The organism is Verrucosispora sp. WMMD703 (genome assembly GCF_049178935.1).
Lineage (GTDB): Bacteria > Actinomycetota > Actinomycetes > Mycobacteriales > Micromonosporaceae > Micromonospora > Micromonospora sediminimaris.
The window spans coordinates 1,364,124-1,477,030 of record NZ_JBMHMM010000004.1 but is presented as its reverse complement, the minus strand read 5'-3'; the positions used below and the strand labels follow the sequence as shown (position 1 = coordinate 1,477,030).

Annotated in this window: 105 protein-coding genes; 42 read left to right on the top strand and 63 right to left on the bottom strand. The window is 71.2% G+C overall.

The features are described 5' to 3' along the window. Nucleotides 1-197: 197 nt before the first annotated feature. Nucleotides 198-1,484, top strand: coding sequence for an IS256 family transposase (locus tag ACN26Z_RS07420; protein WP_421460383.1), 1,287 nt, complete (start codon nucleotides 198-200; stop codon nucleotides 1,482-1,484). Between the two features lie 390 nt (nucleotides 1,485-1,874). Here the strand turns inward: ACN26Z_RS07420 and ctaD are convergent, their stop codons facing one another. Together ctaD and ACN26Z_RS07410 are read right to left on the bottom strand one after the other, a co-directional pair. After that, on the bottom strand, nucleotides 1,875-3,632 hold the full coding sequence (gene ctaD / locus ACN26Z_RS07415) for a cytochrome c oxidase subunit I (RefSeq protein WP_093401924.1): 1,758 nt from the start codon (nucleotides 3,630-3,632) through the stop codon (nucleotides 1,875-1,877). A 118-nt stretch (nucleotides 3,633-3,750) separates the two neighbouring features. Further along, nucleotides 3,751-4,857 (bottom strand): FAD-dependent monooxygenase, encoded by a 1,107-nt coding sequence (locus ACN26Z_RS07410; protein ID WP_282239838.1) that lies wholly within the window; start codon nucleotides 4,855-4,857, stop codon nucleotides 3,751-3,753. Nucleotides 4,858-5,208: 351 nt separating this feature from the next. Here ACN26Z_RS07410 and ACN26Z_RS07405 point away from each other — a divergent pair, with 351 nt between their 5' ends. Further along, the gene (locus tag ACN26Z_RS07405; protein ID WP_421460381.1) at nucleotides 5,209-6,333 is read left to right on the top strand and encodes a GH12 family glycosyl hydrolase domain-containing protein; all 1,125 of its coding nucleotides are present in this window, start codon (nucleotides 5,209-5,211) and stop codon (nucleotides 6,331-6,333) included. Nucleotides 6,334-6,453: 120 nt separating this feature from the next. Here the strand turns inward: ACN26Z_RS07405 and ACN26Z_RS07400 are convergent, their stop codons facing one another. After that, entirely contained in the window at nucleotides 6,454-7,239 is a 786-nt protein-coding gene (locus tag ACN26Z_RS07400; protein WP_093401927.1) for an aldo/keto reductase, read from the bottom strand. Between the two features lie 101 nt (nucleotides 7,240-7,340). Between ACN26Z_RS07400 and ACN26Z_RS07395 the strand changes: the two genes are divergently transcribed. Continuing rightward, nucleotides 7,341-8,387 carry a DNA polymerase ligase N-terminal domain-containing protein gene (locus ACN26Z_RS07395; protein WP_421460380.1) on the top strand — a complete coding sequence of 349 codons (1,047 nt, stop codon included), beginning with the start codon at nucleotides 7,341-7,343 and terminating at the stop codon, nucleotides 8,385-8,387. Nucleotides 8,388-8,403: 16 nt separating this feature from the next. Beyond that, complete coding sequence (locus ACN26Z_RS07390) at nucleotides 8,404-9,597, top strand: threonine synthase (RefSeq protein WP_282239842.1); 1,194 nt, start codon at nucleotides 8,404-8,406, stop codon at nucleotides 9,595-9,597. Between the two features lie 42 nt (nucleotides 9,598-9,639). On the opposite strand, the gene ACN26Z_RS07385 is transcribed toward ACN26Z_RS07390, so the two are convergent. The 4 genes from ACN26Z_RS07385 to ACN26Z_RS07370 all read right to left on the bottom strand — a co-directional run bounded on the left by ACN26Z_RS07385 (nucleotide 9,640) and on the right by ACN26Z_RS07370 (nucleotide 13,294). Further along, nucleotides 9,640-11,436 carry a glycoside hydrolase family 15 protein gene (locus ACN26Z_RS07385; RefSeq protein ID WP_421464557.1) on the bottom strand — a complete coding sequence of 599 codons (1,797 nt, stop codon included), beginning with the start codon at nucleotides 11,434-11,436 and terminating at the stop codon, nucleotides 9,640-9,642. Between the two features lie 89 nt (nucleotides 11,437-11,525). Continuing rightward, nucleotides 11,526-11,930, bottom strand: a complete 405-nt coding sequence (locus tag ACN26Z_RS07380) for a cupin domain-containing protein (RefSeq protein ID WP_170863296.1) — start codon at nucleotides 11,928-11,930, stop codon at nucleotides 11,526-11,528. Between the two features lie 235 nt (nucleotides 11,931-12,165). Beyond that, nucleotides 12,166-12,573 carry a hypothetical protein gene (locus ACN26Z_RS07375; protein WP_421460378.1) on the bottom strand — a complete coding sequence of 136 codons (408 nt, stop codon included), beginning with the start codon at nucleotides 12,571-12,573 and terminating at the stop codon, nucleotides 12,166-12,168. 199 nt (nucleotides 12,574-12,772) lie between these two features. Then, entirely contained in the window at nucleotides 12,773-13,294 is a 522-nt protein-coding gene (locus tag ACN26Z_RS07370) for a septum formation initiator (protein ID WP_282239843.1), read from the bottom strand. A gap of 103 nt (nucleotides 13,295-13,397) precedes the next feature. Between ACN26Z_RS07370 and ACN26Z_RS07365 the strand changes: the two genes are divergently transcribed. The 3 genes from ACN26Z_RS07365 to ACN26Z_RS07355 all read left to right on the top strand — a co-directional run bounded on the left by ACN26Z_RS07365 (nucleotide 13,398) and on the right by ACN26Z_RS07355 (nucleotide 16,026). After that, nucleotides 13,398-14,090 carry a response regulator transcription factor gene (locus tag ACN26Z_RS07365; protein WP_093401933.1) on the top strand — a complete coding sequence of 231 codons (693 nt, stop codon included), beginning with the start codon at nucleotides 13,398-13,400 and terminating at the stop codon, nucleotides 14,088-14,090. Then, a complete protein-coding gene (locus ACN26Z_RS07360; RefSeq protein ID WP_282239845.1) occupies nucleotides 14,087-15,355 on the top strand; it encodes a sensor histidine kinase in 1,269 nt (422 codons plus the stop codon). Before ACN26Z_RS07365 ends, ACN26Z_RS07360 begins: the two co-directional genes overlap by 4 nt. Before the next feature lie 137 nt (nucleotides 15,356-15,492). Beyond that, on the top strand, nucleotides 15,493-16,026 hold the full coding sequence (locus ACN26Z_RS07355) for a PepSY domain-containing protein (protein WP_421460377.1): 534 nt from the start codon (nucleotides 15,493-15,495) through the stop codon (nucleotides 16,024-16,026). 71 nt (nucleotides 16,027-16,097) lie between these two features. On the opposite strand, the gene ACN26Z_RS07350 is transcribed toward ACN26Z_RS07355, so the two are convergent. Beyond that, nucleotides 16,098-16,985, bottom strand: coding sequence for a sulfotransferase domain-containing protein (locus ACN26Z_RS07350; RefSeq protein ID WP_421460376.1), 888 nt, complete (start codon nucleotides 16,983-16,985; stop codon nucleotides 16,098-16,100). Nucleotides 16,986-17,079: 94 nt separating this feature from the next. Between ACN26Z_RS07350 and ACN26Z_RS07345 the strand changes: the two genes are divergently transcribed. After that, a complete protein-coding gene (locus tag ACN26Z_RS07345) occupies nucleotides 17,080-18,087 on the top strand; it encodes a beta family protein (RefSeq protein WP_421460374.1) in 1,008 nt (335 codons plus the stop codon). Here ACN26Z_RS07345 and ACN26Z_RS07340 read toward each other — a convergent pair. The 5 genes from ACN26Z_RS07340 to ACN26Z_RS07320 form a co-directional block, all read right to left on the bottom strand. Then, complete coding sequence (locus ACN26Z_RS07340; protein ID WP_421460372.1) at nucleotides 18,071-18,352, bottom strand: adhesin; 282 nt, start codon at nucleotides 18,350-18,352, stop codon at nucleotides 18,071-18,073. The two genes, ACN26Z_RS07345 and ACN26Z_RS07340, sit on opposite strands and share 17 nt — an antisense overlap. Before the next feature lie 192 nt (nucleotides 18,353-18,544). Beyond that, nucleotides 18,545-18,862, bottom strand: coding sequence for a hypothetical protein (locus ACN26Z_RS07335; RefSeq protein WP_170863297.1), 318 nt, complete (start codon nucleotides 18,860-18,862; stop codon nucleotides 18,545-18,547). A gap of 91 nt (nucleotides 18,863-18,953) precedes the next feature. Next, nucleotides 18,954-19,301 (bottom strand): DUF1330 domain-containing protein, encoded by a 348-nt coding sequence (locus ACN26Z_RS07330; RefSeq protein WP_093401938.1) that lies wholly within the window; start codon nucleotides 19,299-19,301, stop codon nucleotides 18,954-18,956. Nucleotides 19,302-19,470: 169 nt separating this feature from the next. Continuing rightward, complete coding sequence (locus ACN26Z_RS07325; RefSeq protein ID WP_282239851.1) at nucleotides 19,471-20,010, bottom strand: hypothetical protein; 540 nt, start codon at nucleotides 20,008-20,010, stop codon at nucleotides 19,471-19,473. Between the two features lie 145 nt (nucleotides 20,011-20,155). Continuing rightward, entirely contained in the window at nucleotides 20,156-20,752 is a 597-nt protein-coding gene (locus tag ACN26Z_RS07320) for a pentapeptide repeat-containing protein (protein WP_421460369.1), read from the bottom strand. Nucleotides 20,753-20,830: 78 nt separating this feature from the next. Between ACN26Z_RS07320 and ACN26Z_RS07315 the strand changes: the two genes are divergently transcribed. The 3 genes from ACN26Z_RS07315 to ACN26Z_RS07305 all read left to right on the top strand — a co-directional run bounded on the left by ACN26Z_RS07315 (nucleotide 20,831) and on the right by ACN26Z_RS07305 (nucleotide 24,298). Further along, nucleotides 20,831-22,057, top strand: a complete 1,227-nt coding sequence (locus tag ACN26Z_RS07315; RefSeq protein ID WP_421464555.1) for a serine hydrolase domain-containing protein — start codon at nucleotides 20,831-20,833, stop codon at nucleotides 22,055-22,057. Between the two features lie 46 nt (nucleotides 22,058-22,103). Further along, entirely contained in the window at nucleotides 22,104-22,748 is a 645-nt protein-coding gene (locus ACN26Z_RS07310; RefSeq protein ID WP_093401942.1) for an NAD(P)-dependent oxidoreductase, read from the top strand. 107 nt (nucleotides 22,749-22,855) lie between these two features. Further along, entirely contained in the window at nucleotides 22,856-24,298 is a 1,443-nt protein-coding gene (locus tag ACN26Z_RS07305) for a M20/M25/M40 family metallo-hydrolase (protein WP_421460366.1), read from the top strand. A 40-nt stretch (nucleotides 24,299-24,338) separates the two neighbouring features. Here ACN26Z_RS07305 and ACN26Z_RS07300 read toward each other — a convergent pair whose 3' ends face one another. Both ACN26Z_RS07300 and ACN26Z_RS07295 read right to left on the bottom strand, forming a co-directional pair. Then, the gene (locus ACN26Z_RS07300) at nucleotides 24,339-24,803 is read right to left on the bottom strand and encodes a PPOX class F420-dependent oxidoreductase (protein WP_282239854.1); all 465 of its coding nucleotides are present in this window, start codon (nucleotides 24,801-24,803) and stop codon (nucleotides 24,339-24,341) included. Between the two features lie 19 nt (nucleotides 24,804-24,822). Next, the gene (locus tag ACN26Z_RS07295) at nucleotides 24,823-25,452 is read right to left on the bottom strand and encodes a DUF6642 family protein (RefSeq protein WP_093402058.1); all 630 of its coding nucleotides are present in this window, start codon (nucleotides 25,450-25,452) and stop codon (nucleotides 24,823-24,825) included. A 302-nt stretch (nucleotides 25,453-25,754) separates the two neighbouring features. Here ACN26Z_RS07295 and ACN26Z_RS07290 point away from each other — a divergent pair, with 302 nt between their 5' ends. Next, entirely contained in the window at nucleotides 25,755-26,543 is a 789-nt protein-coding gene (locus tag ACN26Z_RS07290; RefSeq protein ID WP_421460364.1) for a D-Ala-D-Ala carboxypeptidase family metallohydrolase, read from the top strand. A 91-nt stretch (nucleotides 26,544-26,634) separates the two neighbouring features. Here ACN26Z_RS07290 and ACN26Z_RS07285 read toward each other — a convergent pair whose 3' ends face one another. From ACN26Z_RS07285 to ACN26Z_RS07275, 3 genes are all read right to left on the bottom strand, one after another. After that, nucleotides 26,635-27,168, bottom strand: a complete 534-nt coding sequence (locus ACN26Z_RS07285; RefSeq protein WP_093401945.1) for a hypothetical protein — start codon at nucleotides 27,166-27,168, stop codon at nucleotides 26,635-26,637. A 93-nt stretch (nucleotides 27,169-27,261) separates the two neighbouring features. Next, on the bottom strand, nucleotides 27,262-27,963 hold the full coding sequence (locus ACN26Z_RS07280) for a response regulator (protein WP_282239855.1): 702 nt from the start codon (nucleotides 27,961-27,963) through the stop codon (nucleotides 27,262-27,264). Further along, nucleotides 27,939-29,183, bottom strand: coding sequence for a sensor histidine kinase (locus ACN26Z_RS07275; protein WP_421460362.1), 1,245 nt, complete (start codon nucleotides 29,181-29,183; stop codon nucleotides 27,939-27,941). The genes ACN26Z_RS07280 and ACN26Z_RS07275 overlap by 25 nt, the downstream gene beginning before the upstream one ends. Before the next feature lie 132 nt (nucleotides 29,184-29,315). On the opposite strand from ACN26Z_RS07275, the gene ACN26Z_RS07270 reads away from it, so the two are divergent. Genes ACN26Z_RS07270 through ACN26Z_RS07260 form a run of 3 tightly spaced genes read left to right on the top strand, consistent with a single transcriptional unit; the run spans nucleotide 29,316 to nucleotide 31,731 of the window. Further along, nucleotides 29,316-30,245, top strand: a complete 930-nt coding sequence (locus ACN26Z_RS07270) for an ABC transporter ATP-binding protein (RefSeq protein WP_282239857.1) — start codon at nucleotides 29,316-29,318, stop codon at nucleotides 30,243-30,245. Beyond that, nucleotides 30,242-31,033 (top strand): ABC transporter permease, encoded by a 792-nt coding sequence (locus ACN26Z_RS07265; protein ID WP_282239858.1) that lies wholly within the window; start codon nucleotides 30,242-30,244, stop codon nucleotides 31,031-31,033. Before ACN26Z_RS07270 ends, ACN26Z_RS07265 begins: the two co-directional genes overlap by 4 nt. Continuing rightward, complete coding sequence (locus tag ACN26Z_RS07260; protein WP_421460359.1) at nucleotides 31,030-31,731, top strand: YqeB family protein; 702 nt, start codon at nucleotides 31,030-31,032, stop codon at nucleotides 31,729-31,731. The genes ACN26Z_RS07265 and ACN26Z_RS07260 overlap by 4 nt, the downstream gene beginning before the upstream one ends. A gap of 53 nt (nucleotides 31,732-31,784) precedes the next feature. Here ACN26Z_RS07260 and ACN26Z_RS07255 read toward each other — a convergent pair whose 3' ends face one another. After that, nucleotides 31,785-33,257 (bottom strand): serine hydrolase domain-containing protein, encoded by a 1,473-nt coding sequence (locus ACN26Z_RS07255; RefSeq protein WP_421460356.1) that lies wholly within the window; start codon nucleotides 33,255-33,257, stop codon nucleotides 31,785-31,787. Nucleotides 33,258-33,368: 111 nt separating this feature from the next. Continuing rightward, a complete protein-coding gene (locus ACN26Z_RS07250; protein WP_282239861.1) occupies nucleotides 33,369-33,872 on the bottom strand; it encodes an ArsR/SmtB family transcription factor in 504 nt (167 codons plus the stop codon). 100 nt (nucleotides 33,873-33,972) lie between these two features. Between ACN26Z_RS07250 and ACN26Z_RS07245 the strand changes: the two genes are divergently transcribed. Both ACN26Z_RS07245 and ACN26Z_RS07240 read left to right on the top strand, forming a co-directional pair. Further along, nucleotides 33,973-34,905 carry a ParA family protein gene (locus ACN26Z_RS07245; RefSeq protein ID WP_203997659.1) on the top strand — a complete coding sequence of 311 codons (933 nt, stop codon included), beginning with the start codon at nucleotides 33,973-33,975 and terminating at the stop codon, nucleotides 34,903-34,905. A gap of 76 nt (nucleotides 34,906-34,981) precedes the next feature. Beyond that, nucleotides 34,982-35,209 carry a Rho termination factor N-terminal domain-containing protein gene (locus ACN26Z_RS07240; protein WP_396886153.1) on the top strand — a complete coding sequence of 76 codons (228 nt, stop codon included), beginning with the start codon at nucleotides 34,982-34,984 and terminating at the stop codon, nucleotides 35,207-35,209. A gap of 11 nt (nucleotides 35,210-35,220) precedes the next feature. Here ACN26Z_RS07240 and ACN26Z_RS07235 read toward each other — a convergent pair whose 3' ends face one another. After that, nucleotides 35,221-38,400 (bottom strand): NACHT domain-containing protein, encoded by a 3,180-nt coding sequence (locus ACN26Z_RS07235; protein WP_421460351.1) that lies wholly within the window; start codon nucleotides 38,398-38,400, stop codon nucleotides 35,221-35,223. A 195-nt stretch (nucleotides 38,401-38,595) separates the two neighbouring features. Here ACN26Z_RS07235 and ACN26Z_RS07230 point away from each other — a divergent pair, with 195 nt between their 5' ends. The 3 genes from ACN26Z_RS07230 (at nucleotide 38,596) to ACN26Z_RS07220 (ending at nucleotide 41,728) form a co-directional block, all read left to right on the top strand. After that, a complete protein-coding gene (locus tag ACN26Z_RS07230; protein ID WP_421460348.1) occupies nucleotides 38,596-39,582 on the top strand; it encodes an aldo/keto reductase in 987 nt (328 codons plus the stop codon). A 275-nt stretch (nucleotides 39,583-39,857) separates the two neighbouring features. Next, nucleotides 39,858-40,874, top strand: coding sequence for an ATP-binding cassette domain-containing protein (locus ACN26Z_RS07225; RefSeq protein ID WP_093401955.1), 1,017 nt, complete (start codon nucleotides 39,858-39,860; stop codon nucleotides 40,872-40,874). Then, nucleotides 40,871-41,728, top strand: coding sequence for an ABC transporter permease (locus tag ACN26Z_RS07220; RefSeq protein WP_282239865.1), 858 nt, complete (start codon nucleotides 40,871-40,873; stop codon nucleotides 41,726-41,728). The genes ACN26Z_RS07225 and ACN26Z_RS07220 overlap by 4 nt, the downstream gene beginning before the upstream one ends. Nucleotides 41,729-41,824: 96 nt before the next feature. Here ACN26Z_RS07220 and ACN26Z_RS07215 read toward each other — a convergent pair whose 3' ends face one another. The 6 genes from ACN26Z_RS07215 to ACN26Z_RS07190 all read right to left on the bottom strand — a co-directional run bounded on the left by ACN26Z_RS07215 (nucleotide 41,825) and on the right by ACN26Z_RS07190 (nucleotide 50,150). Next, nucleotides 41,825-45,166: an ATP-binding protein gene (locus tag ACN26Z_RS07215; protein WP_421460345.1), complete on the bottom strand. Its 3,342-nt coding sequence runs from the start codon at nucleotides 45,164-45,166 to the stop codon at nucleotides 41,825-41,827. Between the two features lie 47 nt (nucleotides 45,167-45,213). Beyond that, complete coding sequence (locus tag ACN26Z_RS07210; protein ID WP_421460343.1) at nucleotides 45,214-45,621, bottom strand: hypothetical protein; 408 nt, start codon at nucleotides 45,619-45,621, stop codon at nucleotides 45,214-45,216. Further along, on the bottom strand, nucleotides 45,618-45,878 hold the full coding sequence (locus ACN26Z_RS07205) for a hypothetical protein (RefSeq protein ID WP_093401959.1): 261 nt from the start codon (nucleotides 45,876-45,878) through the stop codon (nucleotides 45,618-45,620). The genes ACN26Z_RS07210 and ACN26Z_RS07205 overlap by 4 nt, the downstream gene beginning before the upstream one ends. 19 nt (nucleotides 45,879-45,897) lie before the next feature. Next, nucleotides 45,898-46,560, bottom strand: a complete 663-nt coding sequence (locus ACN26Z_RS07200; protein ID WP_421460341.1) for a hypothetical protein — start codon at nucleotides 46,558-46,560, stop codon at nucleotides 45,898-45,900. A 145-nt stretch (nucleotides 46,561-46,705) separates the two neighbouring features. Continuing rightward, nucleotides 46,706-48,121 carry an AAA domain-containing protein gene (locus ACN26Z_RS07195; protein WP_421460339.1) on the bottom strand — a complete coding sequence of 472 codons (1,416 nt, stop codon included), beginning with the start codon at nucleotides 48,119-48,121 and terminating at the stop codon, nucleotides 46,706-46,708. A gap of 406 nt (nucleotides 48,122-48,527) precedes the next feature. Further along, the gene (locus tag ACN26Z_RS07190; RefSeq protein WP_282239869.1) at nucleotides 48,528-50,150 is read right to left on the bottom strand and encodes a DHA2 family efflux MFS transporter permease subunit; all 1,623 of its coding nucleotides are present in this window, start codon (nucleotides 50,148-50,150) and stop codon (nucleotides 48,528-48,530) included. 295 nt (nucleotides 50,151-50,445) lie between these two features. Here ACN26Z_RS07190 and ACN26Z_RS07185 point away from each other — a divergent pair, with 295 nt between their 5' ends. Continuing rightward, entirely contained in the window at nucleotides 50,446-50,724 is a 279-nt protein-coding gene (locus ACN26Z_RS07185) for a GYD domain-containing protein (protein WP_421464553.1), read from the top strand. A 156-nt stretch (nucleotides 50,725-50,880) separates the two neighbouring features. Here the strand turns inward: ACN26Z_RS07185 and ACN26Z_RS07180 are convergent, their stop codons facing one another. Further along, a complete protein-coding gene (locus tag ACN26Z_RS07180) occupies nucleotides 50,881-53,217 on the bottom strand; it encodes an acylase (RefSeq protein ID WP_421460338.1) in 2,337 nt (778 codons plus the stop codon). Nucleotides 53,218-53,406: 189 nt separating this feature from the next. Beyond that, nucleotides 53,407-53,784 (bottom strand): DUF4267 domain-containing protein, encoded by a 378-nt coding sequence (locus ACN26Z_RS07175; RefSeq protein ID WP_421460337.1) that lies wholly within the window; start codon nucleotides 53,782-53,784, stop codon nucleotides 53,407-53,409. 95 nt (nucleotides 53,785-53,879) lie between these two features. Here ACN26Z_RS07175 and ACN26Z_RS07170 point away from each other — a divergent pair, with 95 nt between their 5' ends. Beyond that, entirely contained in the window at nucleotides 53,880-54,467 is a 588-nt protein-coding gene (locus tag ACN26Z_RS07170; RefSeq protein WP_421460336.1) for a TetR/AcrR family transcriptional regulator, read from the top strand. Nucleotides 54,468-54,530: 63 nt separating this feature from the next. Further along, nucleotides 54,531-55,511 carry a cellulose binding domain-containing protein gene (locus tag ACN26Z_RS07165; RefSeq protein ID WP_421460334.1) on the top strand — a complete coding sequence of 327 codons (981 nt, stop codon included), beginning with the start codon at nucleotides 54,531-54,533 and terminating at the stop codon, nucleotides 55,509-55,511. Nucleotides 55,512-55,567: 56 nt separating this feature from the next. Here the strand turns inward: ACN26Z_RS07165 and ACN26Z_RS07160 are convergent, their stop codons facing one another. The 7 genes from ACN26Z_RS07160 to ACN26Z_RS07130 all read right to left on the bottom strand — a co-directional run bounded on the left by ACN26Z_RS07160 (nucleotide 55,568) and on the right by ACN26Z_RS07130 (nucleotide 59,895). After that, nucleotides 55,568-56,014, bottom strand: a complete 447-nt coding sequence (locus tag ACN26Z_RS07160; protein WP_421460332.1) for a nitroreductase family deazaflavin-dependent oxidoreductase — start codon at nucleotides 56,012-56,014, stop codon at nucleotides 55,568-55,570. Between the two features lie 192 nt (nucleotides 56,015-56,206). Continuing rightward, on the bottom strand, nucleotides 56,207-57,007 hold the full coding sequence (locus ACN26Z_RS07155) for a DUF6082 family protein (protein WP_282239875.1): 801 nt from the start codon (nucleotides 57,005-57,007) through the stop codon (nucleotides 56,207-56,209). Between the two features lie 33 nt (nucleotides 57,008-57,040). Next, complete coding sequence (locus ACN26Z_RS07150; RefSeq protein ID WP_421460331.1) at nucleotides 57,041-57,661, bottom strand: DUF6879 family protein; 621 nt, start codon at nucleotides 57,659-57,661, stop codon at nucleotides 57,041-57,043. After that, nucleotides 57,654-57,923: a hypothetical protein gene (locus ACN26Z_RS07145; protein WP_421460329.1), complete on the bottom strand. Its 270-nt coding sequence runs from the start codon at nucleotides 57,921-57,923 to the stop codon at nucleotides 57,654-57,656. Before ACN26Z_RS07145 ends, ACN26Z_RS07150 begins: the two co-directional genes overlap by 8 nt. A gap of 126 nt (nucleotides 57,924-58,049) precedes the next feature. After that, nucleotides 58,050-59,363, bottom strand: coding sequence for an FAD-binding oxidoreductase (locus ACN26Z_RS07140; RefSeq protein WP_421460328.1), 1,314 nt, complete (start codon nucleotides 59,361-59,363; stop codon nucleotides 58,050-58,052). Continuing rightward, nucleotides 59,360-59,644, bottom strand: a complete 285-nt coding sequence (locus ACN26Z_RS07135; RefSeq protein WP_093401973.1) for a DivIVA domain-containing protein — start codon at nucleotides 59,642-59,644, stop codon at nucleotides 59,360-59,362. Before ACN26Z_RS07135 ends, ACN26Z_RS07140 begins: the two co-directional genes overlap by 4 nt. Continuing rightward, nucleotides 59,641-59,895, bottom strand: coding sequence for a hypothetical protein (locus ACN26Z_RS07130; protein ID WP_092382148.1), 255 nt, complete (start codon nucleotides 59,893-59,895; stop codon nucleotides 59,641-59,643). The genes ACN26Z_RS07135 and ACN26Z_RS07130 overlap by 4 nt, the downstream gene beginning before the upstream one ends. Nucleotides 59,896-60,128: 233 nt before the next feature. Here ACN26Z_RS07130 and ACN26Z_RS07125 point away from each other — a divergent pair, with 233 nt between their 5' ends. Together ACN26Z_RS07125 and ACN26Z_RS07120 are read left to right on the top strand one after the other, a co-directional pair. Then, nucleotides 60,129-61,376, top strand: coding sequence for a helix-turn-helix transcriptional regulator (locus ACN26Z_RS07125; RefSeq protein ID WP_093401974.1), 1,248 nt, complete (start codon nucleotides 60,129-60,131; stop codon nucleotides 61,374-61,376). After that, nucleotides 61,373-61,864: a flavoprotein gene (locus tag ACN26Z_RS07120; RefSeq protein WP_093401975.1), complete on the top strand. Its 492-nt coding sequence runs from the start codon at nucleotides 61,373-61,375 to the stop codon at nucleotides 61,862-61,864. Before ACN26Z_RS07125 ends, ACN26Z_RS07120 begins: the two co-directional genes overlap by 4 nt. Before the next feature lie 50 nt (nucleotides 61,865-61,914). Here the strand turns inward: ACN26Z_RS07120 and ACN26Z_RS07115 are convergent, their stop codons facing one another. Continuing rightward, a complete protein-coding gene (locus ACN26Z_RS07115) occupies nucleotides 61,915-62,304 on the bottom strand; it encodes a nucleotide excision repair endonuclease (RefSeq protein WP_093401976.1) in 390 nt (129 codons plus the stop codon). 121 nt (nucleotides 62,305-62,425) lie between these two features. After that, a complete protein-coding gene (locus ACN26Z_RS07110; RefSeq protein WP_093401977.1) occupies nucleotides 62,426-63,229 on the bottom strand; it encodes a hypothetical protein in 804 nt (267 codons plus the stop codon). 206 nt (nucleotides 63,230-63,435) lie between these two features. On the opposite strand from ACN26Z_RS07110, the gene ACN26Z_RS07105 reads away from it, so the two are divergent. Next, complete coding sequence (locus ACN26Z_RS07105) at nucleotides 63,436-66,504, top strand: DUF3427 domain-containing protein (RefSeq protein WP_421460327.1); 3,069 nt, start codon at nucleotides 63,436-63,438, stop codon at nucleotides 66,502-66,504. 444 nt (nucleotides 66,505-66,948) lie between these two features. Here ACN26Z_RS07105 and ACN26Z_RS07100 read toward each other — a convergent pair whose 3' ends face one another. Then, nucleotides 66,949-67,983, bottom strand: a complete 1,035-nt coding sequence (locus ACN26Z_RS07100; protein ID WP_421460326.1) for a DUF5937 family protein — start codon at nucleotides 67,981-67,983, stop codon at nucleotides 66,949-66,951. A gap of 293 nt (nucleotides 67,984-68,276) precedes the next feature. On the opposite strand from ACN26Z_RS07100, the gene ACN26Z_RS07095 reads away from it, so the two are divergent. From ACN26Z_RS07095 to ACN26Z_RS07065, 7 genes are all read left to right on the top strand, one after another. Beyond that, the gene (locus tag ACN26Z_RS07095) at nucleotides 68,277-69,113 is read left to right on the top strand and encodes an MBL fold metallo-hydrolase (RefSeq protein ID WP_421460324.1); all 837 of its coding nucleotides are present in this window, start codon (nucleotides 68,277-68,279) and stop codon (nucleotides 69,111-69,113) included. A 216-nt stretch (nucleotides 69,114-69,329) separates the two neighbouring features. Continuing rightward, entirely contained in the window at nucleotides 69,330-69,788 is a 459-nt protein-coding gene (locus ACN26Z_RS07090; RefSeq protein WP_093401981.1) for a hypothetical protein, read from the top strand. Nucleotides 69,789-69,953: 165 nt separating this feature from the next. Then, entirely contained in the window at nucleotides 69,954-72,170 is a 2,217-nt protein-coding gene (locus ACN26Z_RS07085; RefSeq protein WP_421460322.1) for a choice-of-anchor J domain-containing protein, read from the top strand. Between the two features lie 150 nt (nucleotides 72,171-72,320). Then, the gene (locus tag ACN26Z_RS07080; protein ID WP_421460320.1) at nucleotides 72,321-72,674 is read left to right on the top strand and encodes a nitroreductase/quinone reductase family protein; all 354 of its coding nucleotides are present in this window, start codon (nucleotides 72,321-72,323) and stop codon (nucleotides 72,672-72,674) included. A 29-nt stretch (nucleotides 72,675-72,703) separates the two neighbouring features. Continuing rightward, nucleotides 72,704-73,138 (top strand): VOC family protein, encoded by a 435-nt coding sequence (locus ACN26Z_RS07075; protein ID WP_421460318.1) that lies wholly within the window; start codon nucleotides 72,704-72,706, stop codon nucleotides 73,136-73,138. A 114-nt stretch (nucleotides 73,139-73,252) separates the two neighbouring features. Continuing rightward, entirely contained in the window at nucleotides 73,253-74,008 is a 756-nt protein-coding gene (locus tag ACN26Z_RS07070) for a hypothetical protein (RefSeq protein ID WP_421460317.1), read from the top strand. A gap of 97 nt (nucleotides 74,009-74,105) precedes the next feature. Beyond that, nucleotides 74,106-74,861 (top strand): DivIVA domain-containing protein, encoded by a 756-nt coding sequence (locus ACN26Z_RS07065; protein ID WP_421460315.1) that lies wholly within the window; start codon nucleotides 74,106-74,108, stop codon nucleotides 74,859-74,861. A 15-nt stretch (nucleotides 74,862-74,876) separates the two neighbouring features. Here the strand turns inward: ACN26Z_RS07065 and ACN26Z_RS07060 are convergent, their stop codons facing one another. Next, nucleotides 74,877-76,109 (bottom strand): multidrug effflux MFS transporter, encoded by a 1,233-nt coding sequence (locus ACN26Z_RS07060; protein WP_421460314.1) that lies wholly within the window; start codon nucleotides 76,107-76,109, stop codon nucleotides 74,877-74,879. Between the two features lie 106 nt (nucleotides 76,110-76,215). On the opposite strand from ACN26Z_RS07060, the gene ACN26Z_RS07055 reads away from it, so the two are divergent. Beyond that, nucleotides 76,216-76,659, top strand: coding sequence for a MarR family transcriptional regulator (locus ACN26Z_RS07055; protein ID WP_421460313.1), 444 nt, complete (start codon nucleotides 76,216-76,218; stop codon nucleotides 76,657-76,659). Here ACN26Z_RS07055 and ACN26Z_RS07050 read toward each other — a convergent pair. Further along, nucleotides 76,656-77,552 carry an NAD(P)-dependent oxidoreductase gene (locus ACN26Z_RS07050; protein ID WP_421460312.1) on the bottom strand — a complete coding sequence of 299 codons (897 nt, stop codon included), beginning with the start codon at nucleotides 77,550-77,552 and terminating at the stop codon, nucleotides 76,656-76,658. The two genes, ACN26Z_RS07055 and ACN26Z_RS07050, sit on opposite strands and share 4 nt — an antisense overlap. Next, nucleotides 77,549-78,043 (bottom strand): NAD(P)-binding domain-containing protein, encoded by a 495-nt coding sequence (locus tag ACN26Z_RS07045; RefSeq protein WP_421460311.1) that lies wholly within the window; start codon nucleotides 78,041-78,043, stop codon nucleotides 77,549-77,551. The genes ACN26Z_RS07050 and ACN26Z_RS07045 overlap by 4 nt, the downstream gene beginning before the upstream one ends. Before the next feature lie 149 nt (nucleotides 78,044-78,192). Here ACN26Z_RS07045 and ACN26Z_RS07040 point away from each other — a divergent pair, with 149 nt between their 5' ends. Beyond that, the gene (locus tag ACN26Z_RS07040) at nucleotides 78,193-78,552 is read left to right on the top strand and encodes a winged helix-turn-helix transcriptional regulator (RefSeq protein ID WP_282239902.1); all 360 of its coding nucleotides are present in this window, start codon (nucleotides 78,193-78,195) and stop codon (nucleotides 78,550-78,552) included. A 156-nt stretch (nucleotides 78,553-78,708) separates the two neighbouring features. On the opposite strand, the gene ACN26Z_RS07035 is transcribed toward ACN26Z_RS07040, so the two are convergent. After that, nucleotides 78,709-79,836, bottom strand: a complete 1,128-nt coding sequence (locus ACN26Z_RS07035) for a hypothetical protein (protein WP_421460310.1) — start codon at nucleotides 79,834-79,836, stop codon at nucleotides 78,709-78,711. Between the two features lie 336 nt (nucleotides 79,837-80,172). Between ACN26Z_RS07035 and ACN26Z_RS07030 the strand changes: the two genes are divergently transcribed. Both ACN26Z_RS07030 and ACN26Z_RS07025 read left to right on the top strand, forming a co-directional pair. Beyond that, complete coding sequence (locus ACN26Z_RS07030; protein ID WP_421460308.1) at nucleotides 80,173-80,817, top strand: RNA polymerase sigma factor; 645 nt, start codon at nucleotides 80,173-80,175, stop codon at nucleotides 80,815-80,817. Nucleotides 80,818-81,070: 253 nt separating this feature from the next. Then, nucleotides 81,071-81,646 carry a hypothetical protein gene (locus ACN26Z_RS07025; protein WP_421460307.1) on the top strand — a complete coding sequence of 192 codons (576 nt, stop codon included), beginning with the start codon at nucleotides 81,071-81,073 and terminating at the stop codon, nucleotides 81,644-81,646. A 60-nt stretch (nucleotides 81,647-81,706) separates the two neighbouring features. On the opposite strand, the gene ACN26Z_RS07020 is transcribed toward ACN26Z_RS07025, so the two are convergent. The 9 genes from ACN26Z_RS07020 to ACN26Z_RS06980 all read right to left on the bottom strand — a co-directional run bounded on the left by ACN26Z_RS07020 (nucleotide 81,707) and on the right by ACN26Z_RS06980 (nucleotide 92,880). Next, nucleotides 81,707-81,991, bottom strand: coding sequence for a putative quinol monooxygenase (locus ACN26Z_RS07020; protein WP_093401992.1), 285 nt, complete (start codon nucleotides 81,989-81,991; stop codon nucleotides 81,707-81,709). A 71-nt stretch (nucleotides 81,992-82,062) separates the two neighbouring features. Continuing rightward, complete coding sequence (locus ACN26Z_RS07015; protein WP_421460306.1) at nucleotides 82,063-82,821, bottom strand: MerR family transcriptional regulator; 759 nt, start codon at nucleotides 82,819-82,821, stop codon at nucleotides 82,063-82,065. A gap of 36 nt (nucleotides 82,822-82,857) precedes the next feature. Further along, entirely contained in the window at nucleotides 82,858-85,185 is a 2,328-nt protein-coding gene (locus ACN26Z_RS07010) for a putative bifunctional diguanylate cyclase/phosphodiesterase (RefSeq protein ID WP_421460305.1), read from the bottom strand. Between the two features lie 617 nt (nucleotides 85,186-85,802). Beyond that, entirely contained in the window at nucleotides 85,803-87,293 is a 1,491-nt protein-coding gene (locus ACN26Z_RS07005) for a hypothetical protein (RefSeq protein WP_421460303.1), read from the bottom strand. Further along, complete coding sequence (locus ACN26Z_RS07000) at nucleotides 87,290-88,432, bottom strand: hypothetical protein (RefSeq protein ID WP_421460302.1); 1,143 nt, start codon at nucleotides 88,430-88,432, stop codon at nucleotides 87,290-87,292. Before ACN26Z_RS07000 ends, ACN26Z_RS07005 begins: the two co-directional genes overlap by 4 nt. 113 nt (nucleotides 88,433-88,545) lie before the next feature. Beyond that, nucleotides 88,546-89,403, bottom strand: coding sequence for an SRPBCC domain-containing protein (locus ACN26Z_RS06995; RefSeq protein WP_421460301.1), 858 nt, complete (start codon nucleotides 89,401-89,403; stop codon nucleotides 88,546-88,548). Beyond that, entirely contained in the window at nucleotides 89,396-89,953 is a 558-nt protein-coding gene (locus ACN26Z_RS06990; RefSeq protein WP_093401997.1) for a winged helix-turn-helix domain-containing protein, read from the bottom strand. Before ACN26Z_RS06990 ends, ACN26Z_RS06995 begins: the two co-directional genes overlap by 8 nt. 104 nt (nucleotides 89,954-90,057) lie before the next feature. After that, nucleotides 90,058-91,398, bottom strand: a complete 1,341-nt coding sequence (locus ACN26Z_RS06985) for a class I SAM-dependent methyltransferase (RefSeq protein ID WP_396886186.1) — start codon at nucleotides 91,396-91,398, stop codon at nucleotides 90,058-90,060. Between the two features lie 102 nt (nucleotides 91,399-91,500). Continuing rightward, nucleotides 91,501-92,880 carry an FAD-binding oxidoreductase gene (locus tag ACN26Z_RS06980; protein ID WP_421460300.1) on the bottom strand — a complete coding sequence of 460 codons (1,380 nt, stop codon included), beginning with the start codon at nucleotides 92,878-92,880 and terminating at the stop codon, nucleotides 91,501-91,503. Between the two features lie 124 nt (nucleotides 92,881-93,004). Between ACN26Z_RS06980 and ACN26Z_RS06975 the strand changes: the two genes are divergently transcribed. Further along, complete coding sequence (locus ACN26Z_RS06975) at nucleotides 93,005-93,706, top strand: RICIN domain-containing protein (protein ID WP_421460297.1); 702 nt, start codon at nucleotides 93,005-93,007, stop codon at nucleotides 93,704-93,706. A 24-nt stretch (nucleotides 93,707-93,730) separates the two neighbouring features. On the opposite strand, the gene ACN26Z_RS06970 is transcribed toward ACN26Z_RS06975, so the two are convergent. The 4 genes from ACN26Z_RS06970 to ACN26Z_RS06955 form a co-directional block, all read right to left on the bottom strand. Further along, a complete protein-coding gene (locus ACN26Z_RS06970; protein ID WP_282239913.1) occupies nucleotides 93,731-94,198 on the bottom strand; it encodes a DinB family protein in 468 nt (155 codons plus the stop codon). Nucleotides 94,199-94,208: 10 nt separating this feature from the next. Continuing rightward, entirely contained in the window at nucleotides 94,209-96,161 is a 1,953-nt protein-coding gene (locus ACN26Z_RS06965) for a VWA domain-containing protein (protein WP_421460296.1), read from the bottom strand. A 1-nt stretch (nucleotide 96,162) separates the two neighbouring features. Further along, nucleotides 96,163-97,608 carry a magnesium chelatase gene (locus tag ACN26Z_RS06960; RefSeq protein WP_421460295.1) on the bottom strand — a complete coding sequence of 482 codons (1,446 nt, stop codon included), beginning with the start codon at nucleotides 97,606-97,608 and terminating at the stop codon, nucleotides 96,163-96,165. Between the two features lie 85 nt (nucleotides 97,609-97,693). Beyond that, nucleotides 97,694-98,290: a TetR/AcrR family transcriptional regulator gene (locus ACN26Z_RS06955; RefSeq protein ID WP_421460294.1), complete on the bottom strand. Its 597-nt coding sequence runs from the start codon at nucleotides 98,288-98,290 to the stop codon at nucleotides 97,694-97,696. 74 nt (nucleotides 98,291-98,364) lie between these two features. Between ACN26Z_RS06955 and ACN26Z_RS06950 the strand changes: the two genes are divergently transcribed. Next, nucleotides 98,365-98,820, top strand: coding sequence for a GNAT family N-acetyltransferase (locus ACN26Z_RS06950; protein WP_421460293.1), 456 nt, complete (start codon nucleotides 98,365-98,367; stop codon nucleotides 98,818-98,820). A 51-nt stretch (nucleotides 98,821-98,871) separates the two neighbouring features. On the opposite strand, the gene ACN26Z_RS06945 is transcribed toward ACN26Z_RS06950, so the two are convergent. The 3 genes from ACN26Z_RS06945 to ACN26Z_RS06935 form a co-directional block, all read right to left on the bottom strand. Beyond that, nucleotides 98,872-99,939: a hypothetical protein gene (locus tag ACN26Z_RS06945; protein ID WP_421460292.1), complete on the bottom strand. Its 1,068-nt coding sequence runs from the start codon at nucleotides 99,937-99,939 to the stop codon at nucleotides 98,872-98,874. A 75-nt stretch (nucleotides 99,940-100,014) separates the two neighbouring features. Next, entirely contained in the window at nucleotides 100,015-100,665 is a 651-nt protein-coding gene (locus ACN26Z_RS06940) for a response regulator transcription factor (protein ID WP_421460290.1), read from the bottom strand. Beyond that, nucleotides 100,662-101,909 carry a sensor histidine kinase gene (locus tag ACN26Z_RS06935; RefSeq protein WP_421460288.1) on the bottom strand — a complete coding sequence of 416 codons (1,248 nt, stop codon included), beginning with the start codon at nucleotides 101,907-101,909 and terminating at the stop codon, nucleotides 100,662-100,664. Before ACN26Z_RS06935 ends, ACN26Z_RS06940 begins: the two co-directional genes overlap by 4 nt. A 192-nt stretch (nucleotides 101,910-102,101) precedes the next feature. Here ACN26Z_RS06935 and ACN26Z_RS06930 point away from each other — a divergent pair, with 192 nt between their 5' ends. Together ACN26Z_RS06930 and fxsT are read left to right on the top strand one after the other, a co-directional pair. Continuing rightward, the gene (locus tag ACN26Z_RS06930; RefSeq protein ID WP_421460287.1) at nucleotides 102,102-103,391 is read left to right on the top strand and encodes a TIR-like protein FxsC; all 1,290 of its coding nucleotides are present in this window, start codon (nucleotides 102,102-102,104) and stop codon (nucleotides 103,389-103,391) included. After that, complete coding sequence (fxsT, locus tag ACN26Z_RS06925) at nucleotides 103,378-107,430, top strand: FxSxx-COOH system tetratricopeptide repeat protein (RefSeq protein WP_421460286.1); 4,053 nt, start codon at nucleotides 103,378-103,380, stop codon at nucleotides 107,428-107,430. The genes ACN26Z_RS06930 and fxsT overlap by 14 nt, the downstream gene beginning before the upstream one ends. Here the strand turns inward: fxsT and ACN26Z_RS06920 are convergent. The 4 genes from ACN26Z_RS06920 to ACN26Z_RS06905 form a co-directional block, all read right to left on the bottom strand. Beyond that, complete coding sequence (locus ACN26Z_RS06920) at nucleotides 107,399-109,315, bottom strand: aKG-HExxH-type peptide beta-hydroxylase (RefSeq protein ID WP_421460285.1); 1,917 nt, start codon at nucleotides 109,313-109,315, stop codon at nucleotides 107,399-107,401. The two genes, fxsT and ACN26Z_RS06920, sit on opposite strands and share 32 nt — an antisense overlap. Next, on the bottom strand, nucleotides 109,312-110,520 hold the full coding sequence (locus ACN26Z_RS06915; protein WP_421460283.1) for an FxsB family cyclophane-forming radical SAM/SPASM peptide maturase: 1,209 nt from the start codon (nucleotides 110,518-110,520) through the stop codon (nucleotides 109,312-109,314). The genes ACN26Z_RS06920 and ACN26Z_RS06915 overlap by 4 nt, the downstream gene beginning before the upstream one ends. Then, nucleotides 110,502-110,672 (bottom strand): FxSxx-COOH cyclophane-containing RiPP peptide, encoded by a 171-nt coding sequence (gene fxsA / locus ACN26Z_RS06910; protein WP_099847423.1) that lies wholly within the window; start codon nucleotides 110,670-110,672, stop codon nucleotides 110,502-110,504. The genes ACN26Z_RS06915 and fxsA overlap by 19 nt, the downstream gene beginning before the upstream one ends. A gap of 197 nt (nucleotides 110,673-110,869) precedes the next feature. Beyond that, a complete protein-coding gene (locus ACN26Z_RS06905) occupies nucleotides 110,870-111,838 on the bottom strand; it encodes an aldo/keto reductase (RefSeq protein WP_282239918.1) in 969 nt (322 codons plus the stop codon). A gap of 71 nt (nucleotides 111,839-111,909) precedes the next feature. Between ACN26Z_RS06905 and mgrA the strand changes: the two genes are divergently transcribed. Next, entirely contained in the window at nucleotides 111,910-112,905 is a 996-nt protein-coding gene (mgrA, locus tag ACN26Z_RS06900; protein ID WP_421460281.1) for an L-glyceraldehyde 3-phosphate reductase, read from the top strand. The last annotated feature ends 2 nt before the right edge of the window (nucleotides 112,906-112,907 follow it).

The window sequence follows — 112,907 nt, the reverse complement described above, 5'->3', positions numbered from 1 at the left end:
CCCCGCCTCGGTCCGGATCGCCGCTGCCCGGACCACATCGCCGCTCTCGCCCCAAACGCTGCGTAACCGTCCACGCCACCACACCCTCTCCCCTGCGCTCCCTTTGCTCTGCTTCAACCCACGCAATGGGTCTGTGGATCTAAAGGTGTTTCCGGCCTGACCTGCCGGGCGTTGTGCCTGGTGAGGAGGGTGCCGTGATGACCGCGACACTGAACGACCAGACCGGACGGAAGAAGCGGCCCGAGCCGTCGGCGGAGGCGAAAGCCGCCGCTGAGCTGGTTCGGGCCGCGAAGGAGCAGGGCTTGTCGTTGACGGGTCCGGACGGGCTGTTGAAGCAGTTGACCAAGACGGTCCTGGAGACCGCGTTGAACGAGGAGATGACGGAGCATCTCGGTTATGCCAAACACGAACCCGACGGCGCCGGCTCGGGCAACATCCGCAACGGCACTCGGTCGAAGACGGTGTTGACCGACGCGTCGGGACCGGTGCAGATCGACGTGCCGCGGGACCGGGCGGGCACGTTCACCCCGCAGATCGTGCGCAAGCGGCAGCGTCGCCTGTCGGGCGTCGATGAGGTGGTGTTGTCGTTGTATGCCAAGGGTTTGACCACCGGGGAGATCTCGGCGCACTTCACCGAGATTTACGGGGCTTCGGTGTCCAAGGAGACGATCTCGCGGATCACCGACAAGGTGATCGAGGAGATGACCGACTGGTCCCACCGGCCCCTGGACGAGATCTACGCGGCGGTGTTCATCGACGCCATCGTGGTGAAGGTGCGGGATGGGCAGGTGGCGAACAGGCCGTTCTATGCCGCGATCGGGGTCACCCTCGACGGGGACAAGGACATCCTCGGGTTGTGGGCCGGCTCGGGTGGTGAGGGCGCGAAGTTCTGGATGAGCGTGCTCACCGACCTGCGCAACCGGGGCGTGAAGGACGTGTTCTTCCTGGTCTGCGACGGGTTGAAGGGCCTGCCCGATGTCGTCACGAACGTGTGGCCGCAGACGATCGTGCAGACGTGCGTGATCCACCTGATCCGCAACACCTTCCGGCTCACCTCGCGGCGCTACTGGGATGAGCTGAAGCGCGATATCAAGCCGATCTACACCGCCGTCAACGCCACCGCCGCGAGGGCCGCGTTCGACGACCTGGCCGAGAAATGGGGCGGCCGGTATCCGGCGGTGATCCGGCTGTGGGACAACGCGTGGGCGGAGTTCATCCCGTTCCTCGACTACGACCTGGAGATCCGCACCGTCATCTGCTCGACCAACGCGATCGAATCGTTGAACGCCCGCTACCGGCGGGCGGTCAAGGCCCGCGGCCACTTCCCCAACGAGCAGGCCGCGTTGAAGTGTCTGTACCTGGTGACCCGATCCCTGGACCCCACCGGGGCAGGCAGAACCCGATGGACGATGCGCTGGAAACCCGCCCTGAACGCCTTCGCCATCACCTTCAGCGACCGCTTCCCAGCCGCTGAAACCTACTAACCAAGATCGCCGGAAACACCCTTAGCGAGACAGGCCCCACGCAATGGAATACGCTCCGTGTCACACCGGCCGACGCGCCCTTTGTCCGGCCGCCATATCCCCGCAGGTCAGCTGCTACTGCGTGGGTTGAAGCAGAGCAAAGGACGGCAGGGGTAAGAGGTCGACCTCGGCCAGGACATCACGCAGAGTGAGGTCTGCACCGGAGGGTGCTCATCACCGAAAGTGACGGTGTGATGGTGGTGCGGATGAGGTTGCGGAGCTGGCACCAGCCACCAACCACGGCAGCCAGGCAGGGACGGCGGCGGGTGGACCGGCAGCGGGGAGTGGGCAGTACGAGACGGGCGCCGACCCCCGGCATGGGGATCGGCGCCCGGCGTACGACGCGGTGGGTCAGCGGCGGTCGGTGTCGCTGGCCACGTCCTCGGTGTAGCTGGCACCACCGTCGGATTCGCTGGTCAGCGGCTTGGAACCACCCTCGGGCGGTCCGGCGAGGGTCTGTCCGGCAGCCAGCTCGGGGAACTTGTGGTCGAAGGCCGGCCGCTCGGAGCGGATCCGGGGCATCCGGTCGAAGTTGCGCAGCGGCGGCGGCGAGCTGGTCGCCCATTCGAGCGAGTTGCCGTGGCCCCACGGGTCGTCCACCTCGACCACCGGGCCGGCCTTGTACGACTTCCAGCAGTTGTAGAGGAACGGCAGCGTCGAGATACCGGTGATGAACGCGCCGATCGTCGAGATCATGTTCAGCGTGGTGAATCCGTCGTCGGGCAGGTAGTCGGCGTACCGCCGAGGCATGCCCTCGTTGCCCAACCAGTGCTGGATGAGGAACGTGGTGTGGAAACCGATCATCGTGAGCCAGAAGTGAATCTTGGCGAGCCGCTCGTCGAGCATCCGGCCGAACATCTTCGGGAACCAGAAGTAGATCCCGGCGAAGACCGCGAAGACGATCGTGCCGAAGAGCACGTAGTGGAAGTGCGCCACGACGAAGTAGGAGTCGTGCAGGTGGAAGTCCAGCGGCGGGGCGGCCAGCAGCACCCCGGTCAGGCCACCGAAGAGGAAGGTGACCAGGAAGCCGATGGAGAACAGCATCGGTGACTCGAAGCTGATCTGCCCCCGCCACATGGTGCCGATCCAGTTGAAGAACTTCATGCCGGTGGGCACGGCGATCAGGTAGCTCAGGAAGCTGAAGAACGGCAGCAGCACCTGACCGGTGGCGAACATGTGGTGCGCCCAGACGCTCATCGACAGACCGGCGATGGCGATGGTGGCGGCGACCAGGCCCTTGTAGCCGAAGATCGGCTTGCGGGAGAAGACCGGGATGATCTCGCTGATGATGCCGAAGAACGGCAGCGCGATGATGTAGACCTCGGGGTGACCGAAGAACCAGAACAGGTGCTGCCACAGCATCGGCCCGCCGGTCTCCGGGCTGTAGACGTGCGCACCCAGCAGCCGGTCGGCAGCCAGCGCGAACAGCGCGGCGGCCAGCAGCGGGAAGACCAGGATCACCAGGAGGCTGGTGACCAGCATGTTCCAGGTGAAGATCGGCATCCGGAACATGGTCATGCCCGGCGCACGCAGGGTCAGGATCGTGGTGATCAGGTTGACCGCGCCGAGGATGGTGCCCAGACCGGAGATGGCCAGACCGACCACCCACATGTTGGCGCCGACGCCCGGGGCGTGCTCGCTGGTGCTCAGCGGCGTGTACGCGGTCCAGCCGAAGTCCGCTGCTCCACCGGGGGTGAGGAAGCCGGCGGTGGCCATGGTGCCGCCGAACAGGTACAGCCAGTAGGCGAAGCTGTTCAGCCGCGGGAAGGAGACGTCGGGCGCACCGATCTGGATGGGCACGACGTAGTTGCCGAAGGCGAACACGATGGGCGTCGCGAAGAACAGCAGCATGATCGTGCCGTGCATCGTGAACAGCTGGTTGTACTGCTCCGGCGACAGGAACTGCAGCCCGGGCCGGGCCAGCTCGGCCCGCATGATCAGGGCCATCAGGCCACCGATCATGAAGAACACGAACGCGGTGACCATGTACATGATCCCGATCTGCTTCGCGTCCGTGGTCCGCAGCAGCCGCGCGATGGCCGACCCCTTGACCGGCTCCCGGACCGGCCAGGGCCGGGTCACGACCGGCTTGGGTGCGACGGTGGTCACGAGTGGCCTCCGGTTCTGGGTTGTCCCGCTCGGCACGCGCTGACTCGGCGGGCCGTCATCCGCAAGGAGGATAGTCCCCGGCAGGTGACAGCACCGCGTGGGGTCGCCCAGGGGTGGATCACAGCGGGCCGAGAAGCAGCCGGTAGTGCTCCCCGAAGATGCGGTCGCCGCGTCCGCGCAGCAGCGGGTCGCGGAGCGCCGGCGGCACGTCGCGGGTGCGGTTGCGGTCCCGGGTCCGGTCCTGCACCCATCGGGTACGCGGGCGACGGCGGCTCTCGTACGCGGTAAGTGCCGCCTCGACGCTGCCCGCCGCGTGCAGCGACTCGGCGAGCACCACGGCGTCCTCCAGGGCCATCGCGGCACCCTGGGACAGGGTCGGCGCGGTGGCGTGGGCGGCGTCGCCGACCAGCACCACCCGCCCCCGGAACCAACGCCCGAGCTCGACCTCGTCGGTGGTGGTGGCGTGCACCCCGTCGAGCGCGTCGAGCACCTCCGGCACCGGTCCGCCGTACTCGCCGAAAAGCTCGCGCAACCGGCCCAGCGGGTCGGCCGGCAGGTCGGTGCCGGCCTCGTCGGCGTAGCAGTGCAACCGGCCGGCACCGATCGGTACCACGAGGAAGCCGCAGCGCTGCCCGAGCAGGGCGGTCCACTCGTCGACCGGCGGACCGTCACGTACGACGCCGCGGTAGACCACCTGCCCGGCGGGGCGGGGCGGTCCGCCGAGCGCGGCCAGCGCCCGGATCGAGGAACGCGGCCCGTCGGCACCGATCACCAGGTCGTACTCGACCTGGGTGCCGTCGACGAAGGTGACGCCGACGGCGGACGGCAGCAGGTCGATGGTGCGCACCTCCGCGCCGTGCCGGACCGCGCCGCCGGCACCGCTGAGCAACACGCGGTGCAGGTCGGAGCGGGCCAGCGCCCGGCACTCGCCAACCTCGGCCCAGAGCGCGTCGAGGTCGACCTCGCACAGCGGCGCACCTGTCGAGTCGAGGAAGCGTTGCCGGTGGATGACTTTTCCGTACGGGCGGACCGGGTCGTCGAGGTCCAGCCGGCGCAGCGCGCGGGCCGCGTTGCCGGGCAGGTAGAGCCCGGCGTCGGTGAGGTCGTGCGGCGGCGCCTTGTCGGTGAGGTCCGGCCGAAAGCCCGCCAGGCGCAGCGCCCGGGCCACGGCCAGCCCGGCGATGCCCGCGCCGACGACGAGGATGCGCAGGGGGGAGCCACGCATGGGGGTGTACGCCTCCGGAGGGGTTCGGCACGCGTTGAAGGCAAGAGACTACTCGGCGCAATCGGCACACACCAGAGGCAACCGGCCCACCTCCGACACCCCTCGGCATCCCCGGATCCGCCCGTCGGCGTCGGCCAGCAGCCGCCCGGAGTCGACGGATGCCCGACCGTGGCGTACGTGACACATGTAGCAATTGACATCAATCACCCGCACCGGTTGCGCCGTTTGTTTCAAGGATGTAAATGTGACGATGAGCATGGGAGCGCTCCCGTAACTATCGACGGCGCAATCCCCACCGCTCCGTCCGCATCCGTCCCGGCGTCCGGGTGACGCCGCAGCGCTAGGAGCATCATGAGACGTACCTTGCGGGCCGTCGTGGCCGTCGGGCTGGCCGCCGCCGGCTCGATCGTCGCCGTGGCCCTCGGCGGGACCGCCTCCGCCGACACCCAGATCTGCGAGCAGTACGGCTCGACAGTGATCCAGAACCGGTACGTGGTGCAGAACAACCGCTGGGGCACCACCGCCCAGCAGTGCATCAACGTCACCAACAACGGCTTCGAGATCATCACTCAGAACGGCAGCAGCCCGACCAACGGCGCGCCGACGGCGTACCCGTCGGTCTTCCTCGGCTGCCACTACACCAACTGCTCCCCCGGCACCAACCTGCCGATCCAGGTCAGCCAGATCAGCAGCGCGACCAGCAGCATCAACTACCGGTACGTGAGCAACGGGACCTACAACGCCTCGTACGACATCTGGCTCGACCCGTCGCCCAAGCGGGACGGCGTGAACCAGATGGAGATCATGATCTGGTTCAACCGGCAGGGCCCGATCCAGCCGATCGGCTCCCCGGTCGGCAACGCCAACATCGACGGGCGCAACTGGGAGGTCTGGCGGGGCAGCAACGGCTCCAACAACGTCATCTCGTACGTCGCCCCGTCGGCCATCAGCAGCGCGAACCTCAACCTGCTGGCGTTCATCAACGACACCCGCAACCGGGGCGCAATCACCAACTCCTGGTACCTGACCAGCATCCAGGCCGGTTTCGAGCCCTGGCAGGGCGGTGTCGGGCTGGCCGTGACGAACTTCTCGGCCGCGGTCAACGGTGGCGGCAACAACAACCCGCCGCCCACCACCACCCCGCCGCCCTCGGGCAGCGGCGCCTGCGCGGTGAAGTACACGGCCAACTCGTGGAACAACGGCTTCACCGCCGACGTGCAGATCACCAACACCGGCTCCAGCACGATCAACGGCTGGACGCTTGCCTACTCGCTGCCGTCCGGGCAGCAGGTGACCAACTCCTGGAACGCCACGGTGAGCCAGAGCGGCTCGTCGGTGACCGCCCGCAACGTCGGCCACAACGGCACCATCTCCCCCGGTGGCACGGCCAGCTTCGGCTACCAGGGCACGCTCAACGGGTCCTACTCCAATCCCACCGCCTTCACCCTCAACGGCACCGCCTGCTCCCGCTCCTGACGACCGCGACCGTCGGCTGACCGGCACGACATGCGGCAACTCGGGCTCTCCCGACGTGGTGAGAGCCCAAGTTGCCGCATGTCGTGAAGGCGGCCACCCTGCGCGGGCCACCCGGTCGGGTCAGGAGCCGAGGGCGTCGATGTCGCGCATCTCCTCGGCGGTCAGCGAGAAGCCGAAGATGTCCGCGTTGGCGCGGATCCGCTCCGGCGTCACCGACTTGGGGATCGCCACGATCTCGTGGTCGAGGTGCCAGCGCAGCACCACCTGGGCGGGCGAGACGTTGTGTGCGCCGGCGATCCGGGTCAGCACCGGGTCGGACAGGTCGGTGGTCTTGAACGGGCTGTAACCCTCCAGGACCACCCCGCGGTCCCGGTGCTCGGCGTGCCGCTGTCGGTCGTAGAGCCGCGGTCCCCACTTGATCTGGTTGACCGCCGGGTTCTCCTCGGTCGCCTGGATCAGCTCGTCGATCTGGGCGGTGCTGAAGTTGCTGACCCCGACCGCCCGGGCCAGCTTCGCGTCGCGGGCGGCGAGCATCTCCCGCCAGACCGGGATCAGGTCACCGGGGTTGTTCGGCGGCCAGTGGACCAGCCACAGGTCCACGTAGTCGACGTCGAGGGCACGCAGGCTCTCCTCGATCGTCTCCCGTTCCCGGCCGACCCGCTCGGGTGGGAGCTTGGTGGTGATGAAGACGTCCTCCCGGCGCAGCCCGCTCTCCCGGATCGCCCGGCCGACCTCCTCCTCGTTGCCGTACATGGTGGCGGTGTCGATGTGCCGGTAGCCGGCGTCGAGCGCGGCGAGGACGGCCTTGTAGCCCTCTTCGCCGGTCGCCTGCCAGGTGCCGAAGCCGAGCAGCGGTATCCGGACGTCACCGGGGAGAACTGCGGTGGGGTGGTCACTGTGGTTCATGTCGACCGTTCTACCCCCGATGACGCTCGGCATGCCCGAGATCGGGCGCGTCGAGTCCCGCCGCCGGGCGCGTCGGCGCGATTTGCCGGAGAATGCGGGACGTGGCTGACCGGCTGGAGGAGTACCGGCGCAAGCGGGACGCCGCGCGTACCCCCGAGCCGGTCCCGGCTGAGCGTCCCCGGCGGTCCCGGGCCGGCGACCGCGCCCGGTTCGTCATCCAGCAGCACCACGCCCGCAGCCTGCACTGGGATCTGCGGCTGGAGCGCGACGGAGTGCTCGTCTCCTGGGCGGTGCCGCGTGGGCTGCCCCGTGATCAGGGGCGCAACCACCTCGCCGTGCACACCGAGGACCACCCCATGGAGTATCTCGACTTCTCCGGTGAGATCCCGGCCGGCGAGTACGGCGGCGGCCGGATGCTGATCCACGACCGGGGCACCTACCGCTGCGAGAAGTGGCAGGACCGTGAGGTGGTGGTCGAGCTGCGCGGGAAGCGGACCACCGGACGGTACGTGCTCTTCGCCACCGGCGGGCGCGACGGCCGGGACTGGATGGTGCGACGCACCGACCCGGCACCGCCGGGCTGGACCGCCATGCCCGACCTGGTCGCGCCGATGCGTCCCACGCCGGCCGGCCGGCTCCCCACCGATCAGGCCGCCTGGGGGTACGAGCTGCGCTGGGACGGGACACGCGCGGTGGCGTACGTCTCCGGCGGGCGGCTGCGGCTGCTCTCCGACGCCGGTGAGGAGATCACCGGTAAATATCCGTGGTTGCGGCCGATGGCCGAGGCGCTGGCACCGACGGAGGTCGTGCTGGACGGCGTGCTGGTCCGCATCGATAGCGCCGGGAAGGTCCGGCCGGCGCGGGGTGGGCGCAGCACCGTCGATGCCCAGTACCTGCTTGTCGACCTGCTCTGGTTGGAGGGGGTGAGCAGCCTGGAGTTGCCGTACCCGCAGCGACGGGAGTTGCTCGACTCGCTGGCGTTGGCCGGGCCGCACTGGCAGACTCCGCCCTGGTTTCCCGGCGCCGGTGCCGAAACCATGCGTGCGGCGCGCGAACAGGGCCTGCCCGGGGTGGTGGCGAAGCGGCTGGACTCCGCCTACGAGGCTGGTCGCCGCAGCCGCGCGTGGCGCAGCGTGGACGCGAGCTGAGACGGCGAGGAGTGGCGTGTATCTGACCCACCTCGAATGCCCGCGCTGCGGCCGGGAACACGACGCTGGCGTACCGCAGAACCTCTGCGAATGCGGCTCACCGCTGCTGGCGCGCTACGACCTCGCGGCGGCGGCGCGGGTGATCGAGCCGGAGCGGTTCGGGTTGCGCGCGGCCGATCTGTGGCGTTACCGGGAGCTGCTGCCGGTGGCCGACCCACGGCACGTCACCACCCTCGGCGAGGGATGGACGCCGATGCTGCGCGCGCCGGCGTACGGCGCGGACATCGGCGTCGACGACCTGCTGGTCAAGGACGAGGGACTGACCCCGACCGGCTCGTTCAAGGCGCGCGGTGCCGCCGTCGGCGTGAGTCGGGCCCGGGAACTGGGCATCCGGCGGATCGCCATGCCGACAAACGGCAACGCGGGCGCGGCATGGGCCACCTACGCGACCCGGGCGGGGCTGGGCGCCACCATCGTGATGCCGCTGTCCGCACCGACCATCTGCCGTCGGGAATGCGTGGCCGCCGGTGCCGACCTGCGCCTGGTCGACGGCCTGATCGGCGACGCCGGGCGCCAGGTGGCCGCGCTGGTCGCGGCCTCCGAGGGCAGCGTCTTCGACGCCGGCACGCTGCGCGAGCCGTACCGCCTCGAAGGCAAGAAGACGATGGGGTACGAGATCGTCGAGCAGCTGGGCTGGCAGGTCCCCGACGTCATCATCTATCCGACCGGCGGTGGCGTGGGGCTGATCGGCATCCACAAGGCCCTCGGCGAGCTGCGGGAGTTGGGCTGGGTCGAGGACAAGCTGCCCCGTCTGGTGGCGGTGCAGGCCACCGGCTGCGCGCCGATCGTGCGGGCGTTCGCCGCCGGGGACGACCGGGCACAACCGTGGGAGGACGCCCACACGGTGGCGTTCGGCATCACCGTTCCGGCACCGCTGGGCGACGAGTTGATTCTCGCCGCGCTGCGCGCCACCGCCGGCACCGCGATCGCGGTGGACGACACCGAGATCCTGACCGACCTGCGGGACTTCGCCGCCCGGGAGGGCCTACTGCTCTGCCCCGAGGGGGCCGCCTGCCTGACCGCCGCGCGTCGGTTGCGGGCCGGTGGTTGGATCCGGGCGGGTGAACGCGTGGTCGTGCTGAACACCGGCGCTGGCGTGAAGTATCCGGAGACGATCGACGTCTCCGGCGTACCGGTGCTGCCCCGTTGACGAGCGGTGGCGCACCGGCGTCGATGCGGAACGCGGCAGGCGTCACTCGGCGGTGGGATCGGTCAGCCGCCATGCGGCGTTGACCTGACCGATGTGGGACAACGCCTGCGGCGTGTTGCCCAGGTGCGCCCCGGTGGCCGGATCGATCTGCTCGCTGAACAGCCCCACGTCGTTGGCGTACCCGGTGACCTGCTCGAACAGCTGGGCGGCCCGTTCCCGTTCGCCCGCCAGCACCAGGCACTCCACCAGCCAGAACGAGCAGAGCACGAAGCCGGCCGGGTCGTCGTCCCAGCGGTGGATCAGCCCGTCGGCACCGCCGAGTTCCCGTTCGACCGCTTCGATTGTGGCCCACATCCGTGGGTCGGTGGCCGGCAGGAACCCCACCACCGGCAGGTACAGGGCCGCCGCGTCCAGCTCCGGCGACCCGAACGCGGAGGTGAAGACGCCCCGGCGCTCGTCGAAACCCTCGCGGAGCACGGTGGCCCGGATCTCGTCCCGGATGCCGGCCCAACGCCGCACGTCCGCCTGCTCCCCCAACTGCGGGGCCAGCCGCACCGCCCGGTCCATCGCCACCCAGCAGAGCACCTTGGACGACAGGTAGTGCCGCTCCCGGTCGCGCGGTTCCCAGATTCCCCGGTCGGGCAGTCGCCAGGTGGTCGCCACCTGCTCGGTGAGGCCGAGCACCATGTCGCGCAGCTCGGCGGGGAGCTGATCACCGAGGTAGTCGTGCAACCGCCACACCGCCGAGATGACCTCACCCGGCACGTCGAGCTGCCGCTGACGCCAGGCGTCGTTGCCGGCGCGCACCGGCCGGCTTCCGGCGTATCCGCGCACGTGTGGGCAGTCGTGCTCGGAGACGTCGCGTTCCCCTTCCAGCCCGAACAGCACGGGCACCGGATCGGAGCCGACCCGGCCGATCGAGCGGGCGGCCCACTCGAACAGGCGGGACGACTCCGTCGGGCAGGCTGCCACCCACAGCGCCCGCATCGTCATGGCGAAGTCCCGCAGCCAGCAGAAGCGGTAGTCGTAGTTGCGGTCGGTGCCGAACTCTTCCGGCAGCGAGGTGGTCGACGCCGCGGCGACCGCGCCGCTGCGGGCGTACGTGAGGCCGGTGAGGACCGTGGCGCTGTGCCGCACCACCTCGGGATAGCACCCCTCGTACCGGTGGCTCTCGCGGAATGCCTCCCAGGCCAGCACCGTGTCCGCCAGGGTGGAAATCGCATCCAGCCGGGCCGGTGGTTCGCCGTACGCCGGCGCGTAGGCCAGATCGAAACCGATCACCTGCCCCGCGTCGACGGCGAACGTCTGCCGCACCCGGTCCTGTTCGGCGCGTAGGGGCAGCCCGGTACCGCGCAGCACCAACGCCACCGGCCCGGCCACGGCGGTCACCGAGCCGTCGGGCAACTCCCTCAGGTACGGGGTGAGCAGGCCGTACTCCGGTCGCGGGCGGTAGTCCAAGGTCATCGGCACTCGGCCGGACAGTCCCTCGACGACGCGCAGCAGCACGGCCGGGGAGCGCATGCCGAACTCGTGGGCGCGGGCACCCACCTCGGCGGCGAGGGCGTCGGTGACCGCCACGCTGCCCTCGGCGGTGTGGTGCACGGTGCGCAGCACCAGCGTGTCCGGCTGGTACGAGCGCTGCACCCGGTGCCCGGTCTGTCCCACGGCCACCGGTGCCAGTTGCCAGTGACCGCCGTTCGGGTCGAGCAGCCGGCCGAAGACCGAGGGCGAGTCGAACCGGTTCGGGCACCACCAGTCGATCGAGCCGGCCCGGCTGACCAACGCGCCCGAACGGCAGTCGGAGAGGTACCCGTAGTCGGAGATCGCCGGCTGCTCCATGCCGGTCGGCGTACCCGGGATTCCGGGCCTCATCACGCTGTCTCGCCGGTCTCCGCCGCCCAGGGCGGAGACCGGCGAGGGCGGCGGACTCAGGAGGTGGGCGGTTCGTCCTTCCCGGCGGCCTCGGCGGCGTCGGCCTCCTCCTTGGTGCGGTGCACGGCCTGGTCGGCGTGCTCCGGCGGCCCGTAGACGGTGTAGAGCACCAGCGGGTTGGGCCCGGTGTTGACGAAGTTGTGGCGGGTGCCGGCCGGTACGACCACCAGGTCACCCTGTACCACCTCGCGCTTCTCCCCGGCCACTCGCGCCTCACCGGTGCCGCTGACGAAGGTCAGGATCTGGTCGATGTCCTCATGGACCTCCTCACCGATCTCGCCGCCCGGCGGGATCGTCATGATCACCAATTGGGTGTGGTTCCCGGTCCACAGCACCCGCCGGAAGTCCGGGCTCTTCTCGGCGACGGTAGCGATAGTGAAGTGCTCCATGCCCCGACACATACCCCATTGCGGACCGGTCCACGCCGCGCTTCGCAGATGGTGGAATTGGCCACCGCCCCGCGGTTTGGACTGGCGCAGATCGGGGATCGACACCAGCGACCGGTGCGACCCCGGTCATGCCAGGTCCCCGCTGACGTACCGCCGTACGGCTGCGGCGGTGGGAGACGGCCGAGCGCGGCGCGGTTTCGACCCTCGGGTCAACGGCGCCGCGCGCTCGTGTGCGGCGGGCGGTTGCTCAGGAGAGCACGGCCAGGTGGAAGGGACGGTCGGCGGCCGACCCGACACCGTCGAAGGTGGTCACGAAGACGGCGTTCGGAATGCCGGTACGACCCGCGACCGCGATCTGCCCGGCCGGAGCAAGGCCGGTGCTCCCCGGTAGTCCGACGGTGCCGACCAGGCTGGCGCCGGTCACGTCCTGGTCGAAGACCACCTGGTACATCCCGGTCCGCAACCGGTTGGCCGCCGCCGCGCCCAGCCCTCGGACCAGGTGACCGTCGGCGTCGACCACGGCGAAGAGGACTCTCGCGGTCGATGGCATGCCGCCGCCGGCGCAGGTGGTGTGTTCGGCCTCGGCGTGAGTCGTGGCCTCGTCCCCCGGCACCGGCTGCGGTGCGCCTCTGCTCCTGGCTCTCGCGCTGGACATCGGACTCCTTCCCGAACCGGCCGAGCGGCCCTGGCGTGTTGAGTTGGTTGCGGCGCCTAAAGGGGGATCAGCGCCGATCAGCCCCCTTTGTGCCTCGAACGTATGTCGCGTTCCCTGTCGGCAGCCAGGCGAATGACTGTCCGATACGGGACATTTGATCTGTTGATCATGCCATTGAACTGCGGTGATACCTGAACGCTCAGTCGTCGTCGAGGTCGACGGTGGGCACCCCGCCCGCGCATCGCACGGACAGCTCGTACTCGCCGCTCGGCCCGACGAACGTGACGTCTGCGTCGTCGTCCGGGCCACGATCGACGTCGTCGACCCGGTAACCCGGTCGGGCGCTCCAGGAAACCAGGTAGACCCCGCCCGGCACGCACTCGGCAACCGCGCTGCCGCCCACCGTGGAGAAGCCGCGCCGGTTGCCCGGCTCCGTGCCCGGGTCGGCCGGCGACACCGGGCTCGACGGCGACCCGTCCGGGCCGGCGTCGGTCGGCCCGGTGCCGGGCGACGGGGTACCCGTCGGCGCGCCACCGGGGGATCCGGGACCGGCCGGGACCGGATCGGCGAGCGCGCGGGCGATCTCCTCCTGGCTGCGGACCCCACCGGGCGTCCCAGTGAGACTCTCACCCACCAATCGGATCGCGGCGAGCCCGATCAGGGTGGCGACGACCGCGGTGGCCAGCCATCCGGCCACGGCGAGGAAGGTTCGACGGCCCATCACCCGACTATCCCCGATCACCGGTTGGGGCTACCTTCGGGCAACGCTAAGGGACGGTTAACGTAACCGGCCCACGCCGACCGCCGGGGATACCCTGCCTGCTGTGGCCCGCCTGCTGCTGATCGAGGACGACCTGACCATCCGTGCCCCGCTGGTGCGGGCGCTACGCGAGCGGGGACACGCCGTGGCCGCCGCCTCTACCGCGATGACCGGGCTGCGCGACGCCCTTGACGACCGCCCCGATCTGGTCGTACTCGACCTCGGGCTGCCCGACCTGGACGGCCGCGAGCTGCTGCGGATGCTGCGGGCTGTCAGCGTCGTCCCGGTCATCGTGGCCACCGCCCGCGACGACGAGCGGGAAATCGTCCAGGTGCTCGACGCGGGGGCCGACGACTACGTGGTCAAGCCGTTCACCGCCGCCCAACTCGACGCGCGGGTACGCGCGGTGCTACGTCGCGGACCAGGTGGACCGACGGAGGATCCGACGGTGGTGGTCGGTGGGCTGCGCATCGACCCCCGCTCCCGGCAGGTCAGCCTCGACGGCGCGCCGGTCGAGCTGACCCCGCGCGAGTTCGACCTGTTGCGGCATCTGGCCAGCCGGGTCGGTGAGGTGGTGACCAAGCGGGAGTTGCTGACCGAGGTGTGGCAGATCCCGTACGGCGGGGCGGACAAGACCGTTGACGTGCATCTGTCCTGGCTGCGCCGCAAGCTCGGCGAGAGTGCCCAGCAGCCGCGCTACCTGCACACGGTACGCGGAGTCGGGGTGCGGCTGGTCGCTCCGGAGGTCGGCGGGTGAGGGCGCGCCTGGCGCTGCTGGTGGCCGCGGTAAGCGTCCTCATCGTGATCGCTTTCCTGGTGCCGCTGGCGTTGCTGCTGCGCACCGCCGCCGAGGACCGGGCCACGGTACGGGCCACCGCCGACGCGCAGAGCCTCGCTCCCGTGGTGGGCGCCGCCGACGCGGAGACCGTACGGCTGACCGTCGAACAGCTCGCCGCCGAGTCGGCCCGGCCGGTCAGCGTGTTCCTGCCGGACGGCACGGTGCTCGGCTCGAACGCCACCCGTACCCCGGCGGTGGAGTTGGCCGAGCGCGGGCAGAGCCTCACCGCCGAGACGGCCGACGGCCGGGAGGTGGTCATCGCGGTGCAGGGCCGCACGGACGGCACCACCGTGATCCGCACCGTGGTGCCGCGGGCGGAGATGACCGCCGGCGTGGGTCGTGCCTGGCTGGTGCTCGCCCTGCTCGGAGCACTGCTGGTGCTGATCGCCCTGGCCGTCGCCGACCGGTTGGCCCGCACGCTGGTCCGCCCGATCAGCGAGCTCTCGGAGGTCTCGCACCGGTTGGCCAACGCCGAGCTGGACGCGCGGGTGAGCCCGTCGGGGCCGGTCGAGTTACGCGAGGTGGGTGGCGCCCTCAACCACCTCGCCGGCCGGATTCAGGAGTTGCTGGTGCACGAGCGGGAACAGGTGGCCGATCTGTCGCACCGGCTGCGTACGCCGCTGACCGCCCTGCGGCTGGAGGCCGAGTCGCTGCGCGACCCGCAGGACGCCGCCCGGGTGATCGACGCGGTGGACGGCCTTGAGCGGGCGGTCACCGGTCTGATCCGGCAGGCCCGCTGGCGTACGCCCACCGATGGCACGGTGATCGCCGACGCCGCGACCACCGTGGCGGACCGGGTCGCCTTCTGGTCGGTGCTGGCGGAAGAGACCGGCCGCGCGGTCGATCTCGACCTGGCACCCGGCCCGGTTCCGGTCGCCGTCGCCGCCGACGAGCTGGCCGCCGCGCTGGACGCCCTGCTCGGCAACGTCTTCGCGCACACCCCGGACGGCACCCCCTTCGCCGTCCGGCTCCGTGCCGTCGGCGACCAGGTGGTCCTGACGGTCACCGACGAAGGCCCCGGCATCACGGCCGACCTGGTACGCCGAGGGGCGAGCCAGGCCGGCTCGACCGGACTCGGGCTCGACATCGCCCGCCGGGCGGCCCAGGCCAGCGGCGGCCGACTGACCCTGGGCGAGCGCACCGGCGGCGGCGCAGAAGTGGAACTCTGGCTCGGCCGCGCGTAACCCCCGCCGCGCCCCGATCTGGGCGCTGTCGCTTCCGTGCGCAGGGCCGGTCTTAACCGGGGCTTAGGGTTCGGACAGCGCGCTGCTATCGCGGCACGGCCGATCCTCAATGCAACAACCGAGGAGAGGTGTAGACGATGAAGCGCAACCCCCTGATCCTGGCGTCGGTCGGCGGCGCGGCGGCGGTGCTCGCGGCGGCCGGGGTGTTCCTCGGCGTCGCGGCGGCGGACGACAGTCCGGCGCGGCAGACGACCCTGACCGCCGCGACCGGCGCCCCGACGACCGCGGCTGTTCCCGCCGACCCCACCGACCCCGCGACCGCCGACCCGAGCGGCACCACCACTGCCGGCCCGAGCAGCGCCGCAACCAGCGTTCCGGCGCAGACCCAGTCGGCGACCGAGGGTGACGCGGTAAGCCGGGAGCGGGCCGGTGAGATCGCTCTGGCACAGGCCGGTGGTGGACAGATCACCGAGACCGACCGGGACGAGGAGAACGGCCGGGCCGTCTGGGAGGTCGAGATCGTCAACGGCGGCACCGAGCACGAGGTCGACGTCGACCGGCAGTCCGGTGAGGTCGTCAAGGCCGAGCAGGAGCCGGTGGACGACGACCGGGACGACGATGACGACCAGGACGACGATGACGACGACGATGACGACCGGGACGACGACTGACCCGGTCGGCGGGCCGTAGCCGGCTCGATCAGCGCCCCGGAGCGGCACCCGCCGCACCGGGGCGCCGGCGTTCACGCCTCGGCACGGTGGAGCCAGGCCAGCAGGTCCGGCGGCGCCATGGCGGCGACCCGGGAGCGGTAGTGGGCGCGCGCCGCTGCGTCCAGCAGTTCGTCGCCCTGACCGGACCGACCGCTGCGGAAGAAGGCGCTGCGTTCCTTCAGCACGCCGGCGGCGTCGGGCGCGAGCCGGTCGGCGCGGTCCCGCATCCGGTCGAAGGTGGCCGCTTCCACCAGGTGCGGTCCGGGCGGTTCGAGGTCCAGGCGTTCGGCCAGGTGTCGCATCTGCCCGGTCAGGTCGGCCCGAAGGTCGTCGTAGTGGACGAGGTGCACGTTCGGCTGGTGCCGGCGGGCCCAGGCGTCGCGTAGATGCCACATGAAACCCGGCAGCGAATCCAGTTCGGCGCGTGGATCCGGATTCGCGTCGATCCAGCGTACGAGCGCCTGCTCGACCGACGGACGAGGGCTCTCCGGCTCCGGTGTCGCGGGCTGGCCGGTCAGCTCGGCGAGCCGGGCGCGATCCAGATTGGCACTTTGGTGGTGCAGCGAGACCGCCGCGTCGAGCGGATGGCGGGCCACCACCACGTAGTGCACCCGGGGATCAATCGGCACCCCGTCGAGCGGAGTGTGGGTCTTGATGAAGCGGCGGTGCCGCTGGGCGGCCAGCCGCGCGTACACCCGCTCCGGCGGCTCGACCAGCCAGTCGAGCCAGGGTGACAGCTCGGTCAGCGGCGCCGGCAGTTCCGGCGTACGCAACACCAGCAGAGCGCAGATCATCTGCATCCAGGTCGTCCCGCTCTTGGAGCGGGTGCTGATCACGATGTCTCCTGGACGAAAGGGAAAGCTCAGCCAGCGGGCGCTGTCCTCGTCGGTGGACCGGTACCGGGTCGGTGCGTCAGACACCACGCGAGGATAGTCAGGGAGTTGACACCTGCCCGCCGATTTCCCGCTGCTCCGCTCTGGGTGGTGGGTAATCGTCTGGCTACATTGAATTATGATGCCCGCCCCCGGAGGACGGGCGGAGGAGCCGGTCTACCGTCCTGTCCTCGCCGCACGGCGCGGGGAGCTGGAGGCGCTCGGCCACCTCGACGACGCCCTCGCCCCGCTGCTCAGCCCGATCCTGCAACTGTCCGAAGTCGACAAAACCGTCATCGGCCCGCTGACCCGACTGCCCCCCGGGCTGCTTCCCGCCGTCGACATCGGCGCCCTACCCGACACCACGGCATCCGCGTTGGCCTGCCGGGGCGTACCGCTGGTGCCGGTGATCGGCCTGACGGACGGTGAGCGGCGGTTGGCGGCGCTCGGTGCCACGGCTCGCGCGCAGACCCAACGGGGCGTGGTACGCCTGCGGCTACGTCAGGATCGGGCCGGCCCCGACGCCACCACCACGGCCGTGGAACGGATCGGCAGACACGCACGGCTGGCCCCTGAGCAGTGTGATCTGGTCCTCGACTGTGGTGACGTGTGCTGCCCGGCCGACGTCCGGCTGGCCGAGCCCCGGGTCCGGCGGATGCTGGACTGGACCCGCCGGCACGCCTGGCGTTCGGTGAGCGTGGTGGCCGGCGGCATGCCGCCGGCCCTGTCCCGACTGCCCATCGACGAGCCGGTACGGGTGGATCGCTGGGACTGGCTGCTCTGGCAGCGGCTGGCCGACCTGGGTGTCACCTTCGGCGACTACGGCGTGGCCTCGGCGGCCGCTGCCCAGCCGGCCGTCGACCGGCACCTCACGGTCCCTTACACCGGCGACCGCGCCAGGTTGATCCACCGCTGGTCGCGCCGCCGCGGGCAGGGCGACCAGCGGATCGCCGACCTGTGTCGCACGCTGGTGTCGGGCCCGCACTGGCCGGCCACGGGCGCGAGCTTCTCCTGGGGCGATCAGGAGATCGCGCGCCGAGCGAGGCGGGGTGCCGGGGCCGGCTCGGCCACCAACTGGATGGCGTGGAGCACCTCACACCATCTGGCCCACGTACTGAACGCGCTGGCCCGAGCTACTCCTTCTCGGTGAACCCGAACTGCACGACACCCTCGTCGTCGACGGTCGCGTCGACCGAGGCATCACCGAGCAGGTCGGCCGCATCGGAATCGAGGAAGATCCGGGCACCCTGGTTGTCGACCACGTGGTCGCCCTCGGTCGGCGCGGGCACCAACTCGACGGTGAGCGAGCCGGCGGTGGTGTCCGCGGCGATGCGTACGCCGCCGCCCTCGGAGACGTCCTGCTGCGCGGCGAGATCACGGATCACCAGGACGGCATTGTCGGTCATCGTGAGCATGGTGGGACTCCTCGTGGGTTTCTGGCTCCCAGGCGGTGCCACCCACCGCCACATCGGGGCAGCTCAAGGCCCCTCCAGGCCCCAACGTTGCCCGCTGTCGAGGCGTCCGTCAAATAGAGCGATGTCAGCGCGACACAAGGCATGACGGCCGGTTGTACGGGTATTGGAGTGGGTTACGGCTCCTCACGCCGCTCAGGCCGGCGGCCGGGGCGGCAGCGGGGCAGCGGGATCACCGCGCTCGATCAACGCGGCGATGTCGGCGTCGTGCAGACCGCGTAGCGCGAGCACCCGGGTGCCCCACCGATGCAGTCGGCACGGGTGCGGGCTGGCGTCGTTGCGGCAGACCGTGCCGCCCGACCAGCGTCGTGGCGCGTGCACCACGACAGCCCGCACGGCGAACTGGGCATCCTCGGCGGTCACGTACGGCGGCAGCGGGATCTCCCGCAACCCCACCCCGGACCGCTCACCGGTGGGCGGAGCGGGACGGACGGTACTGCTGCTGCTGTTCATCGGCCTGGCCTCCACACAGGACGGTCGAACACGGACAGCAGGACGTTACGACCCGGTGGACCCGGAGTGACGGACAAACTGTCCCGTGGGTTCAGCCGGTCGCCGTCTGCGCCCGCAGCGCCGCCGCGGTCCGGCCTGGGTCATAGCCCGGTCCCACCCCGTCGAAGATGATCGCCGAGGCGTCGATGTGACGGGTACGCAGCGGCAGGATCTCCTGGTAGGCCGGCGAGTCGTACCAGGCGTGAGCCTGCTGCCGGTCGGGAAACTCGAGGATGACCACGCTGCCCGGCCACTCACCCTCGCGTACGTCCACCTCCGGGCCGTGCACCACGAACCGGCCGCCGTACGGCTCCAGCGTGGCCTGGATCCGCTCCAGGTAGGTCAGAATATCCTCGTTGACCTGCGGGTTCCGCAGGTGCGCCAACGCGAAAGCGGGCATCGTTCGTCCTCCCCTGGTCGTCGTCGTAGGCCGGCCAGATGGCGGTCATGACCGACCACAGCCGCGCCTTCGCCCGTGGCCGTTCTCGCCTCGGTCGTCGGGACGGTCGCCGACCAGGCTACTGCGGAAGCGGACCGCCGGTCGGGCAACGACCGGCCGGCGGCCCCGCTCAGCCGAGCGCCGCGGTGAGCCGGGCGATCTGTGCGGCCTCCGTGAGCGTGCTGCCCTGACCGCGGACGTACCGCACAGTGCAGAAGAGCGTCACCCGATAGCCGCCCACGATCGCCGCGACGGTGGTGCCATCGCAGTCCGGACCGCCGGAGAGCCGCATCGTCACGAGTTCCCGGGCCTCGGCTGCCGCGTCCGTGAGGTTGCTGCCGAAGCTGTTGGTGTACGACCCCGGGCAGTAGATCTGCACGTCGAACCCGCCCACCAGGGAGTCGATGAGCGAGCCCCGGCAGCTCACGCCGTAGGTGAGGTAGAGCTGGTACAGACGCAGCGCCTCCAGGTTCGCGTCGGTGAGCGTACGGCCGAAGCCGTGGATGTATCCCGCGTCGCCACAGCGGAGGGTGACCCGAAAGCCCCCCACGATCGCCTGAGACGACGAGGTCGAGCAACTGGCGGCCGCCGTTGCCGGCCCCACCGGTACCACCACCGCGACCACGGTCAGCACTGCCGCGACGAGCGCGGCCTGAACGGTACGGATCATCGGACGCCAATCCTCCATGAGTCGGAGTCGATGTACGGACGGCCAGGCGATACTGGCTGCATCAACAATTAGAGGCGTCGACAGCCGAGACACCGAGACTGATTCGCATAGACGACAGAGAATTTCATGTCTTCGCCACGACGGCTCAGCCCCGGATATCGAAGCCCAGCGCCCGGGCCAGGGTCGCCGCCTGCATCACGTCGATGACCGCCCCGACGCGGTGCACCACCGTGGGATCCAACCCGGCCAGATCACTGCCGCGCAGGTCCGCACCGGAGAGCCGGGTGCCGCGCCACTGCACGTCGGACAGGTCGCACCCGGTCAGCGACGCGCTCGTCAGGTCGGCCCCGGACAGGTCGGTCTCCCGCATCCGTACGCCGGTGAAGCGCGCGCCGCGCAGGTCGCCACCGGCGAGGGTGAGGAACGACCAGTCGCCTCCGGTCACGGTCAACGGCCGCAGGTCACAGCGGTCGAAGGTGCTGCCCAGCAGCTTGCAGCCGGTGAACTCCGCCTCGAAGAGGTTGCACCGGACGAAGGCGCACCGGGTGAAGGCCGAGTCGGTGTGCCGGGAGACGTTGAACGCCACGTCGCCGAAGGTGCAGCCCTCGAAGATCGCGCCCCGACTGGTCGCCTCGGTGAGATCCACCCGGTGGAAGGTGCAGTTGACGAAGTGCCGGTCGGCCAGGTCCTCGGCGTACCAGTCCTCGTCGTGGAAGGTGACGTCCTCGGTCGGCTCCGGCATGTCCCGCAGGCTAACCAGTGACCCCGACAACATGCCTTCCCGCCGCGCGTACCGGCCGGTAGGTTCGCTGAGGTGAGCATGGCACCCAGCATCGAGCCGGAGCAGGTCGGATTCGACCCGACGCGGCTGGCCCGGATCGACGAACACTTCGCCGGCTACGTCGACGCCGGCCGGCTCGCCGGCTGGCAGGCGGTGGTCACCCGGCGCGGCGAGATCGCGCACAGTTCGACGTACGGGCTGCGGGACCGCGAGGCGGGTACGCCGGTGCAGCCGGACACCCTCTGGCGGATCTACTCGATGACCAAGCCGATCACCTCGGTCGCGGCGATGATGCTGTGGGAGGAGGGCCGCTTCGAGCTGACCGACGAGATCGGGCGCTGGCTGCCCGAGTTCGCCGACATGCGGGTCTACTCGAAGGGTTCGACGCTCAAGCCGTACACCGTGCCGGCGATCGAGCCGATCCGGATCTGGCACCTGCTCACCCACACCGCCGGGTTGACCTACGGCTTCATGCAGACGTCGGTGGTCGACGGGTTGTACCGGGCCGCCGGCTACGACCTCTACCCACCGGCCGAGGTCGACCTGGCCGACGCCTGCCGGGTCTTCGGTGAGCTGCCGCTGCTGTTCCAGCCCGGTACCGCCTGGGGCTACTCGGTCGCCACCGACGTGCTCGGCCGGCTGATCGAGGTGGTCTCCGGGCAGAGCCTGGACACCTTCCTGACCGAACGGATCCTGCGTCCGCTGGGCATGGGCGACACCCGTTGGCACGTCGACGGCGCCGACGCCGAGCGGCTGGCCGCCCTGTACGTGCCGGATCCGGCGTCCGGTCGCGCGGTGCGGCACGACGCGCTGGGCGCGCTGGCGTACGAGAAGCCGGTGCTGCTCTCCGGCGGCGGTGGGCTGATCTCGTCGGCCGCCGACTACCACCGCTTCACCCAGCTGCTGCTGCGCCGCGGCGAACTGGACGGCACGCGTCTGCTCGGTCCCCGCACGGTGCGCTTCATGGCTCGGAACCACCTGCCCGGCGGGCAGGACCTGGGCACGCTGTCCACCGGCGGGTTCGCCGAGACAAACCTGGACGGCATCGGGTTCGGTCTCGGCTTCGCGGTCGTCGACGATCCGGTACCGAGCCGGGTGCCGAGCAGCGTCGGCGAGTACTACTGGGGCGGCGTGGCCAGCACCGCGTTCTGGGTCGACCCGGTCGAGGAGATCACCGCCATGTTCTTCACCCAGCTGATGCCGTCGAGCACCTGGCCCATCCGGCCGCAGCTACGCCAGTTGGTCTACTCGGCGCTCGTCGACTGAGCCGTTCCGCCGACACCCACCCGACCGAATCCCTAGCCTGGGAGGCGTGGTCAACATCGTCGTGTTCGGTGCGGCCGGCACCGCGGGTTCCCGGATCGTCAGGGAGGCGTTCAACCGAGGGCACCGGGTGGTGGCTGCGGTACGCCGCCCCGAGGCGGACGCGTCGTACCTGCCGGCCGGGGTTCGGGTCGTCACCGGTGACGCGACGAGTGAGCGGAGTGTGCGGGAGCTGGCGCCGGAGGCGGACGCGCTTGTGGTGGCGATCGGCGGCGGCGACCGTACGCTGTGGCCCGACGCGGCGCGGACCCTGCTCGCCGCGTTGCGCGGAATGCCGGCGGCACCTCGGGTGATCCACATCGGCGGCGGCGCCACCCTGCTCAACCCCGCAGGTGGCCGGCTGCTGGACGACCCGGACTTTCCCGACGAGTACCGCGACTCCGCGTTGGGGCAGGCGGAGGCCCTGGACCTCTACCGCTCCTCGGCCGACGGGGTGACCTGGACGTACGTCAGCCCGCCACCGCTTGAATTCCACCCGGGCGAGCGCACCGGCCGATACCGCACCGGCACCGACCAGCCGGTGACCGACGCGCAGGGCCGCAGCGTGCTCAGCTACGAGGACCTGGCGGTCGCGGTGGTCGACGAGATCGAGAACGGGCGCTTCCGGAACATGCGCTTCACCGCCGCCTACTGATCTCTGATCTTGAGCGCCGGCAGCTCGCCGGATAGATTCGAGTCTCTGTGACCCGGGCGTCACACCCCTGACGCGCGGGTCGGACCTCGAATCAGGAGGGCGCCGTCTTGGCCTCGCTCGACGACACCGTGACAACCCCGCACGAATCGTCCCGCACCACCGGATCAGGTTCGCTCAACCGGCGACGGATGTTGACCGTCGCACTCGGTGGCGCCGCCGCCGTGACGCTGCCCGCCCCCGCCTGGGCGTCCGCCGACCGGCGTCCGGGCGCGCACCGGCCCCCGACCCTCACCCCCCACGACCGGATCGTCGTGGCGCAGCTGTCGGCAGAGCGTGCCCTGCAACACCTGAAGGTGCTCTCCGAGGACATCGGCCCACGCATCGGCGGCACCGACTCGGAGCGCCGGGCGGCGCACTACATCGCCGGCCAGCTCGACCGGCTGCGCTACGATACCACGCTGCAACCCTTCCCGGTCGCCGACAAGTTCCTCGCCCAGCTCAGCTCGCCGGCCGGGCTGCCTCGGGACCTGAACTGGCAGGTCGGCGCGAGCGGACAGGCCGCGTTGGACACCAGGATCACCGCGCCCGTGGTCGATGTCGGCGCGGGTACGCCCGGCGACTACCCGGCCGACGTCAGTGGCCGGATCGTACTTGTGGACTATGTCGCGGCCCAGCGCGAACAGCTCGCCGCCACCGCCGTGGCGGCCGGGGCGGCAGCCGTGGTCTTCCTGCCGGCCGACCTGGTGGTGCCCCGTCGCGCGTCGGCGTTCTCTCCCACCCTGCCCGGCTCCGCCGCCGCGCCGCTGCCGATCCCGGTCGTCGGGGTGGCGCAGGCGCAGAAGCACCGGCTGCGTGCGTTGCTGGCGGCCGGGCCACTCACCCTGACCGTCGCCACCACCGCCCATCGGGGGTTGACCTCGCACAACGTGTTCGGTGAGCGACGCGGCCGGGCCGGCCGCAACGGTCCGGTGGTGATGGTCAGCGCGCACTACGACTCGGTCATCGGCGCGCCGGGCGCCAACGACGACGGCTCGGGCACCGTGCTCTGCCTGGAACTGGCCCGGGTGTTGAGGGCGGTGCCGATCAACGCCACGGTGCGGTTCGCCCTGTGGGGCTCGGAGGAGCAGGGGTTGATCGGTTCGCGCTACTACGTGGCTCAACTGCCCCAGCCCGAGCGGGACCGGATCCTCGCCGTCTACCAGAACGACATGGTCGCCACCAGCTGGGACCCGGCGACCCGGTACTGGTTGTTGTCGTTCACCGGCGAGAGCAACCGGGCCACCGACGAGGTCTCCGCCGCCGCCCGGCGGCTCGGCTACGAGCCGCGGATCTCACCGGTGACCCAGCGCGGTGCCAGCGACCACCAGTCTTTCCAGGAGGTCGGCATCGCCAGCGCGAACTTCTCCTGGCGCGGCGAGGAGTCACCGGCGTTGCTGGAGCCGCCGTACCACAGCCCCGAGGACACCATCGCCAAGAACATCAGCCTGGAACGGCTCCAGGTCTCGATGGAACTGATCGGCTGCGCCGCGTACGCGACGGCTCGGCGCTGAACCCCGGCGGGGCGCGGCACTTCGCCGCGCCCCGCCCGGGTCAGTCGGCCAGTCGAGCCGGAAAGCCGCCGGTCGCCACCGGCCCCCACCCGGTGATGGTGATCCTGATCAGGGACTTGCCCTGCCGTCGCATCGCCGCCCGGTACTCGTCCCAGTCCGGGTGCTCGCCGGAGATGCTGCGGAAGTACTCCACAAGCGGTTCGAGGGCTTCGGGCAGGTCCAGCACCTCGGCGGTGCCGTCGACCTGCACCCACGGGCCGTTCCAGTCGTCGGAGAGCACACAGGCCGACACGCGGGGGTCGCGGCGGATGTTGGCGACCTTCGCGCGCTCCGGATAGCTGGAGATCACCAGCCGGCCCTCGGTGTCCAACCCGGCGGCGACCGGCGAGGACTGCGGCCGGCCGTCAGCGCGGGTGGTCATCAGCACCACCCGGTGCCGGGGGCGGAGAAACTCGACAAGCTCGTCCCGGTCGACCCGGGTGTTGCGAGCGATCATGCGTGCCATCGCTCGTTTCTACCAGCACTCAGGCGTGCTGACCGGCGGACGGCTGGCTGGGCACGCGGGGGCGCAGCGAGGGTCGCCAGGCCCGGCCGTTGGCGTAGATGATCCGGAAGCCCAGGTACGAGGCGAGCGGCGCCCAGTGCGCCGAGCCCATCCGCAGCTCGGCGGCGTTGTGCCGGCGGCCGTTGGCGAGCACGTCGAGCAGGACGGTCTCGAACGCCGCTGACTCGACCCAGTCCACCTCGCGGGTGAAGCCGCAGATCAATGCGGCGCCGGTGACGTCGAGAAAGTCCCGCAGCACCGGCTCGGGCGCGCGCAGCACCGAACAGCTGCCGAAGTAGAGACGGCGCCCCTCGCAGCGCCCGGCCATCAGGTCGGCCACCTCGGTGAGTTCGACCGAGTGCCAGTCGGTGAGGCACAACCGGTTCGGTTCGCCGTGCATGGCGAAGAAGCCGAGCCGATGGTCGGCGTACTGCTTCAGCAGCCAGCGGTCGATGAAGTAGAACAGCTCGTCCCGGGTGGCCGCGTCCTTGTGAATGAAGCGGACCTTGCCCAGCCGTTCGAGCAGTTCCAGGGTGGGCAGCACGGACCCGCGCTCGTTGAGATCCCGGTGCCACTGGCCCTCGACGCAGAAGATGCCACCACGCGCCACGCCCACCTCCCCGTCCTCGCCGGCGCTGACGTTACCGGGCCGGTCGACCGGGAGAACATCACCCTCCGTGTCACCGGTTGCGGCATTCCGCACTGAAGTGGCTTCTCTACCGCCCCTAGGTACCGATTGCCGGATTCATAAACGGGCCCAATTCCCAGCCAATGCTCAGGTACGGTGAATTGCGAGGACAATTCTCGTTTATCCCCTCCAATCGGCTGCCCCGGTGCGAGGGTGGATCCACGGGACAGCCCGGTCGAAGTCCCGGAGGCCATCCCATTCACTCTCCTATCGGGAGGACTTCTGTGCGCGTACACACCTTGAAACGGGCAGTCGTCGCCCTCGCCCTGGCCCTGCCGGGCGCCGCGATCGCCTCGGTGGTCGCCGCGCCAGCGGCCCATGCCGACGGCTGCTACACCTGGGACCGCAACCTCTACCAGGGTCGCTCCGGCAGCGACGTGCGGGAGCTGCAACTACGGATAGCCGGCTGGGCCGGCAACAACAACGTCGTGGAGCTGGACGGACGGTTCGGCCCGAAGACCGCCGCCGCGGTTCGCCGCTTCCAGTCCGCGTACGGCCTCCGGGTCGACGGGATCGCCGGCCCGCAGACCTTCCGGAAGCTGTACCAGCTCCAGGACAACAACTGCACGCCCCGGCACTTCGCCTACCGCGAGATGGACGACGGCTGCGGCGGCAGCGGATGGGACGGCGGCCCGCTGAGCACCGCCCAGACGCGGCAGAACGCGCTGCGCACCATGTGGAAGCTTGAGGCGCTGCGCAAGAGCCTCGGCGACCAGCCGCTGATCGTCACCAGCGGGTTCCGCAGCCGCACCTGCAACAACCGGGTGGGCGGGGCGTCGGACAGCCAGCACCTCTACGGCAACGCCGCCGACCTCATCTCGAACGACAGGTCGCTGTGCCAGATCGCCCGCCAGGCCCGCAACCACGGCTTCAGCGGCATCATCGGGCCCGGCGTCTCCGGCCACAACACCCACGTCCACGTGGACTCGCGGCGGGAGAACAACCAGGACCGCAGCGCGAACAACACCTACTGGGCGGCGCCCAACTGCGGAATCCCCGCCGGGAACCGCTGATCGCAGCATGCATCGCGACGCCGGCCCGGGCGCGGGCGGGGAATGACCCCGCGCTCCGGGCCGGCGTCGTACCGCCGACGGGCGAGCCCGCTCAGCTCGCCCGCGGCCAGCGCGGCGCGGTGGCGGGGGGTGCCACCGGCCGGCCGGAGCCGGGCGCCCGCACACCGGTACGCCCAACCGGTGCGGCCACCCGGGGCGCCGGGCCGCGCGCCGGGTATCCGGCGGCGCGCTCGGGTCGCCCGGGATGCCCGGCGGCCCGCGGCGGGTAACCGGCGGCCCGGTCGGTGCCCGCCGGACGCGCGGCGGGGGTACGTCCCGCCGACGGGCCGTTGATCAGGAACGGGAACGGCACGTGCACGAACGGATTGCCGTGCCGAATGAGGGCGTCGAGCTGTCGCTCGTTGAGCCCGTGGTTCAGCAGTACCTTCCGACCCCAACGATGCAGCCGGCAGGGGAACCGGGCGCCATCGTTGCGGCACAGCGCCCCGGACGGCCACTCCTCGGCCGCGTGCACGACCACCGCCCGGACGGCCAGCCGGACGTCCTCAGGGGTCAACGGCGTCGGGACCGGCAACTCGCCCAGAATCTGATCGATGGGATCCGTCGACTGCTCATCAACTCGCACGGCAGACCTCCCGCAGCTCCGGTAGCGGTGCGCTTGAGCACCGCACCTCGGGCAGTGGTACGGCCACCGGAGCGGGATGGTTCAAAACCGGTTTCAGACCAGCCCGGCGTCGTGTACGAGCAGGGCCACCTGCACCCGGTTGTTGAGTCCGAGGCGGGTCAGCAGCCGGGAGACGTACGCCTTGACGGTGGCCACGCTCATGAACAGCTCGGCGGCGATCTCGGCGTTGGTGCGCCCCCGGCCGAGCGCCACGGCGACGGCGCGTTCCCGCTCGGTCAGGCCCCCGATCAGCCGCGCGGCGCGGTCCCGCCGTGGGTCTGCCGCCGGTCCGGCCGTGACGTGCTCGATGAGGGTCCGGGTGACCGTCGGCGACAGGGTCGCCTCGCCGGCCGCCACCCGGCGCACCGCCCGCACGATCTCCACCGGTGGCGTGTCCTTCAGCAGGAACCCGCCGGCACCGGCCCGCAGCGCCCGCAGCACGTGCTCGTCGGCGTCGAACGTGGTCAGCACGAGCACCTCCGGCGGGTGGGGCAGCCCGCGCAGCGCCTCGGTGGCGGCCAGCCCGTCCAGCCTGGGCATCCGGATGTCCATCAGCACCACGTCCGGCCGGCACGCGGCGACGGCGCGGACGACCTCGCTTCCGTCGGCCGCCTCGCCGACCACCTTCAGGTCGGGCGTACCGCCGAGGATCATCGACAGACCGGCGCGTACCAGCGCGTCATCGTCCACGATCAGGATCCGAACCGGGCGCTCCTCGCCCGCCGGGTCGGTCATGGCGCCGGCCACGGCAACCACGCGGCCAACCGGAAGTCACCCTGGTCGTCGCAACCGTGCTCCAACCTCCCACCGGCGAGACTGACCCGCTCGGCGATGCCGACCAGGCCGGTGCCGGTGCCGGGGATGGCCGTCCCGGGCGACTCACCCACCGGCCTGCGGTTACGGATCTCCACGCGCAGCCCGTCACCGGGCGCTCCGTTGAGGCCGACGGTGACGGCGGCACCGTGGGCGTGCTTGCGGGCGTTGGTCAACCCCTCCTGCACGATGCGGTAGACGCTGCGCCCCACGGCCACCGGCAGCCGGTCCGGCGCGGCGACCCGATCCCGCAGGTCGACACGGGTTCCGGCGGCCCGGGACTCGGCGATCAGGGCGGGTAGATCGTCGAGAGTCGGCTGGGGGCGTTCCGGGTCGTCGGGCAGCGAGGTCTCGGCCCGCAGCACGCCGATCACCTCGCGCAGGTCCTGAAGGGCGGCGTGCGCGCTGTCCCGGATCACCCCGGCTGCCCGGGCCACCTCCGATGCGGGCGCGTCGGGGCGGAACTCCAACGCCCCGGCGTGCAGGCTGAGCAGTGAGATCCGGTGGGCGAGCACGTCGTGCATCTCCCGGGCGATGCGGGTGCGCTCCAACTGCCGCGCCTGGGTGACCCGCAGCTGCTGCTCGGCCTCGGCCCGCTCGGCGCGCTCGCGCAACGACAGCACCAGTTGCCGGCGCGCCCGCACGAACATCCCCCAGGCCAGCACCAGCAGGGTGATCACCACGCCCCAGATGGTGTCTATCCAGTACGGGCTGCCGGAATTGGGACGCAGCAGGGCGAAGAAGAAGTTGGTGAAGAGCCCGGCTCCGGTGACGGCCAGGGCGACCGCCGTCCGACGGTGCACCACCACCGTGAAGTAGATGATCAACAGGGCGATGCTGGAGGCGACGGAGAACATCGCCAACGGCAGCGTCGCCAGGGCCACCCCCACCGGCCAGCGACGCCGCAGCCAGAGCGCCGCCGCGCAGAGCTGGCCGAAGAGGGCGTCGGCCACGATCATCCAGTCGTAAGGCAGCCGGTCGGCGAAGGTCGGGTTCGGGGAGGCGGCGTCGAAGGTGGCCAGCACCACCCAGGCCAGGGAGACCAGGAACGCGAGGCTGTCGACAAGCCAGTCGCGGGGGGTCCGCCGCGGTCGGCTGCCCACCCCAGGGCCCAGCGCCCCGGGCAGCAGACCCGGGTGATCGAGTACGACGGCGCTGGTCACAGGCGCAATGGTAGGCAGCCGGTCGGGCACCGGACCAGCTACCAAAGTCGAGACCTGAGCATCGACCTTGGTCTGCGCGGGGCAGACCGATGGCCGCTGCGGATGGCCGGCCGGCTCGGACAGGCTCACCGCATGATCGCCGTACACCAGCTCACCAAACGGTACGGGCGGCACACCGCCGTCGAGGACGTGTCGTTCCACTGCGAACCGGGCACCGTCACCGGTTTCCTGGGCCCCAACGGGGCCGGCAAGTCCACCACCATGCGCATGATCTGCGGACTCACCCCGCCGACCGCCGGCACCGCCACCGTCGACGGTCGGCCGTACCGGCAGCTGCCCAACCCGGGCCGGACGGTCGGGGTGTTGCTGGACGCCTCCGCCCAGCACGCCGGGCGGACCGGCCGGGAGGCACTGGCCGTGGCGGCGGCGACGATGGGCGTCGACCGACGCCGGGTCGGCGAGCTGCTCGACCGGGTGGGGCTGGGCCCGACGGCCGCCCGACGGCGGGTGCGGGCGTACTCGCTGGGTATGCGTCAGCGGCTCGGCCTGGCGCACGCGCTGCTGGGTGACCCCCGGGTGCTGATCCTGGACGAGCCGGCCAACGGCCTGGACCCGGAAGGCATCTTCTGGATGCGCGGCCTGCTCCGGGACTTCGCCGACCGGGGCGGCACCGTGCTGCTCTCCTCCCACCTGCTGCGCGAGGTGGAGGCGGTCGCGGACCGGCTGGTGGTTATCGGGGGCGGCCGGATCGTGGCCCAGGGCGACAAGGACGAGTTGCTGGCCGGCGACGGCGCGGTCGTGCGGGCCCGCGACGGTGCGGCGTTGCGGGCCGCGATGGACCGGGCCGGCCTGACGGTCAGTGAGGGCTCCGACGGGCTGCTGGTAGGTGCCGACACCGAGGCCGTCGGGCAGGTCGCCCTGGCCGCCGGGGTGGCCCTCACCGAGCTGCGTCCGGCCGGCGGCGGTCTGGAGCAGTTGTTCCTCACCCTGACCGCCACCGCACCCGGCCCGGTCGTGCCCGCCACCACCATCGCCGAACCGACCGGGGAGGTCGTCCGATGACCACCGTCACCACCGCGCCCGAGACCGCCGCCGCGGACCACCGCCGGGTCGAGCACCGACCGTCGCTGGTCCGGCTGACCGTCGTGGAGCTGCGCAAACTCGTCGACACCCGGGCGGGTCGCTGGCTGCTGATCACCATCGGCCTGGTCAGCGCCGTCATCGTCACCCTCCAACTGGTGTACGCGCCGGACGACGAGCAGACCTTCGCCAACTTCTTCACCCCGTCGCTGGTGCCGGTGGGCTTCCTGCTGCCGGTGCTGGGCATCCTGTCGATCACCAGCGAGTGGTCCCAGCGCACCGCGTTGACCACCTTCGCGCTGGTGCCCCGGCGGGAACGGGTGATCGCGGCGAAGCTCGTCGCGGTGGTGCTGGCCGCGCTGGCGTCGGTGCTGACCAGTCTCGCGGTGGCCGCCGTCGGCACGCTTGTCTCCTCGGCGACCGGCGGTGCGGGAAGCTGGCAGTTCGACCGGATGCTGCTCCTGCACGCCGCCGTGTTCCAGGTGGCCACCACGCTGATCGGGGCCGGCTTCGGGCTGCTGCTGCTGCACAGCCCGCTGGCCATCGTGGTCTACCTGGTGCTGCCGATCGTGTGGTCCGTCCTGGGCGGGCTGGTCCGGCCGCTGCACCGCGTCGCGGGTTGGCTGGACACCAACCTGACGATGGAGCCGCTGTTCACCGCCGAGGTTACCGCTGGACAATGGCAACGACTCGCGGTGTCGCTGTTGGTGTGGCTGGTCGTGCCGCTGGTTGCCGGGCTGGTCCGGACCATGCGGCGGGAGGTGACGTGAGGGCGTACGGGACGCCGACCGTGGTCAGCGGTGGCATCACCGAACTGGTCGTGCTCTGGGGCGGGATCCCGCTGGTCGGCGGCGTGCTCGGTGGGTTGCTGGTGGCCGGGGCGGGTTGGGTGGCCGACCTGCCCTGGGCTCCGGTGCAGGGCCTGTTCCGAGCGGTCGACGGCCTGCCCGACCGGTACGCACTACCCGGTGGGGTGGGTGTCGGCATCCTGGTCGGGTTGGTGATCGCCGCCGTCGGCACCGCCGAGCGGGTACGGGTGACCGTGTCCGGCGCCGAGGTGCGGCTGCGTCAGGGCAGCTCCGAACGGGAGATCGACCGGCGGGACACCCGGGTGGTCTACCTGGACGGCAAGAACCTGGTGCTGCTCGACGCCGACGACGCCGAGCTGGCCCGGCAGTCGAGTGACCTGCCGGCCAAGCAACTGGCCGAAGCCTTCCGGGAGCACGGCTGGCCATGGGCGGAGGCGGATCCGCACCGCGAGGCGTACCGGCTCTGGGTGCCCGACCTGCCCGGCTTGCCGGCGGGCGCGGAGGCGCTGCTGCGGGCCCGCCGGGAGGCGCTGGAACACGATCGGGGCGGCGAGGCCAAGGAGCTGCGCGCCGAGTTGTCCCGCTACGGCGTGGTGGTCCGCGACGACGGAAAACGGCAGCGCTTCCGGCTGACCCGCTCGGCCCGGCCGCCCGCCTGACCCGACGCCGGGCCGTCGGCGGCGCGGTCGAGCGGCCGGGACCGGCCAGGCGCTCAGGCGAGCAGGGCGGCGGTAAGTGTCGTGGCGACGGCCAGTGAGCCGGCCGTCGCCACCACCCGCAGCCAGGGCCGGGGTGCGCCGTTGACCGGCAGGTGCCGCCAGCGGTACGCGGCCAGGGCCAGCCCGGCGCCGGAGGCCGCCAGACCGAGTGGCCAGAGCCAGCCGGGCACGGCCGACCAGTCACCGAGCTGGTGACCCAGAGCCGGGTAGACCAGCGCCCAGACGGCGCCCGACAGCACGGTCAGCCGGTCCGACGCGGTGCGTAGCGCGGTGCCGAGCAGCGACAGGCCACCGATGAAGGTGAACAGCACCGCGATTCCGATGCCGATCAGGGCGGGCCGCCCCGGTGAGGCGTCGCCGGCCTGCTCGCGGGGAACATCTAGCAGCCGCAGACCGATGGGCTCGACACCCCGGTCGGTGTTGCCGAGCACCACCACGCCCCGACCGGTGGCCCGGTCGAAGCCGACGTACGAGTGGAAGCCGCTGGTGGCCCCGTTGTGCCAGGTGATCTCGCGGTCGCCGTAGCGGGTGGTGAACCAGCCGTACCCGATGCGGCGGCGCTCGGTGTCGTCGAAGCGCGGGTCGCGGGCGTCGGCGCCGGGCGCGGTGCCGGCGGCGGTGGCCGCGACGAGCCGGGCGAGATCCTCCACCGTGGACCAGTAGCCGATGCCGGCGGCGGCGTATCCGGCGCCGGTCCACGGGTCGGGGGTGCGACCACTGCCGGTCGCGCCCTCGGCCCGCTCGGCGGGCAGCGCGTCCGAGCCGGTGACCTGGGTGGTCGCGGTCATGCCCAGCGGGGTCAGCAGTTCCCGGTCGAGCAGTTCGGGATAGCCGAGGCCGGCGTCGGCCGCGAGAGCCTGGCCGAGCACCGCCATGCCGAGATTGGAGTAGCTGACCTCGCCCCGGCCGTCGCCGGGTGTCTGGTCGTTCGCCGCGGCGCGGACCCGGTCGACGTCCTGGCCGGCGTACGGGTTGCCGGCCGCGAAGTTCGCCCAGAACAGGCGCGCCCAGTCGGTGACCGAGCTGAGCACGACCCGGGGCAGCCCGGAACGGTGGCTGGCCAGTTCGGCCAGGGTCACCTCGCGCGCGGCACCGGTGACCGCCGGCCAGGTCGCGCCGAGGGTGTCGTCGGGGCGTACGGCCCCGACGCCGGCCTGGTGGGCCAGCAGCATGCCGGTGAGCACCTTGGGCACCGATCCGATCTCGAACGGGGTGTCCGACTCGACCGGGTTGCCGGCGCGGTCGCGGTCGCCGAGGCCGGCGGTGCGGATTTGACCGTCGTCGATCAGGGCGACGGCGAGCCCACGGTAGCCGCCGGGGTCGTCCACGGCGGCCCGGGTGGCGGCGGCGAGGTCGGCGTCGCCGGTGGTCTGTTCGGTCAGCCGGGGCTCGCGGGGCATGACGCCGAGCCCGGCCAGGCCGGCGACCACCCCGGCGACGAGAGCGATGACTGTCTTCTTGCCCATGACGTGCTCCTTTCCGTACCTGACGGAACGGGGAGTGGGCCGTGCTGGTGCCCCGATCCGGCTGGGCGACGGCTCGCTGCGGTCGGCGGGCGAGTGGTGGCGGAGGTGCGGTCAACGACCGGCGGCGGTGAGGATCGCCAGCAACGGCACCACCCGCTCGGCGGGGACGGCGTACCGGCCCCGGCCGGCGCTGCGCAGCCAGCCGGCGGCGGTGAGCTGGCGCAGGTGGTGGTGCAGCTGGCCGGTTGTGCCGAGATCCTCGATCCCGGCCAGCTCGGCGGTGCCCTGCCGGCCGCCGAGGATCTCCCGCAACAGGCGCAGGCGTACCGGGTGGGCGAGGGCGGACAGTACGGCCGGCAGGTCGGCCCAGTCGTCGGCCAGCAGGTCCTCGACCCCCCGGCCGTACTGCCAGTCGTAGTGCTGCCCGCCGAGGCGGACGGCGCCGGTGTAGAGCACGGCGCCGGCGTTGTCGGCGGGCAGTCGCTGCTTGAGCCCGTCGAGCGCCCAGAAGACCCCCTCCGGGGGCGGCGTCGGCCGGTCCACGCCGCCGAACCGCTCCACCAGCCCGGCGACCTGCGCCTCCAGCGCCGCCAATCGCTCCTGCACACTCGCCATACTTCGATAGTACGAACTTACGTATTTACGTGCAAGCGGAGGATGATCGACTTTCCGCCGGACGGCCCGCTACCGTCAGTCGTCTTGGGGAGGTACGTCGATGTACGTCGTGTCCGTGATCAACTACAAGGGTGGGGTCGGCAAGACCACGGTGACCGCCAACCTCGGTGCCGAACTGGCCAACCGGGGGATGAAGGTGCTGCTCATCGACCTCGACCCGCAGGCAAGTCTGACCTTCGGCTTCTACGACCCGGACGACTGGCGGGAGCGGCTGCGCGACAGCCGGACCGTGAAGCGGTGGTACGACGGCCTGCGCGAGGGCAGTCCGTCGGTCACGCTCGGTGAGCTTGTGGTGTCGCCCGGCGCGGCGAACGCCCGGCTCACCGGCACCGGCCGGCTCGATCTGATCGCGTCACATCTGCAACTCGTGGACATCGACCTGGCTCTGGCCCGCAGCGTCGCCGGTGGCGAGGAGTACGACGCCGAACTGTTCCGGGTCCGTGGTTCGCTCGCCGAGGGGCTGCTCGCCGACGGGCTCGACCCGTACGACATGGTGCTCATCGACTGCCCGCCGAACTTCAACGTGGTCACCCAGTCGGCCATCATCGCCAGCGACCACCTGGTCATTCCGGCCCGGGCCGACTACCTGTCCACCCTCGGCATCGACTACCTGTACGGCAACGTGCGGGAACTGGTCGAGCAGTACAACGCCGACGCCCGCCGGTTCGCGACCGTACGCCGGCACCAGAAGGTCGCCCCCGGCGTGGCCGGCGTGGTCTTCACGATGATCCAGTTGCTGTCGCAGCAGCCCATCGCCACCCACCAGAGCTACATGGACCAGGTCCGCAACCTGGGCCTGCCGGTCTTTCCCACCGCCCTGCGGGAGAACGTCACGCTCTACGCGACGAACACCCCACGCGGCGTGCCGGTGGTGCTGCGCGACCGCGTCACGGTCCCCGCCGTACGCGACGAACTGCGCCGCCTGGCCACCGAGTTCCTCGACCATCTCCAGCCGGACCGGCAACCGGCATGAGCGAGCGCCAGCGAGCGAATCATCAACTCTGCGCCTTGGTGCCTCATGGCGGTCCGCAGCGCAGCGGAGGGCCGGCATGACCAGCCGGGGCGTGACCGACGCCGTCGAGCGGTTGGCGACGATGACCAGCCGCGCCGACGGCACCGCGTACCTCTCCCCCTGGCCGCTCCGCGACCTGCGCGACCTGGCCACGGAGCTGGGATTGCGCGGCGTCGGCGGGCTACGCAAGGCGGACCTGGTCGAGCGGCTGGTCGAGCACACCATCGGCTACCGCCTCACCTCCACCGCGCTGCGCCGCCGCTGACCCGGGACGGCTCATCCGCCGGTCCTCACCGCCTGCCGCGCTCGATCACTGCCACCGGTGGCCTGACGGCCGATCACGGTCTGTTCGGCGGTACGGGCCGTCGGCGCCCGGTCGAGCAGGGCCCGGTACGGGTTACGCAACGCTCGTTCACGCAGACCGGTCCAGCGCACCAGCAGGGCGATCGCGCCCACCAGCGCTACACCCAACACCACGGTGGGGACGACGCCAAGCCAACCGGCCACGGTGGCGAACGCGACAGGCGCTCCCGCGACCGCCAACCCGACCAGCCCACCCAGCCCGGCGATGCCCGGTATCCAAAGGCGGTCGTTGTCAGCCGACATGACCAATGCGGCCACGAAGGCCACCACCACGACTGCTGCGAAGAGCACCACGATCGCTGCCACAGCCGCCGGCCCCCAGGCCCACCAGCCGATGAGCGTGCCTACCGACCGGGTGATCGCGATGCCGACCAGGGCCACTCCGGCGAGCGCCCCAAGCGTGACGGCGACGTTGCGCAGAAAGACCAGCACCGTCGGCTTTTCGGGCCGCGCATTCAGCGTCCGCCAGTCGCGCAGGTCGGCTTCCAGCGTAGCGGTGTTCCACAGTCGACAGGCAAGCTCCGTCAGTACCGGCGTCGGCAGGCTGGTCAGCAACGCCGCCCGCCAGCCGGACATCCGATACGCCAGCGCCCGCACCGCGATGTCACGCGCAGTGCCGGGCTCCCGCCGGGCCACCAGGTCGAGCATGTCACGGATCTCATACGTACCAAGGGCACCGGAGAGCAGCCGCTTGTAACCGATGTTGTGCGCCGTGCGGCTCAGTTCCTCGCTCAGCTCCTTCGGCAGCTTGCCGGAATCGAACGCATCGCCCAGCGCGACGAGGCTGATCGCGAGTCGCACGTCGACGGTGCCGAGGTCGCTAGGCGGGTCGTCGGTCGAGTCGAGGATCAGCCATCCGAGGCGACCCATCGTCCGGGCCATCGGGGTCCCCGGCTCGAAGGGGGCCCACAGCCAGTCGTGCCACTCCGCCCCCGGCCCCCGCCCCGGAAGTGGTTCGGTCAACCGGGCCGCCGCGGCCGCCACGAACGCGGCGATCGCGGACGATGGGTCGGACGCCCGGATTTCGTTTTCCACGTCGGGTGCACTCACCAGCACGGCCAGCCGCCACGCCGCCCGTACGGCGACCTTCCGGTCTCTCGCCCACAACTGTTCCGCCAGGGCCGCGGCAGCGGCGGGAGTGCCGATCGCGGCCAGGTCGTCCACGGCTGCCACGGAGCCGGTGCCGGCCCGGGCGGCCAGCGTCGGGATGGCCAGCTCACCGGTGGACCGCAACGCGGTACGGGCCGCCGGTACCCGTACCGCCATCTCACTGAGCAGCTCGATCGCCTCTCGGCGGCGGGATTCGGCGAGGACCATCACGGCGTCCTCGGCCACCGGGCCGCCGGAGCGCGCCTGGTGCCGCAGGTCCTCGAAGAGTTGGTGGCCGAACGGCCCCGGATTGCCGGCCACCGCGCCGAGCGCCGCCAACACCAGATGCTTGTCGGCGACCGGGGTGCCGAGCAGCCGAACATGGCTGTCCACGATGGTCGAGGCGAGGCTCTCGTCGATCTGCCGCGCCTCGGCGACGCACTCCAGGGCGAGCAGCCTGTCCCGGTCGTCACCGGCGAAGATCTGCCGGACCACGCCGGAGGCGTCGCGGTTGGCCCCGGCGCACCAGAGCTTCACCGTCTCCCGCCACCGGCCCGGGTTCTCACGGTAGAGCCCGAGCAGCCGATCGGGATCGTCCGCGAGTTCCACCGCCGCCAGGTACTCCTGCAAGGTCAGGTGGGCGAACTCGTAGAGCAGGTTGTTGTCGTCGATGCGGATCAACAGCCCGCTGCGCTCCACGATCTCGTCGACCATCGGCGGCAGGTGCTCCTCGGCCAGGCGGAACCGGGGCAGGATGCGGGCGAGTTCGGCGTACACCTCCGCCTCGCCGATCACCCGGCGGTCGGTGCCCTGGGACCGGCCACCCTGCGCGGCCAGCGCGATCGCCCGTAACGCCATGAGCTTGTGGCCGGCCTGGTAGCGGGCCAGGTTGCGGTGCCGACCGAGATCCCGGTCCCGGCGGAGCAGGTGCTCGACGGCCTGTTGGTAGAACTCCGCCCGCGAGTTGGTCAACATCGGGCCGGCACCGGCGTCGGCCTCGTACAACGTGGTGATCATCGTGAGCATCAGCGGGCTGCGGGCCAGCCGCATCACCGTCGGGCTGGACCGCAGTTCCGCCATGAGTTGCTCCACGACGTGTCGGGAGTCGACCAACGCCTCATCCCGACGGCGCCCGGACGCGTGGGGCTCCTCACCCATGTCCCAGCCCCGATTGAACCAGAGTCGCAGGAAGCGCCGGATCCCGGCGTCGTCGAAGCCGGCCACCCGGATCTCCCGGTCGAAGACCGGCCGCAGGTCACCGTCGTACACCGCGTCGCGGCAGGTGACCACGACCTGTGTCGTCGGATGGCGCTCGGCGAACTCCTTGATGTCCTCGGCGACCGCGCCGCGCCGCTCGGTGACCACCTCGTCGAGCCCGTCGAGAAACACACAGAGCCGGCCACTGACCAACGCCACCTCGACGACCTGCTCCGCGTCGGCGACGAGCGGACGGGCGCGGCGATGCCGGCGGCGGCTCCCCGGTTCGTCATCGAGCCGGCCGAGGGCCTCCGCGATCAGTTGCCGGATCGTGCGTCCGTCCCGATTGGACCGGGCCAGCTCCACCAGCACCGGTACCCGCTCGAACCGTTCGGGCTCCGTGGCCCACCGCACCATCGAGTGTCGCAGCAGCATCGACTTGCCCGCCCCCGCCGCACCGAGGATCACGGTCCGTCGGCGGCCCTGGACGTCGCGGTAGACGTCGACCCGCCGGCCGTCCTGTTCGTACTCCAACGGCACGTACACCTCGTCCAGCGTGACCGAGACGTCGCGGAGGAAGCCGAGTTCCATCCGGTTGTAGGTGCGGGCGACCCAGGCGCGGTAGCGCTGCCACTCGTCCGCCCGGATGCCGCGTCGCCGCCCGGCGACGAGGCCCCACAGCCGGGCCAGCAGGGCTTTGATCCAGTCGGCGAAGAACTGTTGAAGCACTGCGACGAGCACCGCCAACAGGAAGACCCCAATTGCCGCGTACTCCAAGCCGAATGGCAGGCCCGGCAGCTGTGGCACAGGGCGGCTCCTCTACTCAGCGACATCGGACAGGAACACACCGTATGGGTGGCGCTGGCGGTGCGCACCGGGCTCAGGTGCCACCGTCGATGGACCTTCGGCCAAGCGGACAGGGTCAAGGGGTTGACCTCGAGTGCGCTCGAAGACGCAGGCTGGTGCCGCGTCCACCGGTTCGGGCGCACGAGAGGAGTTTCCATGCGGTACCGCACCATCGGCAGCGACCCGCGTGCCCGGCGCGAGGTCAGCGTGCTCAGCCTCGGGGCGATGCTGTTCGGCACGAAGACCGACGAGGCCACCGCCTACGCGATCCTCGACCGGTTCGTCGAGGCCGGCGGCACCTTCATCGACACATCGGACAACTACGCGTTCTGGATGACCGGCGGGCAGGGTGGTGAGAGCGAGGAGCTGCTCGGTCGGTGGCGGCGCAGCCGGGGCATCGGCGACGAGATCGTCATCGCCACGAAGCTCGGCGCCCGGCCGCTGGCCCCCGGCACCAGCTACCTGGACAACCCGGAAGGGTTATCGGCCAAGGTGATCCGGGAGTCCGCCGAGCGCAGCCGGGAACGTCTCGGCATGGACCGGCTGGACCTGCTCTACGCCCACATCGAGGACCACAAGGTGCCGCTGCGGGAAACCGTGGAGGGCTTCGCCGAGCTGGTCGCCGAGGGCACCGTGGGGCTGCTCGGCGCGAGCAACCACCGGACCTGGCGGGTGGAGCGAGCCCGGGCACTGGCCGCCGCAGCCGGTCTGCCCGGGTACGAGGTGCTCCAGTACCACCGCAGCTACCTGCCGGCTCGGCTGGACGGGCCGACCGACCTCGACCCCGACGGCAACGTGGGCGCCGTCGGCGGCGAGCTGCTCAGCTACCTGCGGGCCGAGCCCGGCATGACCCTGGTGTCGTACGGGTCGCTGCTGTGGGGCGCCTACGTCCGCGACGACAAGCCGTTGGGGCCGGAGTACGACCTGCCGAGCGCGCCGGTGCGGCTGGCCGCGCTGCGCGAGGTGGCGGAGCAGACCGGCGCGACGGTCAACCAGGTGGTGCTGGCCTGGCTGATCGACGGTGAGATCCCGACCATCCCGCTGGTGGGAGTCTCCTCGGTGGCGCAGCTGGACGAGAGCCTCGCCGCCGTGGACCTGGAACTGACGCCCGAGCAACGGCACCGGCTCGACACCGCCTGGTAACGGGGGCCGGCAGCGCGACGGGTCGCACTGCTGGTGGGTGGTACGCGTACCGGTGCCGTGGGCGTCGAGCCGGCCGCCGCTAGATCTGATCTAGCGGCGGCCGTTCGCTGTCTCGCGCCTCTGGGGTGAGCCGACCACTCCCGGCGGCCGGCATCGTTGTAGCTGGCGGGCGGCCACGGAACGGAGCATTCTGTCGTACCCGTGGGGTGTGGTGGGTCGCCGGGTCGCGGCGGCCCGGCTCATCGGCGTGACGAATGGAAGGAAACTTCGCAATCATGAGTAGACGCACCACCGGTCTCGCCATCGAGGCCGAGGGTCTGACCCGGTCGTTCGGCGAGACCCGCGCGCTCGCCGGCATCGACCTCCAGGTTCCGGCCGGCGCCGTGTACGGACTGCTCGGCCCGAACGGGGCCGGCAAGACCACCGCAGTACGCGTGCTGGCCACCCTGTTGCGCCCGGACGGCGGGCAGGCCCGGGTGTTCGGTCACGACGTGGTCGCCGAGGCCGACGCGGTACGTGCCCGAGTCAGCCTGACCGGCCAGTACGCCTCGGTGGACGAGGACCTGACCGGCACGGAGAATCTCATCCTGCTGGGCCGGCTGCTCGGCCTGCCCAAGTCCGCCGCCCGGCAACGGGCGGAGCAGTTGCTCACCGCGTTCGGGTTGACCGAGGCGGCCGGTCGGCAGGTGAAGAAGTACTCGGGCGGCATGCGGCGACGCATCGACATCGCGGCGAGCATCCTCAACACCCCCGATCTGCTCTTCCTCGACGAGCCGACGACCGGGTTGGATCCCCGCAGCCGCAACCAGGTGTGGGAGATCGTCCGGGCGGTGGTCGCGCACGGCACGACCGTGCTGCTGACCACGCAGTACCTCGACGAGGCCGACAAACTGGCCAGCCGGATCGCGGTGGTCGACCACGGCCGGGTGATCGCGGAGGGCACCCCGGGCGAGTTGAAGTCGTCGGTCGGTTCCGGCACGGTTCACCTGCGGCTGCGCAACGCCGACCAGCGCCCCGAGGCCGAACGGCTGTTGCAGGCGACGCTCAGCGTGCCGGTCCAGTTGGAGGCCGACCCGGTGGCCATCACCGCCCGCGTCGGCGGTGACGGCAGCGAACTGGACGCCAGCTCGCAGGCTGCCCGGGCACTGAGCGAGTTGTCCCGGGCCGGGATCGTGGTCGATGACTTCTCCCTCGGCCAGCCGAGCCTGGACGAGGTCTTCCTGGCCCTGACCGACCACCCCGCCGTGCCGGCCACCGACGAGCGGGACGACGAACTGGAGGCAGCCCGATGAGCAGCGACACCGCCACCTCGACCGGCCGGGCGCCGACGGTCTTCGTACCCTCCTCCGAGGCGCTCGCGACGGTCCTCGCACCGGGCGCGCGACCGCCCCGGCCGAGCCCGCTGTCGGCGTCGCTCACCTTCAGCTGGCGCGCCCTGCTGAAGATCAAGCACGTGCCGGAGCAACTGTTCGACGTGACCGCGTTCCCGATCATCATGGTGCTGATGTTCACGTACCTGTTCGGTGGCGCGCTCGCCGACAGTCCCCGTGACTACCTGCAGTTCTTCCTGCCGGGCATCATGGTGACGAGCGTCGTGATGATCACCATGTACACCGGGGTCGGGTTGAACACCGACATCGAGAAGGGCGTCTTCGACCGGTTCCGGACACTGCCGGTCTGGCGACCCGCCGCGCTGGTCGGCATGATCGTCGGCGACGTGCTGCGCTACGTCCTCGCCGCGCTGGTGATCCTCAGCGTCGGGTTGGTGCTCGGCTTCCGCCCCGACGGTGGCGTGCTCGGCGTCCTCGCCGGGATCGGCCTGCTGGTGGTCTTCTCCTTCGCGTTCTCCTGGGTGTGGACGTTCTTCGGGCTGATCCTGCGCAGCGAGAAGTCGGTGATGGGGGTCAGCATGATGGTGCTGTTCCCGCTGACGTTCCTGAGCAACGTCTTCGTCGACCCGTCCACCATGCCCGGCTGGCTCCAGGCGTTCGTCAAGGCCAACCCGATCACGCACCTGGTCTCGTCGGTACGCGCGGCCATGGCCGGCACCACCGACGCCTCGGCGATGATGTGGATCGTCCTCTGGAGCGCCGCCTTCATCGCGGTCTTCGGCACCCTGACCATGTACCGCTACAACCGCCGCTAACCCACCCACCCCTACCGACCTCTTTGATCATGAGGTCAGCGGCGCTCATGGAGCGAATTCGCCGCTGACCTCATGATCAACCCCTTGGAAAGCGGGTTAGAGGTGCCAGGGGACAGGGTTGGGTGGGAGGTAGCGGCAGGCGGTGCCGGTGGAGACCGTGGCCCGCAGGTGGGTGGCGAGGGGTGGGTGCCGCTGGTCGAGCCGCCGCAGGGTGTCACGGATGCGGGCGGTGACCGTCTTGCGGGCACGTTCCGCCTCGTCACCGAGCCGACGGGTACGACCGGCCAGCCCGGCGGCGGCCCGCAACTGGTCGATCAACGCCTGCCGCTCAGTGTCCAGCGCCGCCACCCTGCGCTCGTCGCCACGCCCGGCGGCCAGATCGATCTCGTCGTCGAGCCGTGCCAGGTGGCGCCGGTAGCGGTTCTTCGCTTCGTCGTCGAGCACCTGATCGCCGCCCATCCGGCGGGCGACGACGAGTTCCGGCCCGGCGGCCGGGTCGAGCAGTTCGACCGCGGGCACGTCGACGCCCGGGCGGCCGAGCAGCAGTCGCAGGTCGTGCAGCCCCTTGGCGTCGGGTAGATGAACCGTGCCGCCGTCGAAGGTGAGCCGCCAGACGGCTCCGTCGCGCCGGAACTCGTACGCCGGTCCCACCGCACCGTTGCCGGCCGCCCCGGCTGACACCGAACCGGCCGCCGCAGAGCCCGCCGCCGCCGAACCGGCCGCCGGGCTCGTCTCGGCGGACCGTTCGGATTCCTCGGCGGCTGGCCGGACCGGCGCGGCGGCGAGTCGGGCCAGGATCTGTGGCATGTCGAGCTCGCGGGCCTCGCGCTCGGCCTCGGCGCGCAGAGCGGCGGCGCTCGTCGCGTCACCCGGGCCACCACGGGCGGCCAGGGAGTCAGCGAGCGCGGCCCGGGCGATCAGCGACCAGGGGCGGGCGCCCATCCGGTCGGCGGCGGCGCGGGCGGCGGAGAAACCGGCGACGGCGTCGTCCCAGCGCTGCTCGGCGACGTCGACCACAGCGAGCCAGTGATCGACCGGCCCGCTGAGGTCGCAGCCGTACAACGAGACGAGCCATTGGCCCCGGTACGGCAGCAGGTCCGCACGGATCCCGGCACAGCGGCTCGGATCGGCGACCGTGGCCTGGGCGCGCAACCGCAACCACATCGGCGAGATCGACCCGGCGATCCGGGTGCCCGAGGCTTCGAGTTCCGCGGTGAGGTCGGCCGCCATCTGATGGTCACCGCGCTCGGCAGCCGTGATCGCCCGCAGCAGGCCGAGATGCGGATGATCGATCGCGGCGAGCCCGTCGAGCAGTGCGTCGGCGTCGTCGAGCCGGCCCCGCAGCAATTGCAACGCCCAGCGCAGATGGTGGCCGAGGAAGGCATGGTCGGCGTGCTCCCAGTCGTCCAGCGCACCGAGCTCGGCGTAGCAGGTCTCCGCACCGGCGAAGTCGCCGCGGAAGGCGCCGATGATGCCGCCGTCGATGGCCGCCGCTATCTGATGGCGCGGCTTTCCGGTCTGTCGTCCACCGCTGACGAAGGCGGTGAGTTCGTCGAGATAGCGCGGGTCTCCGAGTTCCAGCAACGCCACCCAGCGCAGCGAGGTGGACCACAGCTCGGTTTCCCGGTCGCCGCTGCGACGCGCGACGTCGCGGATCTCGCCGGTGAGGGCGGCCCGGTCGGCGGCGGTGCCCAACCCCCAGGTGGAGTCGTGTCGCACCCACAGGCTGAAGGTGAGCGCCTCGTCGTCCCGCGTCGATCTGGCGAGCGTCTCGGTGGCGGTGATCAGGTCTGCTTCGAGGACGGCCGGCCCGGCGCTGTCGTCTGGCTCCCCGATCAGCCGCCGGTACGCCTCACGTAGCAGCGCCTCGCCGTCGGTGCCGGGTACCGGCTCGAGTTCCCAGTGGCGACGCACGTTGAGCGCGAATCGGGCCAGCACCGCCGGGTCGTCGACCGTGAGGGCCAGCGCGGCGGCCTCGCTGAGCAGGTGGCGTGCCTCCTCCCGCGCGCCGCAGTGGAAGAGCTGGTCGGTCAACGTCGTCACGATCTTGAACTTCTGGAGTTTGTCCCGGACCACCTCCAGCGCCCGCCGGAGGTGGACTGTCGACTCCTCCAGCGCCAGCCGGCACCTGGCGTCCCGCGCCGCGTCGAGCAGCAACTCGGTGACGCGGAACGCGTCCAGGTGCGCGCCGGCCAGCCATGCGTGGCGGGCGACATCCGCAGGGATCAGCAACCGGCCCAGCGTGTCGTGCTCGTCCACGGCCCGCACCACGGCGGCGTGCCGCGCTCTGCGGTCGTCCTCGGTCAGCGCGTCGTAGAGCGTCTCGCGGACCAAATCGTGCACGAAGGCGTAGCGGCCGTCGCCCAGGCCGAGCAGCAGTCGCGCGGTGACCGCGACCTCCAGCAACTCACCGACCCGGGTCGGCGGCAAACCGACACTGGCCGCGAGGACCTCACCGTGGAACTCCCGGCCCAGCACGGCGGCGACGGTGAGCGCGTCGGCCACCATGGCGGGCAGGTGGTCCAGCCGCCGCCGCACCACCTCCCGTACGCCGGGAGGGATGGTGGCCAGCCCGCCGTCGGCATGCCAGAGCCGGGCGGTCTGCTCCACGAAGAAGGGGTTGCCACCGGTGCGTCGGTGCACGTCGTCGACGCAGCTCGCGTCGGGCGCCCGGCCGGCGGTGCGGGTCATCAACTCGCCGACCTCGTCCCGGGTCAGGCCGGTGAGACTGATCGTGGTGGCCTTGGCCACCAGCGACATCAGCAGCGGCCGGAGCGGATGGTCGGCAGCCTCCACCTCGGCGTCACGGTAGGTGCCGACGAGCAGCAACCGCTCGAACCAGGTGTGCTGCGCGGCGAACCGCAGCAGCCGCATCGACGCCGAATCGGCCCAGTGCAGGTCGTCGAGGATCACCATGACCGGCCGGCGCTGCGAAACGGCGACCAGCGCGGTGGTGACCGCGTCGTAGAGGGCGAACGCCTCCTGCTCCGCCGCGTCGCCCTTGTCGGTGACGCGGACCGACGACAAAGAGTTCGCCTCGTCGTGAGCGATGTCCGGCATCGGAGAGCCCGCCGCGCTGCGGGCGGCCCCCGGCAGGAGAGAGCTCGCCTCACCGAGCAGCAGGGCGAGCGCCGGCTCGGCGGATTCCCGAGCCAGCGCCCAGTCCTCCGGCGACCGGCGCAGCCGGCGCAACACCTGTGCCCAGGGCCAGTAGCCGGGAGCGCTCGCCGAATCCCAGCAGGCGCCGCCGAGCACCAGTGCACCCTGTCGACGGGCCTCGTCGGCGGCGGCGGTCACCAGGGTCGTCTTGCCGATGCCGGGCTCCCCGGCAACCAGCGCCAGCCCGCCGTGGCTGGCGGTGGCCCGGTCGACCTCGGCCCGCAACAGACCGGCCGGATGATCCCGCCCGATCATGAATCCGCCCGCCTGCACGCCCATGGCAACCGACGGTAGCCGACCGGACCGACACCCCGGGGCGTCGCGGCTCAGCGGGCGTCGGTGACCACGTGAGCGCAGGCGGCGCAGGCCGCCGGCCCCTGTTCGGCGAACCAGCGGCAGGTCCGCCGGATGGCGCAGCGGGGCAGTTCCACCTCCGGTTCGCCGACGGTCTGCGCGTACGACGCGACGAGGCGTTCGCCGAGCCCACAGTGATCCCCGGTCCAGAAGCCGCACTGGCTGGTGACGCAGGGACCGGCGAGCCGGTAGCGGGTCTCCACCGGGGCGTCGGCCTCCGCCGCTGCGGCGACGGCCACCTCTGCCGGCAGGGCCGGGGTCACGTACGCGACCCGGCCCGCCGGAGTGATCATGCCGAGGAAGACCGTGGCGTTGCCCGCGGGCGTACTCGGGCACATCCGCTCCCCCGACGGGGCCGGTCCCTGCGGCGGTCGGGTCACTTCTGCAACCAGAAGCCGATGTCGTTGATCTTCTCGCCGAGGTCCTGCGCGAACGGACCGTCGATCACCCACAGGCCGTACCACTCGGGCCGCAGCCGCAGGTTGGCGTGGCCGAGGGCGAGCGGATTGCTGAGCTTGGTACCGGCGACCGAGAGCGCGGCCAGGCCGGCCTTCTGGATCTCACCGGCGATCTGGCTCTGCTGCTCGGATGTGAGGTCGACGCCGTCGACCACGAAGCGGAACTCGTGGCGTGCCATGGTGTTTCCTCCGGTTCGTTCAGTAGGTGTCGGTACGTAGCCCGCGCCGCAGTGCCGCCCGGGTGAAGGCCGCCCAGCCGGAACGGGAGGCGGCGTCGAGACAGCCCACCTGGTGACGCCAGGTGGCGGCACCGGCGGTACGCACGCCCCACAGCTCGCGGCACGCCGCGACCGCGAAGGCGACCTGCTCGGGTGAGCCGGTGAACCCGGCCGCAGCGTCGACCACGCGCAGCCCACCGTCGGCGGCGACGGTCACCTGGCCGAAGTGGTGGTGCAGGCTGGCCAGGGTGCCCAGGTGCGCGCGGTCGGCTCGGCCGGCGAGGAACGCGTCGAGTGGCCGATCCTCCACCACCACCCGGACGGCACGCAGGGTGAACGTCGCCCCGGCGGCATCGGCCACGCCGACCACCTCGACGGGGACGCTCCAGCGACGCGGTGAGTTCGCCGACCAGAACGCCAGCCAGGCGCCCAGCCGCTCGTGCAGGTCCGGTTGCAGGGCCGCCGGTGCGGCCAGTCGTGCGGTGGCGATCCCGTCGCGGATGACCGCCGATGCTGCCGCGTTGACCGGGACGGCCGCCGCGGCGGGTGAGGTGACGACGGTTGCGGTGACGGCTGCGGCCGAGGCGACCGCGGTGCCGGCGAGCAGCCCGCGCCGGGACAACGAAACAGATGGGGATGACATGGTCCGCCTTTCTCCGACGGCCTAGGCATCCCACGCTATAGACGGCGACAGATCATCTGAATTGCCGTTGTATCGGGACACCGACACGAATCCCGGTGATCGACGACGGCGTGAATCCGTTCATCCTGCATGCCGTCGCCGCTTGTCAATCCGGCGGCTGGGGCATCGCGGCGAGGTGGGCGAGGATGGCCTGGTTGGCCTCCCATCCGTCGGGGAACCGGACCGGCACATCCAGTTGCGGCGCCTCGGTCGAGGGGTGGGCGTCCAGCAGTTCGCCGATTCCGGCGCGGGCCACCACCAGGCAGGCGTGCCGGTGCCGGGAGGTGAGCACGCAGAGCCGCCCCGATTCCAGGTGGAAGGCGGTCGCGTCGCGTCGGCCGGAGAGCGGGTGCAACACGATCGTCACGTCGTACTCCCGGCCCTGGAGGCGGTTGGCGGTGTCGACGGTGACGTCCGCACCGGCCTCGCCGAGCCGCGCCCGGATGGCCGCGACCTGGTCACGGTGGGCGGCGCCGACGGCGATCCGGTCCGCGGTGACCGGCGCGCCACCGGGCGCCTGCTCGGAGACCGCGACCGCCCCGCGCCGCAGCACCCGCAACGCGAGCGCGGCGCACGCGGCGGCAGCTTCCCCGTCGGTACGCAGGGTGTGCCGGGCCGGCAGCTCGTACAGCGCCCAGCCGGTGGCGGCGGCCGACTCCACCGCCATGTCGACGGCGTCTCCCGACCCGGGCTCGGTGAGGTGCAGGGCCCGGTCGTCCGGGCCGGTGCCGGAACGGAAGCCGGTGAACGGGTAGAACGCGCGGGACACGACCGGTGCCGCCGAGGCGGGCAGCCGCCAGGAGACCGGCAGCCGGTGCACCGGCAGGTGCGGGTTGTGCCGCAGCAGCACCGCCACCGCCGACTGCATCGGATCCCAGGTCAACCCCGCCCAGCGGCCACTTTCCACAGTGGAGAACGGATCGAGCTGCCCCGGATCACCGACGAACAGGGCCCGCTCGAACCTGCCGGCCACGCGCAGCAGGGCGTCCGAGCGCATCTGGTACGCCTCGTCCACGATCGCCCACGGCCAGCAGCCCTCGGTGACAGTTGCCCACTTGGCAGCCGTACCGACCACCACGGCCGACGCGGCCAGGTCGCCGACCTTCGCGGCAACCCGGACCTGCGCATGTGCCCGTACCCGGGGCGACGCCCGGTAGTCACCCGCCGAGAGCCGCCCGAGGCGCAGTTGCGGCGCCTTGCTGGCGAGCCGGTCGATCAGGTCATCGACCTGCTCGTTCGTCTGCGCAATGATCATCAGCGGCTCGCCACGGCGCAGCGCGTCACCGCTTGGAGCGGCGCTACCCGGCCCACCGCCGCCCCGATCGGTGTCGCCCGACCAGCTGGCGGCCAACTCGATGGCGGCCCGTACCACCAGAGTCGACTTGCCGGCCCCCGGCGGCGAGTCGACCACCACCCCCCGGTGCTCGCCCGACCGCAGGTCGGCCAACACGGCGGTGATCACCCGCTCGGCCTGGATCGCCGGCGGCACCGCCAGCCCCGGCGTCAACCCGATCTTCCCCACCGGCCGCACCCTACCGCCAGCTGCCCTGTCCCGCGCTCACCCTGCCGCCCCGGCGGCAGTCAGCCCAGCGCCCGGCGGCAGCCCACGGGTTGCGGCATCTCGGGGTCTCCGGCCGCCCGGAAGGCCCAACATGCCGCAAGCCGCGAGGGCCGACGCCGAGCGCCGTCCCACCCGGAGACCACGCGCCGTCCCGCCCGCCCCGACGCCAAGCGCCGCGAGCCCGCCCGAACGCCAAGCGCCGCGAGCCCGCACCGACGCCAAGCGCCGCGAGCGATATGCGGCATGTCGGGGCTTCCCACGGCCCGGAAGACCCGACATGCCGCAAGCTGGCGGCCAAGCTGCGGGCCGGCAACGCCGAAGCGGAGCCAACCCGAGCGGGCTGGCTCCGCGAGACGGGCGGCGCGGGTCAGTGGACGATGACCGGGATCTTCGGCTGATCGCCCGGCTGCTCCCCAGGCTGGTCCCCGGGCTGGTCGTCGAGCAGGTGGGACCGTTCCCGCCGCCTGGGCAGGAACGCGGCCGGGATGAACGTCGCCGCCACCAGGGCGAACGCTACCCAGAAGGTGGTGGCGAAGGAGTTGGCGGCGAAGTCCAGCCCACGCTCGACGAGTGACGGGTCGGGAAGCTGCTGCGCCAGCTCCGGCCGTTGCTGGGCGGCGATCGCCAAGCCGGCCTCGGTGACCGGGTTGCCGTTCTCGTCGGTGAGGCCGGGGATCTGCCGGGAGCCGTTCAGCTCGTTGGTGAGGATCACCGACATCACCGCGGCGCCGACGGAACCGCCGATCTGCTGGAGGATGTTCACAAGCGTGGACCCTCGTGCCACCTCGTGCCCGGTCAGCGTCTTCAGCGCCGACGTCATCACCGGCATCATCGTGCCGCCCATACCCAGGCCCATCACGAACAGCGAGCCGCAGAGGAGCACGTAGGAGGTGTCCGCGTCGAGCTGGGTGAAGGTGAAGAAACCGGCGAGGATGAGCAGCAGCGCGAACGGCACCGTCCGGCCGACCGGCACCTTGTCGGCGAGCATGCCGGCGATCGGCATGGTGACCATGGCGCCGATGCCCTGCGGGGCCATCAGCAGGCCGGCGTGCAGGGTCGACTCACCGCGTACCTGGAGGAAATAGCTCGGGAACAGCAGGCCGGCGCCCATGAAGGCGATGATGAAGACGAACATGGTCAACGCCGCGACGGTCAGCCTGCGGTTACGGAACAGCCGCAGGTCGAGCAGCGGGTGCCGGGGCTTGAACGAGTAGACGACGAACGCCACCACCAGTGCGGCACCGACCAGCATCGGCCCCCACACCTCGGCGTCGGCGAAGGTCCCGGCCTCGGGCAACGTGGAGACGCCGTACAGGAAGAGGGCGAGACCCGGCGAGAGCATCAGCATGCCGAGGAAGTCGAACGACTCGGAGGGCTGCGGGCTGTCCTTCGGCAGGGCCAGCTGGGCGTACACCAGCGCGACGATGCCGATCGGCAGGTTGATCAGGAAGATCCAGTGCCAGCTCGCCACGTCGATGAGCCAGCCGCCCAGGATCGGGCCGCCGATCGGGCCGAGCAGCATCGGGATGCCGAGCACCGCCATCAGCCGGCCGATCCGGTTCGGGCCGGCCGCCCGCGTCATGATCGCCATGCCGATCGGCATGAGCATGCCGCCGCCGAGACCCTGCAGGACCCGGTACGTGATCAACTCGCCGATCGTGTCGGCGGTGGCGCAGAGGCCCGAGCCGATGGTGAACAGCGCCAGGGCCATCATGTAGAGGCGCTTGGTGCCGAACCGGTCCGCGGCCCATCCGCTGAGCGGGATGACAGTGGCCAGCGCGAGCGTGTAGCCGGTCATCGTCCAGGCGACGCGGGCGTACGAAGCGTCGAACTCGCTCTGGAACGTCGGCAGGGCGACGCTGACCACCGTCACGTCGAGGATCGACATGAGCGCACCGAGCACGACGACGCCGGCCACCTTGAGTACCGCAGCGTCGAGCTTGTCCGAGGTCGGGACAGGCTGCGGTGCCGCGACGGATTGCTGTGTCACGAAGTCTCCTGTTGTCGGAACTGTCCGAAGGGACGAGCGGTGGTGGCCGACGTGGCGCCACTGGCCAGCGCGACGGCGGTGGTGAAGCCCGCACGGCACAGTAGCCCCCGCCCACGACACTTCGCCGCCCGTTTAGCGACCAGCAGAGCGTTCTGTGAGCACGGCCACGCTGATCTTGTGCCGCGAGGCGTGACCGGGCGGAAAGCGGGTAGGCGCGACCGGGTCGGGCGGAGGCGGGGAAGGTGGTGCCAGCGTGGCGAAGTTCCTGGTCACAGCGATCTACACGGTTCCGGGAATGGCCGGGCTGGCCAAGGAAGGCGGTACGGCGCGGGCCGAGGTGATCGAGGCGCTGATCGAGAACGCCGGCGGGCAGGTGGAGGCGGTGTACTACGCGTTCGGCCAGTTCGACCTGTACGTGCTCTGCGAGGTGCCGGACAACGTCACCGCCGCCGCGCTCGGCATCGCCGTGCGGGCGGCAGGCGGCGTCGACGCCCGGATCGTGCCGCTGCTCACCACGGCGGAGATCGACGCCGCCGTCCGGCTACCCGTCACCTACCAGCCGCCGGCTGCGTGACAAGGGGGTCGGGCGGCAGGACGCGAGCTGCCACCCGACATGCGGCATCTCGCGGCTTCCCGCGAACCAGAAAGCCCAACATGCCGCAACTCGCGACCCCACAACCCAGCACGGCACGCCCGACATGCCGCAACTCGCGGCTCCCACTCCCGTCGGTCAGCGGCGGCGCTCTCCCACCCGGTACGTGACCAGGTTCGGGTCGGCCCGCAGCTGCTTCTGGGTGAACTTGATGGTGTCCCAGCCCTTGGCCGAGTACAGCCGGGTCTGGTCGGCGTACCACTGCGAGTTCGGGTTGGCCGACTGCGAGTAGGTGAGCAGCTGCCGACCCGACGGCCCGTCGCGGCCCAGCTCGACGGCCATCAGGTACGACGTGCCGTGCCGCACCTTCGGGTAGCCGACGCCGGGTTGCACCTGGTTGATGATCATGTTGAAGACACCGGCCTCCGGCCAGCCGCCGTGGATGGGAATGCGTTCAGTGCCACGGGGTTCGGTCTGGATGTCGCCGAGGCGGGCGTCCAGCGGGATGCCGCCGAGCAGTTGGACGGCGTCGGCGAGCGCAGTGCGCACCCTCGGGTCGTCGACCGCGAGCCGGTTCGGCGTGGTCAACGGGGCGTCCGGGTCGAACGGGTCGGCGAAGCGCAGGCCGCCGGCCCGGGCGAACTCGGTGAACACGTGCGAGCCCCGGCTGCCCAGGTCGACCCGGAGGTCCCAGCGACGGAGCGCGACGCAGGCGGCCGTCAGCTCGACGGTGGTGCCGTCCGAGGCGGTGGCCGTCGGCTGAGCTTCGCAGAGCCGGACCAGGTCGTCGCGGACCAGTTCGCCGCCGTACGCCCGGTTGCCGAGCGTCACGTCCCACAGCCTGCCGGCGGTGAACCCCCGGCCGGGCAGCCCGTCGGTGCCAGCGAGGCGCTGGCGCACCTGGTGGACGCCGAGCCGGGTCCGCAGGCTGCGGGCGGTCCGCTCGTCGCCGATGATGCGCGGGTACCCGACGAGCGGGCGAGCAGGGTTGGCCAGCCAGTAGCTGTCGTTGGAGTTGGTCACGTAGTCGTCGCGGACCAGCGTGGGCAGGTTCGCCGGCCCGAGGATGCCGGGCACCGCCGCGTCCCGGTCCCGGCCCAGCTCACACGATGACCGGGAGCCGTCGAGGACGGCTTGGCCACTTGTCGCGTACAGACTCTTGAAGGACGCGGGAATGCACGCGGCCGCGAGGGCGTCGGTGACCCGGGGCACGACGGAGTGGTCGGCGTAGAGGGCCCGCCCGTCCCGGTCGGCGGCGATGACGTTGACCCAGGGAAGGAACTGTCGCCGGTCCAGCACCGACCGCAGCTCACCCACCGAGCGCGCCCGGCCCATGGCGAGCCAGCCGTCAAGCGCCCGGTTGTTCGTGGCGTTGACGTCGGTGATCGCGTACGCCGTGTCGGTGGTCCAGTCGAAGCGGCCCGGCACCACGACGACCGGGCCGAAGTGGGTGTCGTAGAGGGTACGGCTGACCGGGCCGTCGGGAGTCCGGACGGTGACCGTGCGGGCGGTCATCTTCCGGGTCCGGCCGTCATAGCGGTAGCTCGTCGGGTCGCCGGGCACCAGCGTGAGCCGGTGCCAGACGAAACGGCGGGCGGTGGAGACGGTGTGCGACCAGGCGACCTTGCCGTTGTGCCCGATCTCGATGAGCGGGTCACCGATCAGAGCGGCACCCTCCACGTCGTACCGACCGGGCACCTTGAGCCGCATCCGGTAGAAACGGTCCGCGCCATCCCACGGGAAGTGCGGGTTCGCCAGCAGCATGCCGGCACCGCTGGTGGTGGCGGCACGTCCCAGACCGTACGCGTTGCTGCCCACCCCGGCCGGCGCACCGTCCCGGGCGGCCACGACCGCCGCGGCCTGCGGGGCGCTCACCGGCGCGCTGGTTCCGTCCGCCCGGGGTGGCGCGGCGGCGACGATACCGTCGGCGAGTGCGGCGGATCCGGCCCGGACCATGGCCGTCCACTGGGTACGCCACAGGTCCAGCTCGGTGATCGGGCGCAGCCACGGCCGGCCGGCGCAGGCGGGGTCGTTTACCTTTCCCGTCCGCAGGTAGGCGTTGTAGCCGGCGGCGAAGCCGCGCATCTGGTCGCGTACCTCCCGCGACGGTGCGCGCACCCCGTCACGCGGTCCGGTGAGCAGCCGCTCGGCCACCCGGTCGTCGATTGCCTTCTGGTGGAACAGGTCGCTGGCGACGTTGTCGGTGTCGGCGCCGAAGAACCGGGACCGTTGCGCGCCGACGGTCACCACGCTCTCGGCGATCAGGCAGACGTTGTCCTCCGCCTGCGCGTACCCGACGCCGTAACCGAGGCTGGCGAAGTCGCGGGCGGTGATGTGCGGTACGCCGTACGAGGCTCGCTGGATCAGGGCCGAGTAGCCGCCGCCGTGCGCGACGGCGGTCCCGCCGGTCACGGCGAGGCCGGTGGCGACCAGGACGGTGGCGGTGGCCGCGGCGATGAGTGAGCGTGGCTTCATCGGGCGGCTCGCTGGTGGTGGCACATGGAACGTCCTCCCCCGAGAGATGTGTCTGTCCAGACCCGACCGACGCTAGTGGCGAAATTTGCTCAGGTCACTGCCTGGTCGCCCCGGGATCGCATCGGGGTTCACCCGCAGGGGCTCCGGCCGCCGCATCAATGGAAGCCGCCGGCAACGAGGGCGACCGGGTTACGCGATGAGCAGGAGCACGCTGATCGCCAGCATCACTACTGCGGTAGCGCCGTGGATGCCGTAGACGGCCGCCTTGGGCCCACCGCTGCGCAGCACGATCAGCGCGTCGCCGATGGGGATGAGGGTGGCGGCCAGCATGAGCCCGCCCAGCAGGTGGGTTGTCCCGCCGACCACCACGACGAGGATGAAGATCCCCGCCGCGATGTCCCGCACGGCCTTGACGGCCAGCCAGGCGTGAAAGGCCCGGTCCCCGGTCGGGGTGTCGGGGATGCCAAAGCCGACCGCGCCCTGCGGTGCCCAGAAGGCGCGAGCACCCATGACGATGACGGCCACACCGACCAGTCCGGCGAGCACAGTGGCGACGTTGCTGAGCATGGGTTGTTCCCCTCGCTTGATTCCTAGCGGCGCTAGATGTTGTAGCGACGATACGTTGCCGTCGACAGCATGTCTAGCGCTGCTAGTATTTGGCCATGTCCGCCATCTCCGAACGCCGCGAACGCGAACGAGCCCAGCGCCACCAGCTGATCATCACGGCCGCCCGCGAGCTCGCCGAGGCCGAAGGGTGGGAGGCAGTGACAACGCGGCGACTGGCCGAGCGCGTCGAGTACAGCCAGCCGGTGCTCTACAGCCACTTCAACGGCAAGGACGACATCATGCGCGCCGTCGCCCTCGAAGGCTTCGGCGAACTCGCGGCCCGCCTGCGTCGTGCTCGTCTCACCGACCCCGCGTCGCCTGCGGCACTGCACGCCGTCTGCCGCGCCTACCTGGAGTTCGCAACCGAGCAGCCCGCCCTCTACCAGGCCATGTTCATGCTGCCGACCGACGTGAAGTTCGCGCACGCCGAGACGCCGCCGCCATTGCGCGCCGCTTTCGACGAGTTCGTGAGCTGCTTCCACCCGGACAACCAGCGACGCGAACTGTTCGCCGAAGTCACCTGGAGCGCGCTGCACGGCATAGCCGCCCTGACCGAGAGCAGGCGCATTCCCCCGAACGGCCAGGCAGAGCGGCTCGACTTCCTCGTCACCCAGATCTCGGCCACGCCAAGGCCAGGGGTCTGAGCCGAGCGGGACTGCACGGCTGGCCATTGATATTCATGCATGTGGCTCTCTAGCATGCGCACTATGCGTGCTCGTCGGGTCACCCTCGTCGCCGTCCTCGGCATCGTGCTCGGGCTCTCCGGCACCGCCGTCGCCCACGCGGCCGACGATCCGGTGCTTACCACTCCCGGCGCACCGGTGGTGGTGGCCAACGAGCCGCACCTGCTCACCCTCACCTGGGCACCGTCGACCTGGATCGGCGAGCCGGGCGGGACGCCCATCCGGCACGAGGTGCGGGCCTGGCTCGGCCCCAACGTGTACCGCAGCCTCGGCACCACCACCGGCACCGACCTCACCCTCACCGATCTCGCGCCGGGCACCGAATACCGGCTCACCGTCTGGGCGTACACCGACGCCGGGTACTCCCTCGACTCGCCGGTGACCCCGGTCCGCACCGCGTACGGGAAGGCGCGGGTCAGCTACCGCAACCTCAGCTGGTCACCGACGGACAGCCAGATCCAGCACGTCCTCCAGGTCGTCAACACGGGCACCGCCCCGCTCGACCTGGCGGACGTGCGGGTGCGTTACCACCTGACGTTCGAGGGTGGGAACACCTCGCTGACCACCAACTGCGACTGGGCGGCGATCGGCTGCGCCAACGTGCAACGCCACATCCAGTTCTTCCCACCACCCCTGCCGCCGGGCCCGCCAACCGCGCCGGTGTCGACACCGCCGGCTGCGCCATCGCCGCCCGCCTCGGGATCGTCAGTGGCACCCGCGACGACCACGTCGCCGCTGCCGCCAACCCCGACGCCCACCCCGACGGTCTTCCCGCCGCCCGGCACCCCGATCCCCGGCTGGATCGAGCTGACCTTCACCGGCGGGGAACTCGCCCCCGGCGAGTCGACCGGCCCCATCTACCTACGCCACCATCGCCCGAACTGGTCCGCGATCGACGAACGCGACGACCCCAGCTGGCAGCAGGCCACCGGCGAGTGGGCCGACAACAGCCGGATCACCCTCGACGTCAACGACATCCGCGAGTACGGCGACACGTACGCCTGAGCCATCGCCGTGGCTGTCAGCCGACGCAGGCAGGCTCGGCGCCTTGAGAGGCGGGCTCAGGATTTCGCTGGAACCGGTTCGAGGACGAAGACGGGGATCTGGCGGTCGGTCTTGCGCTGGTAGTCGGCATAGTCCGGGTACGCCTCGACCGCTCGGCGCCACCAGACGGCCTTCTCGTCGCCGGACACCTCACGGGCCCGGTACTCCCCGGTCGCCGTCCCGTCCTGAAGCTCGATCACCGGGTCGGCGACCAGGGCGGCGTACCACTGCGGGTTCTTCGGCGCACCACCCATCGACGCGACGGCGGCATAGTGTCCGTCGTGCTCGACCCGCATCACCGGTGTCTTGCGGAGCTTGCCGGTTTTGGCGCCCCGGTAGGTCATCAGCACGATGGGCCGGCCGGCGATCGTGACGCCGTCGGTCGTGCCGTTACGCACGATCCGCTCGACCTGCTCGCGGACCCACTCCAACGCGCTCGGCTCGTAATCACCGCTCAATCCCATGCCCCCAACGTACGCGACCCCTATGGACACCGCCCCACGCAATCGCCGACTGTCAAAGGCGATCGCGCCGGCGAGGTGACCCCGCGTCGATCTTGCAGTTTCTGTCGGGGCAAACACCCAGATCACGGTCATCTCGCCGACCGAAAGTGCAAGATCGACGCGGCACAGGCGATGTCGAGGCTGCGGCCGCCGTCACCGTGGCGTCCGCAACCGGCCGGCCACGTACCCGGCTGCGGCGATCGCACCGGCGGTGACGGCCACGCCGACAGCAAAAGGAGCGAACTGCCTCGCCGCCTTCCGCACAACGTTGGCCTGGTCGGGGGTGGTGACCGGAGCTGGCTCGCTGGTCGCTCGACTGGGCTGTGCGCTCTCTCCGGGCTGACCTGCCGCAAGCGCGGCGAGATACCTCTTATCAACGATGGCGGTGAAGCGGCGCGCCCGTCGGGAGGTTTCGGCTTTCATCCGTGGCCCCCGGGCCTCGGCCCAGAAGCGCCGCCCCGCCTCGCCCTTGAAGAACTGGTCGGCAAGGACTTGCAGGTGCGGCTCGCTGAGGACGTCGACCTCCCACATCAGTTGCCAGTGGGAAACGATCAGATTGGTGTAGACGTGCTTGCGGAACCACTCGATGTCGGACGGCTGTTCGATGGGACCCCAGCAATCAAGCAAGCCGGGGTCGTCGATGGCCATCTTCAGCAGGTCGGCGTGCAGGGCCCGCAGCGTCTGTTCGCGGGCCGCCTTCGCTTCCCTGGCCTGAATAATCAGCGAGGTGACCACGCCGGTGAGCGCAAGACCGGCGAGGATCGCCGATGCCGCGCCGTACGCCTCTCCAACATTGCCCAAAAGCGGCCAGTCGTAGCCGGGCCGTTCGCCGATCCAGAGCAGACCCAAGGGAGATAGCAGGACCGCCACCAGGATCGTCAGGATCACCAGCAGCAAAGCGGTCGGCATCGCCGATCTTCGTACCAGGCCGGCAACCGTCCGCAGTTGGGGCATCACGCCTCCACGCTCACAGGTGGAGGCAGGCTACTACAGGTGCCCGTCAGGCGGCCTGCGCCCATCGACCTCCCGGTCGTAGAAGGAGTCGAACGGCTCCGCCTCGGCAAGTAACGAAGCGACCCGCTCCCGGCAGCCGTCCACCACCGCCGGGTCGGTGAACTTGTCCGCTCCGATCGGTGTCCCGCTCGCGTCGTAGCGGACCTCATAGACCGCCCGGCGGCCGACCACCATCAACTCGGGGACGATGCCGTGCTCGCGCTCATGTTCGAGGATCGCCTCCGTGGTAGTGGCGAGCACCCGGATCAACTCTCCCACCTCGGCTCGGAAGCGGAGGAAGTGCAGTTCCCAAATCAGATAGGGACTGAGGGGCAGTGTCACGACGCGAAGCCGATGCAGCCCAGAGCCCAACTCGGCGAGACGGTCGAGGAAGCGCTTCAGCTCCGGGTTGGGCTCGGCGGCGATGCGCAGCGCCTCCCCCCACTGGCCAGCGGCGAACGCCTCCCAGCTCGGGCTGCCCGGCTCGCGAAAGCTCTGCAGCCGCTCGGTCTTGAGGATCGGCCCGTCCACCGACTCGACCGTGGCATAAAAGTCGGCCTCGTAGTCGGACAGGCTCAGCCGCTGACCGGAGCATGCCCGCAGCAGGTCACGCATTCGGGATGTCCGGCTTCGCCGCGATAATCATGCTGCGTGGCAGGACCACGAGCCGCTCATCGTCGCCGACGCTGACGCCTGAGGGCAGCCGACCCGCGTAGTGCGCCGTCAGGTCCCGGCCAATCACCGCGATGTCCCCATTGGACAGCTCCCAGATATCGGGGCAGGTGGTCGTGCCTCCGCTCTCCCCGAGCTCAGCCGCCGACCGTCCGAGACGCCGCGCGAACGTCGCCGCGCGATCAGCCTCCCACTGAGCCACCATCGCCACCTCCCAGAGTGATGGAGCGAGCACCCAGAATAGTTGCCAGCGGGTTGCAGCCCCGGCGAGAGCGTTTCCGATTTATCGCAATCAGAAGCCGATCTCAGCACATGACGGGGTACCGAACCGTCACCGGATCGTGGGCAGGTGAATCCGGTGGGCGGGCATCCCGGTGGCGGGAAGTCGGTGGCGGGCGAGGTCGAGCATCGAGCGCGGACCGCAGACGTAGACGTGCTGGTTGGGGCGGTAGCGGTCGAGGGCGAGGGTCAGCGCGTCGCCCTGTTCGGCGGGGGTGACGAACGGGTCGTGGGAGAAGGTCGGGACGACGGTCAGCCAGGGGTGGGCCTGGTCGAGCTTGTCCAGGGTGATCGCGTCGTAGAGGTCGGCCACTGTGCGTACGCCGACGATCAGGGTCACCCGACGACCGGCCGGCGCGGTGGCGACCTGCTCGACCAGGGCGCGCAGCGGGGCCAGCCCGGTACCGCCGGCCACCAGCAGCAGATCCCGGGCAGTGGCTCGTCCCGCCCTGGCCGGCTCAGCCCTGGCGGATGCCGCCTCGGCGGGGCCGCCAGCAGCGGACAGCTCCGGGGCGGCGGGCAGGCCGAGGCCGATGTCGACGGGTGGGCCGAGATGGAGCAGGTCGTCGGGGCGTACCTCGTGGACGAGGCTGCGGGAGACGGTGCCGGCGGGGACGGCGCGGACGTGCAGCTCGACGGTGCCGTCGGGGCGCGGGGCGTTGGCCGGGCAGTACCAGCGCCACCGGCCGGGATGCTGCGGCACGCAGACCGGCACCGCCTGGCCGGGGCGGAACGGCAGCCGCCGCCAGGGGCGTACGGTCAGGATGGCGATGCCCTCGGCGGCCAGGTCGCGGCCGACCACCTCGGCGGGCCAGAACGCCGGCCCGTCGCCCATCCACCCGGCGGCGCGCTCGACCAGCGCCCAGGCCCGCCGCCAGCGTCGCTCCCAGCCGACCGGCTGCGGGCACAGTCGCGGTGCCACCGGCACCAACGCGGCACCGATCAGCGGACCGTGCTCGGGGCGCAGCCGGTACCGGCGGTAAACCCGGCCGAGCACTGCCAGCAGCGCCAACCGCCCGGCCCGGTCACCGCCGCTGCCGACCAGCCGGGCCAACGCGGCGACGACGAGCGCCGTCGCCCGCTCCGGCAGCAGCCCCGGGCAGCGCAGCTCGGCTCGGAAACGTGCGGCGGCCTCGTCGATGACCGGGTGGTCGCGGGCGGAGAGAACCCCGGCCAGGTAGTCGGCGGCCCGCCGCCGCTGCGCCTCCGGCAGCCCCGGCCAGCCGTCCAAAACCGGTCCGCCGGCCGCAAGCTGCCGGGTCAGGTACGCGGCGAGTCGGTCCCGATCAACCCCGATGAGGTACGCAGACAGTTCCGCGTCCGCCTCGACCAGCCGCAGCCAACGGGTCACCGCCTCCCGGCTCACCGCCGCTCCCCCGTTTGATGGTCGTGGGTTGCCGGCCGACGGTCGGCGTGCCGGGCCTGCCGGCCGTCGGCGTGCCGGGACTGCCACTGCCGCAGCGCCTGCCGGATCCGCTCGGCCTCGGTGTTGGCGGTCGTCAGCTCCCGGTGCAGCCTGTCGATCTCGTCGGCCGCTCGGTTCAGGTAGTCGTACACCTGGTGCGGGTCGAGACCCCGCCAGCGCCTGTCGAATTCGGCGGTGCGGATGTGATGGGGGTGCAGGCGTTCCCCGGACAGGTAGATCATTTCCGCGGTGCCTCCTGCTCGGCGATCAGCGCCTGCACCTGCCGGTCGCTGAGGCCACGCCGGTCCAGCACCCGCCGCCCCCACCGATGCAGCCGACACGGATGCGGCGCACGATCGTTCCGGCAGCGCGGCCCCTCGGGCCACTGCTCGGCGGCGTGTACGGTCACCGCCCGCACGGCGAAACCGACATCCTCTGCGGTCACGTACGGCGGCATCGGCAGCTCGCCGAGCACCTCGTCGATCGAATCCATGTCCCTCCCCTGCTGTGGTTGCGGCACCGAGGCGGGCGGGGACGGCGCACCGTCGGGGGCCGGTACCACCGGAGCCCAGCACCCGCCCCGGGCCTCGTGTCCAGCCTCGGCGAGCACTTGAGCAGGTACTACAGCGCCGGAGGGGCCTGCGTGACGCAGAAAAGAGGCATCTGCGTACCCGCGTGGTCGACGCAGGGTTACTACAGTGACGCCAAAGCGGAGGGAGATCGGCCGTGGCCTTGAAGCGACAGCGACTCTGCCAGCGGCGTAAGGCGCTCGGATACAGCCAGGAGCGTCTGGCCGACACTCTTGGTGTGGAGCGGTCCACTGTGGTGCGGTGGGAGAACGCGGAGACCGACCCGCAGCCGTGGCATCGCACCCGAATTGCGTCCGCGTTGCGCGTTACGCTCGAACAGCTCGACGACATGCTCGTCGACGTGTCAGTGGCAGCGCATCGAGGGCAGGCCGTGAGGGACATGGAGCGTGATCCCGTTTCCGCCGCCGCTAGGTCTGATCTCTTGAATGGCCTTCGGACCTTCCTCAGCACCTACCTCACGGACTCAGCACAACCGGCACCACCGCTGCCCGAGGTCCGGCGTGCTGTGGGCAGGGTGCACAACCTCTACCAGCGAGCGAGCTACACGTCGGCGGCCCGCCTGATGCCGGATGTGCTCAGCCATGCGACGGCCCTGACCAGCAGCGCCGCCGGCATACACCGCACCAGTGCGTTTCGGCTGCTCGCCGCCGCCTACATCGCCGCCTCCAAGCTCGCCGCCAAGGTGGGTGACGGTGAGGCGACCCTGTTGACGGCTGACCGGGCGTCCACCGCCGCACGTCTGGCCGACGATCGGGCGCTTGCTGCTGTTGCCGCCTACCAGGCGGCATGCGGTTTGATGGGGCAGCCCGGAAGATCGGTAGAAGCCGAGCAGGTGGCACGAACCAGCATCGACTCATTGGCTTCGGCTGCTTCAACCTCCAACCCTGACCTGCTCTCCGCTCAGGGAGCGCTACTACTTCTTGCTGCCGTCATGACTGCTGCGCAGGGCGACACGAAGCAAGCGGGCTACTTCCTCACGCGTGCCGAACGGCTGGCAACGACGTTGGGCGCCGACCGCAACCGGCTGTGGACGGGCTTCGGCCCAACGAACGTCGTCATTCACGCGGTATCGGCCGCCGTGCGCGCGGGTAACCCGGACCAGGCCATGGAGATTGGTGCTCGGCTCGACACGTCGCGACTGCCCATCGTGCTGGTTGGCCGGAGGGCACAGGTGCACGTCGACCTGGCGGCGGCAGCGCTGATGTCGTCCAATGACAGGTCGATCTGCGTGCTTCACTTGCTCGAAGCCGAGCGGGTTGCCGCCGAGATGGTGTACGCGAACGTACAGGCCCGCACGCTCCTGCTCCACCTGTTGGCGAAGGAGCGCCGGACGGCGACGCCAGGACTACGGCCACTCGCGGAGCGGGCCGGACTGCTGGCATGAGCCAGTCACGCGTACTCGCCCTGGTCGTCTGCGCGGCGCCTCCGGTGCTGAGGATCGGTGAGCTGATCGATCTACTACAGGAAGACAGCTGGACCGTCTGTCTCACTGCCACCCCGACCGCCGCGACCTGGATCGACCGAGAGGCGCTAGCAGCGCAGACCGGCTACCCCGTGCGGGTGGAATGGCGGAAGCCCGGCGAGCCGGAGCCGCATCCGCCGGCCACGGCCGTCGCCGTCGTGCCCGCCACCTTCAACGTCATCAACAAGTGGGCTCAGGGCATCAACGACACCCTCGCGCTCGGCATCCTCAACGAAGCGCTCGGTGCGGGCATCCCGGTCCATGCGTTTCCGAACGTCAAGGAGCAGTTGACCGCACACCCGAGCTATGACCGGCACCTGCGATTGCTACAGGACGCGGCGGTCGCCGTGACACCCCTACCTGCTGAACTGGATTGGCATACGGCCGTTCACCGTCTCCGGTTCGCATAACCTCCGGCACTCAATTGTCCGTCGGTGTATTGCAGGCAGCACGACCAGGCTCAGCGGCGCGGGTGCGGCACCTGACGGTTGAAGCGCGGCTTGAGGGCCAAGACCAGCGCTTCCTTGGTACCCTCCGGGTTGTCGGTCTCCTGCCAGCGGATCTCCCGCCGGCCCAGCCAGTCGGCGATGTCGTGCGGGCTCGCCACCGGGCCCTGCTTGTCGAGAATCTGGCCGACCTGCTCGTGCAGCACCGACGACTCGCGATTGCCGGTCAGGTGCTGCCGGAGGCGGCTGCGTAGGTTCCCGGTCCGACCCACGTAGATCACCGTGCCGCCGTCGAGGACCACATGCACGCCGGGCGCGCGGGGAGCTTCGGCCACAGCCTCCACCGTGTATGGCACGGGAGACGTGAAGCCAGCCAGCAGGTCGTCGCTCAAGCGCTCGGGCATGCCCGGAGGCTACTCCTCGGTGACCGCGCACGAGCCGTCGTGGTCCTGAAGTAGCGGAATCAGCGGGGCGGGCCGGATGACCTGCTCGACTAGCTGATAGGCACTTGTCCGTTGCCGTCGGCTATCGGCTCTTGCGAGTCGCCAGGTGGTCCCGCCACTCGCGGGCGGCACGGAGCAACGGTCCGTGGTGGGGGCTTGGTGCGGACCGCTGCTTGCGCTCCCACAGGCGCAACAGCCCGCCGGCGAAGGCATCCAGCGCTTCCTCGGAGGCATGCGCCCAATTCGGGATCTGCCCGGCCCATGCCTCGGCTTCGGCGGGCGGATGGCCGGCGCGGACGAGGCGGACCAACATGAGGGCGGTGTCGATCCACGCCGCGCCGAGCGCCGGGCTGGACCAGTCGACGAGCCGCAGCCGATCGGCGACGAGGAAGTTCCGCGGCGTCATGTCGGTGTGCAGGAGCGTGTCGCCGTCCACCAGTTCGGGAGCGATCAGGCCGCACCAACGGTCGGCGAAGCGCTGCACCCGGACAGGCGGGCTTGGAGTCAGGAGACGGCTCTGGGTGCCGAGCAGGTCCGCGACCGCAGTCAGATCCGGCGAGCCTGGAGCAAGATCGGCATGCCGGCCGGCAACGTACTCGAAGCCGAGCATCAACCAGCCCTTCGCCTCAATCGTCCAGCGCAGGCGGGGCGCCACATCGGGTAGCCAGGGGTTGACGCGGGCCTCGTTGCGGTAGAGCCAGGCGGTCGGACCATCGGTCTCGCCGCCCTTGCAGAAGACTCGGCCGGCGTCGGTGTCGATAACGGCGGCCAGGTCGCAGGAGGCACCGGTCGGTACGGAGTAGGCCGCATGGACAGCGCCTGCCCGATGTTCAACGCGTTGGCGTATTTCTTCGGGAAGTTCGTGCCAATGGCGGCGCTGTGGCATGCGGTAGCCTCCCGGCAGGCGAGCGGACCCGGGCAGAGTATGCCCAGGTCGGCTGACGGTTTGCCTACCGAGGGAGAGCCGACGTGGCACAAGGTGCAATCGGCACGCCCGGGTGGTCGAGCTGTTCGCCCGGCACCCCTACCACGACTGAAGCGATCGGCGTGTGCGGGGCGGCGTCCGCCTGCGGGAATTGTTAGGTTCCCGGCGTGGCCGACCTTGACCGAGGTATCTACGAGCACTTGATCACCGAACAGCTCGCCGAGCGACTTCGACAGGTTGCCCCGGCCTTGGTCCAACACGACAAGATCGAATTGGCCGATGCGCCCGACGTGCTCTCTCGGCACATCGCAGGCTTGGCCCGGCGGGCGCTGCTCGCCGTCGGCGGTGGCGAGGACAAGCTAGCTCGCCAGGTTGAGTTGGCCAACCGGATCGCCGAGAACATCGGCCGGGCCGAGCCGCGCGCGGTCGACAACGCCGACCAGATCACGGACGCCCAGCGCTTGCTGCACGCCATCGCCGCCCCGCCCACCCCACCCGCGCAGCCCACCTTCCCGCCGCGCCCCACCACCCCGCTCTCGTCCGGTGCGCTCCTCGTCAACGGCCGTCACCAGCCGCGCATCGGTCACGAGGTCACCCATGAGATGGCCTCCGCAGACCGGGTCGACCTGCTCTGCGCGTTCATCAAGTGGCATGGCCTGCGCATCATCGAGCCCGCCATCCGCGACCTGATCGACCGAGGTGGCCGGCTCCGGGTCATCACCACGACGTACCTAGGGGCGACCGACCAACGCGCCCTCGACCACCTCGCCGAACTCGGCGCTGACATCAAGATCTCCTACGAGACGCGTACCACCCGGCTGCACGCCAAAGCGTGGCTGTTCCGCCGCAACAACGGCATGACCACCGCGTACGTCGGGTCGTCGAACCTGTCGAAGGCGGCGCTTGTCGACGGGTTGGAGTGGAACGTCAGGATCTCCAACGTCGAGCAGCCGTACGTCATCGACACGTTCACCGCCACGTTCGAGGACTACTGGCACGACCCGGCGTTCGAGGATTACCAGCCGGGCAGGGACGCAGAGCGGCTGCGCACAGCGCTGCGTGGGGAGCGGCGCGACGAAGCGTCGACCGAGATCGCCAACCTGGATGTTCGGCCGTACCCGTACCAGGCCGAGGTGCTTGCCGATCTGGACGCCGAGCGGAAGGTCCATGGCCGCTGGCGGAATCTGGTGGTGATGGCCACCGGTACCGGCAAGACGGTGGTGGCGGCGCTCGACTACCGCCGGCTGCATCGGGAGAAGGCCGTCGACTCGTTGCTGTTCGTGGCGCATCAGGAGCAGATCCTGCGGCAGAGCCTGGCGACGTTCCGGCAGGTCATGGGGGACGGTAGCTTCGGCGAGACGCTCGTCGGGGGCCGGGAGCCGCAGCGCTGGCGGCACGTCTTTGCCTCGATCCAGTCGCTGCACCGGCGGGAGATCGACCCCGAGGCGTACGACATGGTGATTGTCGACGAGTTCCATCACGCGGAAGCGCCGACGTACGCCCGACTCCTCACCCGACTGAAGCCGCGCGTACTGCTGGGATTGACGGCGACGCCCGACCGCAGTGACGGCGGCGACGTGCGGCGGTGGTTCGATGGTCGCGCCGCCGTTGAGCTGCATCTGTGGGAGGCGCTGGAGCGGCAACTGCTCGCGCCGTTCCAGTATTTCGGGCTGCACGACGATGTCGACCTGTCGCAGCTGCGCTGGAAGCGCGGGCAGGGGTACGACCCGACTGAGCTGGACGGCGTCTACACCGGCAACGACGCGCGGGCGCGGATGGTGCTGCGGGCGGTACGGGACAGCGTCGATGTCGACCGGATGCGGGCGCTCGGGTTCTGCGTGAGCATCGGGCACGCCGAGTTCATGGCGGGTTGGTTCAGCAGGCACGGTGTGCGGTCGGCGGCGATCACCTCCCGAGTCGACGGTGCCGGTCGGCAGGCGCTGCTCAAGGAGTTCAGGGACGGCACGGTCAAGGTGCTGTTCACAGTTGACCTGTTCAACGAGGGTGTCGACCTGCCGATGGTCGACACGATCCTGATGCTGCGGCCCACCGAGAGTGCCACGATCTTCCTTCAGCAGCTCGGCCGTGGGCTGCGCCTGGACGACGACAAGCCGTGCCTGACCGTGCTCGACTTCATCGGCGGGCAGCACGCCAATTTCCGCTTCGACCTCCGCTGGCGCGCTTTGACCGGGGTCAGCCGCCGCGCGATAACCGAGGCGGTACGCGACGACTTCCCGTCCCTGCCGAGCGGCTGCCACATCCAGCTCGACCGGGTGGCTAAGGACATCGTGCTGGCCAACCTGCGCTCGGCGATGCCGACCTCGAAGACCGGGCTGGTGAAGGAGCTACGGCTGCTCGGGGACGTGAGCCTGGGCGAGTTCCTGCGCGAGGCTGGCGTGGAGATCGAGGACGTCTACCGGTCGGCGAGCATCGGCGGGTGGACCGGGCTGCGGCGGCTCGCCGGGTTGGAAGCCTCAGCGGGCGGGCGGGACGACCGCGAGTTGGGTCGGGCCATCGGGCGGATGCTGCACCTGGACGACCCGGACCGGCTCGACCTGCTGGCCCGGGTGGCGGCCGGCGAGCGACCGGCGGTCGGGCGGCTGTGGGACATGCTGCACTTCGACCTGTGGGGGCCGAACGCACCACTCACCGAGCGGGACGAGCGGCTGGCGCGGCTCCGGGCCGAGCCGGCACGCTGTGCCGAGCTGCGACAGGTCGCCGAGGTGCTCCGCGAGCGGATTCACCGGGTGACGGTGCCGGTCGACGGGCTGCCGCTGAACGTGCACGCCCGGTACAGCCGCAACGAGGCATGCGCCGCCTTTGGCATGGCGAACCCGGGATCGCTGCGGGAAGGGGTGAAGTGGCTACCGGACGCCAAGGCCGACATCTTCTTCGTCACCCTGGTCAAGTCCGAGCAGCACTACTCCCCCACCACGATGTACGCCGACCGGGCCATCACCGACACGCTGTTTCAGTGGGAGTCGCAGAGCACCACGTCGTCGGCGTCCGCGACCGGCCAGCGCTACATCCACCACGCCGCCCGCGGTTCCACGGTGCATCTCTTCGTACGGGAGACCCGAGTGCCGGACCGTGACCTGGGCGCGCCGGCCTACCTGTACGCCGGGCCGATGACCTACCAGGAGCACACCGGCGACCGGCCGATGCGGATCATGTGGCGCCTGCACAACCCGTTGCCCGCCGACATGTACGCCGCCGCCCGCGCCATCGCCGCGTGAACGGAGGTGGTAGGAGTTATGCCGCCACGGGGCAGAGCGACATAACCCCTACCAACAGTTGCAATGAGTATCTTGATCCCGCAAGTGGTTCAGCTGCGATGCTTCCATGGCTTGGGAGTAGCTGAAGGTGGCCGGGAGCATGCCAAGCGACATGCTCAGCCTCCGATCCGTCCCCAATCCCGCAGGGAAACTCAATACAGGTTGCCGCCACCTGTGGTGGATTCCCTTGCCAGGGTGCCGCGTGTCGGGCGTCGATGACGGTCAGCCAGCGCGCGTCAGGCAGACGTCGATATAAGCAATACCCAGCGTCTTCGGGTAATGCTTATACGTTCGGTTCAGGGGCGTCTCAGCGGGGACACTCATGCCTCGAACGAAGCGCGGAGATCGGGACTCGGACGATGCCGCGTGAACACTGAACGGGACGAATACGGGCTTCGCCGATTGTCAGCCATCGCCGCCGCGCAGCGCCCTTAACAGCTCCACTGCCGCTCGCGTGCGCTCGTACCGGACCTCATGCCCTTCCCGCCGCGACAGCACGAGCCCGGCCCGGCGCAGCCGCCCCAGGTGGTACGACACGGTGGCCGGGCTGATCCCGTGCCGCGCCGCCAGTTCGGTCGTGGTCAGCGGCGTAGCCAGGTCGGTCAGCAGTGCGGCCCGACGCGCGCCGAGAATGCCGGTCTCCTCGCCGGCCGGGGCGGGCAGCGACCACACCTGACCCCGCCCGCGCGCCGGGTAGCCGACCATGACCAGGCCGGGTGCGCCCAGGTACACCGCTGGGCGGGGCAGGAACGCCGACGGGGACAGGATGAGCCCCTGCGCCGCGTCGAGGGACAGCTCGGCGGGCGAGTCGAGGGTTACCCGGCGGCCGTCCCAGGTCAGCCTCGGGTCGAGGGTGCGGACGATGTCGGCGAGGCCGGTCCGGGTGGCAAGTGTGGCGCGGTGGCGGATGTCTTCGTCGAGTACCCGGTGCAGGGTCGGCCACAGGTCGACCTGCGTGTGCCGCCAGAAGCGGGCGAGCTGGTCGACGACGCGGTTGAGCAGCACCTTTTCGCCACGTCGGGCCAGGAGCTCGGCGACCGTGGCCGGCAGTGGTGGCCGGGGGTCGCGTCCGGTCGGGCTGCGTTCCAACAGGACCGGCGGGGGCGGGCCGATCCGGAACGCCGTCCGCAGCTGCCGGTGGACGTCCTCGGCGGTGGTCGCCGCCACGGCCGCGAGTTCCTCATCGAGGGTGGGCTGGTAGCTGCCGGGCAGCGGGGACAGAAAATCCGGGATGTACGCGGCGGCCCCGTTGACCAGCGCGAACAGCACGTCGACCGAGCCCGGGTCGAGGGTACGCCGAGTCTGGGTCACCCAGCTGCGGGCGTACGGTGCCCGCTCGGGGTGGGCGAGCACCTCCAGCGCGTTTGTGACCTCCGTCAGCCGCGACAGCGCAAACCGTGACCGGACGAGCCGTTCCGCGTCGACGTGCAGAGTCAACACTCGCCAACATTAGAACCCCCTCGAATCGTTGGCACCCGCCCTCGACCCGCTGATCTCCTGACACCCAGCCGGCCCGGTTACGGCTGTCGGCGTGGACGTGGACGTGGATGGAGGAGAGTGCTGTGTCGTACTCGCGAGAAGGGGTTAGCCGGCGGACGTTGCTGCTGGGGGCGGCGGCCGTGGGCGGCGGTGTCCTCGCCGCCCGGCCCGCGCAGGCGGAAGCTCGGCCCGCACAGGCGGATGGTCATCCTGCGCAGGGGAGGGCGAGGTCCGGCTGCTCAGAGATCCGGTCAGTGGGCTGCTTCGAGGTGCTCGCGTTGCGCGACGCTGCCGGCCCGTTCTTCCTCAGCTACGACGACGCCTTCTCCGGGGCGTCGGGAAATGACTGGGCGGCGGCACGGCGCATCGACCCGGCCGCGTTCGGGCCGGACCGGACGTGGCACCTGGACTTTCGCTGCTACGCCATCCGCCGTCCCGGCGACCGGTACACGCTTGTGGACACCGGGATCGGGCCGGAGGGCAGCCCGGCTTCGGCGTGGGCGCCGGTGCCGGGCGCGCTGCCGCAGTTGCTGGCCGGCAGCGGGATCGACGTGCGGCGGGTGGACACGGTGGTGCTGACGCACCTGCACGAGGACCACGCCGGCTGGGCGGTCACCGCCGAGGGCATGCCGATGTTCCCCAACGCACGGTACGTGGTGCAGCAGCGTGAACTCGATGCGCTGGAAGCGGGCGGCAGCGAGATGCTGGGGTACGTGGTGCGGCCGTTGCGGGCGGCGGGGCAACTGCACCCGGTGGACGGTCCGGTGGTGCTCAGCGGTGCCCGGGCGGGGGCCGACCGTCGCACTGCCGCCGGCCGCCGCGGTGACCGCATCCGGGTGGTGCCCACGCCCGGCCACACCCCGGGGCACCAGTCGGTGCTGGTGGAGGGTGGCCGCCACGACCAGGTGGTGGTCACCGGTGACGTGCTCGTGCACGCCGTCCAGGTCGCCGACCCGGACGTCGCCTACCGGTACGAGGCGGACCAGGACCTGGCCCGGCTGACCCGCCGCAGGCTGCTCGACACGGCCCGCCGCGAACGCGCGGTGCTCGCCACCGCGCACCTCAACCGCCCCTTCGTCGAACTCGACTGAAACCGCCTCCGGCCAGGTCGGCACCACCCGATCAGCCCGGACCGCGTTGCACAGACCCCCGGCACAGGGGCGGTGGAGCGCGACGGTCAGCGCTACGTAGGCCGGCCAGGGACCGCATCCGGGCAATCGGCGGCCCGTGGATCTTGGTGAGCCTCCAATGTGGCAGGATGCCAGCGCAGGTGCGCGATCTTCGCGCCGGAGCATCAGGAGGGCGTAATGCGGGGACTGGCACGACGACTGGCCATCTCGATTGTCTCGGCGACGGTGACGGCGGTGACGCTCGCGTCGCCGGCACAGGCCGCGACGAATCCGTTTACCGCGGCACAGGCGTGCAACAACGATTTCGGTGGTTCGTGGGCCCACACCACTGACGGCCACCGGTCGATTTCCGCACCGGATGGCACCAAGGTGGGCGATGTCTACCTGATGTACAACAGCGCCAGCGGGTACAACTGTGTCGTCACCCTCAAGCGGGTGGCGGTGGGCTCGACGACCGGGGTTTCCGCCGGGATCCGGGTGCAGGGCGGTTCCTGGGCCTACGACCCGGGCAGCTACAAGTACTACGCGGCGATTCAGCGCTCCGCCCGGGACAAGTGCGTCATGTACAACGGCGAGGTCCTGTATTTCACGAGCTGGCAGAGCGCCGGCCGGTACAGCTGGGGTAACTGCGGCTGATCGGGCGCTTGGCGCGAAAGCCTCACCACCTCGATTGATTCCGGTGAAGGGTTGCCTGATCGGGGGCGACGTGCACAGGATACGGGGACGCTCGATCAGCGTGCGTAGATCCACTGGTGCCCGGGCCACCCCGGGCCGGTGGTCTTCCACCTATGAGGAGGTTTCGTGGCACGACGCCGCTTCGCGGGGATAGCAGCCAGCGCCATCGTCCTACCGTTACTCGTCATCGCTCAGCCGACCGCCGCCTCGGCCACCCCGGAGGCCGCGACCGTCAAGCCGGTGCCGGCCCCGGCAACCGGGCTCGCCAGTGATGTCCGGGAGCTGACCCGCAAGGACTTCACCTTCAACGGGCAGCGTCTGGAGGCCCCGACCCAGTATCAGCCGCGTACCCAGGCCCGGTCGACGGCGGTGGCGGCCGAGACGCCGCCGGTCGGCACGGTGCGGCAGTGGCTCGCGCTTGACGACTACCTGGGCGAGATCTACCTGAAGGACTACACGCTGCGTGGCGTGGGCGACAACATCGAGGTGTGGGTCGCCAACGACACGGAGTTCCCGGAGGGCGACTGCCGCCGGCAGATCCCGAACTCCACGGTGGTCACCGACGAGCAGGTCGCGGGCCTGATCCACGAGTTCGACACCAACATGTACCCGAAGTCGACGGCCGCGTTCAGCACCCCGCCGGAGCGGGACGGCAGCAACGCGCAGATCGGCGGGGACTTCACCGGTGCCGGCAACCGGACGGTCACGCTCGTCGACAACGTACGCGACGACAACTTCTACGACTTCCCGGCCGCCCCCAGCTACATCGCCGGGTTCCACTTCTCGCTCTTCAACGAGCTGCTCGACCGCAACATCATGACTGTCGACGCGTTCGACTGGGCGCACCGCACCGGCGCGAACCCGCCGAACGAGCCGACCGACGACCTGTGCACCAGCCGGCCGGCCCGCCCGCAGCTGTACGAGGGCACGTTCATCCACGAGTGGCAGCACCTGGCGCACTACTACACCGACCCGTTCGAGACGACCTGGCTGAACGAGGGTCTTTCCGACTTCGTGCAGACGCTCGCCGGGTACGTCGACGCCACCGCCCGAGTCGACGAGCCTGGCACCGACAGCCACATCTACTGCTTCCAGGGCTTCGGCATCGTCCAGACGGACTACAACACGAATCCACGGGACTGTGGTGGCCCGGAGAACTCGATAAACCTGTGGAACGAGGGCAGCACGTCGAGTGGCGTGCTGGCCGACTACGGCAACGTCTACTCGTTCGTGCTGTTCCTGTACGACCGCTACGGCCTGGACTTCATCTCGCGGCTGCACCGCGACGGTGAGCTTCAGGGCTTCGCCAGCCTTGAGGCTGCGCTGAAGGCCGAGGGCGTCAAGGACATGTACAAGGTGATCCACGACTACCAGACGATGAACCTGGTGGACCGGATCGTCGGCAACTCCAAGCGGGGCATCATGCTCGGGGTGGACAAGCGCCGGGTCACCACGGCCAGCCTCGACGCCACCGTGAACCTGGCCAACCCCGCCTCGTACGCGGCCGGTGGCGCGGCACCCAACGGCGCCGACTACGTCACCTTGCAGAAGGCCAACGGTAAGCCGCTGGGCCTGGGCGATCTGCGTTCGATCAAGTTCCAGGGCGCGGAGACGTTGCCGCCGGTCCCACTGGCCTGGCAGGTCGTCAGCGACGACCCGGATCGCAGCGGCAACCCGGTGCTGTGGTCCGGCAACGGCAACAGCCTGGACGTCGCCGCGGTCACCCCGGTGACCGTGCCGGCCGCCGACCCGACGCTCACCTTCCTGGCGAAGTACGGTGCCGAGGCCGGCTACGACTACGGCTACGTCAGCGTCTCCACCGACGGCGGCGAGAGCTACACCGTCATCCCCGGTGAGGAGACCGTCGCCGGTCCGCTCGGCCCGGCGCTGAACGGCACCACCGACGGCTTCCAGCCGCACTCGTTCGACCTGTCCGCGTACGCCGGGCAGGACGTGCTGGTCAGCTTCCGGTACGTCAGCGACGGCGGTGTCAACGAGGGCGGTCTGCTGATCGACGACATCGCGGTCGGCGGCACGCTGGTCAGCGACGGTTCGAGCCTGGAGCCGTTCGACTCGCCGTCGGAGATCAACCCGACGCCGGTGGCGAACTGGAACGTCCGCTTCGTCGGCATCAACGAGAAGCTCAAGCTGGCCTACCAGGTGGAGGCCGACGGCAAGTCCAACTTCACCCTCGGTCTGATCCAGACGGCGCTGCTGTCCGCCTTCCCGAAGGTGGTCGCCATCGTCGCCTACGACGAGCCGACCGAGCAGGTCACGCAGTACGCCCCGTACACCCTGACGGTCAACAACGTGGCGCAGCCCGGCGGCGCTCCGCTGAGCTGACCCTGAGCAGGAACTCCCGGTGCCGCGCCACGCGGCACCGGGAGTTCTCTGTTTCCGCCGGGCGAAGCTGCCGGATCCGGCGACGCGGCCCGGCGTCGGTCCCTAGCCTGGCCAGCAGAGGCATCGTCGGGGCAAGCTGCCGGGGGAACCATGACCAACGCGATAGGTGACGCACTTGATGGCGTACAGGAAGTCGAGCTGACGGTGACCGGCCGCAGGACCGGGCGGCAGATCACCCATCCGGTCTGGTTCGTGCAGGAGGACGACAGCGTCTTCCTGGTGCCGGTGACCGGCTCGGACAGTCAGTGGTACAAGAACGTCAAGCAGACCCCGATGGTCCAGTTGGCCGTCGACGGCACCGCGCTGAGTTCGAGTGCCACCCCGATCACCGAGGCCGACCGGGTCGACCACGTCGTGGCGATGTTCCGCGACAAGTACGGTGCTGACCAGTTCGCCTCGCTCTACCCGAAACACGACGTCGCCGTCCAGGTCCCCCTCGGGTAGCCGTCGCAGCTCCGGGTTACCTTGCCACGATGGAACAGCGACTCAGCCTGATCACGCTCGGCGTCGCCGACCTGGGCCGGTCCCGCGACTTCTACCGGCAGCTCGGCTGGCAGGGCCAAGAGGTCGAGCAGACCGTGTTCTTCCAGGCCGGCGGGCTCGCCGTGGTGCTGTGGGCGCGGCAGTCGCTGGCCGAGGACGCCGGTGTCGAGGACCGGGGCGCGGGCGGGTTCGCCGGGGTCGCGCTGGCCCACAACGTACGCGAGCGCGCCGAGGTGGATCAGCTGATGGCCGCCGCCGCCCGGGCCGGTGCCAAGGTCACCCAACCGGCCCGCGACACCTCCTACGGCGGGTACGCCGGCTACTTCACCGACCCGGACGGGCACCTCTGGGAGATCGCCTGGAATCCCGGCTTCCCAATCGCCGCGGACGGCACGATCACCATCCCCGACTTCGGCACGACCTGACAAACGGCCGCATCATCGCCAACCACGGCGGTCGCCTACCCGTCGGTGGACCGCCGTCCAGGTGTCCGCCGTGCCATGCTCTCCCCAACGACTCGCGCATCCGAGGGGATCGATGTGGAGTTGCGCAGAGACCGCACCCTGTTGGTGTTCGGCCTGTTCCTCTTCGTGACCGGCGCGCTCGTGCTGGGCTGCATCGAGCGTCTCACCGTGTTCGGGTGGATCTTCGGCCTCATGACCCTGCTGATAGGTGGCGGGATGGTCTTCGCCCAACGCCGGCCGTTCAAGTTCCACATCGGGCCGAACGGTCTGGTCGTCCAAGTACCCGGGTTCAGCCGGGCGGTGCCGTGGGCCGAGGTCGACACGATCATTCTCGACCCACAGGTGCCGACGGTGGGCGAGAAGCACCGGATCTCCACCTTTCTGCTGCTGGTGCCGGCGGCGGGTTCGACGATCGGCGGCCCGTTCGACGGCCGGAGCCCGCTCGACGGACGGCCGGCGTTGGTCCTGGTCGACCTCGTCGACGTCAAGCAGCCGGTGAACGAGGTGGCGTCGGTTCTGGCCCGCTGCGCCGGGAGCCGCTTCACAGACGTCCGCCAACTACGCCGTGCCCGTTTCGACTCGCCGCGATTCACCATGCGGCCGGGAGGGTACGAGCCCGCCCGGGTCAATGAGCTGATTCAGGCTGGACAGGATGTGCTTCTCTTCGAACAGTCGGTGGTGCGTTCGGAAGCCAAGAAGATGCTCGATCAGGCTCGGGCGGAGTTGCCCACCAGCGAGTTGGGCTACGACCGCACCGAGGTGGACTCGTTGCTGGACGAGCTGTCGACCCTGATCGCCCGCTGGCCTGACGCGGCCGTCCCGCCCGACTGAGGGTCAGGGGTCAGTGGTGGCCGATGCCGGCAGGGTCAACATCGGTCGCGCTGGCGTGCCATGCTCTGCACGCCACTTAGCTGATCGAGGTGTCGTCATGGAGCTGCGCAGGAATCGACGTTCGCTGGCGCCCGGGGTGCTGCTGCTCGCGTTCGGGGTGTCCCTCCTGCTTGGCTCTCCCGGGATGGGCACATCGATCTTCGCCGGAGCCGCACTGCTGACGGGTGGTTGGATCACCGCTCGGTCGCTGCGGCCGTTCCGGTTCCGGATCGGCCCCGACGGGCTGGACCTGCGGGTCGCCGGGCTCAACCGGTTGGTGCCGTGGGCCGAGATCGACACGATCGTGCTGGGCCAACCCGCACGGGCAGCGGCTGCGACACCGGCTACCCCCTCCTTGCTGCTGGTCCCGGGCGTCGGGTCGACAATCGACCGTCCGCTCGTTGGTCGAAGCCCGGTCGACGACCGGCCCGCGCTGGTGCTGCTCAGCCTCGCCGACGTGCGGGAGTCCGCGGACGAGGTGGCCGCCGAGTTGAACCGGATCAGCGGTGGTCGCTTCACCGACGCCCGGCGCAACCGACCCGAGCTCCGGGAGGGCCGGCCGGGAGTTGTCTCCGAGCCGGCCTTCGACACGGCGCTGCGCGGCTATGAGAAGCGCATGGTGGACGACCTGGTCCGGCGGGGCCTGGACGCGCTCGCCTCGGGGACGGCAGCGCAGCGTCAGGCGGTCAGGGCGGAGCTGGATCCCACGACGCTCACCGTCGCCCTGCGCGGCTACGACATGGGGCAGGTTGACGCCTACCTGGAACGGCTCTCCGCCGCGCTCGCCAACGGGCCGGAGCAGCCCGAACAGTAGCCGGCGCTGCCGCAGCTAACGCACGCGGGTGGGGCGGGCGAGGGTCAGCAGCATCAGGAGCGAGGCGGCTGCGGCGGCGCTGAGCACCACGGCCATCGGGAGCGCGCTGCCCTCGCCGCCGAGCCCGACAAGGGGTGCGGCGCTGGCGACGACCACGGCCTGGATGCCGCCGAGCAGTGCTGCGGCGGTGCCGGCGCGGGCGGCGTGCCGGTCCAGGGCGAGGGCGGTCCCGTTGGGCATCACCAGGCCGAGCGAGCCGAGGAAGACGAAGAGCGCGGCGATGACCACGGGCAGGTTGTTCAGCAGTGCCCCGGCGAGCACACCGAGGGCGGCGAGCAGGCCGAGACCGAGACCGCCGACCAGCAGCGGTCGGGGGTCGTAGCGGTCGAGCAGGCGGGCGTTGAGCTGGCCGACGGCGACGAAGGCGAGCGCGTTGGCACCGAAGACCAGGCTGAACGTGCTGGCGGAGAGACCGAAGACGTCCTGGAGGACGAACGAGGAACCGGACAGGTAGGCGAAGAGGCCGGCGAAGGCGAGGCCCTGGGTCAGCGCGTACCCGAGATAGACGCGGTCGGTGAGCAGCGTGCGCCCGGCGGCGGCGGTCGCGGCCAGGCCACCGGTGCTGCGCCGCGCGGCGGGCAGGGTCTCCGGTAGCCGCAGCGCGACGGCGGTGGCGAGCAGGGCACCGACCAGCGCGAGGGCGACGAAGATGGTGCGCCAGTCGCCGACGTTGAGCACCAGGCTGCCGAGGGCCGGGGCGACCATCGGCGCGATGCCGAAGATCAGGACGAGGCGGGAGAAGTACTTGGCGGCGGCCCGGCCGGAATACAGGTCACGGACGACGGCGCGGGCGACGACCGTGCCCATGCCACCGGCGAAGCCCTGTGCGAAGCGGGCCACCGCGAGCGTCTCCGCCGACGGTGCGAGGGCGCAGACCAGCGACAACAGGGTGTACGCGGCGACGCCGACAAGCACCGGAAGGCGTCGCCCCCAGCGGTCGCTGAGCGGGCCGGTGACGAGTTGGCCCAGGGCCATGCCGATCAGGCAGGTGGTCAGGGAAAGCTGGATCTGTGCCTGGCTGGCGGCCAGGTCGCGGGTCATCCCGGGAAACGCCGGCAGGTAGGTGTCCAGCGAGAGCGGACCGATCGCGGTGAGCGAACCGAGCAGCACCAGCAGCCCGAGGGCGGCGCGGCCGGTGGGTGGGGTGATGCGCTCCGGCGGGCGTACGGGCACGTCGGTCTGCGGCATCGATTCCCCTCGGCGGTCGGCGCCACCACGGCGTGGCCGGCTGCCGGGGGCGTTCGGCTACGGTAGCTCTGCCTACAGAGGTGTTGCAGCGTGAAAGGGCGGCACTGTGACCGACGAGACGCTCGACCAGCTCGGCGCGGCCCTCAGTGACCTGCACCGGGTACTCCGCCGTCGGGCCATCCAGCGGACCGGACGTGCCGCCCTGCCGGACGCGCAGGTCGAGGTGCTGCGGCTGGTGCAGCGCCAGCCCGGGATCAGCGTTCGGGAGGCCGCCGAGCGTCTGGGTACCGCCGCGAACACGGTGAGCACCCTGGTCGGCGAACTGACCACCGCCGGTCTGCTGCGCCGGGACCGGGATCCGGCCGACCGGCGTACCGTCCGGCTGGAATTGACCGAGGTGGCGTACGAGCGCATCGCCGCCTACGGGCAGTACCGCCGCGAGCTGCTCGCCGCCGCCCTGGCCGACCTGGACGCAGGCGACCGGGAGCGGCTGCGCGCCGCCGTGCCCGCCCTGTCCCGCCTGGCCGACCGCACCGCCGAGCTGCCCTAACCGGCCCGGATCACCTCGTACAGTGCGGTCCAGTCCTGGTCGCCGTGGCCGGCGGCGACCGCCCGCTGGTAGTGCGACCTGACCGCCTTCGGCAGCTCGACGTCGACGCCGACTGTCTCGCTGGTCCGCAGGATGTGCTCGGCCGTGGCACCCATCATCCGCGCCGTGCTCAAATCGCCCGGGTGCTCGCCGGCCTCCAGTGCGCGCGCCAGTTCCAACCCGTCGCCGATCATCGCCGGGATGTCGGTGAGTGTGGTCAGCGCGCCGGGCAGGAACTCGGCCGCTGGTACGCCCGCTGCTGTGACGAGCGCGGTGGCGTGCAGCAGGCTCGACAGGCAGGTGAGGAAGACGTCGAGGTGTGCCTGGTAGAACAGCTGCGCCAGCCCCGGATCGGCGCCCAGGTACCTCGGCTCGCCGATGATCCGCAGCACCGGTTCGCTGCGTTCGTACGCCTCGCGGGCTCCGCTGTAGAAGACGTACGAATCGCTGGTGCCGATCATGGGGGCGGGCACCATCACCCCGCCGGTCACGAACCGCGCACCGTGGCTCGCGGCCCACGTCGCCGCCTGTCGCGAGGCGTCGGGGGTGTCGGAGCTGAGGTTGACCAGGGTGCGGTCGGTCAGGGCCCCGGCCGCGCTGGCCACCGGGCCGAGGATGTCGTACATCGCCGGGTAGTCGGTGAGGCTGAGGATCGTCAGTTTGCTTGCGGCGACGGCGGCTGCCGGCGACGGCGCGAGGGTGGCTCCCCCGGCGACCAGGGTGTCGGCCCGGCTCGGGGTGCGGTTCCACAACGTGACCGGATGTCCGACGCGCATCAGGGCGGCGGCCATCGCCTGCCCCATCGGCCCGAGACCGATGACGGTGACCGGTCGGAGATCGCTCGTCCCGCTCATCGGACACTCCTCAGTTCCTCGAACATACGGGCGGTACCGTGCTCCCCGAACCCGGCGGCGAGCTGCCGACGGACCATGTCGTGCGCCGGCTTGAGCACCTCATCGGTGACGCCCTGCCCGGTGCTGGCCTGCATCACCGTGTTGAGGGCCGTCTCGGTGAACCGCAGGCTCTGCTGGCCCGGCCCGAGGTAGTCCTGCTCGTCGATGGTCGCGGCGAAGCCGGCCAGTTGCTCCGTCATCGCGGCCAGGAACGGCGCCTGCCGCCGGACGAACTCGCCGGCCGGCACCCCCTCGGAGCCGACCATCGCCGTACGGGTACCGGCGATCGCCTGCTCGACGCTGTCGGCGATGACGGCGCCCCGCTCGCCGAGGCTCTGGGCCCGGTGACCTGTGCGGTTCCAACAGGCGACCCGGTGGCCGGCGTCCAACGCCGCTGTCGCGAGCGCGCTGCCCATCGCGCCCAGTCCCAGGAAGGTGGTGCTGACTGTCATTCGGTGGCCCCCTGCTCTGTCCGGTGATCTGACGGGCGCGCGCCGATCACCATGGTTGGCGACCACAATCGAGCGGGCAAGTACCCACTATTCTGTTCAATACTTACCTACAGGTAAGTGATCAAGATCGGCTACCGGGGAGGCGGTCCATGGCGTCGGGTGACAGGTGCGGCCCCTACATCTGCGGGATCGACGCCGCGATGGACGTGGTGTCGGGGAAGTGGAAGTCGTTGATCCTGTGGGAGCTGGACAACTACGGCACCCGGCGGTTCGGTGAGCTGAGGCGGGGCCTGCCCGGGGTCAGCGAGAAGATGCTCATCCAGCACCTGCGGGAGATGGAGCAGGACGGTCTGGTCCACCGCGAGGTCTACCGCGAGGTCCCGCCCAAGGTGGAGTACTCCCTGACCGAGCACGGCCGGTCGCTCAACGAGGCGCTTGGCCCGCTGGGCGAGTGGGGGCAGCGCCGCGCCGAGCGTCTCGCCGCCGAGGCGGCGGCAACCAACCCCTGACCGTGCCCCGTCGTCCGTCGACGGACGTCGGCCGCGCACACCACCCAGCGGTTTCGGGGATAGTGCGGCCTCGCACCCGGCGCCACCCAGCAACTTCGGGGATAGTGCGGCCTCACCTGGCGTTCCCAACGTCGTGCGGAGGCGGCGCCGGGTGGGTCAGGCCGTGACGGTGCGGCGTACGCCGCCGTGCAGGCCGCAGGCCCGGGGGCTGCCGCCGGCCAGGCTGACCTTGCCGTTCTCGCACTGCACCAGGTAGCCGCGCCCCTCCCAGAAGCCGGGCACGCAGTCGAAGTGGTCGCACACCTCGCGGGCCGGTTCACGGACCCGTTTCCCGCCGCAGAAGTCGTACCCCATCGGGTTCTTGGGGGCGCCGCAGCGCCGCTCGGGTTTCGGGCTGGCGGTGCTGGTGTCGGTGCTGCGCGGCACCGCCGTGGAGCCGGTGCCGCGCGCTGCGGTCGAGGTGCTGGTCGCGGCCGGCGCTCCGGTCGCGGCCACCGCGGTCTCGGTGCCGGTCGGGTCGGACGGGCCGGAGTTGGCCAGGGCCACCGGCACCATCACGGCCAACGCGGCGGCGACCACGGCGGTCCGTCGGCCACCGGGAATGAGTGCCAACAGCCGGGCCTGCCCGGGGGTGGCGATGCCGGGACGGGACGGACGCAGCCGGGCGTGCTCGTCGATCAACTCGTCGAGCTGGTCGATGACCGCCTGGCGCTGTTCGATGGCGTCGGCGAAGGCCAGGGTGAGCACGAACCGGAACTCGGCCGCCACGTCCGGGCGCAGCAGCACCCCGGAGGTCCGCCGCCGGTCCAGCACCTGGATCAGGGTCACCGACGCGTGCGGGTCGTGGTTCAGACCGGTCATCCTGCCGTACGCCCAGTCACGTCGGCCCCGCCCACCGAGCAGCACCAGCCGGCGGTTGGTGACCACCGCCATGCCGGCGTCGGTGACCCGTACCCCGTCGGGCAGACGCCGACGCAGCCGACCCGTCTGCGCGCCCACGGTCAGATCGGGGGCGGGCAGTACGGCGTTGTGCCGCATCTCCACCAGTTGCGCCGCCGGCACCACCCGGAGCACCACCTCGCCGGGGGCCAGTTCCAGCGGAAGGCCGTCGCCGGCCGTGGCCGAGCCCTGGCACTGCTCGGCGAGCGTACGCAGGCGGCGCAGTTCGTCGTCGCGTCGCCGCCAGGTTCCCTCGGCGCTGCGGAACAGCCGCAGCCTGCGCTCGTTCTGCCGGCGCGCCCACCGGTACCGCCATGTCGAACCCGTCGAATCAGTCCTCGCCACGCCGAACTCCTTCGCCGTGCATGCCACCAACCGCAGGCCACCAGATGGGGTGTCACAGTGTTAACGACTGCGAGCACCGGCATGGACACGGCCAGAAGTGGTCGAATTACCCGATCGGTGGAGCAATAAGGACGAGATGGTGGTTTTGCCCTGCACCATTCACCTTTCCTCCCGCGGGCTGTGACGCGACAGGCCACCCGTACGCCAATCAGTCGTACGGGTAGACGAGAGGGCTGCCGCCCTGGTGGCGGTGGCACGTGACGGCGAATCTGGTGACGAGGTGCTGGCGATACCGGAACTGGCGGTCATGTCGGTGGATTCCAGCCGGCGGTGGCGGTGACCAGCGGCACCGGCGGCCACACCGACTCGGACCTCGCCGCGCTGGTACGAGCCGCTCAGGATGGTGACGAGGATGCGTTCCGGCTGCTGTACCGGCAGGTGCAGCCCGGCCTGCTGCGCTATCTGCGGGGCATGGTCGGCGCCGATGCCGAGGACGTTGCCTCGGAGGCGTGGTTACAGATCACCCGCGACCTGCGCCGATTCCGGGACGAAGGGGCCGGATTCCGGGCCTGGACCGCCGGGATCGCTCGACACCGGGCGCTGGATCACCTACGCCGCCAGGGACGGCGGCCCGCGGCGACGGTGTCCGTCGACGCGCTGGTCGACCTGCCTGCCGGTCAGGACACCGCCGATCAGGCCGTCCAGGCCGCCGCGACCCGCGCGGCCATTGAGTTGATCGCCACGCTGCCAAGCGACCAGGCCGAGGCGATCCTGCTCCGGGTGGTGGTCGGACTCGACACCCGGGCCACCGCCAAGGTGCTGGGCAAGCGTCCGGGCGCGGTGCGTACCGCCGCGTGGCGGGGTCTGCGCCGGCTGGCCGTGCGCCTCGACCCGCAGACCGTTCGGGACGGCGCCATCGCGCCCGAACCGGGACTACGCCCGCCCACGCCCACGATGCGCCGACTCGCGGCGGGTGAGTGACGCAATGATCCGGGACGACGCCAGGGAAAACGAGATGAGCAAACCGTCACCTCGCCGCATGGACAGAAAGACCGCTGATCGGCTACTGGACGCCGACCCGGTCGCCCTGAGCCAGGCCGGTCCGCTCGCTGCCCCGTTACGCGCGGCATGCGGGCCGGCACGACACGACGAGATGGCTGGGGAGCATCTGGCGGTGGCTGCATTTCGGGCTGCCGCTGATCTCGCCCCCGAACCTCGACCACGGAGAGAATCAATGCTCAAAATCACGCTGGCGAAGCTGCTCACCGTCAAGGCCGCGACCGTCATCGCCGCCACTGGGCTCGGTGGCGTGGCGCTGGCCGCCGGTACCGGCGCGCTACCCAACCCGCTGGCCGACCCGACGACACGCCCGACGACCCAGGCCCCGGCAGCACCTACCGTCACCCCGTCGCTCCCGGTCGGACCGGCTGACCGGGCCGGCGCGAGCGACGGTCCGTCGCCCTCGCTGACAGGCCTGTGCCAGGCGTACGCGGCCGGCGCCGCCACCAACCCGGGCAAGGCGTCGGAGAACCCGGCCTTCGCCGAACTGGTCGAGGCGGCCGGCGGTGCCGGACAGGTCGACGAGTACTGCGCCGCCGCCGCGTCGGAGGACCGCGATCACCCCACGGGCGCGCCGAGTGGTGCCGGGCGGCCGACCACCCACCCCACCCCGAACCCGCGTGGTGCCACACCGACCGGCCGTCCCGACACGGCCACCACCAAGCGGCCCGGTGGCGTCCCGACCGTGACCGTGCCCGGTGCGCCTAACGGGAGCGTTCCGGCCGCGACGCCCCGCACCCCCGGCCGCTGACCGCGGGGCCGGGCGGGTTCTCCCCGACCTGTCCGGCCCCGCGCCCACCTCGACAGGCGATCAGGGTGATTCGACCGTGCTGATCAGGAACTTCTGGACTTCGGCCTCGACGATCGCCACCTGCTGCTCAGGTTCGGGGCCGGCGCCGCGGAAGTCCAGCAATTGCTCCTCGGACTCCCACCGCTCGTAGACGTTGATCCGACCCGGCTCGATCAGATCCGGACTGATGGCGAAGTCGAGGCAACCGGGTGCCTCGCGAGCCTGACGGACGATCTCTGCGCAGGTGGCCAGGTAGTCGTCCCGCCCGGCGGGGTCGACCTGTAGCGTGCCGGCGACGATCAGCAAGGCAACCTCCGAAGATCGGGAGAGCGGACGCCAGTCATACTCTCCCGATCCGCGATCGTCCGCACGCCCGATCAGGCGCGGCTGATCGCGTTCGCGTGAATCGCCTCGGACAGGTACTCGGTCAGGCCGGGAGCCTTCGCCTCGTAGTGCGCGGTGAACCGTTCGTCGGCGAGGTACAGGTCGGCCAGCCCGGTGTGAATCTCGTACGAGCACTCGTAGAACCAGCGGCTGATCTGCTGCCGGTGCTCCTCAGCCAGCTCCATGGCCTCCGGCCCGTCGGCCGGCGCGCCCGAGGCCAGCAGCGCCACGATCCGCCGCCCCCAGTCCTCCGTCTCGGCCTTGAACCGCTGCCAGTCCTGCTTGCTGTAGCTCGACGTCCGCCGGGTCGACTCCCGGTACGCCTCGGTGCCGCCCCACCGCCGCTCCGCCTCCTCGGCGTGCGCGTCCGGATCGAAGTCCCCGAAGACCTCGAACCGCTCCTGCGGGGTCAGTTGGATGTTCATCTTGCTCGCCTCCATCGCGAATTCGATCGCCGCGACCATCTCCTGAAGGCGCTTGATCCGCACCGTCAACAGCTCGTGCTGGCGGCGCAGGTGCGCTCCCGGTTCGCTCGCCGGGTCGTCGAGGATCACGGCGATCTCGTCCAACGGGAACCCCAGCTCGCGGTAGTACCGGATCAGCTGCAGCCGTTCCAGGTCCGCCTCGGAATAGCGGCGGTAGCCCGAGCTGCTACGGCCGCTCGGCGTCAGCAGACCGATCTCGTCGTAGTGGTGCAGCGTCCGGACCGTCACGCCGGCGAGCTTCGCCACCTGACCAACCGTGTAGGCCATGGTTCCCCCTTTCCGGAACCACGGTCCCGCCTGCCGTTACGTGAGGGTCAAGCCAGATTCTGCGACGCCGGACACCTCCGGCGGGTCGGCCTTCACCAGGACGGTACGCAGCTCGGCCAGGCCGGTCGGGCGGCCGTAGCGGTAACCCTGCCCCTGCATGCAGCCGATCGCGACCACGGCCTCGTGCTGCCGCTCGGTCTCCACCCCCTCGGCCACCACGCTCAGGTCGAACGCGCCGGCCAGCCGGGTCACCATCTCCACCGTCGCGTACGCCCTGGTGTCCTCGGGGATCCGGGCCACGAACGACCGATCGATCTTCAGCTCGGTCGCCGGGATCCGGTGCAGGTAACTCAGCGACGAGTATCCGGTGCCGAAGTCGTCGATGGCGATCCGGATGCCCAACTCGCGCAGTTGCCGCAGCCGGTCCAGCACCGCGTCGCTGCCCTCGATCAACGCCGACTCGGTCAGTTCCAGGGTCAGTGCTCGGGGCGCCAGCCCGGCGCCCGCGGTGGCCTCGGTGACGGTGGCGATCAGGTCGGGGCGGCGCAGGTGCGAAGCGGCGATGTTCACCGCGACCGTCGCCGACGGAACGTGGTCCTGCCAGGTGGCCGCCGCCCGGCACGCCTCGTGAATGACCCACCTGTCGATCGGCAGGATCAGCCCGGTCTCCTCGGCCAGCGGCAGGAACCGGGCCGGGCTGAGCACGCCGAGCCGGGGATGCCGCCACCGCACCAACGCCTCAGCGCTGCGCACCGCCCCGGTGGCCAGGTCCACGATCGGTTGGAACTCCAGGTGCAACTGCTCCTCGTCGACGGCCCGCCGTAGGTCGGCGATCAGCTCGGCCCGGCTCACCGCCGACTCCCGCAGCCCCTGCGTGCACCGTCGGTACGCGGACTTGCCGGCCGCCTTCGCCGCGTACATCGCGATGTCCGCGTCGCGCAGCAGATCCGTGTGCGAAATGTGCTGCGGCCCGTACTCGGCGATACCGATGCTGGCCGAGGGGTGCACCCCGACCAGTTCCTCCCCGGGCGATGGTTGCAGCGCCGCCAACAACCGCTCGGCCAGTCGTTCCGGTGCCAACGGCCGCCCGTCGGTGACCAGCACCGCGAACTCGTCACCACCGATCCGGGCGATCATGCCGTCGTCACCGACCGCCCGACGCATCCGCCGGGACAGGCCGGACAGCAGCGTGTCGCCGGTGGTGTGCCCGAACCGATCGTTCACCTGCTTGAACCCGTCCAGGTCCAACAGCAGCACGGCGACCCGGTCGGTGCCGCGCAACGCACCACGCAGCCGGCGGGTGAACGCCAGCCGGTTGGGCAGCCCGGTGAGCTGGTCGACGTAGGCGAGCTTGCGTAGCTGCACCACCAGACGCAGGTTCTCGTTGGCCGCCAGGCCCTGCCGAAGCGCCAGCATGGCCAACAACGCCATCATCGCCAGGAAGATCGGCATCGGGGTGTGACCGCTGGCGTCGCGGGCCAGCATGGTCGCCACGATCGCCCCGCCCACCGGCAGGTAGGGCAGCACCACCCGCCACCACGGCGGCAACGGCGCCTCCCCGGCCTCCTCGACAGCGCCGTGGTCCCGAGGTGGGGGCATTCCGGTCGCCATCACGATCAGCAGGTAGCTCACCGGCCAGAGCACGTCGACCGGGGTGCCGGGCTGGTAGGTGCCGGCGGCCACCAGCGCCACGTAGACCGTGTCGGCCACCGCCCGTACCGTCAGGCCCACGCCGAGCAGCGCCATCGGCCGCCACACCGGTCGGCCCGGGCCGACCACCGCGACCAGGATGGTCAGCTGCATCAGGTCGAACATCGGGTACAGCAGGCCGGCGGTGCGTAGCGGCTCGTCCAGGTCGGCCAGACTGACGTTGCGGAAGATCAACAGCCAGCCGATCGGAATCAGCGCCAGCCCGACGATCACCCCGTCGAGCAGGGTCCGGGCCCGACCCACCGTGGTACGCGGCGCGGTGACCGAGCAGAACAGCGCGGCGGTACCGGTCAGCAGGCTGGCCGCGAAGATCAACCCGATTGGCAGGGTGTGTGGCAGGCTCTCCCCGAGCAGCCGCTGGGAGGTCCACAGTGCTCGGCCGGCCAGCGACAACGCCATGGTGGCGGCCAGCAGCAGCCAGAACCGGCGCAACGTCGCCGGGTGCCGGCGGGCCGCCGCGACGCAGGCCACCGCGGCCCAGCCTGCCACGGTGAGCGCACCCAGATCGCTGACCAGCGCGCTGGCGGGCAGCCCCAGCACCAACCAGAGCGCCTCGATCGCGACGACGACACCGGCACCGACCAGCCCCACCCGGCCTACCCGGTGCGTTCCGGGCGAGCGCGCGGCAGCCCGCTCGATGTCCTTTCGCGACACAGCGATCGCTCCGGCTCTCTCTCGTGCGTACACCCTCGACGGCGAGGTCCTGCCCTGGCAAACCCCGAAAGCCTAGCCACGCCCGCAGCCGCCCCGCCAGATCCACCGGTAGGCAAGTCCACAACCTTTGACTCGCCGGGCACCACCTGGTCTCCCGCCGACCACCTCGCGACTCGCCCGGCTGCGGCGATGCGGGCAGCGCCCCGCTCGCGGTCGCTTCGCTGTATGCCCTGTCGCGCCCGCCGCTCCCCGGGGCCGCGCCTTCCGCTCCACCCCACCGGCCACGCCCCACCCCAACACGGAGCGTGACGCGCTGCGGCCATGACAGCGCATCACTAAGCGTGACCGTCCAGCCCACCACCGACAACGCTGCCTGCCGCCTTTGCTCTGCTTCACTATACGCAACCCCACTTTGAGCTGGCCTTACCGGTGAGGTGCCGGGTTGACGCCAGTTACTCAGTGCAACCGGTGCGTATAGTGAAGCAGAGCAAAGGGGCCGAAGGTGAGGTTGTCACCCCTGGCGGGAGACGATTACCGTCCGCGATCGACGGTCGGAGATCCGGCTGGGCACTGGGTGAGTTGTCGGGGCGGGTGGTCCGTCGGGGCGGGTCTTCCGCTCAGGCCCATTCCTCGTCGGGTGCCGCCGCTGCGGTCGCGGGTGGGCCGCCGTGCGTCCACGGGGTCTCCTCGACGGCCGGAAACGCCGCAGCCGGCACGTAGGCATCGCTCAACGTGGTGTAGCAGAGCCGCTCTCCCACCTCCGGCACGCTGCCCGGGCTGGCCGTCAGGCCGCGTCCCATCCCGCCGGACAACTCCAACACCACCTCGGTCTTGCCGTCGGCCGTCGGGGTGACGAACACCGTCCGCGCCTTCTGCCCGGGACGGGACGGGCTGGACAGCGTCGCGCCGACCGGCACCAGCACCGGATCGGTGGTCATCAACTGGATGCGCGGGCGCAACACCGGCCGGCGGCCGGAGTCATCGACCCGGGCCGGGTCGGCCAGCAGCACCTCGCCGACGAACGCCTCGCCGGTCAGCCGGTACTCCGCCATCACCAGCGGGTCGTCGTAGGCGCGCTGCACCGCGTAGGTAGCGGCGGCCCGCTCCAGGCGGTGCAGCCGGGCCGCGGCGGCCACCGCACCGTCCCGGCGCGGCTGCGGCGCGCCGTCGGAGTCGAGGTGGTCGGCGTGGGCGGTGAAGGCGTCCCGGTCGCCGTCCCATCGCCCGGCCACCCGGGCGCCGGGCGGCAGGGCACGCAGCAACCCCAGGCCGCGCCACATCAGCTCCCAGGTGGGCGTCAGCTGGTCCCGGAGCAGCCGCTCCAGCTCCGCGTACGCCTCGACGCGCGTCGCCTCGTCGTCGGCGGCGGAGTACGCCTCGATGGCCGGCGCCAGCAGCCGGTTGTCGAACTCGGGATCGGTGGCTGGGCCGGCCGGTGGACAGAGCGACGGGTCCTCGGCCCGGGCGGCGGCGTCGGCACCGGAGAGCCCGGCCGACGGGGCGATCCAGCCCAGCAGTGCCGGCAGGTGCAGATCCTCCACCGCGCTCTGCCCGGTCGCCCAGTGCAGCGTCAACGCCTGCGTCATCGCCACCAGCGCCGACGAGCCGGGATGCTCGGCCCGTTCGGCGAAGAAGGTCAGCCAGCGGCCCAGCAGTGGCACCTGCGGCGGCACCGGATACTCGCCGTCGACCCGGCGGAACCGGGTGGACCGACCGAGCAGCCGCAGGAACGTCACCCCCGCCGGGTTCGGCACCAGCAGCTGCGGGGCGTCCAGGTACCGGTACCGGACTTCCCGGCCCCGGTCCACAGCGACCGCCTCGTTCGCCGTGCGGTGGGCGTCCACATACGGCAGTACGACCGCGGCCAGCTCGGCGGCGAACGCGAACCGTTGATCCCGGTTACGTGGCTGCGGCACGATCAACAGGCGTCCCTCACCAGGAGCCGAGCCGACCATCGCGGCGAGCGGAGCGTTGGCTTCCCCTGCCATCGCCAGCGGCACCAGCACCAGAGGTCGCCTCGACAGGTGCAGATGCCGCACGGTGGCCACCGGTTGGGCGACCCCCGTGGCCACCGCCTGTGCCGCCGCCAGCGCCCGCAGCGTACTCATGCGCTGGCGAGGGCGTCGGCGCGCAGGCGGGCCGCGGTCCGCAGCAGCGCGGCGGCCTCCGCCCGTTCAGGGTCCGTGGCGGTTTCCCCACCGGCGAGCGCCAGCACCTCGGCGACGTCGGCGATCCCGCCGAGCGCCTCGCGGACCGGGCGGCCGAGCGCCCCGGTCTGCCCCTGCGCCTCGTGCCGGCAGAGGTACGCCAGCTCGCAGCTGGCCAGGCAGTCGGGGGCGTACCGGGCCGGCACCCGGGCCAGCGAGTCGGCCAGGGTCGCCGGATCGGCGGCCGGATCGGCGGTGAAGTCGGCCGGGACGCCCGCCAGCAGCGTGTCGAGCCGGTCCATCCGGTCCAGTTGCCGGCGTACCACAAGCAGTTGCCGGCGGACGTCGAGCAGGTGCGCGACCGGCGCGTTGCTGAAATCCCGGGGGCAGACCAGCACCACCTCGTGCGACACGAGCTGCGGGTCGTGGCCCCGGGCGGTGAGCAGTTCCCGCAGGGCCAGCACGTAGACGGCGGACTGCACCGCCGCGCCGGCCAGCTTCGCCGGGTCGGCCTGACCGTCGATCACCGGGAACGACTTGATCTCGACCACGTGGAACCGGCCGCCCAGCCGGGCGGCCACCAGGTCCGGCTCCAGGTGTACCCGCTGTCCGGCGACCGTCAGGCCGAGCATTGGGTGATCGAACAGCGCCGCCGGTTCATCGACACGCGGCGGCTCGTCGGCACCGGGTGGGTCGGCGGTGTCGGATTCGACAGACGACAGCGCCTCGGTGAGCAGGGCCGCCGAGCGTCTGGCCCGGGTGGCCGGGTCGTCGCCGGCGTCGAGGTCCGTCCAGTGGACCGCCGCCGGCACCGGTACGCCCAGCCGCTCCGCGACCAGTCGCAGCAGCTCGGCCCCACCGTCGGCCTTCACCTGAGCCTCGAAAATGTTGCCCCGGGTGATGGCGAAGCGGGACTGCCCGAACCGGGCGGGAAAGCCGACCCGCTCGGCCAGCGCCGGCTTGTCCACCCCCGCACCGTCGAGGACCGCCCGGCGGGTGCAACCCGGGTTGCCGGTCAGCGCGGCGATCGTACGGGCGTTGTGTCGTTTCGGCGGTGCGTCGCCCCGGATCGCGGCCAGTCGCTGCTCGGTGTCCGTCACGACAGGCCACGATAGCCGTGCCGGCGGGTCCCGGCCCGTCACGGACGCGCCGGGGCGGCCCGGGCACGGACGGTCACCGGGCTGTCGCCGGTGATCGTCCGTGCCGCCGCGGGTCAGCCGGCCGTGGCGCTGGTCTCCTCGGGCAGCCAGATCGGCTGCCAGTCGGGCACCTCGTGGAAGCGACGCAGCTCGGCCCACCCGGATACGATGCCGGACCAGGCCGCGTACGGGGGGTTCTGCTCGTCGAAGCCGCTCTGCACGAAGGTCAGCTTTGTCTTTCCCTCGGACTCGTTCAGCTCCCAGCTGGTGACGCCGTTCGGTCCCCAGTCGACGGACATCTTCCGGCCCGGCTCCAGGTCGACCACCTTCGCGGCGAAGCCGCTGTCGAAGCCGCCCATCGCGTACCGGCCGCCGACCCAGGGCTCGATCCCGATCGGGTAGCCGAACCAGGCGCTGGCCTGCTCGGAGTCGGTAAGGGATTCCCACACCTTGGCGGCCGGCGCGGCGATCTCGATCTCGCCACGGAAGTCGGCGCTGGTGAAGTCCGTCCTGGGCAGCAGCGGCTGGCCAGCCAGGTAGGCCTCCAGGTTGGCGATGGTGAGCGCCCAGTAGGTCTGGAGGACGCCCCGGATGCTGGTGCCGTTGACCACGTCGCTGAAGTCGAAGTGGGTCTGCGACAGCCGCAGCACGGTGGCGTCCGGCCCGTCCGCGCTCAGCGTGATCTCGGTGGTGGTCTCCACCCCGTCGAGCAGCCAGGCGAAGCGCAGCCGGTCGTCGTCGGCGTGCAGCACCCGCTGATGTGGAGCATCGCCCTCGGGCGTGTAGCGGCCCCAGAACTCGTACCGCTCGGGGAGCTCGACCTCGGCGTGCTCGGCCAGCCAGACGCGCAGCTCGGCGGGGTCGGTCAGGGCCTGGCGCACCCGCGCGATCGGCACGGCGAGGCGGGCGGCGATGGTCATCGGTTCAGTCACGGTCGGTCCCCTTCGGGTAGCAGGCCACGGCGAGCTTGAAGGCGTCTCCCTCGGCGCCGCCGTAGCGGGTGAACAACTCCTGTAGCGCGGACTGCAGGTCGTGCAGAAACTCCTGCCGGCGTTCGGCTGGCACGCGGATCTCGCCGGAAACGCCGATCGACGGCAGTTCCGGGGCGGAGCGGTCCAGGGCGGCGACGTCGGCCTGGACCTCCTCCATCAGGTCCAGCAGGTAGCCCAGGCTCAGCTCGTCGCGGGCGCGGCGCAGCCCGATCCGGCCGACCAGGCGCGGTGAGAGCCAGTACGACCGGGCGGCTGCCTGGTAGATGCCTTCGGTGATGCCGCGGACCTTGCGCTTGTCGACCTGCTCGACCAGCCCGGCCGCGACGAGTTGCTTGACGTGGTAGTAGACGCGCTGTGGCGTCTGCTCCAGCCGGGCGGCCACCTCGGTGCAGGTGCGTGGCTCGGCCAGCTGCCGCAGGATCTCGACGCGCTGCGGTTTCAGCAGCACCTCGGCCTGCTCAAGCTGCTCCAGGTACAGGACATCTCTCATAGCAAAATCAGTTTGTACGTAAAAAACTTCCTTGTCAATGGGTTCGAGAAAGGCCGCGCCGGCAACTGCCGGCGCGGCCCGCACTCAGTCGCGAGGGAACCCGGTCAGGGCAGCCAGTCCGGGCGCAGCGGGTAGCCGTTCACCGCGTCCGGGCCGTTACGCGTCGCCACCACCTGATGCAGCTGGATGCCGTTGCGCTCGAACGCCAGCCGGGAACCGGCCATGTAGAGCCCCCACACCCTGGCCGTGCCCGCACCCACCTCGGCGACGCAGAAGTCCCAGTGCTCCACCAGGTTGCGGCACCAGGCAGCGAGGGTCAGCGCGTAGTGCTGGCGCAGGTTCTCCTCGTGGTGCACCTCCAGCCCCGCATCGTGGATCTCACTGATCACCCGACCCGGGCCGGCCAGCTCACCGTCCGGAAAGACGTACCTGTCGATGAACGCCCCGGAACGGTGCGGGGCGCGATTGTCCGCCCGGGTGATGCAGTGGTTGAGCAACCGGGCCCCCGGGCGCAGCCGGTCCCGCAGGAACCCGAAGTAGGCCGGATAGTTGCGGACCCCGATGTGCTCGGTCAGGCCGATCGAGGAGACCGCGTCGAACTGTTCGCGTGGAGCGTCGCGGTAGTCCAGGTGCCGCACCTGCGCCAACCCGGACAGCCCCTCCCGCTCGATCGCCGCCTGCGCCCACTGCGCCTGCGCCCGCGACAGCGTCACCCCGAGCGCCTTGACGCCGTACTCCCGGGCCGCGTGCCGGACCATGCCACCCCAGCCGCAGCCCACATCCAGCAGCCGCATCCCCGGCCGCAGCGCCAGCTTGCCGGCGACCAGGTCGTACTTGTTCGCCTGCGCCTGCTCCAGGGTGTCGTCCGGGCTGCGGTACACCGCGCAGGTGTACGTCATCGACGGGCCGAGCACCCGCTCGTAGAAGGCGTTCGACACGTCGTAGTGGTGCGAGATGGCGCTGCTGTCCCGGGTCCGCGAGTGCCGCAGGCCAGCCACGATCCGCTTCCAGCGGGGCCGGGCCTCCTGCGGCGGGGCCGGCGGCGGCAGCAGCCGCTCCCAGCCCAGCTCGCGCACCAGCGCCAACCCGTCGGCAAGTGCCGGTGCCCGCATCCGCACCCCGGCGAGCACCCGCAACGCCTCGTACGGGTCGCCCGGGTGCACTCCCTCGATGGCGAGGTCACCGCTGACGTAGGCACGCGCCATGCCCAGGTCGCCCGGCGCGGTGAGCAGGTACGACAGCCCCCGCTCGGTGCGGATCGACAGGGTGATCCCGGCGTCGGCCGGGCCGATGGAACTGCCGTCGTACGCGGTGACGCGTACCGGCAGGGGGCCCGAGGTCACCGCCCGGACGATGTCCGCCACGGTCGACCCACGCCGCCGGCCCCCAGGGGGCGGCGGGGCGGGAGCGCCTGCCGCTCCCTGGCTACGGTCGGTCAAGCTCATGCCGGCACTCCGCTCCGCTCCGTGCCGACCTGAGGCACAACCGCGCTGAGCCTGATGATTCGCTCGCTCCGCTCGCTCATGCCGGCACTCCGCTCCGCTCGCTCATGCGCGTGTTACCGCCTTTTCGTACAGTCCGGTCAGCCGATGCTCCGGGTCGTACCGGTCCCGCACGGCGCGCCACGTCCCGCCGCCGTAGAGCCGGTCGAACGCATCCCGGTCGTAGTACGCGTCGGAATAGAGCGACTTGTGCCCGCCCGCCTCCGACACCGCGCGCTCGATCTCCCGGTTGACGTCGCCGTCGGCGGCGCCCTCGGCGATCGGCACGCTCCCCCAGAACCCGATGTTGACGTAGTCCTGCCCCGGCCGTAGCGGATACAGCGGCCAGGACCGGGCCGATCCCGGACCGCCCGGCTCGCGCAGCCGCAGCGGACACAACCACACCGGCGTCATCCCGACGTTCGCGGCGAACCAGTGCAGGAACTCGGCGGTGCGCTCCAGTGGGATCTCCACGTCCTGCACGACCCGCTCCCGAGCCGGCTGGCCGCGCCACCTGTCGATCCGGGCGGCGACCTGGTGCCGGTGCTCCAGGCGCACGATGCGGTGGTAGACGTCGCTGCGTCGCCACCTCGCCGGCCACAACCGCCGCACCACCGGATGCTGCGCACCGAACGCCGCCGAGCACCAGAACCAGTCGGTGTCCCAGCGCCACAGGTAGTCGTGGACGGTCAGCGCGTCGTGCGGGCGCTGGCGCAGCGAGCGGTAGTAGATCTCCTGGCCGGTGTAGTCGGAGACCGCCGGCACGTCGTCGCTGAAACTGCCCAGCACCAGGTACGCCTCATCGGGGCTGAACATCACCCCGTCCATCGCGTCGACGCTCGCACCGGCCCACCGGCGGGTCGCGGTGATCTCGCCGATCGCCTCGGTCAACGCGGTCAGGTTGGTGAACCTCAGGTTGCGCAGGGCCACGTACCGGCGGACCGGTTGCAGCTCGATCCGCAGCCGGGTGGCGTACCCGAGGCTGCCCAGCGAGTTGGGGAAGGCCGCGTACAGGTCGGCGTGCGGGCCGTCGGGCCGGGCGGTGACCACCTCACCGGCGCCGGTGAGCACGTCCAGCTCGGTCACCGACTCGTGCGGCAGTCCGTTGCGGAACGAGGTCGACTCGATGCCCAACCCGGTCACCGCCCCACCGAGGGTGATGGTGCGCAGCTGCGGCACCACCAGCGGCATCAGGCCGTGCGGCAGGGTCGCGGCGACCAACCGCTCGTAGGTGCACATGCCCTGCACGTCCGCGGTACGGGCGACCGGGTCGACGCCCAGCACCCCGCCGAGCCCGCTGACGTCCAGGCCGGAGGCGGGGGCACTGCGCGGACGGAACAGGTTGGAGGTGCGCTTGGCCAACCGCACCGGCTGGCCGGGTGGCACCGCGGCGTACGACCGTCGCAGCTGGGCCACCGCCAGGTCATGATCACGCACGGCGTGCATGGGATCACTTTACGCGGACTGAGAGCGCCCGGTGGGATGTCCACTGGAGGCGTTTCGCACCCGGATCAGGTTGGACGCCGGGGGTGACTGGTCGCCGCCGCGCACCGTGGGACAGGATGCCGGGATGTCGGAAACCGATGGATCGGGCACCGTCTACGGCAACCGCCGCCCCGCCGGGCTGCCCCGCGATCCGCTACTGGTCACGGCGCTGGCGGTCGGACTGGTCGGCGTACTGCTGGGGGTGCTGTTCGCCACCGGCGTGCTCGGCGGCGAACAGCCGCAGCCGACGCCGACGGTGGCCGCCCCCGCCCCGAGCACGGTGCCGGCCAGCCCGACCGAGAGCGCACCGGAACCCAGCCCCACCCGGTCCGAGCCCTCCCCCACACCGAGCCGCAGCGAGGATCCGGACGCGGTCACCGGGCCGAAGGTGTTCCGTGGGGTCGGTTCCGGTCGCTGCCTCGGCCTCGACGGTGATGGTGAGAAGGCTGTCGCCAAGCTGGCCGACTGCAGCGGCGGGCCGGAGCAGCAGTGGGTGGTCAACGCCTTCGGCCCGGACACGGTGACGCTTACCAACGCCGCCCACAACCAGTGCCTCGACGTCGAGGGCCGCAGCGGTGACGACGGTGCCCGGTTGCAGCAGTTCGGCTGCCACGGCGAGGACAACCAGCAGTGGCGGCTGCGACCTGTCGACGGCGGCGCGGCCGTGCTGGTGGCCGTGCACAGCGGCAAGTGCGCCCAGGCCCGCGACGGTGGCACCGGGGCCGGCACCGACATCGTCCAGGCACCCTGCGACGGCAACCCGGCCCAGCGCTGGACGCTCCAGTAGCGCCCCACCCATCAGGCGACGGCGTCAGGGCCGGCGGCGCAGGGCGCGTAGCTCGTTCAGGTGTCGGGGCAGGTGCACGCGGGTGTGCAGGTCGATCGTGCGGCCCCACGGCAGCGGCTCGTCGATGACGAGTTCGAACCCCTCGCGGAGGTGCGTCTCGACCGGGGTGTCCGCCGCCGCACCGAGCTGCGCCACCAGCGCCACCAGTTGGTCGCTGGTGGCGCGCAGCCGGGCGGCGAGCCCGTCGAGGCCGCCGCACTCGGCGGCCAGTTCGTCCAGTTCCGGCCGGTGGACCTCGTCCAGGTCGTAGAAGGCGTACGGCGAGCCGGCCAGCACCGCCTCGGTGGCCTCGCGCATCAGCTCGTCGCTGGCGACCAGGTGCGCCACGACCTGCTCGGCGCTGTACCGTTCGGGCGGAGGCGGCCCGAACCCGCCCGCGTCGACCTCAGCCAGCACCGCGTCGTACGCCCGCCGCAGCCCGTCGACCTCCACCCGGCCGAGCTTAGCGGCGGCCCCGGCGGGCCCGCAGGTAGTCGCTGACCACGTACTCGCCGAGGTCGTCGGCGTCCGGGGTGAAGACCCGTCCACCGCTGCGTCGGGCCACCGCGTCGACGAACCGGCGCAAACCGGGATCGTCGCCGAGCATGAAGAGGTTGAGGGTGGCCCCGTAGCGGCCGAGCCGGTCCACCTCCCGGACCGTCGCCTCGATCGTCTCCGGTGACGACGGCCAGGCGAACAGCGCCTCACCGTCGTCCGGGTCCAGGTGGGCGGTCGGTTCCCCGTCGGTGACCACCAGCACCACCGGCTCCGCGTCCGGATGACGCCGCAGGTGCCGGCCGGCCAGCCGCAACGCGTGTTGCAGGTTGGTCCCCTGCATCATGTCCGGCTCGACGGCGGCCAGTTCCTGCTGGGTCAGCGTCTCCGCCCGCCGGCCGAACCCGATGATCTGCAACGCGTCCTGCGGGAACCGGGTGGCCATCAGGTGCGCCAGGGCCAGCCCGGTCTGCTTCATCGGCCCCCACCGACCCTGCGAGATCATCGAGTACGACAGGTCCACGCAGAGCGCCACCGCCGCCGACGCCCGCCGTTCGGTCTCGACCACCTCGAAGTCCTCGACGGCCAGTTGCACCGGCACGCCGGGGCCGGCTCGGCGGACCGCCCGGGTCAGGGTCCGCACCACGTCCAGCGGCTGCTCGTCGCCGTACTCCCAGGGCCGCGACGCCCCGGTCACCTCGCCGGCCGCCCCGGCCGAGCGCAGGTCGTGCTGACCACGCGGACCGGCGGTCAGCTCGGCGAAGACCTGGCGCAGCGCGGTACCGCCGAGGCGACGCAGCGCCTTCGGGCTCAACGTCAGACCTTCGGCGTCCCGGGTCACCCAACCCTGTCGGCGCAGCTCCCGCTCCAGCTCCCGCAGGCGGCGTACGTCGTCGGCCGCGTCGCGGCCCAGCGTCCGGGCCACCGCGTCGACGTCGATGTCGTCCAGGGTCGCCCCGGGATGCGCCTGGCCCAACTGGTCGAGCAGGTCGTCCAGTTCGGCGATCTCGTCGAGCGCACCGGTCGCCTCGCCGTAGCCCAGCGGGTGGCCACCCTGCGTCCGCTCACCCCGCCCCCAGCGCAGGTCGGGCCGGAGCGCCCGCAGGTTCCCCTCCAACGCGGCCAGCTCACCGGCGAGCCGGTCACCGAGGGACTCGCGCATCAGCCCGGCCAGTTCCTCCCGCTGCCGCTCCGACAGCGAGTTCATCAGCCGCTGACCGGCCGCCGATCGGCGGGCCAGAATGTCGATCAGTTCGTCCACGTCGCGCGGGTGTTCCGGGAAGAAGTCGCCGTGCCGGCGCATGAACTCGGCGAACGCGTCGGTGGTGTCCTCGGCGCGGGCGTGCCGGGCCAGCAGGGCGTTGAGATCCCGCATCATCTCGGCGACCTGCTCCTGCACCGCCGGGTCACCGGCCAGCCGCGCCGAGTCGCGCAGCCCGGCGAAACGCTGGCCGAGCACGTCGTCGCGCAGCCCGTCGAGGATCCGCTGGTAGGTCTGCCGGGCCTCGTCGCTCGCCCACCGGTAGTCGGACAGGTCCCGCACCGCCTGCGCGGTCGAGCGGGGCAGGTCGTCAAGCACCGTCTCGGCGAACCGGGCCGCCTCGTCGTCGCGGCGGGCCAACTCGTCCCGCTCGGCGGCCAGCGCCTGATCGAGCAGCGCCCGCGCCCGGGTCACCGCTCCGTCGAGTTCACCCCGGCGCAACGCCTCGCGGCGCAGCCGGCGGGCGCGGGCGGTCAGCCCGTCCAGCCCACCACGGCCCTGCGGGCCCCGGCGCAGCAGATCCCGCAGCGCGTCCCGGAGGCTGCCGCCGGCCAGCACCTCCGCGCCGACCTGGTCCACCGCGGCCTGCACGTCGTACGGGGGCGCGAGCGGATCGGGGCCGCCGCGCCACTGCCCGTACCGGAACCGGTTGCCGGCCATCTCAGTCCCGGCCGCCGTAGCGGGTCCGCCCGCCGTCGGTGACGTCCTTGCCCAGCCGGCGGCTCAGATACAGCCCTTCGAGCACGAACTCGACTGCCGCCGCGGCCTGCCCGGTGGTCGGCGCGTCGCCGATCCCGAGCCGGTCGAGCACCTTGGCCAGCCCCGGCACCGTGCCCACCTGACGCAGCAGGTCAGCCGCCGACACCAACTCCCCGGTCTCGACCGCCTGCCCTTCCTCGACCAGCGCGGTGAAGCCGGACAGGTCCAGCCCGGCCAGTCGGGCCCGGAACGTCTCGGCGGTGGCGGTACGCAGCAGGTGACCGAGAAGTTCGACCTCCCGGCCCTCCTCGCCGCTCTCGAACTCCACCTTGCCGCGCAGCGTCGACGTCACCGACACCGCGTCGCCCACCCGCGCCACCGCCTCGGCCGACGGCAGTTCCGAGTCGGTGCCCAGCAGGCACGCCCGGCGCAGCGCGGCGGCGGCGACGGTCTCCGCCGCGGCGATGGCGAACCGGGCGGAGACACCGGAACGTGGGTCCACCGACGGCGACTCGCGTACCGCCCGGGCGAACCGGGCCAGCACCTCCAGCACGTGCTCCGGCACCTCGGCGACCAGGTCGGCCTCCTGCCGGATCAGGGCCAGCTCCAACTCCAGGTCGGTCGGGTAGTGGGTGCGGATCTCCGCGCCGAAGCGGTCCTTGAGCGGCGTGATGATCCGACCCCGGTTGGTGTAGTCCTCCGGGTTGGCGCTGGCCACCAGCAGCAGGTCCAGCGGCAGCCGCAGTTGGTAGCCGCGTACCTGGATGTCCCGCTCCTCCAGCACGTTGAGCAGCGCCACCTGGATCCGCTCGGCCAGGTCGGGCAGCTCGTTGACAGCGAAGATGCCCCGGTTGGTACGCGGCACCAGCCCGAAGTGGATCGTCTCGGGGTCGCCGAGCGTACGCCCCTGAGCCAGCCGGACCGGGTCCACGTCGCCGATCAGGTCGCCCACGCTGGTGTCCGGGGTGGCCAGTTTCTCCCCGTAACGCATCGAGCGGTGCAGCCAGCTCACCGGCAGGTCGTCGCCGGCCTCGGCGACCAGCGCCCGCGACGCCGGGGTGACCGGGTGCAGCGGGTGCTCGTTGAGCACCGAGCCGGCGATCACCGGCGTCCACTCGTCCAGCAGCGTCACCAGCGACCGGATCAGCCGGGTCTTGCCCTGGCCCCGCTCGCCGAGCAGCACCATGTCGTGCCCGGCGAGCAGCGCCCGCTCCACCTCCGGCAACACGGTGTCGTCGTACCCGACGATGCCGGCGAACCGTGGCGCGCCATCACGCATCCGGGCCCGCAGGTTGTCGCGCAGCTCCTGCTTGACGGTGCGGTAGCGGTGCCCGGCGGCGCGCAGCGCACCCAGCGTGGCGGGCAGGTCGGCCGGCGGGAGCGGCGAAACAGACGAAGACTCACTCACCCCGCCCACGCTAGCGCGCACCTGCCGCCGTCAGCCTGGCTCGATCATGAATTGTGGGTGGGCCGGTGATCCTGCCCCGTCGACCTCACGATTCGGGTTCGGTCCTCAGGCGGGCGAGTGCGGCGTCGAGAGCGATCTGCTGGGTCCGCTCGCCGTAGGTCTCCGAGTCGACGCAGGCGAGAGCGTTGAGCCCTTCGACGAGGGCCACCAGGCTGGTGGCCGTCTCGGTCGCCTCGGCCGGGTGCCAGTCCGGCCGGGCGGCGCGAACCAGCTCACCTACCCGGGCGACGAACCGGCGGTTGTAGGCGCGGTGCAGGTCGGCCAGGACCGGATCGGCCAGCGCGGCGGCGAGGAAGCCGACCCAGACCCGGGCCTCCTCCCGCTTCTCCTCGGTGGGCGAGGCCGCCTGGAACAGCACCGCCCGCAGCGCCTCCACTGGGTCGGCGGCCGTGGCCTGGGCAGCGTCGGCGCGCAGCCCGGTGCGCCGGTGCAGCAGCTCACGGGCGTGCACGAGCAGGGCCTGCTTGTCGGCGAAGGTGTGCAGCACCATGCCGGTGGTGCACCCGGCCCGCTCGGCGACGGCGCGCAGGGTCAGCCCCGGCAGGCCACGTTCGGCCAGCACCGACCAGGTTGCCGCCGACAGGCGTCGCTGCTGGTCGGCGAGATCACGCCGTCTGGCCATCGGTACCCCTTCCCGGTCGACGACTCGTACCGTAGCGTACGTTACGGTAACGCTCGTTACGGAAAGGTTGACAGGTGCTCTCCATCCATCGCGAACCCTGGGAGTCGACCGACGCCACCCGGCTCCGCGCCGCCCAGCGGACCGAACTCGACGCCCGCTACGGCTGCGACGACCACGAGCCGGGCGAGGAGCCCACGGCCGACACGGTGAGCGTCTTCCTGATCGCCCGAGACCCCGGCGGCACCGCCGTGGGCTGCGGCGGCCTGCGCTTCCTCGCCGCCGGTTCCGCCGAGATCAAACGGATGTACGTCAGCCCGCCGGCCCGGGGCACCGGCGTCGCGACCGCCATCCTGCGCGCCCTGGAACAGGCCGCCCGCGACGCCGGGGTACGTACCCTGCTGCTGGAGACCGGCACCGCCCAGCCCGACGCGATGCGCTTCTACGAGCGGGAGGGCTACCGGCGCATCGACAACTTCGGGCCGTACCAGGGCGAACCGCTCTCCGTCTGCTACGCCCGCGACCTGCCGTGACAGCCCGGTCCGCCGCCCACCCCCGTGTCGGACGACGGACCGGGCCACCGGTCACCCCAGGTTGCAGCGACCGCAGACGCCCCGACGACGCAGGTGGTACGCGTACGTCGCGGCGCCGAGCGCGAGCCCCCAGAGCGGGAAGAACATCAGCGGGAGACCCGCCGCGCTGAGCCCGCGATCGGGCTGCCAGAACTCCGGGAGGCTCAGCGCGTTCAGGCCGGCGGCGGTGGCCAGCACCGCGACCACCGTCGCCGGGATCACGGCCAGCCGCACCGGCACCGGCCGACCGGCCAGCCCCACCATCCAGCGCGGGAACCGCTCACCCCAGCGCTGTACCAGCCCCAGAGTCAGCACCGAGCCGACGGTGGCGAAAGCGCCCAGCCCAACCCCCGCCCAGACCGCGCCGCTCTCCCGCAACTCGGCGAGATCCTCCGGCGAGAGGCCGAGCGGGATGCCGGCCAGCCAGGCGAACCGGGTCAGCGCGTACCCGACGGGGATCACGGCCGCGATCCAGGCGGCCCACCGGCCCCAGCGGGCCGCGGCCGCCGGGGTGGTCCAGCCCCGGTCGGTGCCGTCGCGGCCACACCCCACACAGCAACCGGCGGTACGCCGCTGCCACCTCAGCAGCACCCCGCTCAACAGCACCCCGCCGCTCATCGCGGCGACGCGAGCGGTAAGCGCCCAGGTGAACACGTCTGCGTAATCCACAGGTGGCCAACCGAAGGGTGCACCGACTAGCAGCATCGGCGCGTAGCCGAGCAGGGCCAGCACCTGCAAGCCGGGCACCACCACGGCCAGCACGAACGCCACGGTCCAGCCGTAAGCGAGCAGCAGCATCCGCAGCGGGCCGGTGGGCGTGGTTCGGCGACTGGCCAGGACCAGCGCCACGGCGGTGAGCAGCATCCCGGCGAAGAACGACGGCCCGGCGTCCGTCGGGAGCAGCCGGAGCAGTGTCGAGTCGAGGTGCGGATCGTTGGCACCGAACGGGTAGCCGGTGCCGGTGATGGCCGCCACCAGGGCGAGCAGGCCCCACAGCCCGAGCCAACCGGCGGCAAGTGGGGCGAGCAGGCCGGGACGATGGGTCGTCCCACGGTGCTCGGGTAGGGCTACGTTTGTCATGAACCCAGCCTCGGCCGGGTCACCCGCCCTGCCCTCCCGTACGGCGGTGAACCGTCTCCCCCGCGTGGGGGAAGCTCAGCCGGCGGGTGTGACGAACCCCGACTCGTACGCGGCGATCACCGCCTGGGTGCGGTCACGCACCCCGAGCTTCGTCAGCACGTTGCCGACGTGGGTCTTCACCGTCTCGACACCCACCACGAGGCGGGCGGCGATCTCCGGATTGGACAGTCCGGCGGCCATCAGCCGCAGCACCTCGCCCTCCCGTTCGGTGAGCCGGGCCGCCCGCAGCCCGTCGGCGTTCCGCCGCCCGTACGCACCGACCAGCCGCCGGATCGCGGCCGGGAAGAGCAGCGACTCACCGCACGCCACCACCCGTACCGCCTCCACCACCTCGGCCGGACGGGCCCGCTTGAGCAGGAAACCACTCGCCCCGGCGCGCAGCGCGTCATAGACGTACTCGTCGTTGGCGAAGGTGGTGATGACCAGCACCCGGGGCGGCTCGGCGGAGCTGGCCAGCAGACGCCGGGTGGCCTGGATGCCGTCGATCCTGGGCATTCGCACGTCCATCAGCACCACCTGTGGGCGGTGCCGGGCGACCAGCGGCGGTACCTCCGCACCGTCTGCGGCCTCGGCGACGACCCGCAGGTCCGGCTGGGCGTCGAGGATGGTCCGCAGCCCGATCCGGACCAGTTCGTCGTCGTCGACGATCAACACTGCCACGCTCATCCGTCCGCCCCGATCGGCAGCCGCACCCGTACCCGCCATCGTCCTCCGTCCATTTTGGCGGTGATCTGGCCGCCGAGCAGCAGCACCCGCTCCCGCATGCCGATCAGCCCCCGCCCACCACCCGGCACCGCCGCGCCACCGGACGGCGGCTGAGCCACTCCGTTCTCCAGCTCGATCTCCAGGCCGTCCGGCGACACGTCCACCCGCAGGGTCACCGGCCCGTGGCCGTGCCGGGCTGCGTTGGTCAACCCCTCCTGCACGATTCGGTAGCCCTCCCGGGAGACCGCCGCCGGCAGGGCGTCCAGCGACCCACTGCCGCGGATGCGTACCGGCGTGCCGGCGGCCCGGGTGTCGGCGATCAGCCCGTCGAGGTCGGACAGGGTCCGCTGGGGGGTACGGGCCGTCGGCTCTCCGGTCTCCCGTAGCAGCCCGAGCACCTGGTCGAGATCGTCCATCGCACGCCGCGCGGTCTCCTCGATGGCGGCCAGCGCCCGACGAACGAACTCCGGGTCGCCGTCGAGCACCTCGCGGGCGGCGCCGGCCTGGAGGGTGGCGACGGTAAGCGCGTGGCCGACCGAGTCGTGCAGCTCCCGGGCCAGCCGGTTGCGTTCGGCCAGCCGCGCGGCCCGGGCCTCCAGCGCCGCGATCCGCTCGGCCGACGCTGGCCCCAGCAGCGCCGGAGCCATCGACGCGGCGAGCGCACCGAGCCCGGCCACCACGTAGCCGAGCGCGACCAGCACGAGCAGCCCGACGAGGCTCAACCAGCCGCCGTCCCGGCCGTCGAGCGGCCCGAACCGCTCGGCACCGGTCATCCCGACGTCCACACCGGCCTGGGCGGCGATGAACGCCAGGGCCATCGGCACCGCGCTGAACAGCGCGGCCACCACCAGCGCGCCGCTGATCAGGTGCAGTCCGATCCAGAGCGCGGCGCGCAACCGGGTCTCCCGGTCGAGTCGGTGGCCGGGCAGCGGCTCGGGCAACTCGACCCCGAGCAGCCCACGGACCGCCGCGATCTCCAGCGCGCGGCTACCGCCGAGGAAGATCGGTACGACGGCGATGGTGGCCGCCGGCACCAGCAGCACCAGGACCAGTGGCCGGGGCACCCCGGAGGTGGCGAACATCTGCGCGAAAGCCACCAGCAGCAATGCGTACGGCAGCGCGAGCACGCCACCGAGCAACAGGAACACGCCGCGCCGCCAAGTGGAGCCGGCGACCAACGGACGCAGCGGCGCGGGAGCTTCCATCGCCTCATGATGCCGATGCCACTCCGGCCGGTCACCGCCACCTGGGATACGACAGTTCAGCGGGCTGCCACGCCCCGCTTCCACACCTATACTCGCGGTGAAGCTCCCGCCGCCACGGCCGCTGGCACCTGGCCCACCGGCGACAGCCACGACCCAGCCACCCCACGGCAGAGTCCCAGGCGCGGAGGTGCGGTGCTGTACTTCTTCCTCAGCTATGCCAGAGGCGACGAGGACGCACTCGTCCAGCGGTTCTACGAGGATCTCAGTGCCGAGGTTCGGCTGATCGCCGGTCTGTCCCGGGATGAACGGGTCGGTTTCGTCGACCGGATGATCATGGTGGGTGAGCGGTGGCCGCAGCGCCTGGTCGAGGCGCTCGGCAGCTGCGGCTCATTCCTCGCCCTGATGACACCTCGCTACTTCCAGAGCAAGCCGTGCGGCCAGGAGTGGCAGTTCTTCGCCGAGCGCACCGCCCGGTTCGAAAGCCAGCGGCGAGTGGACACCTCGCTGCTCAAACCACTGATGTGGATCCCGGCGCAGCCCGGACGCATCCACCCGGTTGCCCGGCCGTTGCAGTACTCCTCCGACAGCCTGGGCGATCTGTACCAACGCCTCGGCGTACGGCAGCTGATGCGCCTCCAGCGGCACAGCGACGACTACCGCACCTTCCTGTTCGAGCTGGCCAATCAGATCGTGACCAGTGTGGAGGCTCATCCGCTGCCGGAGCATCGCCGCCCGATCGAGCTGCACGCCGTCGAGAGCGCCTTCCACGCCAGGCCGACCGCCGACGGCGCCAGCCGCCTCGACGGTGACGACAGCACCCGGTCGATGCTTGTCCACTTCGTCGTGGCCGCCACCGACCGGGATGAGATGCGCGGGGTTCGTCAACACCTCGCCGCGTACGGCGACGACGCGTTGCAATGGGCGCCGTACCGCCCGCCGATGCCGGAGCCGCTCATCGACTACGCCCGGGAGATCGCCGCCGACCACAGCTACCAGTCCACGGTGGTGGAGGTGGACAAGCTGCCCCGCAGCGCCGAGCAGGCCGCCCGCTACAACCAACTGCTGGTGCTGATCGTCGACGCCTGGCTGACTCGCCTGCCACAGCGACGGCAGGCGCTGATCGAGCACGCCTCGGTGGCGCTGGGTGGCGACCAACGTGCCGCCACGGCGGTCCTCATTCCCAGCAGTCGTGACGACCCGGAGACCCGCGAGCAGTGGCAGGAGCTGTCCCGCGCCTGCCGGGAGATCTTCGACGGGTTCACCGCGGACGACGAGCTCTACCGGTCGAACATCATCACCCACCGGGCCTTCGAGGAGTTGCTCCCGCAGGTGCTGGAGGTCGCCCGCAACCGCGTGTTCAGCCGAGGCTCGGTGCACCGGCCACTCGACCCGTTGACGGACACCTCGCCGCCGCGGCTCGACGGCCCGTGGGCGCGCGACGACGATCAGCGTGAACGGGAGGACCAGCGTGACGATCACTGACCCGGTCGCGACGGCCACCGGCAGGGAAGGCCGGATCATCACGTTCTACTCGTACAAGGGCGGCACCGGCCGCACCATGGCGCTGGCGAACGTGGCCTGGATCCTCGCCGCGAACGGACACCGGGTGCTCGCCGTGGACTGGGACCTGGAATCGCCGGGCCTGCACCGCTACTTCCACCCGTTCCTGCTCGACAAGGACTTACGCACCTCGCGCGGCGTGATCGACATGGCACGCGACTACGCCGACGCCGCCGTACGCCCCATGGACGAGACGGAGGATCCCGACTGGGTCGACACGGCCGCCGACGTGCTGCGGCACGCGGTGTCGTTGGAGTGGCGCTTCCCGCTGCCACCCCGGGAGGTGTCAGGTGCGGCCCATCCCGCCCGCCCCGGCTTCCTGGACCTGCTGCCCGCCGGGCGTCAGGACCCGTCGTACACGAAGGCGGTCAGCACCTTCGACTGGCAGACGTTCTTCGAGAAACTCGGCGGCAACGCCTTCCTGGACGCGCTGGCCGCGAGCATGCGGACGAACTACGACTACGTGCTGATCGACAGCCGGACCGGAGTCAGTGACGGCGCCGGCATCTGCACGGTGCGGCTGCCCGACGCGGTCGTCACCTCCTTCACGCTCAACGAGCAGAGCATCGACGGTGCCGCCGCGGTGGCCCGGTCGATCGTCCGGCAGCGTGGCGACCGTCCGGTGCGGATCCTGCCGGTGCCGATGCGGGTCGACAACGCCGAGCAGCTCAAGCTGGAAGCCGGCCGGGATCAGGCACGTCGGCGGTTCACCCCGTTGCTGCCCCGGTTCACGCCCGAGGAGAGTGACCGGTACTGGGGCGAGGTGGAGATCCCCTACCAGCCGTACTACGCCTACGAGGAGATCCTGGCGACCTTCGGGGACCGCGCACACCACGAGGCCAGCCTCCTGGCCGCGTACGAGCGGCTGACCCGTGCGATCACCGAGGGCGACGTCGAGGACCTGCCTCCGATGGACGACCGGCTCCGACGCACGTGGTTGGCCAAGTTCGAGCGGCAGCGGCTCGGCGGCGCCGCTCCCGACGTCTTCGTCAGCTACGCGGCCCTGGACCGGGCCTGGGCGGAGTGGATCTGCGACGAGCTTCGCGCCGCCGGCCTGCGCACGGTCATGCGCGAGGTGGACTTCCCGGCCAACCCGTCCGGCGGCGATCCGGCCACTGTCGGCCTGGACGACGCCGCCCGGCTCATCGTGCTGCTGTCCCAGGAGTACATGCAGTCGCCGAACGCGGCTCAGCTGTGGAGCCGGGCCACCACCCACGATCCCACCACCGGCACCAGCTACCTGGTGCCGGTCCGGCTGGACAATTCCCGCGCTCCCGGGCTGTTCCTGGAACGCATTCCGGTCGACCTGGTGGGCGTCGACGCGCAGGAAGCCACGGCCAAGCTGCTAGAGGCGCTGGATCACCCCGCCCGGCCCGCGCCCGAGCCGGAGGACCCCCAGCGACGCCGCCGGTTCCCGGGGAACGAGCCGCCGGTCTGGCGGGTACCGCTGCCCCGCAACGTCCAGTTCGTCGGGCGCGGCCCGCTGCTGGAGGAGATGCGCGACTGGCTCTCCAGCTCCGACGCAGGGCACGTGCCGCTGGCACTGCACGGGCTCGGCGGCGTCGGCAAGAGCCAGATCGCGCTGGAGTACGCCTACCGGTTCCGCGCCGAGTACGACATCGTCTGGTGGATCTCGGCGCAGCAGCCGAGCGTCCTGCGTCTCGCCCTGGGCGCGCTCGCCGACCGGCTGGCCGCCGAACTGGACGCCCCGCTGAGCGGCAGCGTGAGCGAACGGGTCAGCTGGGTTCTCGACGTGTTGCGCCGCGGGGTGCCGTTCCGGCGCTGGTTGCTCATCCTGGACAACGCCGACGATCCCACCGAGCTGCTCAACCTGATCCCGCAGGGCCCCGGGCACATCCTGGTCACCACCCGCAACCATGCCTGGGCCCGGCCCGCCCGGATGCTGGAGGTGGGTGCGTTCGACCGGGAGGAGAGCGTCGCCCTGCTGGCCCGACGGGCCGACCATCTGGCACGCAGTGATGCCGAGCTGATCGCCGCCCGGCTCGGTGACCTGCCACTGGCCATCGAGCAGGCGGGCGCGTGGCTGGCCACCACCGGCGAATCACCGGCCATGTATCTCACCCGGGTCCGGCGCTACCTGCCGGACATGCTCGCCGAGGAACTGCCGGCCGACTACCAGCAGACCGGTGCCCAACCGTGGCTGGTCTCCCTGGACGGCCTGCGGGAACGCAATCCGGCGGCGGCGAAGCTGCTGGAGGTCTGCGCCTTCTTCGCCAGCGAGCCGATCCCGATGTCGCTGATCACCGGGGACCGCTTCATAAACGTGTTGCTGCCCTACGACCCGTCGTTGCGCGACCCGCTGCTGATGGGTCGGACGCTGCGCGACATCGGACGGTACGCGCTGGCCCGCATCGACAGCGTGCGCGGCGGCGGGCGGGGTCGTGGGCTGGACCGAGCCGACGAGGCCGGCCAGGCCAGCCTGAGCATGCATCCACTGGTGCAGGAGCTGATCCGAGAGTCGCTGTCGGCGGCGGAGAAGAACGAGAACCGCCAGCAGGTGCACGCCATCCTGGCCGCCGCCAACCCCAAGGATCCGGACCATCCGGGCAACTGGCCGACGTACGCGGAGCTGTGGCCGCACCTGCTGCCGTCGCGGACCCTCACCTCGGACCAGCCCGAGGTGCGGCAGCTGCTGCTCGACGTCGCCCGCTACATGTGGATCCGGGTGGACTTCGCCACCTGCGCCGAGCTGGCCGAGCAGGCAATCGAGCTGTGGCAACGGCGGTACGGCCCGGACGACCCGCAGACGCTGATGATGCGGTTCCAGCTGGCCAACGCCCTCCGTCTGGACGCCCGCTACCAGGACGCCTACGACATCGACCGGGACGTCCACGACCGGCTCCGCCGTACGCTCGGCGAGGACCACGAGTACACGGTGATCGCGGCCGGCAGCCTCGCCGCCGACCTGCGGGCACTCGGCTTCTTCGAGCGGGCCCGGGAACTGGACACGCGCACCGAGGAACTGGCCCGGGAGGTGTTCGGTGAGGATCATCCTCGCGCGCTCATCGCGGCGCACAACCTGGCCATTTCGATGCGCCTGGTCGGTGACCTGCGCGGTGCAATGAGCCGCAACGAGCGCACCCTGGCCCGGCGTCGGGAGACGCTCGGTCCGATGCACCCCTTCACTCTCTTCTCCGCCGCCCAGTACGGCCGCGACCTGCGCGACACCGGGGATCTCATCGAGTCTCGTCGGGTGCTGGAGACCGCGGTGGAGGCGCACCGGCTGGTGCTGGGTGAGGAAGACCCGGAGACCCTGCGGGCGTTGAAGAACTACGCGGTGACGCTGCGCAAGATCGGTGAGTTGGAACGGGCGCACGCGCTGAGTACGGACGTGCTGATGCGGTCCCGCCGACGGCACGGCCCTGACCACCCGGACGTGCAGGCCAGCGCGATGAACCTGGCCTGCGACGAGTCGGCGATCGGCGACGACGTGGGTGCGCTGCGCCGAGCCCGCCCGGTGCACCGCTGGTACCGCGACAACATGGGCGAGGACCACCTGTTCACCCTCGCGTACGCCAACAATCTCTCGATCTTCCTGCGCAAGGCGGGCGACGCGGAGGCCGCCTTCGACGTCTCCGAGGAGGTGGTCGCCCGGCTCAGCGAGCGGATCGGGGCGGATCATCCGTACACCCTGGCGGCCAACATCAACCTGGCGAACTGCCGGTTCGGTCGCCGACAGTTCACCGAGGCCCTGGCCAGCGACCGGGAGGCGTACGAGCGCAGCCGGCGGATCCTCGGGCCGGGGCACCCGGACACCCTGGCGGTGGCGAACAATCTCGCCACCAGCCTCAGCGTCACCGGGGACCACGGCGGGGCCCGGTCGCTACGGGAGCAGGTCATGCCGCTGTTCCGACGGGTGCTCGGCGAGGAGCACCCGAACACCATCGCCCTCGTCGAGGCGAACCGGCTCAACTGCGATCTTGAGCCGCCACCGACCTGACCGGCGTCGGTCCAACCTGGCGTGGCCCGTCCGCAGCGGGCACACACGTCACCGGGGCCAGCCAACGGGCCAGCGCCAACGGGTCCGGCACCGCCGTGGACTCCGCGACCGCACAGAGGACGGCCCGACACAGCTCCGGGTCGGCGTGCACCGCCTTCTCGTCGGCCGGTAGCCGAGCGTCGGCCAGGGTCAGGCCGACCCACGCCGCCAGATGGTCCGGCTGCTGCCGCAGTTGCCGCTGGTACCAGGCGCGCGCCGCGAGGTGATCACCTGCGGCCAACGCCAGGTCGCCGGCCGACGCTTCCGGGAGCGCGTCGGCGAGGCGTTCGGTGCCGCTGCGCAGCCGCTCGAAGCGCGCCGGGTCGGCCAACCGCAGCCGGACCAGATCCAGTCGCGGGCTGCGGCTCAGCCACCTGCCGTCCGCCGGTCGCACCGCGACCGGAACGGTGATCGCGGGGCAGCCGACGCCCGCCAGCCACGTCTCGGCGAGCTGCCGCACCAGCCGTGCCTCCGGTCGCCGGTTACGCATCCGCCACACTGTCCAGTGGTCGTCGGCCGCTTCCCGGGCCAGCGCGGCGGCCTCGGCCGGCACCACCTCGTCCCGCCAGCCGTCGATCACCTCACCCAGCCCGGCCACGAACCGGCGACCGGCCGCCGTCAGCCGCCCGTACGCCCGGATGTCGGCGCAGGTCCGGGCGACTCGGTCCCGCCAACGGGCGAACTCCACCTCGGCCAGTCGGCTCCGCCCGGGCGGGAGCACCGTCCGTTGGGTACGCCAGAACTCGGTCACCGCGACGAAGGCGTAGACGCCGTGCAACGCGGCTCCGAGCGGCCGGGGATCGTCCCGCCAGGGCGCGTAGTAGTACCGCCGGTCCGCGGCGTCGTGCAGCGGCTCGATGTCGATGGCGGCACCGAGTTTCGCGTGCTGGAACTCGTGCAGCAGGCCGAGGGCCAGCGCCGTGCCGTCGGCGGGCGGGGTCATCGAGACCGCGCCGAAGGCGTCCATGCTTGTGACGTTCACCCCGGCACTGGCCGAGTCCGCCTGCAACGGCACCACGGTCCGCAGCCCCTCGGAGATCGCCTCCGCATGCCCACGGTGGTGCCGGACCAGGATCGGCCAGGCGTCGTCGAGCATCCGCTGCCACCGGCCGACCACGGCAGCGTCCAACCGTCCGCTGGCGCAGAGCCGGTGACAGTCGCGGTACGGGTCGAGGTCGTCGAGCCAGAGTTCGACGCCGAGGCCGTCGGCGCTGCTGGTCAGCCGGTGCAGACCGGACCAGCCGTCGCGGTCGCCACCGGCACCCGCCGGCAGGTCGTCGACGGGCGAGGGAATCTCCACCGGGCCCACCCGCACCCGGTCCCCCGACCGGGAGACGGTCACCGGGCCGACGCCGCCGCAGCGGGCCCGTCCCAGGGACGGCAGGAACACCGCACCGTCCGGTGCCGGGAGGGGCAGTTCGAAGTCCAGGCCGGCCCGGATCGCCGCGGTCGCCGCCAGCGCGCCGAGATATCCCAGGTCGACCTCGGCCGGGCGATCCGGCTCGGACGGCAGTGCCAGGCCGGCGGTGGTGCGGCCGGCCGTGGCCGACATCGTGGGGGTGTCCGCCCGTTGACGCAGCCGGCGCAGGGTGACCGCCAGCCACGCACCGGTGTGCGGCAGGGCGAGCAGGTCCGGGCCGACCGCCGGATCGCGCCGTACCGCGGCGGTGAGCAGCGCGAAGTACGCCGAGGTCGCGGCCGGATCGGCCAGGTCGAGCACCGCGCGCAGGTGCAGCATCCGCTTGCTGACCTGCCCGGCGCGCAGCGTACACACCAGGTGGGCGCCGCCGGGGCCGGCGGCGAGCGCGTCGAGATCGGCCGGCCGCAGCCGGTGGTAGCCGCTCACCGGCCCCGGCCCCGCAGGCGGGTCAGATCGGCGCGCAGCCGACCCGAGACGTGCTCGATGAGCAGCCGCAGATCCCGGCAGTAGACGGAGGGATTGCGGAAACTGCCGGCCCGGTACCGGTGCGGGTAGTTGCCGCCGCCGCAGACCAGATGGACGGGACAGGCCCGGCACTGGGCGGCAAGCGCCGACAGGCCCGCCTGGCGTACGGCCACGGCAGGGTGCCGCAGCACGTCGTCGAAGGAGTGGTCGAAGACCGTCAGATCGGTGTCGACCGCGCCGGGGTACGTGGACCGTAACGTGTCGACCTGTTCGTACCCGCCGTCGGTGTTTACCACGACAGCGGCGACCGGGCTCAACCCCAGCGACTCGGTCCGGCTGCTCCCGCCGAGCACCAAGTTGATCAGTTCCTCGAAGAGCCGGACCCGGGTGCGCCGCACCGGCACGTCGTACCACGCGTCGAAGGCGTCACAGAGCCAATCACCGTACGCGTCCGCTCGCGCGGCCCGCCCCGGCCCGGGTGGCGGGGCGTCCCAGTTCGCGTGCGGCAGCAGGAAGTCCACCATCGGCGGCCGGTACGCCAGCAGGGCCTCGTAGGTCCGCCGGGGGTCGGCGTCGAGGTCGACCACGCAGAGAATGCCGGCGTACGCCCCGGGACGGTCGGCCAGCAGCCGCAACGCCCGGTCCACCTCGTCGAAGCTGCCACGTCCGGAGGCGTACCGTCGACGCCGGTCGTTGGCGGCCCGGTCACCGTCCAGGCTGACCCCGATCAGCACTCCCGCGTCGGTCAGCACGGACAGCGCCCGTTCGTCGAGCAGGGTGCCGTTGGTCTGCACACTGACCCGGGCGGCGGTGGGGTGCACCGCCGCCCGCAGCCGCTCGGCCATCCGCGCCAACGTCGCGGCGCCGGCCAACAACGGCTCCCCGCCGTGCAGCACGATGCGCGCCGTGCTCAGTTCGTGCGCGCGGACATGCTCGGCGATCCGCCGGCAGGTGCGGTCGAAGATGTCGGCCGACATCAGCGGCGGGTCGGTGCGGGCGCGGCGATCCGCCAGCTCGTACATGTAGCAGTAGTCGCAGGCCAGGTTGCATCTGCTGTGGACCTTGAGGATGAACTCGGAGAAGGGCACCGGCCGCACCGCTGCCGGAGGGTCCACCAACGCCTGACCACGCCCCACGGCCGGCACGGTCACATCGCCGAGTTCCACCCGGCGACCGCGTCCTGCGGGCGGTCGATCTCATCCAGGATCCGGCGTAGTGAGCAGGCGAACGGCGATCCGTCCAGCTCCGGCAGATCGGCGAGGCTCACGTCGCTGAGGTCCACCAGGACTCCCAGGGAGCCGTCTTCGGTCGTATCCATAGTGATCCGTCCACCCGCGAAGGAAACTCGCGCCCGAATGAGCGATGACTTGTGCGGGAGCCGCCGGACCAGAGCCCGCCCCTACCGCCGAACCCGCCAACGAACCGGGCCATCGTAGCGGCATCGCGCAACGCGGCGACTCGGGTGGGTCAACTCCTTCAACGCTTCCGGTGGTGCGGCGGACATCGGCCGCACGGTCAGCCGCGTACCCGGGACCTGACGAACTTCGGTATCGCGGCCAGTCCGGTGACCGGTCGGAACGCACGGGCCGCGTTGACAAGTGCGGCGTACTCGTCCTCGGTCAGATCGATCTCCGCGGCGGCGGCGTTCCGCTCCATCTGCTCCACGCTGGACGCACCGGGAATCGCCACCACGTTCGGGTGACGCAGCACGTACGCCAGGGCGATCTGACTCGGCGTCGCGTCGTGCGCGGCGGCCACCTGGCGCAGCGTCTCGATCAGCGCGCTGCCGCGTTCCAGGTTCTCCGGCAGGAAGTACGGGTTGGCCCGCCGGATCGCGCCGACCGGCGGATGGTTCGCGTCGTACCGCCCGGAGAGAAAGCCCTGTGCCAGCGGGCTGTACGCGATGACCAACCGACCGGCCTGCTCGGCGTACCGGAGAAGATCCTCCTCCGGTTTGCGGTCCAGCATGCTGTAGCGGACCTGGTTGCTGAGCACCCGCCGGCCCAGCGCCGTCTCCGCCACCTGCCAGCGCCGCAGGCTGTAGTTGCTCACCCCGACCTCGGCGACGAGACCGACGTCCTGCAACGCGCGCATCCCGCGCATGGTCCGCTGGTCGCTGACCACCGGGTTGGGTTGGTGCACCTGGTAGAGGTCGATGCTGGTGACGCCGAGCCGAGCAGCCGAGGCGACCGCCCGCTGCTGCACCACCGACGCGACCGGCAGCACCGGCAGGATCTTGGTGGCGACAGCGACCTTGTCCCGGTCGGCGGCCAGCGCCGCACCGAGGAGCCGTTCGCTGCGACCGAAGCCGTAGACCTCGGCGGTGTCGAAGAGAGTCACGCCCAGCTCGACGGCGCGCCGGACGATGGTCGCCGCCAGCCGTTCGTAGTCCGGGCCGTACCCCCACTCCCGGGAACCGAACTGCCACGTACCGAGGCCGATCCTGGACAGGGGCTTCGGGGTGTCGAGCCGCACGTAACGCATGGGTCGACGCTACCCGTCGCGGCGCACCACGGCCGCAGCTCGACTCAACGACCGGACCTCGGGCTATGGTCATGATCGTGACCTACCTCGCCGCCGACACGCGCTATGACCAGATGCCCTACCGACGCAGCGGAGCCAGCGGGCTCCGGCTGCCCGCGATCTCGCTCGGCCTGTGGCACAACTTCGGGCCGGACCGCCCCGTCGAGCGCCAGCGCGACATCGTCCGGCGCGCCTTCGACCTTGGCGTCACCCATTTCGACCTGGCCAACAACTACGGACCGCCGCCCGGTTCCGCCGAGGAGAACTTCGGCCGGATGCTCGCCGGTGACCTCAAGCCGTACCGCGACGAGCTGGTCATCTCCAGCAAGGCCGGCTACCTGATGTGGCCCGGTCCGTACGGCGAGTGGGGTTCCCGTAAGAATCTGATCGCCTCGCTCGACCAGTCGCTGCGCCGGCTCGGCCTGGACTACGTCGACATCTTCTACAGCCACCGGTACGACCCGGACACCCCGCTGGAGGAGACGATGGGGGCCCTCGACGCCGCCGTCCGCTCCGGCAAGGCCCTCTACGTCGGCATCTCCAACTACACCTCGGAGCAGACCGAGCGGGCCGCGGCGATTCTGCGCGACCTGGGCACCCCGTTGCTGATCAATCAGCCCGCGTACTCGATGTTCAACCGGTGGACCGAGCAGGACGGGCTGCTCGACACGCTGGAGCGGGTCGGTGCCGGCTGCATCGCCTACAGCCCGCTGGCCCAGGGTCTGCTCACCGACCGCTACCTCGACGGCATCCCGGCCGACTCCCGGGTCCGCACCAGCGTCTTCCTGAACGAGAGCGATGTGAACGAGCAGCGACTGGCCACCATCCGAGGGCTGGCCGCCATCGCCCAGCGCCGGGGCCAGTCCCTCGCGCAGCTCGCGCTCGCCTGGGCACTGCGCGACCCTCGGATGACCAGCCTCATCATCGGTGCCAGCAGCGTGCCGCAGCTGGAGGCCAACATCGCCGCGGTGGAGAACCTCGACCTGACCGCCGAGGAGCTCACCGAGATCGACGCCCAGTTGACCTGACG

Excerpts from the sequence above, each read along its gene's own strand:
- ACN26Z_RS07420 (WP_421460383.1), top strand. The coding sequence starts at position 198 with ATGACCGCGACACTGAACGACCAGACCGGACGGAAGAAGCGGCCCGAG.
- ACN26Z_RS07410 (WP_282239838.1), bottom strand. The coding sequence starts at position 4,857 with ATGCGTGGCTCCCCCCTGCGCATCCTCGTCGTCGGCGCGGGCATCGCC.
- ACN26Z_RS07405 (WP_421460381.1), top strand. The coding sequence starts at position 5,209 with ATGAGACGTACCTTGCGGGCCGTCGTGGCCGTCGGGCTGGCCGCCGCC.
- ACN26Z_RS07400 (WP_093401927.1), bottom strand. The coding sequence starts at position 7,239 with ATGAACCACAGTGACCACCCCACCGCAGTTCTCCCCGGTGACGTCCGG.
- ACN26Z_RS07385 (WP_421464557.1), bottom strand. The coding sequence starts at position 11,436 with ATGGAGCAGCCGGCGATCTCCGACTACGGGTACCTCTCCGACTGCCGT.
- ACN26Z_RS07380 (WP_170863296.1), bottom strand. The coding sequence starts at position 11,930 with ATGTGTCGGGGCATGGAGCACTTCACTATCGCTACCGTCGCCGAGAAG.
- ACN26Z_RS07375 (WP_421460378.1), bottom strand. The coding sequence starts at position 12,573 with ATGTCCAGCGCGAGAGCCAGGAGCAGAGGCGCACCGCAGCCGGTGCCG.
- ACN26Z_RS07370 (WP_282239843.1), bottom strand. The coding sequence starts at position 13,294 with ATGGGCCGTCGAACCTTCCTCGCCGTGGCCGGATGGCTGGCCACCGCG.
- ACN26Z_RS07355 (WP_421460377.1), top strand. The coding sequence starts at position 15,493 with ATGAAGCGCAACCCCCTGATCCTGGCGTCGGTCGGCGGCGCGGCGGCG.
- ACN26Z_RS07345 (WP_421460374.1), top strand. The coding sequence starts at position 17,080 with ATGCCCGCCCCCGGAGGACGGGCGGAGGAGCCGGTCTACCGTCCTGTC.
- ACN26Z_RS07340 (WP_421460372.1), bottom strand. The coding sequence starts at position 18,352 with ATGCTCACGATGACCGACAATGCCGTCCTGGTGATCCGTGATCTCGCC.
- ACN26Z_RS07335 (WP_170863297.1), bottom strand. The coding sequence starts at position 18,862 with ATGAACAGCAGCAGCAGTACCGTCCGTCCCGCTCCGCCCACCGGTGAG.
- ACN26Z_RS07330 (WP_093401938.1), bottom strand. The coding sequence starts at position 19,301 with ATGCCCGCTTTCGCGTTGGCGCACCTGCGGAACCCGCAGGTCAACGAG.
- ACN26Z_RS07325 (WP_282239851.1), bottom strand. The coding sequence starts at position 20,010 with ATGATCCGTACCGTTCAGGCCGCGCTCGTCGCGGCAGTGCTGACCGTG.
- ACN26Z_RS07320 (WP_421460369.1), bottom strand. The coding sequence starts at position 20,752 with ATGCCGGAGCCGACCGAGGACGTCACCTTCCACGACGAGGACTGGTAC.
- ACN26Z_RS07315 (WP_421464555.1), top strand. The coding sequence starts at position 20,831 with ATGGCACCCAGCATCGAGCCGGAGCAGGTCGGATTCGACCCGACGCGG.
- ACN26Z_RS07300 (WP_282239854.1), bottom strand. The coding sequence starts at position 24,803 with ATGGCACGCATGATCGCTCGCAACACCCGGGTCGACCGGGACGAGCTT.
- ACN26Z_RS07270 (WP_282239857.1), top strand. The coding sequence starts at position 29,316 with ATGATCGCCGTACACCAGCTCACCAAACGGTACGGGCGGCACACCGCC.
- ACN26Z_RS07265 (WP_282239858.1), top strand. The coding sequence starts at position 30,242 with ATGACCACCGTCACCACCGCGCCCGAGACCGCCGCCGCGGACCACCGC.
- ACN26Z_RS07255 (WP_421460356.1), bottom strand. The coding sequence starts at position 33,257 with ATGGGCAAGAAGACAGTCATCGCTCTCGTCGCCGGGGTGGTCGCCGGC.
- ACN26Z_RS07250 (WP_282239861.1), bottom strand. The coding sequence starts at position 33,872 with ATGGCGAGTGTGCAGGAGCGATTGGCGGCGCTGGAGGCGCAGGTCGCC.
- ACN26Z_RS07245 (WP_203997659.1), top strand. The coding sequence starts at position 33,973 with ATGTACGTCGTGTCCGTGATCAACTACAAGGGTGGGGTCGGCAAGACC.
- ACN26Z_RS07240 (WP_396886153.1), top strand. The coding sequence starts at position 34,982 with ATGACCAGCCGGGGCGTGACCGACGCCGTCGAGCGGTTGGCGACGATG.
- ACN26Z_RS07230 (WP_421460348.1), top strand. The coding sequence starts at position 38,596 with ATGCGGTACCGCACCATCGGCAGCGACCCGCGTGCCCGGCGCGAGGTC.
- ACN26Z_RS07225 (WP_093401955.1), top strand. The coding sequence starts at position 39,858 with ATGAGTAGACGCACCACCGGTCTCGCCATCGAGGCCGAGGGTCTGACC.
- ACN26Z_RS07220 (WP_282239865.1), top strand. The coding sequence starts at position 40,871 with ATGAGCAGCGACACCGCCACCTCGACCGGCCGGGCGCCGACGGTCTTC.
- ACN26Z_RS07215 (WP_421460345.1), bottom strand. The coding sequence starts at position 45,166 with ATGGGCGTGCAGGCGGGCGGATTCATGATCGGGCGGGATCATCCGGCC.
- ACN26Z_RS07205 (WP_093401959.1), bottom strand. The coding sequence starts at position 45,878 with ATGGCACGCCACGAGTTCCGCTTCGTGGTCGACGGCGTCGACCTCACA.
- ACN26Z_RS07200 (WP_421460341.1), bottom strand. The coding sequence starts at position 46,560 with ATGTCATCCCCATCTGTTTCGTTGTCCCGGCGCGGGCTGCTCGCCGGC.
- ACN26Z_RS07185 (WP_421464553.1), top strand. The coding sequence starts at position 50,446 with ATGGCCGGGCTGGCCAAGGAAGGCGGTACGGCGCGGGCCGAGGTGATC.
- ACN26Z_RS07180 (WP_421460338.1), bottom strand. The coding sequence starts at position 53,217 with ATGAAGCCACGCTCACTCATCGCCGCGGCCACCGCCACCGTCCTGGTC.
- ACN26Z_RS07175 (WP_421460337.1), bottom strand. The coding sequence starts at position 53,784 with ATGCTCAGCAACGTCGCCACTGTGCTCGCCGGACTGGTCGGTGTGGCC.
- ACN26Z_RS07170 (WP_421460336.1), top strand. The coding sequence starts at position 53,880 with ATGTCCGCCATCTCCGAACGCCGCGAACGCGAACGAGCCCAGCGCCAC.
- ACN26Z_RS07165 (WP_421460334.1), top strand. The coding sequence starts at position 54,531 with ATGCGTGCTCGTCGGGTCACCCTCGTCGCCGTCCTCGGCATCGTGCTC.
- ACN26Z_RS07160 (WP_421460332.1), bottom strand. The coding sequence starts at position 56,014 with ATGGGATTGAGCGGTGATTACGAGCCGAGCGCGTTGGAGTGGGTCCGC.
- ACN26Z_RS07155 (WP_282239875.1), bottom strand. The coding sequence starts at position 57,007 with ATGCCCCAACTGCGGACGGTTGCCGGCCTGGTACGAAGATCGGCGATG.
- ACN26Z_RS07150 (WP_421460331.1), bottom strand. The coding sequence starts at position 57,661 with ATGCGTGACCTGCTGCGGGCATGCTCCGGTCAGCGGCTGAGCCTGTCC.
- ACN26Z_RS07145 (WP_421460329.1), bottom strand. The coding sequence starts at position 57,923 with ATGGTGGCTCAGTGGGAGGCTGATCGCGCGGCGACGTTCGCGCGGCGT.
- ACN26Z_RS07135 (WP_093401973.1), bottom strand. The coding sequence starts at position 59,644 with ATGATCTACCTGTCCGGGGAACGCCTGCACCCCCATCACATCCGCACC.
- ACN26Z_RS07130 (WP_092382148.1), bottom strand. The coding sequence starts at position 59,895 with ATGGATTCGATCGACGAGGTGCTCGGCGAGCTGCCGATGCCGCCGTAC.
- ACN26Z_RS07120 (WP_093401975.1), top strand. The coding sequence starts at position 61,373 with ATGAGCCAGTCACGCGTACTCGCCCTGGTCGTCTGCGCGGCGCCTCCG.
- ACN26Z_RS07115 (WP_093401976.1), bottom strand. The coding sequence starts at position 62,304 with ATGCCCGAGCGCTTGAGCGACGACCTGCTGGCTGGCTTCACGTCTCCC.
- ACN26Z_RS07110 (WP_093401977.1), bottom strand. The coding sequence starts at position 63,229 with ATGCCACAGCGCCGCCATTGGCACGAACTTCCCGAAGAAATACGCCAA.
- ACN26Z_RS07090 (WP_093401981.1), top strand. The coding sequence starts at position 69,330 with ATGCGGGGACTGGCACGACGACTGGCCATCTCGATTGTCTCGGCGACG.
- ACN26Z_RS07080 (WP_421460320.1), top strand. The coding sequence starts at position 72,321 with ATGACCAACGCGATAGGTGACGCACTTGATGGCGTACAGGAAGTCGAG.
- ACN26Z_RS07075 (WP_421460318.1), top strand. The coding sequence starts at position 72,704 with ATGGAACAGCGACTCAGCCTGATCACGCTCGGCGTCGCCGACCTGGGC.
- ACN26Z_RS07065 (WP_421460315.1), top strand. The coding sequence starts at position 74,106 with ATGGAGCTGCGCAGGAATCGACGTTCGCTGGCGCCCGGGGTGCTGCTG.
- ACN26Z_RS07060 (WP_421460314.1), bottom strand. The coding sequence starts at position 76,109 with ATGCCGCAGACCGACGTGCCCGTACGCCCGCCGGAGCGCATCACCCCA.
- ACN26Z_RS07050 (WP_421460312.1), bottom strand. The coding sequence starts at position 77,552 with ATGAGCGGGACGAGCGATCTCCGACCGGTCACCGTCATCGGTCTCGGG.
- ACN26Z_RS07045 (WP_421460311.1), bottom strand. The coding sequence starts at position 78,043 with ATGACAGTCAGCACCACCTTCCTGGGACTGGGCGCGATGGGCAGCGCG.
- ACN26Z_RS07040 (WP_282239902.1), top strand. The coding sequence starts at position 78,193 with ATGGCGTCGGGTGACAGGTGCGGCCCCTACATCTGCGGGATCGACGCC.
- ACN26Z_RS07025 (WP_421460307.1), top strand. The coding sequence starts at position 81,071 with ATGCTCAAAATCACGCTGGCGAAGCTGCTCACCGTCAAGGCCGCGACC.
- ACN26Z_RS07015 (WP_421460306.1), bottom strand. The coding sequence starts at position 82,821 with ATGGCCTACACGGTTGGTCAGGTGGCGAAGCTCGCCGGCGTGACGGTC.
- ACN26Z_RS07005 (WP_421460303.1), bottom strand. The coding sequence starts at position 87,293 with ATGAGTACGCTGCGGGCGCTGGCGGCGGCACAGGCGGTGGCCACGGGG.
- ACN26Z_RS06990 (WP_093401997.1), bottom strand. The coding sequence starts at position 89,953 with ATGAGAGATGTCCTGTACCTGGAGCAGCTTGAGCAGGCCGAGGTGCTG.
- ACN26Z_RS06985 (WP_396886186.1), bottom strand. The coding sequence starts at position 91,398 with ATGAGCTTGACCGACCGTAGCCAGGGAGCGGCAGGCGCTCCCGCCCCG.
- ACN26Z_RS06980 (WP_421460300.1), bottom strand. The coding sequence starts at position 92,880 with ATGCACGCCGTGCGTGATCATGACCTGGCGGTGGCCCAGCTGCGACGG.
- ACN26Z_RS06975 (WP_421460297.1), top strand. The coding sequence starts at position 93,005 with ATGTCGGAAACCGATGGATCGGGCACCGTCTACGGCAACCGCCGCCCC.
- ACN26Z_RS06965 (WP_421460296.1), bottom strand. The coding sequence starts at position 96,161 with ATGGCCGGCAACCGGTTCCGGTACGGGCAGTGGCGCGGCGGCCCCGAT.
- ACN26Z_RS06955 (WP_421460294.1), bottom strand. The coding sequence starts at position 98,290 with ATGGCCAGACGGCGTGATCTCGCCGACCAGCAGCGACGCCTGTCGGCG.
- ACN26Z_RS06945 (WP_421460292.1), bottom strand. The coding sequence starts at position 99,939 with ATGACAAACGTAGCCCTACCCGAGCACCGTGGGACGACCCATCGTCCC.
- ACN26Z_RS06940 (WP_421460290.1), bottom strand. The coding sequence starts at position 100,665 with ATGAGCGTGGCAGTGTTGATCGTCGACGACGACGAACTGGTCCGGATC.
- ACN26Z_RS06935 (WP_421460288.1), bottom strand. The coding sequence starts at position 101,909 with ATGGAAGCTCCCGCGCCGCTGCGTCCGTTGGTCGCCGGCTCCACTTGG.
- fxsA (WP_099847423.1), bottom strand. The coding sequence starts at position 110,672 with ATGGATACGACCGAAGACGGCTCCCTGGGAGTCCTGGTGGACCTCAGC.
- ACN26Z_RS06905 (WP_282239918.1), bottom strand. The coding sequence starts at position 111,838 with ATGCGTTACGTGCGGCTCGACACCCCGAAGCCCCTGTCCAGGATCGGC.
- mgrA (WP_421460281.1), top strand. The coding sequence starts at position 111,910 with ATGATCGTGACCTACCTCGCCGCCGACACGCGCTATGACCAGATGCCC.